Origin of the sequence: Enterobacter chengduensis (assembly GCF_001984825.2) — a bacterium.
Lineage (GTDB): Bacteria > Pseudomonadota > Gammaproteobacteria > Enterobacterales > Enterobacteriaceae > Enterobacter > Enterobacter chengduensis.
Window position 1 is genome coordinate 1,654,880 of sequence record NZ_CP043318.1, and the last position, 114,773, is coordinate 1,769,652.

At 57.6% G+C, this 114,773-nt stretch carries 102 protein-coding genes and 3 CRISPR repeat arrays (1 of these 105 cut by a window edge); of the genes, 56 read left to right on the forward strand and 46 right to left on the reverse strand.

What is annotated here, in order from left to right:
- Positions 1–211 precede the first annotated feature (211 nt).
- Positions 212–1,807, forward strand: a complete 1,596-nt coding sequence (locus FY206_RS08190) for an ABC-F family ATPase (RefSeq protein ID WP_024908697.1) — start codon at positions 212–214, stop codon at positions 1,805–1,807.
- Positions 1,808–1,897: 90 nt separating this feature from the next.
- Here FY206_RS08190 and FY206_RS08195 read toward each other — a convergent pair whose 3' ends face one another.
- Together FY206_RS08195 and FY206_RS08200 are read right to left on the reverse strand one after the other, a co-directional pair.
- The gene (locus FY206_RS08195; RefSeq protein ID WP_032639082.1) at positions 1,898–4,261 is read right to left on the reverse strand and encodes a glycoside hydrolase family 31 protein; all 2,364 of its coding nucleotides are present in this window, start codon (positions 4,259–4,261) and stop codon (positions 1,898–1,900) included.
- Between the two features lie 17 nt (positions 4,262–4,278).
- Complete coding sequence (locus FY206_RS08200) at positions 4,279–5,580, reverse strand: MFS transporter (protein WP_032639084.1); 1,302 nt, start codon at positions 5,578–5,580, stop codon at positions 4,279–4,281.
- 288 nt (positions 5,581–5,868) lie between these two features.
- On the opposite strand from FY206_RS08200, the gene FY206_RS08205 reads away from it, so the two are divergent.
- A complete protein-coding gene (locus FY206_RS08205) occupies positions 5,869–6,942 on the forward strand; it encodes a LacI family DNA-binding transcriptional regulator (RefSeq protein WP_032639086.1) in 1,074 nt (357 codons plus the stop codon).
- Here FY206_RS08205 and FY206_RS08210 read toward each other — a convergent pair.
- The 4 genes from FY206_RS08210 to FY206_RS08225 form a co-directional block, all read right to left on the reverse strand.
- Positions 6,939–8,195 carry a DUF1479 domain-containing protein gene (locus FY206_RS08210; protein WP_032639088.1) on the reverse strand — a complete coding sequence of 419 codons (1,257 nt, stop codon included), beginning with the start codon at positions 8,193–8,195 and terminating at the stop codon, positions 6,939–6,941. The two genes, FY206_RS08205 and FY206_RS08210, sit on opposite strands and share 4 nt — an antisense overlap.
- Before the next feature lie 148 nt (positions 8,196–8,343).
- A complete protein-coding gene (locus FY206_RS08215) occupies positions 8,344–9,159 on the reverse strand; it encodes a Cof-type HAD-IIB family hydrolase (protein ID WP_032639091.1) in 816 nt (271 codons plus the stop codon).
- Positions 9,160–9,349: 190 nt separating this feature from the next.
- Complete coding sequence (locus tag FY206_RS08220) at positions 9,350–11,782, reverse strand: formate C-acetyltransferase/glycerol dehydratase family glycyl radical enzyme (RefSeq protein ID WP_077064068.1); 2,433 nt, start codon at positions 11,780–11,782, stop codon at positions 9,350–9,352.
- Between the two features lie 4 nt (positions 11,783–11,786).
- Entirely contained in the window at positions 11,787–12,686 is a 900-nt protein-coding gene (locus FY206_RS08225; protein WP_032639096.1) for a glycyl-radical enzyme activating protein, read from the reverse strand.
- A gap of 128 nt (positions 12,687–12,814) precedes the next feature.
- Between FY206_RS08225 and fsa the strand changes: the two genes are divergently transcribed.
- Positions 12,815–13,477 carry a fructose-6-phosphate aldolase gene (fsa, locus tag FY206_RS08230; protein WP_032639081.1) on the forward strand — a complete coding sequence of 221 codons (663 nt, stop codon included), beginning with the start codon at positions 12,815–12,817 and terminating at the stop codon, positions 13,475–13,477.
- 89 nt (positions 13,478–13,566) lie between these two features.
- Here the strand turns inward: fsa and moeB are convergent, their stop codons facing one another.
- Together moeB and moeA are read right to left on the reverse strand one after the other, a co-directional pair.
- Positions 13,567–14,319 (reverse strand): molybdopterin-synthase adenylyltransferase MoeB, encoded by a 753-nt coding sequence (gene moeB, locus FY206_RS08235; protein ID WP_032639104.1) that lies wholly within the window; start codon positions 14,317–14,319, stop codon positions 13,567–13,569.
- 1 nt (position 14,320) lies between these two features.
- On the reverse strand, positions 14,321–15,553 hold the full coding sequence (gene moeA / locus FY206_RS08240) for a molybdopterin molybdotransferase MoeA (protein WP_077064066.1): 1,233 nt from the start codon (positions 15,551–15,553) through the stop codon (positions 14,321–14,323).
- Positions 15,554–15,741: 188 nt separating this feature from the next.
- Here moeA and iaaA point away from each other — a divergent pair, with 188 nt between their 5' ends.
- Genes iaaA through gsiD form a run of 5 tightly spaced genes read left to right on the forward strand, consistent with a single transcriptional unit; the run spans position 15,742 to position 21,963 of the window.
- Positions 15,742–16,680, forward strand: a complete 939-nt coding sequence (gene iaaA / locus FY206_RS08245) for a beta-aspartyl-peptidase (RefSeq protein WP_032642507.1) — start codon at positions 15,742–15,744, stop codon at positions 16,678–16,680.
- 10 nt (positions 16,681–16,690) lie between these two features.
- A complete protein-coding gene (gene gsiA, locus FY206_RS08250; RefSeq protein ID WP_032642509.1) occupies positions 16,691–18,562 on the forward strand; it encodes a glutathione ABC transporter ATP-binding protein GsiA in 1,872 nt (623 codons plus the stop codon).
- Positions 18,563–18,585: 23 nt separating this feature from the next.
- Positions 18,586–20,124 carry a glutathione ABC transporter substrate-binding protein GsiB gene (gene gsiB / locus FY206_RS08255; protein ID WP_032639108.1) on the forward strand — a complete coding sequence of 513 codons (1,539 nt, stop codon included), beginning with the start codon at positions 18,586–18,588 and terminating at the stop codon, positions 20,122–20,124.
- A gap of 5 nt (positions 20,125–20,129) precedes the next feature.
- Positions 20,130–21,050: a glutathione ABC transporter permease GsiC gene (gene gsiC / locus FY206_RS08260; protein WP_032639110.1), complete on the forward strand. Its 921-nt coding sequence runs from the start codon at positions 20,130–20,132 to the stop codon at positions 21,048–21,050.
- A gap of 1 nt (position 21,051) precedes the next feature.
- Entirely contained in the window at positions 21,052–21,963 is a 912-nt protein-coding gene (gene gsiD, locus FY206_RS08265; protein WP_032639111.1) for a glutathione ABC transporter permease GsiD, read from the forward strand.
- A gap of 114 nt (positions 21,964–22,077) precedes the next feature.
- On the opposite strand, the gene rimO is transcribed toward gsiD, so the two are convergent.
- Positions 22,078–23,403: a 30S ribosomal protein S12 methylthiotransferase RimO gene (gene rimO, locus FY206_RS08270; RefSeq protein ID WP_032639113.1), complete on the reverse strand. Its 1,326-nt coding sequence runs from the start codon at positions 23,401–23,403 to the stop codon at positions 22,078–22,080.
- A 216-nt stretch (positions 23,404–23,619) separates the two neighbouring features.
- Between rimO and bssR the strand changes: the two genes are divergently transcribed.
- Both bssR and FY206_RS08280 read left to right on the forward strand, forming a co-directional pair.
- On the forward strand, positions 23,620–24,003 hold the full coding sequence (gene bssR, locus FY206_RS08275) for a biofilm formation regulator BssR (RefSeq protein WP_032639115.1): 384 nt from the start codon (positions 23,620–23,622) through the stop codon (positions 24,001–24,003).
- A 106-nt stretch (positions 24,004–24,109) separates the two neighbouring features.
- Entirely contained in the window at positions 24,110–25,228 is a 1,119-nt protein-coding gene (locus FY206_RS08280; RefSeq protein ID WP_032639117.1) for a PQQ-dependent sugar dehydrogenase, read from the forward strand.
- Here FY206_RS08280 and FY206_RS08285 read toward each other — a convergent pair whose 3' ends face one another.
- A complete protein-coding gene (locus tag FY206_RS08285; protein ID WP_045890483.1) occupies positions 25,229–25,855 on the reverse strand; it encodes a glutathione S-transferase family protein in 627 nt (208 codons plus the stop codon).
- Positions 25,856–26,096: 241 nt separating this feature from the next.
- Between FY206_RS08285 and dacC the strand changes: the two genes are divergently transcribed.
- Positions 26,097–27,302, forward strand: coding sequence for a serine-type D-Ala-D-Ala carboxypeptidase (dacC, locus tag FY206_RS08290; RefSeq protein WP_045890490.1), 1,206 nt, complete (start codon positions 26,097–26,099; stop codon positions 27,300–27,302).
- Positions 27,303–27,369: 67 nt separating this feature from the next.
- On the opposite strand, the gene deoR is transcribed toward dacC, so the two are convergent.
- The 3 genes from deoR to FY206_RS08305 all read right to left on the reverse strand — a co-directional run bounded on the left by deoR (position 27,370) and on the right by FY206_RS08305 (position 29,540).
- Positions 27,370–28,128 (reverse strand): DNA-binding transcriptional repressor DeoR, encoded by a 759-nt coding sequence (deoR, locus tag FY206_RS08295; RefSeq protein ID WP_032639124.1) that lies wholly within the window; start codon positions 28,126–28,128, stop codon positions 27,370–27,372.
- A 67-nt stretch (positions 28,129–28,195) separates the two neighbouring features.
- Complete coding sequence (ybjG, locus tag FY206_RS08300) at positions 28,196–28,804, reverse strand: undecaprenyl-diphosphate phosphatase (protein ID WP_032639129.1); 609 nt, start codon at positions 28,802–28,804, stop codon at positions 28,196–28,198.
- Positions 28,805–28,811: 7 nt separating this feature from the next.
- Positions 28,812–29,540 (reverse strand): phosphatase PAP2 family protein, encoded by a 729-nt coding sequence (locus FY206_RS08305; RefSeq protein ID WP_032639130.1) that lies wholly within the window; start codon positions 29,538–29,540, stop codon positions 28,812–28,814.
- Positions 29,541–29,708: 168 nt separating this feature from the next.
- Between FY206_RS08305 and FY206_RS08310 the strand changes: the two genes are divergently transcribed.
- Positions 29,709–30,941: an MFS transporter gene (locus FY206_RS08310; protein WP_032639132.1), complete on the forward strand. Its 1,233-nt coding sequence runs from the start codon at positions 29,709–29,711 to the stop codon at positions 30,939–30,941.
- Between the two features lie 69 nt (positions 30,942–31,010).
- On the opposite strand, the gene FY206_RS08315 is transcribed toward FY206_RS08310, so the two are convergent.
- Both FY206_RS08315 and FY206_RS08320 read right to left on the reverse strand, forming a co-directional pair.
- Positions 31,011–31,823, reverse strand: a complete 813-nt coding sequence (locus FY206_RS08315) for a Cof-type HAD-IIB family hydrolase (protein ID WP_032639133.1) — start codon at positions 31,821–31,823, stop codon at positions 31,011–31,013.
- The gene (locus tag FY206_RS08320; protein WP_080500328.1) at positions 31,813–33,027 is read right to left on the reverse strand and encodes an MFS transporter; all 1,215 of its coding nucleotides are present in this window, start codon (positions 33,025–33,027) and stop codon (positions 31,813–31,815) included. The genes FY206_RS08315 and FY206_RS08320 overlap by 11 nt, the downstream gene beginning before the upstream one ends.
- An 81-nt stretch (positions 33,028–33,108) precedes the next feature.
- Here FY206_RS08320 and FY206_RS08325 point away from each other — a divergent pair, with 81 nt between their 5' ends.
- On the forward strand, positions 33,109–33,660 hold the full coding sequence (locus FY206_RS08325) for a TetR/AcrR family transcriptional regulator (RefSeq protein ID WP_032639141.1): 552 nt from the start codon (positions 33,109–33,111) through the stop codon (positions 33,658–33,660).
- 21 nt (positions 33,661–33,681) lie between these two features.
- Here the strand turns inward: FY206_RS08325 and arsC are convergent, their stop codons facing one another.
- The 4 genes from arsC to FY206_RS08345 form a co-directional block, all read right to left on the reverse strand.
- Positions 33,682–34,113, reverse strand: a complete 432-nt coding sequence (gene arsC / locus FY206_RS08330; protein ID WP_032639143.1) for a glutaredoxin-dependent arsenate reductase — start codon at positions 34,111–34,113, stop codon at positions 33,682–33,684.
- Between the two features lie 12 nt (positions 34,114–34,125).
- Positions 34,126–35,415, reverse strand: a complete 1,290-nt coding sequence (locus FY206_RS08335; RefSeq protein ID WP_045890485.1) for an arsenic transporter — start codon at positions 35,413–35,415, stop codon at positions 34,126–34,128.
- Positions 35,416–35,455: 40 nt separating this feature from the next.
- Positions 35,456–35,776 (reverse strand): metalloregulator ArsR/SmtB family transcription factor, encoded by a 321-nt coding sequence (locus FY206_RS08340; RefSeq protein ID WP_032639147.1) that lies wholly within the window; start codon positions 35,774–35,776, stop codon positions 35,456–35,458.
- Between the two features lie 253 nt (positions 35,777–36,029).
- Positions 36,030–37,715 carry an aspartate:alanine antiporter gene (locus FY206_RS08345; protein ID WP_014169303.1) on the reverse strand — a complete coding sequence of 562 codons (1,686 nt, stop codon included), beginning with the start codon at positions 37,713–37,715 and terminating at the stop codon, positions 36,030–36,032.
- Between the two features lie 279 nt (positions 37,716–37,994).
- Between FY206_RS08345 and FY206_RS08350 the strand changes: the two genes are divergently transcribed.
- Positions 37,995–38,363 carry an inner membrane protein YbjM gene (locus FY206_RS08350; protein ID WP_080500327.1) on the forward strand — a complete coding sequence of 123 codons (369 nt, stop codon included), beginning with the start codon at positions 37,995–37,997 and terminating at the stop codon, positions 38,361–38,363.
- 30 nt (positions 38,364–38,393) lie between these two features.
- Here the strand turns inward: FY206_RS08350 and FY206_RS08355 are convergent, their stop codons facing one another.
- Positions 38,394–38,663, reverse strand: coding sequence for a GrxA family glutaredoxin (locus tag FY206_RS08355; protein WP_028012502.1), 270 nt, complete (start codon positions 38,661–38,663; stop codon positions 38,394–38,396).
- A 183-nt stretch (positions 38,664–38,846) separates the two neighbouring features.
- Between FY206_RS08355 and nfsA the strand changes: the two genes are divergently transcribed.
- The 11 genes from nfsA (at position 38,847) to FY206_RS08420 (ending at position 49,603) form a co-directional block, all read left to right on the forward strand.
- Positions 38,847–39,569: a nitroreductase NfsA gene (gene nfsA, locus FY206_RS08360; RefSeq protein WP_032639151.1), complete on the forward strand. Its 723-nt coding sequence runs from the start codon at positions 38,847–38,849 to the stop codon at positions 39,567–39,569.
- A gap of 69 nt (positions 39,570–39,638) precedes the next feature.
- On the forward strand, positions 39,639–40,541 hold the full coding sequence (rimK, locus tag FY206_RS08365) for a 30S ribosomal protein S6--L-glutamate ligase (RefSeq protein WP_032639152.1): 903 nt from the start codon (positions 39,639–39,641) through the stop codon (positions 40,539–40,541).
- 63 nt (positions 40,542–40,604) lie between these two features.
- On the forward strand, positions 40,605–41,081 hold the full coding sequence (locus FY206_RS08370) for a YbjN domain-containing protein (RefSeq protein ID WP_032639153.1): 477 nt from the start codon (positions 40,605–40,607) through the stop codon (positions 41,079–41,081).
- Positions 41,082–41,432: 351 nt separating this feature from the next.
- Positions 41,433–42,545, forward strand: a complete 1,113-nt coding sequence (potF, locus tag FY206_RS08380; protein ID WP_032639154.1) for a spermidine/putrescine ABC transporter substrate-binding protein PotF — start codon at positions 41,433–41,435, stop codon at positions 42,543–42,545.
- Positions 42,546–42,643: 98 nt separating this feature from the next.
- Positions 42,644–43,777, forward strand: a complete 1,134-nt coding sequence (potG, locus tag FY206_RS08385; protein ID WP_021240929.1) for a putrescine ABC transporter ATP-binding subunit PotG — start codon at positions 42,644–42,646, stop codon at positions 43,775–43,777.
- Between the two features lie 9 nt (positions 43,778–43,786).
- On the forward strand, positions 43,787–44,740 hold the full coding sequence (gene potH, locus FY206_RS08390) for a putrescine ABC transporter permease PotH (protein ID WP_032639155.1): 954 nt from the start codon (positions 43,787–43,789) through the stop codon (positions 44,738–44,740).
- Positions 44,737–45,582, forward strand: coding sequence for a putrescine ABC transporter permease PotI (gene potI / locus FY206_RS08395; RefSeq protein ID WP_008503447.1), 846 nt, complete (start codon positions 44,737–44,739; stop codon positions 45,580–45,582). The genes potH and potI overlap by 4 nt, the downstream gene beginning before the upstream one ends.
- Positions 45,583–45,647: 65 nt before the next feature.
- The gene (locus FY206_RS08400) at positions 45,648–46,121 is read left to right on the forward strand and encodes a YbjO family protein (protein ID WP_032639156.1); all 474 of its coding nucleotides are present in this window, start codon (positions 45,648–45,650) and stop codon (positions 46,119–46,121) included.
- 40 nt (positions 46,122–46,161) lie between these two features.
- The gene (gene rlmC, locus FY206_RS08405) at positions 46,162–47,292 is read left to right on the forward strand and encodes a 23S rRNA (uracil(747)-C(5))-methyltransferase RlmC (protein ID WP_032639157.1); all 1,131 of its coding nucleotides are present in this window, start codon (positions 46,162–46,164) and stop codon (positions 47,290–47,292) included.
- A gap of 150 nt (positions 47,293–47,442) precedes the next feature.
- The gene (locus FY206_RS08415; RefSeq protein WP_032639158.1) at positions 47,443–48,150 is read left to right on the forward strand and encodes a response regulator transcription factor; all 708 of its coding nucleotides are present in this window, start codon (positions 47,443–47,445) and stop codon (positions 48,148–48,150) included.
- A complete protein-coding gene (locus FY206_RS08420; RefSeq protein WP_032639159.1) occupies positions 48,134–49,603 on the forward strand; it encodes a sensor histidine kinase in 1,470 nt (489 codons plus the stop codon). Before FY206_RS08415 ends, FY206_RS08420 begins: the two co-directional genes overlap by 17 nt.
- Positions 49,604–49,682: 79 nt before the next feature.
- Here FY206_RS08420 and artJ read toward each other — a convergent pair whose 3' ends face one another.
- From artJ to FY206_RS08450, 6 genes are all read right to left on the reverse strand, one after another.
- Complete coding sequence (artJ, locus tag FY206_RS08425) at positions 49,683–50,414, reverse strand: arginine ABC transporter substrate-binding protein ArtJ (RefSeq protein ID WP_032639160.1); 732 nt, start codon at positions 50,412–50,414, stop codon at positions 49,683–49,685.
- Positions 50,415–50,587: 173 nt separating this feature from the next.
- Positions 50,588–51,256 (reverse strand): arginine ABC transporter permease ArtM, encoded by a 669-nt coding sequence (artM, locus tag FY206_RS08430; protein WP_032639161.1) that lies wholly within the window; start codon positions 51,254–51,256, stop codon positions 50,588–50,590.
- The gene (artQ, locus tag FY206_RS08435; protein WP_025912907.1) at positions 51,256–51,972 is read right to left on the reverse strand and encodes an arginine ABC transporter permease ArtQ; all 717 of its coding nucleotides are present in this window, start codon (positions 51,970–51,972) and stop codon (positions 51,256–51,258) included. The genes artM and artQ overlap by 1 nt, the downstream gene beginning before the upstream one ends.
- A gap of 6 nt (positions 51,973–51,978) precedes the next feature.
- A complete protein-coding gene (gene artI / locus FY206_RS08440) occupies positions 51,979–52,710 on the reverse strand; it encodes an arginine ABC transporter substrate-binding protein ArtI (RefSeq protein ID WP_008500032.1) in 732 nt (243 codons plus the stop codon).
- Between the two features lie 19 nt (positions 52,711–52,729).
- The gene (gene artP / locus FY206_RS08445) at positions 52,730–53,458 is read right to left on the reverse strand and encodes an arginine ABC transporter ATP-binding protein ArtP (protein ID WP_032639162.1); all 729 of its coding nucleotides are present in this window, start codon (positions 53,456–53,458) and stop codon (positions 52,730–52,732) included.
- Positions 53,459–53,684: 226 nt separating this feature from the next.
- A complete protein-coding gene (locus FY206_RS08450) occupies positions 53,685–54,203 on the reverse strand; it encodes a lipoprotein (RefSeq protein ID WP_032639163.1) in 519 nt (172 codons plus the stop codon).
- A gap of 97 nt (positions 54,204–54,300) precedes the next feature.
- Between FY206_RS08450 and FY206_RS08455 the strand changes: the two genes are divergently transcribed.
- From FY206_RS08455 to FY206_RS08465, 3 genes are all read left to right on the forward strand, one after another.
- Positions 54,301–54,624 (forward strand): heavy metal-binding domain-containing protein, encoded by a 324-nt coding sequence (locus tag FY206_RS08455; protein WP_032639164.1) that lies wholly within the window; start codon positions 54,301–54,303, stop codon positions 54,622–54,624.
- Entirely contained in the window at positions 54,621–55,451 is an 831-nt protein-coding gene (locus FY206_RS08460; RefSeq protein ID WP_032639165.1) for an N-acetylmuramoyl-L-alanine amidase, read from the forward strand. Before FY206_RS08455 ends, FY206_RS08460 begins: the two co-directional genes overlap by 4 nt.
- 274 nt (positions 55,452–55,725) lie before the next feature.
- Complete coding sequence (locus tag FY206_RS08465; protein ID WP_032639166.1) at positions 55,726–56,349, forward strand: helix-turn-helix domain-containing protein; 624 nt, start codon at positions 55,726–55,728, stop codon at positions 56,347–56,349.
- Here the strand turns inward: FY206_RS08465 and FY206_RS08470 are convergent, their stop codons facing one another.
- Positions 56,350–56,982 (reverse strand): hypothetical protein, encoded by a 633-nt coding sequence (locus FY206_RS08470; RefSeq protein WP_032639167.1) that lies wholly within the window; start codon positions 56,980–56,982, stop codon positions 56,350–56,352.
- Positions 56,982–58,547: a hypothetical protein gene (locus tag FY206_RS08475; RefSeq protein WP_032639168.1), complete on the reverse strand. Its 1,566-nt coding sequence runs from the start codon at positions 58,545–58,547 to the stop codon at positions 56,982–56,984. The genes FY206_RS08470 and FY206_RS08475 overlap by 1 nt, the downstream gene beginning before the upstream one ends.
- Before the next feature lie 300 nt (positions 58,548–58,847).
- Here FY206_RS08475 and gspC point away from each other — a divergent pair, with 300 nt between their 5' ends.
- From gspC to FY206_RS08550, 15 genes are all read left to right on the forward strand, one after another.
- Entirely contained in the window at positions 58,848–59,579 is a 732-nt protein-coding gene (gene gspC / locus FY206_RS08480; RefSeq protein WP_080283020.1) for a type II secretion system protein GspC, read from the forward strand.
- A 13-nt stretch (positions 59,580–59,592) separates the two neighbouring features.
- Positions 59,593–61,524, forward strand: a complete 1,932-nt coding sequence (gene gspD, locus FY206_RS08485) for a type II secretion system secretin GspD (RefSeq protein ID WP_045890487.1) — start codon at positions 59,593–59,595, stop codon at positions 61,522–61,524.
- 14 nt (positions 61,525–61,538) lie between these two features.
- Positions 61,539–63,017: a type II secretion system ATPase GspE gene (gene gspE / locus FY206_RS08490; protein ID WP_032639171.1), complete on the forward strand. Its 1,479-nt coding sequence runs from the start codon at positions 61,539–61,541 to the stop codon at positions 63,015–63,017.
- A complete protein-coding gene (gspF, locus tag FY206_RS08495) occupies positions 63,017–64,225 on the forward strand; it encodes a type II secretion system inner membrane protein GspF (protein WP_032639172.1) in 1,209 nt (402 codons plus the stop codon). Before gspE ends, gspF begins: the two co-directional genes overlap by 1 nt.
- A 3-nt stretch (positions 64,226–64,228) precedes the next feature.
- Positions 64,229–64,678 carry a type II secretion system major pseudopilin GspG gene (gene gspG / locus FY206_RS08500; RefSeq protein ID WP_032639173.1) on the forward strand — a complete coding sequence of 150 codons (450 nt, stop codon included), beginning with the start codon at positions 64,229–64,231 and terminating at the stop codon, positions 64,676–64,678.
- Positions 64,678–65,163 carry a type II secretion system minor pseudopilin GspH gene (gene gspH / locus FY206_RS08505; protein WP_032639174.1) on the forward strand — a complete coding sequence of 162 codons (486 nt, stop codon included), beginning with the start codon at positions 64,678–64,680 and terminating at the stop codon, positions 65,161–65,163. Before gspG ends, gspH begins: the two co-directional genes overlap by 1 nt.
- Complete coding sequence (gene gspI, locus FY206_RS08510) at positions 65,156–65,536, forward strand: type II secretion system minor pseudopilin GspI (RefSeq protein WP_032639175.1); 381 nt, start codon at positions 65,156–65,158, stop codon at positions 65,534–65,536. The genes gspH and gspI overlap by 8 nt, the downstream gene beginning before the upstream one ends.
- Positions 65,533–66,171 (forward strand): type II secretion system minor pseudopilin GspJ, encoded by a 639-nt coding sequence (gene gspJ, locus FY206_RS08515; RefSeq protein WP_032639176.1) that lies wholly within the window; start codon positions 65,533–65,535, stop codon positions 66,169–66,171. The genes gspI and gspJ overlap by 4 nt, the downstream gene beginning before the upstream one ends.
- Positions 66,168–67,178, forward strand: coding sequence for a type II secretion system minor pseudopilin GspK (gene gspK, locus FY206_RS08520; RefSeq protein ID WP_032639177.1), 1,011 nt, complete (start codon positions 66,168–66,170; stop codon positions 67,176–67,178). Before gspJ ends, gspK begins: the two co-directional genes overlap by 4 nt.
- Before the next feature lie 15 nt (positions 67,179–67,193).
- Positions 67,194–68,327 (forward strand): type II secretion system protein GspL, encoded by a 1,134-nt coding sequence (gene gspL / locus FY206_RS08525; RefSeq protein WP_032639178.1) that lies wholly within the window; start codon positions 67,194–67,196, stop codon positions 68,325–68,327.
- Positions 68,324–68,809 carry a type II secretion system protein GspM gene (gene gspM, locus FY206_RS08530; protein ID WP_032639179.1) on the forward strand — a complete coding sequence of 162 codons (486 nt, stop codon included), beginning with the start codon at positions 68,324–68,326 and terminating at the stop codon, positions 68,807–68,809. The genes gspL and gspM overlap by 4 nt, the downstream gene beginning before the upstream one ends.
- Complete coding sequence (locus tag FY206_RS08535) at positions 68,806–69,603, forward strand: prepilin peptidase (protein WP_032639180.1); 798 nt, start codon at positions 68,806–68,808, stop codon at positions 69,601–69,603. The genes gspM and FY206_RS08535 overlap by 4 nt, the downstream gene beginning before the upstream one ends.
- Positions 69,604–69,857: 254 nt before the next feature.
- Positions 69,858–72,563 carry a glycosyl hydrolase family 18 protein gene (locus FY206_RS08540; RefSeq protein ID WP_032639181.1) on the forward strand — a complete coding sequence of 902 codons (2,706 nt, stop codon included), beginning with the start codon at positions 69,858–69,860 and terminating at the stop codon, positions 72,561–72,563.
- 103 nt (positions 72,564–72,666) lie between these two features.
- Entirely contained in the window at positions 72,667–73,107 is a 441-nt protein-coding gene (iagB, locus tag FY206_RS08545; protein WP_032639182.1) for a type III secretion system invasion protein IagB, read from the forward strand.
- Positions 73,108–73,240: 133 nt separating this feature from the next.
- Positions 73,241–75,070: a chitinase gene (locus FY206_RS08550; RefSeq protein WP_032639183.1), complete on the forward strand. Its 1,830-nt coding sequence runs from the start codon at positions 73,241–73,243 to the stop codon at positions 75,068–75,070.
- A gap of 104 nt (positions 75,071–75,174) precedes the next feature.
- Here FY206_RS08550 and FY206_RS08555 read toward each other — a convergent pair whose 3' ends face one another.
- From FY206_RS08555 to poxB, 4 genes are all read right to left on the reverse strand, one after another.
- Positions 75,175–76,188 (reverse strand): NAD-dependent epimerase/dehydratase family protein, encoded by a 1,014-nt coding sequence (locus FY206_RS08555; RefSeq protein WP_032639184.1) that lies wholly within the window; start codon positions 76,186–76,188, stop codon positions 75,175–75,177.
- Between the two features lie 91 nt (positions 76,189–76,279).
- Positions 76,280–77,716, reverse strand: coding sequence for an SDR family oxidoreductase (locus FY206_RS08560; protein WP_032639185.1), 1,437 nt, complete (start codon positions 77,714–77,716; stop codon positions 76,280–76,282).
- Positions 77,717–77,726: 10 nt separating this feature from the next.
- On the reverse strand, positions 77,727–78,728 hold the full coding sequence (ltaE, locus tag FY206_RS08565; protein WP_032639186.1) for a low-specificity L-threonine aldolase: 1,002 nt from the start codon (positions 78,726–78,728) through the stop codon (positions 77,727–77,729).
- A gap of 38 nt (positions 78,729–78,766) precedes the next feature.
- A complete protein-coding gene (gene poxB, locus FY206_RS08570; protein WP_032639187.1) occupies positions 78,767–80,485 on the reverse strand; it encodes a ubiquinone-dependent pyruvate dehydrogenase in 1,719 nt (572 codons plus the stop codon).
- Between the two features lie 151 nt (positions 80,486–80,636).
- Here poxB and FY206_RS08575 point away from each other — a divergent pair, with 151 nt between their 5' ends.
- Positions 80,637–81,071: a DoxX family protein gene (locus tag FY206_RS08575; RefSeq protein ID WP_032639188.1), complete on the forward strand. Its 435-nt coding sequence runs from the start codon at positions 80,637–80,639 to the stop codon at positions 81,069–81,071.
- A gap of 164 nt (positions 81,072–81,235) precedes the next feature.
- Positions 81,236–82,107: a CRISPR direct-repeat array (repeat unit 28 nt; unit sequence GTTCACTGCCGTACAGGCAGCTTAGAAA).
- Between the two features lie 281 nt (positions 82,108–82,388).
- Here FY206_RS08575 and hcr read toward each other — a convergent pair.
- The 4 genes from hcr to aqpZ all read right to left on the reverse strand — a co-directional run bounded on the left by hcr (position 82,389) and on the right by aqpZ (position 86,918).
- Positions 82,389–83,357: an NADH oxidoreductase gene (gene hcr / locus FY206_RS08580; protein WP_077064062.1), complete on the reverse strand. Its 969-nt coding sequence runs from the start codon at positions 83,355–83,357 to the stop codon at positions 82,389–82,391.
- A gap of 10 nt (positions 83,358–83,367) precedes the next feature.
- Positions 83,368–85,020 (reverse strand): hydroxylamine reductase, encoded by a 1,653-nt coding sequence (gene hcp, locus FY206_RS08585; protein WP_032639191.1) that lies wholly within the window; start codon positions 85,018–85,020, stop codon positions 83,368–83,370.
- A gap of 144 nt (positions 85,021–85,164) precedes the next feature.
- Entirely contained in the window at positions 85,165–86,064 is a 900-nt protein-coding gene (locus FY206_RS08590) for a LysO family transporter (RefSeq protein WP_032639193.1), read from the reverse strand.
- A 158-nt stretch (positions 86,065–86,222) separates the two neighbouring features.
- Entirely contained in the window at positions 86,223–86,918 is a 696-nt protein-coding gene (gene aqpZ / locus FY206_RS08595; RefSeq protein ID WP_032642513.1) for an aquaporin Z, read from the reverse strand.
- A gap of 290 nt (positions 86,919–87,208) precedes the next feature.
- Here aqpZ and FY206_RS08600 point away from each other — a divergent pair, with 290 nt between their 5' ends.
- On the forward strand, positions 87,209–88,867 hold the full coding sequence (locus tag FY206_RS08600) for an ATP-dependent endonuclease (protein ID WP_032639195.1): 1,659 nt from the start codon (positions 87,209–87,211) through the stop codon (positions 88,865–88,867).
- On the opposite strand, the gene FY206_RS08605 is transcribed toward FY206_RS08600, so the two are convergent.
- Positions 88,864–89,820, reverse strand: a complete 957-nt coding sequence (locus FY206_RS08605; RefSeq protein WP_032639197.1) for a VirK/YbjX family protein — start codon at positions 89,818–89,820, stop codon at positions 88,864–88,866. The genes FY206_RS08600 and FY206_RS08605 overlap by 4 nt on opposite strands.
- A 159-nt stretch (positions 89,821–89,979) precedes the next feature.
- Here FY206_RS08605 and macA point away from each other — a divergent pair, with 159 nt between their 5' ends.
- Both macA and macB read left to right on the forward strand, forming a co-directional pair.
- Positions 89,980–91,095 (forward strand): macrolide transporter subunit MacA, encoded by a 1,116-nt coding sequence (gene macA / locus FY206_RS08610; RefSeq protein WP_077064061.1) that lies wholly within the window; start codon positions 89,980–89,982, stop codon positions 91,093–91,095.
- The gene (macB, locus tag FY206_RS08615) at positions 91,092–93,032 is read left to right on the forward strand and encodes a macrolide ABC transporter ATP-binding protein/permease MacB (RefSeq protein WP_045890489.1); all 1,941 of its coding nucleotides are present in this window, start codon (positions 91,092–91,094) and stop codon (positions 93,030–93,032) included. The genes macA and macB overlap by 4 nt, the downstream gene beginning before the upstream one ends.
- 70 nt (positions 93,033–93,102) lie before the next feature.
- On the opposite strand, the gene cspD is transcribed toward macB, so the two are convergent.
- Positions 93,103–93,324, reverse strand: a complete 222-nt coding sequence (gene cspD / locus FY206_RS08620) for a cold shock-like protein CspD (protein WP_008499993.1) — start codon at positions 93,322–93,324, stop codon at positions 93,103–93,105.
- A gap of 267 nt (positions 93,325–93,591) precedes the next feature.
- Here cspD and clpS point away from each other — a divergent pair, with 267 nt between their 5' ends.
- Positions 93,592–93,912 (forward strand): ATP-dependent Clp protease adapter ClpS, encoded by a 321-nt coding sequence (clpS, locus tag FY206_RS08625; protein WP_006174393.1) that lies wholly within the window; start codon positions 93,592–93,594, stop codon positions 93,910–93,912.
- A 27-nt stretch (positions 93,913–93,939) separates the two neighbouring features.
- Positions 93,940–96,219: an ATP-dependent Clp protease ATP-binding subunit ClpA gene (clpA, locus tag FY206_RS08630; RefSeq protein WP_032639202.1), complete on the forward strand. Its 2,280-nt coding sequence runs from the start codon at positions 93,940–93,942 to the stop codon at positions 96,217–96,219.
- Between the two features lie 186 nt (positions 96,220–96,405).
- On the opposite strand, the gene FY206_RS08635 is transcribed toward clpA, so the two are convergent.
- Both FY206_RS08635 and FY206_RS08640 read right to left on the reverse strand, forming a co-directional pair.
- Positions 96,406–96,885, reverse strand: coding sequence for an Hcp family type VI secretion system effector (locus tag FY206_RS08635; RefSeq protein WP_032639204.1), 480 nt, complete (start codon positions 96,883–96,885; stop codon positions 96,406–96,408).
- Positions 96,886–97,139: 254 nt separating this feature from the next.
- The gene (locus FY206_RS08640) at positions 97,140–97,820 is read right to left on the reverse strand and encodes a hypothetical protein (protein ID WP_032639209.1); all 681 of its coding nucleotides are present in this window, start codon (positions 97,818–97,820) and stop codon (positions 97,140–97,142) included.
- Between the two features lie 663 nt (positions 97,821–98,483).
- Here FY206_RS08640 and FY206_RS08645 point away from each other — a divergent pair.
- From FY206_RS08645 to cas6f, 7 genes are all read left to right on the forward strand, one after another.
- Positions 98,484–98,921: a hypothetical protein gene (locus FY206_RS08645; RefSeq protein ID WP_032639211.1), complete on the forward strand. Its 438-nt coding sequence runs from the start codon at positions 98,484–98,486 to the stop codon at positions 98,919–98,921.
- A gap of 176 nt (positions 98,922–99,097) precedes the next feature.
- Positions 99,098–100,086: a CRISPR direct-repeat array (repeat unit 28 nt; unit sequence GTTCACTGCCGTACAGGCAGCTTAGAAA).
- A 335-nt stretch (positions 100,087–100,421) separates the two neighbouring features.
- Positions 100,422–101,405 (forward strand): type I-F CRISPR-associated endonuclease Cas1f, encoded by a 984-nt coding sequence (gene cas1f / locus FY206_RS08650; RefSeq protein WP_032639213.1) that lies wholly within the window; start codon positions 100,422–100,424, stop codon positions 101,403–101,405.
- Complete coding sequence (cas3f, locus tag FY206_RS08655) at positions 101,402–104,632, forward strand: type I-F CRISPR-associated helicase Cas3f (protein ID WP_032639215.1); 3,231 nt, start codon at positions 101,402–101,404, stop codon at positions 104,630–104,632. The genes cas1f and cas3f overlap by 4 nt, the downstream gene beginning before the upstream one ends.
- A gap of 15 nt (positions 104,633–104,647) precedes the next feature.
- Complete coding sequence (gene csy1 / locus FY206_RS08660; RefSeq protein WP_032639217.1) at positions 104,648–105,955, forward strand: type I-F CRISPR-associated protein Csy1; 1,308 nt, start codon at positions 104,648–104,650, stop codon at positions 105,953–105,955.
- Positions 105,952–106,887: a type I-F CRISPR-associated protein Csy2 gene (gene csy2, locus FY206_RS08665; RefSeq protein WP_032639219.1), complete on the forward strand. Its 936-nt coding sequence runs from the start codon at positions 105,952–105,954 to the stop codon at positions 106,885–106,887. The genes csy1 and csy2 overlap by 4 nt, the downstream gene beginning before the upstream one ends.
- A 13-nt stretch (positions 106,888–106,900) precedes the next feature.
- The gene (csy3, locus tag FY206_RS08670; protein WP_032639221.1) at positions 106,901–107,899 is read left to right on the forward strand and encodes a type I-F CRISPR-associated protein Csy3; all 999 of its coding nucleotides are present in this window, start codon (positions 106,901–106,903) and stop codon (positions 107,897–107,899) included.
- A gap of 9 nt (positions 107,900–107,908) precedes the next feature.
- Positions 107,909–108,463 (forward strand): type I-F CRISPR-associated endoribonuclease Cas6/Csy4, encoded by a 555-nt coding sequence (gene cas6f, locus FY206_RS08675; RefSeq protein ID WP_032639223.1) that lies wholly within the window; start codon positions 107,909–107,911, stop codon positions 108,461–108,463.
- A gap of 21 nt (positions 108,464–108,484) precedes the next feature.
- On the opposite strand, the gene FY206_RS08680 is transcribed toward cas6f, so the two are convergent.
- From FY206_RS08680 to cydD, 6 genes are all read right to left on the reverse strand, one after another.
- Complete coding sequence (locus FY206_RS08680) at positions 108,485–108,958, reverse strand: RES family NAD+ phosphorylase (RefSeq protein ID WP_032639225.1); 474 nt, start codon at positions 108,956–108,958, stop codon at positions 108,485–108,487.
- Complete coding sequence (parS, locus tag FY206_RS08685) at positions 108,955–109,398, reverse strand: type II RES/Xre toxin-antitoxin system antitoxin (RefSeq protein ID WP_032639227.1); 444 nt, start codon at positions 109,396–109,398, stop codon at positions 108,955–108,957. Before parS ends, FY206_RS08680 begins: the two co-directional genes overlap by 4 nt.
- A gap of 237 nt (positions 109,399–109,635) precedes the next feature.
- A CRISPR array of direct repeats spans positions 109,636–110,321; the repeat unit is 28 nt; unit sequence GTGCACTGCCGTACAGGCAGCTTAGAAA.
- A 164-nt stretch (positions 110,322–110,485) separates the two neighbouring features.
- Positions 110,486–110,704: a translation initiation factor IF-1 gene (gene infA, locus FY206_RS08690; RefSeq protein WP_002211347.1), complete on the reverse strand. Its 219-nt coding sequence runs from the start codon at positions 110,702–110,704 to the stop codon at positions 110,486–110,488.
- A 284-nt stretch (positions 110,705–110,988) separates the two neighbouring features.
- The gene (aat, locus tag FY206_RS08695) at positions 110,989–111,693 is read right to left on the reverse strand and encodes a leucyl/phenylalanyl-tRNA--protein transferase (protein ID WP_032639229.1); all 705 of its coding nucleotides are present in this window, start codon (positions 111,691–111,693) and stop codon (positions 110,989–110,991) included.
- Positions 111,694–111,738: 45 nt separating this feature from the next.
- Entirely contained in the window at positions 111,739–113,460 is a 1,722-nt protein-coding gene (gene cydC, locus FY206_RS08700) for a heme ABC transporter ATP-binding protein/permease CydC (protein WP_032639232.1), read from the reverse strand.
- A protein-coding gene (gene cydD / locus FY206_RS08705) for a heme ABC transporter permease/ATP-binding protein CydD (protein ID WP_077064060.1) crosses the window boundary here: on the reverse strand, positions 113,460–114,773 show its 3' portion. Its footprint extends 453 nt past the window's final position; only the last 1,314 of its 1,767 coding nucleotides appear in the window; its start codon lies beyond the right edge, outside the window; it ends in the stop codon at positions 113,460–113,462. Before cydD ends, cydC begins: the two co-directional genes overlap by 1 nt.

A 114,773-nucleotide genomic window follows, 5' to 3' on the forward strand; every position in this document is an offset into this window, starting at 1 on the left:
TATCTAAGCCATTCTGGCGATGAGTTGATAAGTCTGAATCTGTGATGGGAGCGCATTATATGTGCATTCCCGCTCACTGGGAATTCAGATGTGTACGAAATCACATTTTTTTCGATTTTGTTAAAGTTTAGTGGATTGCCGCAACACGGGATCTCAATTCGGAATTGTGGCATAATGCCGTGTTTATCACACTTTTCGCAGGAATCTCCCCGTGTTAGTTACCAGCAACGTCACTATGCAGTTTGGCAGTAAGCCGCTGTTCGAAAACATTTCCGTCAAATTTGGCGGCGGCAACCGTTACGGCCTGATTGGTGCCAACGGTAGCGGAAAATCCACCTTTATGAAGATCCTCGGCGGTGACCTGGAGCCGACGCTCGGCAACGTATCGCTCGACCCTAACGAGCGCATCGGTAAGCTGCGTCAGGATCAGTTCGCCTTCGAAGAGTTCACCGTGCTGGACACCGTGATCATGGGGCACGCGGAGCTGTGGGAAGTGAAGCAGGAGCGCGATCGCATCTACGCCCTGGCCGAAATGAGCGAAGAAGACGGCTACAAGGTGGCCGATCTGGAAACGCAGTACGGCGAGATGGACGGCTACTCGGCGGAAGCGCGTGCGGGCGAGCTGCTGCTGGGCGTGGGCATTCCTGTGGAACAGCATTACGGCCCGATGAGCGAAGTTGCGCCAGGCTGGAAGCTGCGCGTGCTGCTGGCACAGGCGCTGTTCTCTAACCCGGACATCCTGCTGCTCGACGAACCGACGAACAACCTGGACATCGACACCATCCGCTGGCTGGAGCAGACGCTGAACGACCGCGACAGCACCATGATCATCATCTCGCACGACCGTCACTTCCTGAACATGGTCTGTACGCACATGGCGGATCTGGACTACGGCGAGCTGCGCGTCTATCCGGGTAACTACGACGAATACATGACGGCGGCCACCCAGGCGCGCGAGCGTCTGCTGGCGGATAACGCCAAGAAGAAAGCGCAGATTGCGGACCTGCAGTCCTTCGTTAGCCGCTTCAGCGCCAACGCCTCTAAGTCGCGTCAGGCGACCTCGCGTGCACGTCAGATTGACAAAATCAAGCTGGAAGAGGTTAAAGCCTCCAGCCGTCAGAACCCGTTCATCCGCTTCGAGCAGGACAAGAAGCTGTTTCGTAACGCGCTGGAAGTGGAAGCCCTTACCAAAGGCTTCGATGAAGGCCCGCTGTTTAAAAACTTCAACCTGCTGCTGGAAGTGGGCGAGAAGATTGCCATTCTGGGCGCCAACGGCGTGGGTAAATCTACTATGCTGAAAACCCTGGTCGGCGAACTGCAGCCGGACAACGGCACCGTGAAGTGGTCCGAAAACGCGCAGATTGGCTATTACGCGCAGGACCATGAGTACGAGTTTGAAAACGACCTGACCGTCTTCGACTGGATGAGCCAGTGGAAGCAGGAAGGCGACGACGAGCAGGCGGTGCGCAGCATTCTGGGCCGTCTGCTGTTCAGCCAGGACGACATCAAAAAGCCGGCAAAAGTGCTCTCCGGTGGTGAAAAAGGCCGCATGCTGTTCGGCAAGCTGATGATGGAAAAACCCAACATCCTGGTGATGGACGAACCGACTAACCACCTGGATATGGAATCGATCGAATCGCTGAACATGGCGCTGGAGATGTATCAGGGCACCCTGATCTTCGTCTCTCACGACCGTGAGTTCGTCAGCTCGCTGGCGACCCGCGTGATTGAAATTACGCCAGAGCGCGTGGTGGACTTCACCGGTAACTATGAAGATTACCTGCGCAGTAAAGGTATCGAAAACTAAAAAAAGCCGGGTGGCGGCTTCGCCTTACCCGGCCTACGTTCCATTCCCTCTCCCTGTGGGAGAGGGTTAGGGTGAGGGCATCAGGCCGCACTAGATCACCCACTCGCCCCCTTCAACCCCGTTTACCAGCAGCGTACGTTTTTCCCCTACAGGCAGCGACACCTTCAGCGCCTTCCACGCCGGACGATAGTCTCCGCGCGCGTTAACCTTCAGGTTGATGGTCGCGCCATCGCACATCATTTCCCATTCCACCCACAGCGCGTTGCCGGTCTGGTAGCCCCAGCTTTCGCCGTCGTCTTCAAACAGGATGCCTGAGGTTGTCCCGACGCCCTTCACCGGGAACAGCTTCAGCTCACGGGTAGTATCTTTTTCGGCACTCACATGCGTAATGCGTTCGCTCATCGGCAGACCGGCACCGGCGCGCACCAGCAGCGGCAGCTTTTCCAGCGGCGCGTTGAGGACGATCGACTGCCCGCCCGCATACCATTCGTGGGTGTAAAAATCATACCAGCCGGTGTCGTTATCCGGCAGCCAGACGCGGCGCTCGCGCTGCCCGGCTTCGACGACGCTGGCCACCAGCAGGTCGCGGCCCAGCAGGAAGTCATCGCACTCCTCAAACGTCTGCGCATCATGCTCGTGGTCGAGGAAGGTCGGGCGCAGCATCGGTTCGTCGTCGGCGTGCGCCTGCCAGAGCAGGGTGTAGAGATAGGGCAGCAGACGGTAGCGCAGCTCAATCGCGCCGCGAATGGCTGGCGTGACGCCCGGGTACATCCACGGCTCGTTCACCGTGTGGTCATCGTTCCACGAGTGAATGGTAAAGCGCGGGTGCATCACGCCGTTCTGCACCCAGCGCACGAACAGCTCGGCGTCCGGCTTGTCGCCGGAGAAACCGCCGACGTCGTGGCCGACGTTGAACAGCCCGGAGAGGCTCATGCCCAGCCCCATACGGATGTTATAGCGCAGGGTATCCCAGCTGGTGCGGTTATCGCCGCTCCAGGTCTGGACGTAGCGCTGCATCCCGGCACAGCCGGAGCGGGAGATAAGATACGGACGTTTCTCCGGCGCAAAGCGCTGCTGCGCTTCCAGCGAGGCGCGCATCATCAGCAGCGGCATCACCGGGCGAATGTGCTTGATGGCGATCTCCCTGCCGAAGCCGAAGCAGCGCGCTTCCCCGTCCCACACTTCGTATTCGTTGTTGTCGTTCCAGGTCGAGTCGATGCCCATCTCCAGCAGCTGCGTGGTCACGCCTTCCTGCCACCACCGCACCGTCTGCGGGTTGGTAAAGTCGAGGTGCGAGCCTTCGTCATCCCAGAAGCTGGAACGCTCCGGTGCATCGGTTTCTGAATCGCGAATGAACAGGCCGCTCTCCGCCACTTCGTTATAGCGCGGATGGTCCTGCAGCAGGCACGGCTTGATGTTTGCCGCCAGCTTCAATCCCGCGTCGTGGAACGCCTGGCTCATCACCTTCGGCTGCGGCACCTTGTCGTAGTTCCAGTTGAAGACGTAGCGCTTGCCGTTGATGGAGGTATAGCCGGAGGAGAGCTGGAACGAGTCGCACGGAATGGCGTGCTCTTGGCACAGGCGGATGAAGTTCATCAGCTGGTTTTGCGCGTCCGGCGCGTCGGTGTAGTGCATGGTCGAGCCGCTGTAGCCCAGGCTCCACTTCGGTCCGAACAGCGTTTTCCCGGTCAGGCGCACGAAGGATTTGGTGACGTCCAGCACGCGCTTGCCGGTAAAGAGGTAATAGTCGATATCGCCCGCTTCCGCCTGCCAGCGGCGGTAGGCGGTGTGGTAGTTGTCGATCTCGTTGCCCAGATCCAGCCAGCAGCTGCTCAGGTTGTCGTAGAACAGGCCGTAGCTGACGTCATCGCGGCGGGCGATAGTGAACGGGATGTGCTTGTAGAGCGGGTCGGTGCTGGCCGCGTTGTAGCCCATCGCGTCGAGGTTACGCATCTCATAGCGCTTGCCGTTGCGCTGCAGATCGCCCGCCTTTTCACCAAGGCCATAGAAACGCTCGTCCTTGCGGCGGCTGAGGTAGTGCGCCGCGCCGTCGCCGTGGGCGTTCAGCAGGTAGGCGCTGGTGGGGCGGTCGTTGACCAGCGGCTGCCAGTCGCCCGCCTCATTGCGGTAGTGCCACTCCAGCCACAGCGGCTGGTGGACCGTCACGCGCAGCTGTTCGGTTGCCACGGTGAGCGTCTCATCCTGTTGCGTCAGGGTCCAGGCCGGGCAGGAGAAACCGCTTATATCGTCACGACGGCGGCCTTCCCACGGCACGTCTTTTTCCGGCGCGATGCTCCAGGTGCGGTCCAGCGCCAGCTCACCTTTGCGTTTGATCAGCACGCGGAACAGGTTCTCTTCCAGCACATACAGGCACAGGCGGTGCTGGTTATCCACCAGCAGTTCCAGATGGTTTGCCGACTGCGTTTCAAGGGTCCAGTTTTTCAGGGTTTTCATATGCAATACATCCACTATCAGGCGCGCTTGGCGCGACGTTCAGCAATAAATGCTACCAGGAAGACGGCGCCAATCAGGTCAAAGAAGCCCATGGCAATAAAGAGCGGGTTAAAGCCGATTTTGTCGGCGGTCACGCCGATTAACAGCGAGAACAGGAAGCTGGCGATCCACGCCGCCGAGCCGCGCATGCCGTTGACGGTCGCCATCTGGCCCTTATCAAACGACTCCACGACCAGGGCGCTCAGCATGCAGGAGATGATCTGGTGCCCGAAGCCGCCGATGGAGATCAGCACGATGGTGATATACGGGTCGCGGGTAATGGCCACGATGGCCAGCGAGATCATCAGGAATGCGCCCGTCACGGAGCTGGCAACGACCGAGTTAACGCGCGAGCAGCCGAACAGACGGGTGTACAGACGCGTCAGGTAGCCGCTCGCCACGCTCCCGAGGTCGGCGGCGAGGAACGGCAGCCAGGCAAACATCGCAATCTGCTTGAGGTCCATACCGTGCTCTTTGGCAAGGTACAGCGGCACCCAGAAGCTCAGCACCGCCCAGGCCGGTTCCGCCATAAAAGCCGGGATGGCGATGCCGTAGAAACGTTTGTTTTTCGAGACGGTTTTCAGCGCGGTCAGGAAGGGCAGCTTCACCGCAGGGGGTTCGTTGTCCTGCTTGATAAACGCCAGCTCGTCCTTGCTCAGGTTCGGGTGCTGCTCCGGGTTATGGTAGAACGCCCACCAGAGGATCACCCACACCAGCGCCAGCACGCCGGTAAACATAAACGCGCCCTGCCAGCCGAACGACGCATGCGCGAAGTAGATGATAGGCGGGGCCAGCATCGCGCCGATGGAGAAGCCCACGCCCGCCCAGCCGGCGGCAACGGGACGCTCGGATTTCGGGAACCATTCGCCGATGGTTTTGGCGTTCGCCGGGGTCGCGGCGGCTTCGGACGCCCCCATAAAGAAGCGCAGAATAGCGAGGTGCAGCCAGCTTCCGGCCCCCGCGTGGAAGATACACATCAGCGCCCAGATCCCGGCGCAGACCATAAAGCCAATCTTCAGGCCGATGACGTCAATCAGCCAGCCGCACAGGGGCTGGAAAATGGTGTAGGCGATCTGGAATGCGCCGACAATCCAGGAGTACTGCTCGGTGGTGATCCCGAGGCTCTCTTTCAGTTCCGGGGCGAGGATCCCGAGCGAGTTTCGGGTGATGTAGTTAACGGTGACGCCAAGCAGGAACAGCACCAGTACGTACCAGCGCAGGTTCTTGATGACGCGACGGGTTTTGCTTGTCGCTACGGTGTTATTGATGTCCTGACTCATTTTACTCTCCACAAGACGGACGGTAAGGGGACGGAGGTTCAGGTGTCACACGGATTTTTATGCCTTTGATTTCTATCCGTTTAAAAAACCTAAGTTGGTATACAACTAGTATGGAAGTTGTGTGACAAGTTCACCTTAAGGGAGAAAATGAGCGGGCAATAGTGGATTTTGTGCAAAGTTTCTCATAACGGGCGTAAACCCTCTGGCATGATGGCCGTTATGCCCGTTATTACCTGACAGATACGCTATGAAAATTTTTTCATTTCGCAAATGGAGCCAGATCACAAAATGGACAAAAGGCTAAAAATCACCGAAATCGCGGCCCGTACGCAGCTCTCTATCAGTACCGTTTCCCGCGTGCTGGCGGGCAAAGCGAACACCAGTGAAAAAGCGCGCGCAAAGGTGCTGGCGTGCGCGCGGGAGCTGGGGGTGATGGAGGGTATGGCGGCAGGGCGCCTGCTGCTTAATAGCCTGGTGGTTTTTGCCCCGCAGCGGGCGTTTGACGAGCGGTCCGACATCTTTTACTACCGCGTGATCCAGAGCGTGAGTAAGGGCCTGGCGTCCCACGACGTGCGCCTGCGCTACTGCGCGCTGGAGGAGAACGACAGCGACGCGCAGCTGTTTCTGGCGCGCATGAACGAGTCGGACACCCAGGCGGCAATCCTTCTTGGCATTGACGATCCGCATATCCACGATCTGGCGGTGGACGTGGGTAAACCCTGCATGCTGATTAACTGCCGCGACCGGCACATGCGCCTGCCTGCCGTCGCGCCGGATCACCGCGCCATTGGCGAGCGGGCGGCGGAATACCTGTTTGAGATGGGGCACCGCGAGGTGATGAACGTGCTGTGCCTGCGGCGTTACACCATGGAGCTGCGCCTGGCGGGGATCCGCGACGCGTGGCGCGCCCATAATCTGTCGTTCAGCGATAAACGCGATCTGCTGGTGGTACCGAGCTTCAGCGCGCGCGAAACGGAACAGGCGGTCAGCGGCTGGCTTAGCGAAGTGCAGGGCAGGGATTTGCCGACCGCGTTCCTGGTCGGCGGCGATTTTATGGCGGCGGGCACCATCAGCGCCTTACAAAACCACGGACTGCGCGTGCCGCAGGACGTGTCGGTGATGAGCATCGACGGGTTTAACCTGGCGGCAATTCAGGATGTGCCCTTAACGGCGGTGCATGTTCCCCGCGACGAGCTGGGAACGGAAGCGGTATACATGCTCCAGCAGCGGCTGATGCGCCCGGACGCGCCGGTGGGAACGTTACTGCTTAATGGTACGCTGACCGTGCGGGAATCGGTACGGCGGATACGTCAGGGGAAACGACGCACCGCCGTGGAGCGGGAAGGGCTGTACGACAGTTAGGCCATGCCCAGCGCGCGCTTGCCGTGGATATTGAGATCGTTCACGGTAAAGCGGTCCTGCCAGGTTTTTTCATAATCCTCACGCGGGAAGTCTCCCGGCGACGCGCCGGTTTCCAGCGCTTCCTTGACCTTTTTCGCGTAGGCGAGGTTTTTCTCGCACATCGGCGCGGCGGGAATGTACATCACGTTGCCCCAGCCCAGCTGATTGTCCACCGGCGCGACGGAGTGGATCACATCGCAGTGCCACCACACGGAATCGCCCGCCTCGAGCGCCGGAATGCTGGTCAGCGCCTCGATGAGCAGCGGGTGCCATTTTTCCGAAATCGGCAGCACGCGGCCCGGCGCCACGCCGCAGAGCTCGTCTTCCGGCACGTCGTCCAGCAGTGGGCGCAGCAGGATGTAGGCCATCGCTTCAGGGATCGGCACCACGTGCAGCAGACCCTGGCCGGGGATCATGTCCGACAGCGCCGTCCAGCCCTGGAAGGTGCGGAACACCGAGCATTTGGTGGTGTTATCGACGGTGTACTCTTCCACCTCGGTGCGGTGCGCGGCGTTCCACGGATCGTATTTCTCGACGTTGCCGTCAAACACGCGGGCAAACACCTGCTGGTAGGCCGGGAGCAGCCAGCGCTCCAGCGCGCCGGAATCGGTATGCGCGCCCAGCCCTTTCGAGGTCGTACCCGGCGGGCGGCGGCGAATACGGTCCGGATAAATCACGCTGACGTCCGGGTTGAACCACGTTTTACCGTTGCTCTCGAACGTCCATAAACGGTTCAGGAACGACTGAACCTGCGCCATCTCTTCGCTCTGGCGCGCCTGCATTTGCGCCTGCGACCAGTAGATCGGGTAAATCTCCGGACGGGAGGCGGTCAGGGTGCCAAAGAAATTGTCGCCCGGGCCTTTGTACGCCTCGTCAAACTTGTTCAGATCGAGGTAGTCGAGCATTGACCGATCCCACGCCAGCGCCTGCTCGCGCGGGAAGTGAGCTTTGATCACCGCGCAGCCGCGACGCTTAACGGCTTCGCGCTGTCCAGCGGTAATGGTGCCGTTTTTTACATCCGCAAACGGGATCTCCGGCCAGACGGTTTCGCCTTTGTTCTTAAGGGCGTTGATTTCCGCCACGCGGGTGGCAATGCTGTCGCTGAGCTTGTTGAACGCCGCCTGCACGTCGCCGATCTGCGCGCGCAGCTCGCGCTTCAGCTGGCGGATTGCCGCTTTGTAGTCCGCCGGCAAGGTTTCACTGGTAAAGGTCATAACTGCCTCGCATCTTTCATTCGAAAGTAAAAGTGTCTACAAGTGATACTTTAAGTTAAAAATAAGTTAATGCAAGTTTAAAAACTTGACGGAAGCCACAGGACGGAAAAAGAGTGGGGATGCCGGAGCGAGGCTCCGGCGAGGAGAATCAGGCGTCGAACGGGGAATGGCTGTCGAGCACGGCCTGAATGACGTTCAGCGCGCCCTGGTGATTGTTGTCGTCGGTGCTGTAGCGGGCGATCTGCTTGATGCTTTCTGCCGCGTTGTCCATCGCAAAAGAGTATTTCACCAGCTTCAGCATCTCCGCGTCGTTGCCGCTGTCGCCAATCGCCACGCACTGCTGCGGGGAGAGCGCCCAGCGCTTCAGCAGGCGGCTGATGCCGTTGGCCTTATGCAGGCCAGGAATGATCAAATCGACAAAGCCAAAGCCGCTGGTGACCGGCTTCATGATGCCGTCCAGAGAGACGTGCAGCTTATCGATCAGGTTTGGGATATCGCTGTCGGGCAGGTTCAGGGAGAATTTGAACAGCACATCGTCAATCTCGTGATAGTCGCTGACGCGCTTTAAGCGGTGGTAGTGCCTGGACATCAGCGCCACAAATTCGTCCGGGGCTTTATCGCTGACGTAAGCGCTCTCCAGCCCGCAGGCCACGAAGTTCAGCGCTTTGTCTTTCAGCAGTTCGCCAATGACGATTTGCGACTCGTGGCGCGTCAGCTCGCCGTGGAAAATCTGTTCGCCGCGATCGAAGACCAGCGCGCCGTTTTCCGCCACGAAGGAGATGCGATCTTTTAGCTCGGGGAAGAAGGAGATGAGCTGATAATACTGGTTGCCGCTGGCGACAACGAATTCAATGCCGCGGGCGTTAAGCTGCTCAAACTGTGCCTGGAAGCGGTCGCGATCGTACTGCTTGGCATCATCAAGGAAAGTTCCGTCCATATCGGTGACGATAACTTTTACGGTCATACTGTGCTCCTGGGTCACTGCGTTTGAAACATTCTAATAACAAGGTGACGGGGAGCACAAATTTATTTCATTCGAAAGTAAAAGCAAAACGGCAACTCCGTTGCCGTTTTTAGTGTTTGCTCCCTCTCCCCGTGGGAGAGGGCCGGGGTGAGGGCATCTGCGTGCGCATTTCCCCTTAGGGGATACACCGTTACAGCGTATGCTCGGTACGGGCGATAATATCGTCCTGCGCATCCGGGGACAGGGCGGTGAAGAACGCCGAGTAGCCTGCGACGCGCACCACTAAATCGCGGTACTGGTCCGGGTGTTTCTTCGCTTCCAGCAGCGTTTCGCGCGAGACGATGTTGTACTGAATATGCCAGCCTTTATGCACCTCGAAGAAGGTGCGCAGCAGCACCATCAGCTTCTGGCGATCGCTGTCGTTCTCCAGCGTCGACGGGTTCAGCTTCTGGTTCAGCAGCACGCCGCCCAGAATCGCTTCCGTCGGCAGCTTGCCCACGGAGCCGATCACCGCCGTCGGGCCGAGGTGGTCGGTACCGGACGCCGGGCTGGCCCCTTCCGCCAGCGGGGTATGCGCCTTACGACCGTCCGGCGTCGCCATCGTCGCCGCGCCAAACGGCACGTTTGCGGAGATGGACGACGTGCCCGCGTAGTAGTTGCCGCCAATCGGACCGCGGCCGTAGCGCGGGTTGTGGTACTGCTTCAGCTCTTCAATGTAGGTCTGATAGGCACGGGTCAGCAGCATATCCACGCTGTCGTCGTCGTTGCCGTACTTCGGCGCGCCGTTGATCAGGCGCTGGCGCAGCTGCTCGTGGGTCAGGCCGTCGAAATCATCCGCCAGCGCCGCCGCCAGCTGCTGCTGGCCGATGACGCCCTGTTCAAACACCAGCTTCTTCACCGCCGCCAGGCTGTTGCCGAGGTTGGCGATACCCACCTGCAGGCCGGAGACCCAGTCATACTTCGCGCCGCCCTGCTTGATGCTTTTCGCGCGTTCGATGCAGTCGTCCACCAGCGCCGAGCAGAGAATATCGTGGACGTTCTCTTCCAGCATGGTGTCCACCACGTATTCAATCTCGATGGATTTACGGGTGTAGTAGCGGATCTGGCTATCCCACGCCGCCATGACTTCGTCGAAGTTATTGAAGTTACCGGCAGAAAGCGCTTTCTCCTGCGGCAGGAACACCTTGCCGCTGGTGGCGTCGCGGCCGCCTTCCAGCGCCGCCAGCATCACGCGGGCGAAGTTGATAAAGCTCATGCCGGTGCAGCGATAGCCCCACTTGCCGCCCACGGCGGTTTCGATGCAGCCGATGGCCGCGTAGTCGTAGGCGTCCTCTTTTTCGACGCCGAGCTTGATGAATTCCGGGATGACGATTTCGTCGTTGTTGAACGCCGGCATGCCGAAGCCGCAGCGGATCACCTGCACGCAGGCGTCGAGGAAGTCGTTAATCATGCCCGCGTGGTAACGCACGCTCAGGTTCGGCTGAGTGGAGCGCAGGCGACCGCAGGATTCCAGAATCGCGTAGGAGAGCGGGTTGACCGCGTCCATTGGCTCACCGTTGACCAGCTTCTGGCCGCCGATGGTGACGTTCTGGTACAGCGGGCTGCCTGCAGACGCTTTGGAGTGCGAGCCGGAGCGGATCTTGTTCACTTCCAGCAGCTTCAGCCAGCAGCTGTGCAGCAGCTCGATGGCGTGTTCGCGGTCCAGGCTCTGGTTCAGCTCCACGTCGCGGCGGTAGAACGGATAGAGATACTGGTCCATACGCGCGAACGACACGGAGTGGCCGTTGGACTCAATCTGCAGGATCAGCTGAATGAAATAGCACAGCTGCAGCGCCTGCCAGAAGGTTTTTGGCGGCTCGTGGGCGATGACGTCACAGTTTTCCGCCATCGCCAGCAGCTCGTCGCGACGGCTTTCGCGGGTTTCGGTCGAGGCCATCTCGCGCGCCAGATCGGCAAAGCGCGTGATGTGCAGACTCACCGCCTCCAGCACGATATCAATCGCCTTCAGGAACTGGTCGCCGTGCAGGTCTTCCAGCACCGTCAGGTTGATGCGCGAGCGGCGCTCGGCCACTTTGGCGCGCAGGCCGTCGAGGCCTTTCTCCAGCACCAGCGGGAAGTTGACCGCCAGGTGCGCGTCGCCGGAGGTCATGTTGCCTTCGGCTTTGATAATGCCGGTTTCCAGCAGGCCTTTCTGCTCGTCAGTGAACATGCCGTAGCAGCGGTCCTGCACCGTCTGGCCGCGCCACCACGGGCAGATTTCATGCAGGACGCGCTTGTTCTCTTCGCTCACCGCAAAGCCCGCGCCCGGACGGTCCGCCAGATCGTCGATCTCTTTCTCAATCCAGGAGACGGTGTATTCCGGGAAGATAGGTGCGGCGCGAACTTCGCTTGCCTGGTTACCGATAATCAGCTCGTCGTGCTTGATCCAGATGGTACGCTCAGCCAGGTGATGCGCCAGCGCCAGGGCGCGACGCACCGGGATGGGCTTGTCCATGTGCTGCTGGTACATTTCGGTGTAATGCTGCGCGCGCTCGGTGCAGACCGGCGGCTTAACGATATGAACCAGCGCGGTTTTGTACGCCTTGATGCGCTCGCTGAGGGTGTTAAGATTCAGGGTTGTCATAAGTTTATCCTCGTAAGGTCGCGGTTAACCCTTTCTGGCAGGCGTACTGCTGCGCGAAGTCCAGCAGGGCAGGGTTATCCAGCGGTTTGTCAGGGGCAGAGTAGGGTTGGCCGAGCAGGGTGTATTTGTTCATGCCCAGCGTGTGATACGGCAGAAAATGAATATCGTCGACGCCGAGCTCGTCAGCGGCGAAGTTGGTCATGGCGGCTATGGACGCTTCGTCAGCGTTAAAGCCCTGGATCAGCGGCACGCGGATGGTGATCTTTTTCCCGGCAGCGGCCAGGCGTTTGAGATTATCGAGGATCCGTTTCGCCGAGCCGTCCGTCCACTGCCTGAACACCTCAGGATCGACGTGCTTCAGGTCGGCGAGGAACAGGTCAACGTACGGTAATGAAGGCTCGATATAGTGCCACGGCACGTGAAGACACGTTTCAACGGCGGTGTGGATCCCCTGTTCATGGCTGGCTTTAAACAGCGCGTGGGCCAAATCCGGGTTCATAAACGGCTCGCCGCCGGAAAGCGTGATGCCGCCGCCGCTGCGGTCGTAAAAGGGCTTGTCGCGCAGCACGGTTGCCATAATCTCTTCCACCTGCTTCTCTTCACCGCACACGGTGAGCGCCTGCGTCGGGCAGCAGTCGTTGAGGGCATTGAGCGTCTCTTCATTCAGCTTTTCGCGGTGGATGACCAGGCTATTCAGCGCGCGTTCGATACAGCCCGGCGCCGCCTGCTGGCACAGGTCGCAGCCGTCAAGGCACAGGCGCGCATCAAACAGCACGTCCCGGCTGCGGGAGCGGCTTTCGGGGTTCTGGCACCAGCGACAGCCCAGCGAGCAGCCTTTCAGGAACACCACGGTACGAATACCGGGGCCATCGTGGGTAGAGTAACGCTGAATATTGAAGATCATGTTTTCGCCTCTCATCTTGCATACGAAGATTAAATGACTTTCGAATGAAAGTCATCTTGATGCAGGTCAACTCCTGAGCAGGTTTTCCTGTGATAGCTTAAGTGCAGGCTAATTTTGAGGGTGACATCATGGAACTTTATCTCGACACATCTGACGTTGCGGCAGTCAAAAAGCTGGCGCGTATCTTCCCGCTGGCGGGCGTAACTACTAACCCAAGCATCGTGGCGGCAGGTAAAACGCCGCTGGACGAGCTGCTGCCCGCGCTGCACGACGCGCTGGGCGGTAAAGGCCGTCTGTTCGCCCAGGTGATGGCGACCACCGCCGAAGGGATGGTGGAAGACGCGCGCAGGCTGCGCGCCATCATTAACGATCTGGTGGTGAAAGTGCCGGTGACTGCTGAAGGGCTGGCGGCGATCAAGATGCTGAAGGCTGAAGGGATCCCGACGCTGGGTACGGCGGTGTACGGCGCCGCGCAGGGGATGCTCTCCGCGCTGGCAGGGGCGGAATATGTCGCACCTTACGTGAACCGCGTGGACGCGCAGGGCGGGGACGGGATCCAGACCGTGGTTGAACTGCAGCAGCTGCTGACGCTGCACGCTCCGCAGTCAAAAGTGCTGGCGGCGAGCTTTAAAACCCCGCGTCAGGCGCTGGACTGCCTGCTGGCAGGATGCGAGTCCATTACGCTGCCGCTGGACGTGGCGCAGCAGTTCATTACCTCTCCTGCGGTAGACGCAGCGATAGTGAAGTTTGAGCAGGACTGGCAGGGGGCGTTTGGACGGACGTCGATCTGACGGGTGCGGCCTGATGCCCTCACCCCAACCCTCTCCCACAGGGAGAGGGAGCAAACACTAAAACGACAACCTTCAGGTTGTCGTTTGCTTTAACCTCCGCACACCTCACACCCCGGGTTGCGCATCAGCTTCATCTCGCGGAACTGGCAGGTCATCGCGTCGTACATCACGATTTTCCCCGCTGCGGGCGTGCCGTAGTGCGCCAGCACTTTGATCGCTTCCATTGCCTGCAATGAGCCAATCACGCCGACGAGCGGCGCCATCACGCCCGCCTCAACGCAGGTCAGCGCATTTTCGCCGAACAGGCGGCTCAGGCAGCGGTAGCAGGGTTCTCCTTCCGCGTAGGTGAAGACGCTGATTTGCCCCTCCATGCGGATTGCCGCGCCGGAAACCAGCGGGGTTTTGTGGGCAAAACAGCCCGCGTTGAGCTGGTTGCGGACGGCGACGTTATCGGTGCAGTCCAGCACCAGGTCGTGCTGCGCAATCTGCGCCGACAGCGCGTCGTCATCCAGCATTGCGTCAATCAGGGTGAACTGAACGTGGGGGTTGATGCGCGCCAGCGCGGCCCTGGCGGATTCCACTTTTGGCTGGCCAATGGTCGCATCGCCGTGCAGCGTCTGGCGCTGCAGGTTAGACACCGATACGGTATCAAAATCCAGCAGCGTCATTCTGCCCACGCCCGCCGCGGCAAGGTACTGCGCGGCGGCGCAGCCCAGACCGCCGAGCCCGACGACCAGCACATTGGCCGCCTTGAGCGCCTCCTGGCCCTCGAAATCAAACCCGCGCAGCACGATCTGGCGGTTGTAGCGCATCATCTCCGGGTCGCTCAGCTCCACCGTCATGTCAGCCTCCGAACAGGTGGTTAAAGCGCTCGACCTCAACCCATTCGCCCGCCTCCACGTTGCCGCGCTCGCGCTCCAGCACGATAAAGCAGTTGCCCTGGCTGAAGGAGCTGAAAATGTGCGAGCCCTGGTGCCCGGTGGTGCTCACCTCGAGCTGTCCGTCCGCGCTACGTGCCAGAATGCCGCGCTGGAAATCGAGGCGGCCCGGCGATTTCTTCAGGCGCGTGGCGGCACGCACGCGCAGGCGTTCCGGCAGCGGGCTGGCGCGGTTGCCGGAAAGCTTCGCCAGCAGCGGGATCACCAGCTGGTAGAAGGTGAGCGCCGCCGACACGGGGTTACCCGGCAGGCCGCAGAACCAGCCGTGCGGGAGCTTGCCAAAGGCGAACGGCTTGCCCGGCTTGATGGCCAGCTTCCAGAAGGCGATTTCGCCCAGCTCTTCAAGCAGGGTTTTGGTGTAATCCGCTTCGCCCACGGAGACGCCGCCGGAGCTGATGACCACGTCGGCGGATTTATCCGCCTCGATAAACGCCGCGCGCAGTTTTTCCGGATCGTCTGGAATAATCCCGAGGTTAATGACCTCGCAGCCCAGCTGCTCCAGCATCAGATGGACTGCCAGGCGGTTGGTGTCGTAAATCTGGCCGTCCTGCAGCGGCTGGCCGGGAAGCTGCAGCTCGTCGCCGGTGGAGAAAATGGCGACGCGCACTTTTCGGATAACGTCGACGTCCGCGATGCCGAGCGAGGCCAGCACCGGCAGTTCCGCCACCGTCAGCTTCTGCCCGGCGGCAAAGACCGTCGCGCCAAGGGTGATGTCTTCGCCCGTGCGGCGGATGTTCTGGCCCGCTTTGACGCTCGCGGTAAAACGCACGCCGCCGTCGGTTTGCTCGGTCTCTTCCTGCATCACCACAGCATCGCAGCCCGCCGGAACCGGCGCACCGGTCATGATGCGCACGCAGGTGCCCGCAGGCCATTCACCGCTAAACGGCTGGCCGGCAAAGGCTTTACCGGCCACCGGCAGGGCATTGCCCGTCTGGAGATCCGCCAGGCGCACCGCGTAACCGTCCATCGCGGAATTATCAAACCCCGGCACGTTAAGCGGAGAGACGATATCGCGTGCGGCAATGCGGCCAAAGCAGCGCACGAGGGGCAGCGTCTCAACGTCATTCAGCGGGGAAACTCGGTCAAGCATCTGCGTGAGTGCCGTCTCAAGCGGCATCAGTCCGGCGGTAAAATCCATGGTGGGCTCCTGCGGAGTAACAACGAAAGCGTCCATTATGGCAGAAAAGTGCGGCTAACTGTATGACCCGATGGGTGTACGCTTTACATCACAGTTGCGTCTTTCTATATTCAAAAATCATCTGAAGTTTCGTCGACGATAATGATATTTATAGAAAAAGCCGCCAATCAGGCTAACGGGTGATGCGAATGGTTAACGCGGTAATCGCAATTCATGGTGGCGCCGGGGCGATCGCCCGAGCCCAGCTCGGTCCCGAGCAGGAAAAGCGCTATATCGACGCGCTGTACGCCATTGTGGAAACGGGCCAAAAAATGCTGGAAGCGGGCGAGAGCGCGCTGGATGTGGTCACCGAGGCGGTGCGCCTGCTGGAGGAGTGCCCGTTATTTAACGCGGGGATCGGGTCGGTCTTTACCCGGGATGAAACCCACGAGCTGGATGCCTGCGTGATGGACGGCGTCACCCTGAAAGCGGGGGCCGTGGCGGGCGTGAGCCGTCTGCGCAATCCGGTGCTGGCGGCGCGTCTGGTGATGGAGTCGAGCCCGCACGTGCTGCTCACGGGCACCGGGGCGGAGGCGTTTGCGTTCGAACACGGGATGGAACCGGTATCGCCGGATCTGTTTTCCACCGAGGCGCGCTATCAGCAGCTGCTGGAAGCCCGCTCCGCGGGCATGACGCAGCTTGACCATGCTGCGCCGCTGGATGAAACCACCAAAATGGGCACGGTGGGTGCGGTGGCGCTCGATAAGGCCGGCAACCTCGCGGCGGCGACCTCCACGGGCGGCATGACCAACAAGCTGCCCGGACGCGTCGGCGACAGCCCGCTGCCGGGCGCGGGCTGCTACGCCAATAACGCCACGGCGGCGGTGTCGTGTACCGGCACCGGAGAAGTGTTTATTCGCGCGCTTGCGGCGTACGACATCACCGCGCTGATGGATTACGGCGGATTAAGCCTGAGCGAGGCCTGCGAGCGCGTGGTGATGGAGAAACTGCCCGCGCTGGGCGGCGTCGGCGGGCTCATTGCGGTGGATCGTGAGGGCAACGTGGCCCTGCCGTTCAACAGCGAAGGCATGTATCGCGCCTGGGGTTATGCCGGTGACGAGCCGAGCACGGGCATTTATCGTGAATAAGGGGCCGCGCGTGCCGCACAGTGAAGAACTGGACACCCGCGAAGTGCTGGCTGTCCATCAGCTGAATATTGCGTTTCAGGAAGAGCGGCAGTTCATCCCCGCAGTAGAGAATTTATCGTTTACGCTCAGGCGCGGCGAGACGCTGGCGATTGTTGGCGAGTCCGGCTCCGGGAAATCGGTCACCGCGCTGGCGCTGATGCGCCTGCTGGAACAGACGGGTGGGCAAATCAGCAGCGAGAAAATGCTTCTGCGCCGCCGTAGCCGCGATGTCATTGATTTAAATGAGCTCAGCGGCTCGCAGATGCAGGGCGTTCGCGGGGCGGATATTGCGATGATCTTCCAGGAGCCGATGACCTCCCTGAACCCGGTGTTTGCGGTCGGGGAACAGATCGCCGAGTCCATCCGCCTGCATCAGGGGCTGAGCGGCGATGAGGCGCTCAGGGAAGCCCGTCGGATGCTGGAGCTGGTGCGCATTCCGGAGGCGCAGGCCATTCTGGGGCGCTATCCGCATCAGCTTTCCGGCGGCATGCGCCAGCGGGTGATGATTGCCATGGCGCTCTCGTGCCGTCCAGCGGTGCTGATTGCCGATGAACCGACGACGGCGCTGGACGTGACGATTCAGGCGCAGATCCTGCAGCTCATCAAAGTGCTGCAGCAGGAGATGGAGATGGGGGTGATCTTCATCACCCACGATATGGGCGTGGTGGCCGATATCGCCGATCGGGTGCTGGTGATGCACAAGGGCCGCGCGGTAGAAACCGGCCCGGTGGAGCAGATCTTTCACGCGCCCGTACATCCTTACACCAAAGCGCTGCTGGCGGCGGTGCCGCGCCTGGGGGCGATGAACGGCAGCGACCTGCCGCGTCGTTTTCCGCTGATTTCTCTCGAGGCATCAGAAGTGCAGGAGGAGGAACGCGAGCAGGACACCGTGGTGCCGGGCAGGCCCATTCTGGAAGTGCGCAATCTGGTCACCCGTTTTCCGCTGCGCAGCGGCGTACTGAACCGCGTGAAGCGCGAAGTGCACGCGGTGGAAAACGTCAGTTTCGATCTCTGGCCGGGCGAAACGCTGGCGCTGGTGGGGGAGTCCGGCTGCGGTAAATCCACCACCGGGCGCGCGTTGCTCCGGCTGGTGGAATCACAGGAAGGCAGCATTACCTTTAACGGTGAGCGTATTGATACGCTGCCGGCCAGCAGGCTGCAGGCGGTGCGGCGGGATATTCAGTTCATTTTTCAGGATCCGTATGCCTCCCTCGATCCGCGCCACACGGTGGGGTATTCGATCATGGAGCCGCTGCGGGTGCATAACCTGCTCGACGGCGACGCGGCGCAGCGTCGCGTGGCCTGGCTGCTGGAGCGCGTCGGCCTCAAGCCGGAGCACGCCTGGCGCTATCCGCACGAGTTTTCCGGCGGGCAGCGACAGCGTATCTGCATCGCCCGCGCGCTGGCGCTGAACCCGAAGGTGGTGATTGCCGATGAGTCCGTCTCGGCGCTGGACGTCTCTATCCGCGCGCAGATCATCAACTTATTACTGGATTTACAGCGGGATATGGGGATCGCCTTCCTGTTTATCTCGCACGATATGGCGGTGGTTGAGCGCATCAGCCATCGCGTGGCGGTGATGTTTATGGGGCAGATCGTGGAGATCGGGCCGCGACGAGCGGTGTTTGAGAACCCGCAGCATCCGTATACCCGCAAGCTTATCGCGGCGGTCCCGGTGGCCGATCCCGCGCATCGTCACGGCCAGCGCGTGCTGCTGCAGGATGAAATGCCGGGCAATATTCATAAACGGGGCGAGGCCGCGGAGCGCGTGATGCTGCGCGAGGTCGGTCCGGGTCATTTCGTCGCGCCTCCGCGTCAGGACAATGCTTTTTCGCGGTTATAACTTACAACAGGCAGGAGAACACAATGGTTACATTTGTAGCGCGTAGATGGTTGTTAGCCGCGAGCGTGACGGCAGCCCTGGCCGCTGCCCCCGCGTTCGCTGCCAAAGACGTGGTGGTGGCCGTCGGCTCTAATTTCACCACGCTCGATCCGTATGACGCCAACGACACGCTGTCGCAGGCGGTGGCGAAATCCTTCTATCAGGGCCTTTTCGGCCTGGATAAAGAGATGAAGCTCAAAAACGTGCTGGCGGAGGGATACACCGTCTCCGACGACGGACTGGTGTATACCATCAAGCTCAGAACCGGCGTGAAGTTTCAGGACGGGACCGATTTCAACGCGGAGGCGGTGAAGGTTAACCTCGATCGCGCCAGCAATCCGGAAAATAGCCTCAAGCGCTATAACCTGTATAAAAATATCGCCAAAACGGAGGTGGTCGACCCGGCGACGGTAAAAATTACCCTGAAAGAGCCGTTCTCCGCGTTTATCAATATCCTGGCGCATCCGGCAACGGCGATGATTTCTCCTGCCGCGCTGAAGAAATACGGCAAGGAGATCGGCTTCCACCCGGTCGGTACCGGCCCGTACGAGCTGCTCACCTGGAACCAGACCGATTTTGTAAAGGTGAAGAAATTCGCGGGATACTGGCAGCAGGGGCTGCCGAAGCTGGACACCATCACCTGGCGCCCGGTGGTGGACAACAACACCCGCGCGGCGATGCTGCAAACCGGCGAGGCGCAGTTTGCCTTCCCGATCCCGTATGAGCAGGCCGCCATTCTGCAGAAAAACAGCAAGCTGGAGCTGGTCGCCAGCCCGTCTATCATGCAGCGCTACATCAGCATGAACGTCACGCAAAAGCCGTTTGATAACCCGAAGGTGCGTGAAGCTATCAACTACGCCATCAACCGCCAGGCGCTGGTGAAGGTCGCTTTTGCGGGCTATGCCACCCCGGCGACCGGCGTGCTGCCGCCGGCGATTGCGTATGCGCAAAGCTATCAGCCGTGGCCGTACGATCCGGCCAAAGCGCGCGAGCTGCTGAAAGAGGCGGGCTTCCCGAACGGCTTCAGCACCACGCTGTGGTCGTCGCATAACCACAGTACCGCCCAGAAGGTGCTGCAGTTTACCCAGCAGCAGCTGGCGCAGGTGGGCATCAAGGTGCAGGTCACCGCGATGGATGCCGGGCAGCGTGCGGCTGAAGTGGAGGGAAAAGGGCAGAAAGAGAGCGGCGTGCGGATGTTCTACACCGGCTGGACGGCCTCGACCGGTGAAGCCGACTGGGCGCTGTCGCCGCTGTTCGCCTCGCAGAACTGGCCGCCAACCCTGTTCAACACCGCGTTTTACAGCAATCCGCAGGTGGACAAAGACCTGGCCGATGCCCTGAAAACCACCAAACCGGAAGAGAAAGCGCGCCTCTACAAGGACGCGCAGGACATTATCTGGAAAGAGTCGCCGTGGGTGCCGCTGGTGGTGGAGAAACTGGTCTCAGCCCATAACAAAGCGCTGACCGGGTTCTACATCATGCCGGACACCGGCTTTAGCTTTGACGATGCGGATTTAAAATAAACCTCATGCTGAATTATGTTTGTAAACGTCTGCTGGGGCTTATCCCGACGCTGCTGATTGTGGCGGTGCTGGTGTTTTTGTTTGTCCATATGCTGCCGGGCGATCCGGCGCGTCTGGTTGCAGGGCCGGAAGCGGATGCCACCGTCATTGAGCTGGTGCGCAAGCAGCTTGGTCTTGACCAGCCGCTGTATAGGCAGTTCATCCATTATATCTGCAACGTTCTGCAGGGCGATTTCGGGATCTCGATGGTGTCGCGCCGTCCGGTGTCGGAGGATATTGCCAGCCGCTTTATGCCGACGTTCTGGCTAACGATTGCCAGCATGAGCTGGGCGGTCGTGTTTGGGCTGGGTGCAGGGATTGTGGCGGCGGTCTGGCGCAACCGCTGGCCGGACAAGCTCGGCATGGCGCTGGCGGTCACCGGGATCTCCTTCCCGGCGTTCGCGCTGGGGATGCTGCTGATGCAGATCTTCTCCGTTGAGTTGGGCTGGCTGCCGACCGTCGGGGCGGATACCTGGCAGCACTACATCCTGCCGTCCCTGACCCTGGGGGCTGCCGTTTCGGCGGTGATGGCCCGCTTTACCCGCGCCTCGTTCGTTGACGTGCTGAGCGAAGACTATATTCGCACCGCGCGGGCGAAAGGGGTCAGCGAGAAGTGGGTCATTCTCAAGCACGGGTTTCGCAATGCGATGATCCCGGTGGTGACGATGATGGGGCTGCAGTTTGGCTTCCTGCTGGGCGGCTCGATCGTCGTGGAAAAGGTGTTCAACTGGCCGGGGCTGGGGCGCCTGCTGGTCGATTCCGTCGAGATGCGCGACTACCCGGTGATTCAGGCGGAAGTTCTGCTGTTCTCCCTGGAGTTTATTCTTATTAACTTAGTGGTTGACGTGCTCTACGCCGCCATCAACCCGGCCATCAGGTACAAGTAAGATGCGATTGTTGAACTGGCGACGTCAGGCCGTGTTAAACGCGATGCCGGGGCTCAAACCGGACCATATCCGCACCCCGTGGTCTGAATTCTGGCGGCGTTTTCGCCGTCAGCCGGTCGCGATGGCGGCGGGGCTGTTCGTGCTGCTGCTGATTGCGGTGGCGATTGTGGCGCAGTGGGTGGCGCCGTTTGATGCGGAAAACTATTTTGATTACGACCGTCTGAACGACGGCCCCTCGATGCTGCACTGGTTCGGCGTGGACTCCCTCGGCCGCGATATCTTCAGCCGCGTGCTGGTGGGGGCGCAAATCTCGCTCGCCGCCGGGGTGTTCGCGGTGCTGATTGGCGCGGCCATCGGGACCGTTCTGGGTCTGGTTGCCGGGTATTACGAAGGCTGGTGGGACCGCATCATCATGCGCATCTGCGACGTGCTGTTTGCTTTTCCCGGCATTCTGCTGGCGATCGCCGTGGTGGCGATCATGGGCAGCGGCATGGCGAACGTCATCATTGCCGTCGCGGTCTTTTCGATTCCGGCGTTTGCCCGCCTGGTGCGCGGCAACACGCTGGTGCTGAAGCAGCAGACCTTTATCGAGTCCGCCCGCAGCATGGGGGCCAGCGACGCTACCATCCTGTTCAGCCATATTCTGCCGGGTACGGTCTCGTCCATCGTGGTCTATTTCACCATGCGTATCGGCGTGTCGATTATCTCGGCGGCCAGCCTGTCGTTTCTGGGTTTGGGCGCGCAGCCGCCAACGCCGGAGTGGGGCGCGATGCTGAACGAGGCGAGGGCAGATATGGTGATTGCGCCGCACGTGGCGATCTTCCCGAGTCTGGCGATTTTCCTGACCGTGCTGGCGTTTAACCTGTTAGGTGACGGGCTGCGCGACGCGCTGGATCCGAGGATTAAGGGGTAGGCTTTTACTTGCCCCTCACCCCGGCCCTCTCCCCAAAGGGGCGAGGGTGAAAAACCGCACCGAGCAGTCCCCTCTCCCCAGTGGGGAGAGGGTTAGGGTGAGGGGGGAAGAAGGTTAAACCCGGCTACCCCACAGATCATACTCGTCCGCGTTTTCAACCTTCACGCGAATAATATCGCCTGGCTTAACGTTGGTTTCGCCGTTCAGGTACACCGCACCGTCGATTTCAGGGGCATCGGCCATGCTGCGGCCAATCGCACCTTCTTCGTCCACTTCGTCGATGATGACCATGATCTCGCGGCCCACTTTCTCCTGCAGGCGCTCGGCGGAGATCTGCTGCTGCAGCTGCATGAAGCGGTTCCAGCGCTCTTCTTTCACCTCTTCCGGCACCTGATCCGCCAGTTCGTTGGCGGTCGCACCTTCCACCGGGCTGTACTTGAAGCAGCCTACGCGGTCCAGACGCGCTTCCTTCAGGAAGTCGAGCAGCATCTGGAAATCTTCTTCGGTTTCACCCGGGAAGCCGACGATGAACGTTGAACGCAGGGTCAGCTCCGGGCAGATCTCGCGCCACTGCTTGATGCGCGCCAGCTGACGGTCAACGGAGCCTGGGCGCTTCATCAGCTTCAGGATACGCGGGCTGGCGTGCTGCAGCGGGATGTCGAGGTACGGCAGAATTTTGCCTTCCGCCATCAGCGGGATCACGTCGTCAACGTGCGGGTACGGATAGACGTAGTGCAGACGCGTCCAGATGCCGAGTTTGGACAGCTGCTCGCACAGGCCCACCATGCTGGTTTTCACCGGCTCGCCGTTATGGAATCCGGAGCGGTGCTTCACGTCCACGCCGTAAGCAGAGGTATCCTGGGAGATGACCAGCAGCTCCTTCACGCCCGCGTCGGCCAGACGTTTGGCTTCTGCCAGCACTTCGCCAATCGGACGGCTCACCAGATCGCCACGCATGGACGGGATGATGCAGAAGGTGCAGCGATGGTTGCAGCCTTCGGAAATTTTCAGGTACGCGTAGTGGCGCGGCGTCAGCTTCACGCCCTGTTCCGGCACGAGGCTCAGGAACGGGTTGTGCTTGGGTTTTGGCACATAGTGATGAACATGTTGCAGCACCTGCTCGTAGCTGTGCGGGCCGGTGATCTCCAGCACCTTCGGGTGCACTTCGCGGATCTGGTCTTCTTTCGCGCCCAGACAGCCGGTAACAATCACTTTGCCATTTTCCGTCAGGGCTTCACCGATGGCTTCCAGGGACTCCTGAACCGCGCTGTCGATGAACCCGCAGGTGTTAACAATCACCATATCGGCGTTGTCGTAGCTTGGCACCACGTCATAGCCCTCGGTGCGCAGTTCGGTCAGGATGCGTTCGGAATCCACGAGGTTTTTCGGGCAGCCCAGGGAGACGAAGCCGATTTTCGGCTGGTGCGTAACATTGCTCATAGGTTAAAAATTCATCAATTATGGAGTTATCAGGGCGGGATTTTACAGCGTATCGCGGGGGATTTATACACTCTTTGCAAGGCGGATACGCCGGGTTGACGTTGTAACATTGTAAATAATGTTAATCAGTTAATAAAAATTGATCTCAGGCATTAAATTGTACAAAAAATGTACTTATCCTGACTATGCACCATGGCTGACAGAGGAGGAAAGAGAATGACCGTTGACAGACTAAAACGCGATCTGCTGAACAAGCTGATCAACGCCCGAATCGACCTGGCCGCGTACCTGCAGTTGAGGAAGGCAAAAGGGTATATGTCAGTCAGCGAAAGCGAACATCTGCGTGAAAACCTGTTTGAACTGTGTAATTTCATGCGTGAAAAAGCACCGATCCTGAGGGCGAATTACGGCGAAAGCGAGCTGCTTGCGCTGCGCCGTGCCGCTGAGGTGCTCTCCATCGCTGGGGTATGTTTGATGAACGGACGCCACGACTGCCCGAATTTTATCGCCGTTAACGCGGAGAAGCTTGAAAACTGCCTGACCACGCTCTCTCTATGCATCATGTGCCTGAACGAACACGAAGCGCTTGAACAGCACTGAGCCAGGGGGAGGTCACTCCCCCTTCTGATTAAGCTTTTGTAAAAGTGGTAACGCGCCCGGATGCAGTGGCTACCCTTTATGCCATATGCCGATAAAGGAGCGCGTTATGCACCGATCCTCGCTGATTTTCCTGCCTGCGTTGTTATTTCCCGTATCGCTGCTTGCTGCGCCAGAAGCGGTCAAGGTCGAGGTGCTGCAAAACCGGCTCGATCATCCCTGGTCCCTGGCGTTCCTGCCGGACAATCAAGGGCTGCTGGTGACCCTGAAGGGCGGCCAGCTTAAGCGCTGGCAGGCCGGAAAAGGGCTCTCCGATCCGATTGTCGGCGTACCGAAGGTGTGGGCAAACGGTCAGGGAGGTTTGCTGGACGTGGTGTTGGCGCCGGATTTTAAAACGTCGCGCCGCGTCTGGCTGAGCTACGCCGAGGCCGGTGATGACGGCAAAGCCGGAACGGCGGTGGGCTATGGCCGCCTGAGCGACGACGCTACCCGCATCGAGGGTTTCCAGGTGGCGTTCCGCCAGATGCCGAAACTCTCGACCGGGAACCATTTTGGTGGGCGGCTGGTGTTCGACGGCAAAGGTTACCTCTTTATTGGCCTCGGCGAGAATAACCAGCGGCCGACGGCGCAGGATCTGGACAAGCTGCAGGGTAAAGTCGTGCGCCTCACCGAAGACGGGAAAGTCCCGTCGGATAACCCGTTTGCAAATACTCCCGGCGCGCGCCCGGAAATCTGGTCTTACGGCATTCGCAACCCGCAGGGAATGGCGATGAATCCCTGGAGCGAGACGCTGTGGCTGAACGAGCACGGCCCGCGCGGCGGGGATGAGATCAACATCCCGGAAAAGGGAAAGAACTACGGCTGGTCGCTGGCGACGCACGGCATCAACTACAGCGGGTTGAAAATCCCGGAAGCCAGAGGCGAGCACGTTGAGGGCACCGAAAAGCCGCTGTTCGTCTGGAAAGTGTCCCCCGCAGTCAGCGGCATGGCGTTTTACAACAGCGACGTCTTCCCGCAGTGGAAAAACAAGCTGTTCATCGGCGCGCTGAAGGAGAAGGACGTTATCGTTCTGAACGTGGACGGCAACAGGGTGACGGAAGACGGGCGCATTCTGGGCGACCGGGACCAGCGTATTCGCGACGTGCGGGTGGGGCCGGATGGCTATTTATATGTTCTGACCGACGAGACGGACGGGCAGCTGTTAAAAGTCAGCCCGTCCGGCGCGTAATCAGGTGACCGGGATCATCACCACGTTGCGGTATGCCGGGCGATCGCTCAGCTGGTTTAGCCAGCGCGCAAGGTGAGGGCGCGGCGTCCACTTCAGGCCCATGTTGGTCAGGTTCCAGACGAATGGCGCCACGGCGATATCGCCCGTGCCGAACGCCTCGCCGGAGAACCAGGCGTGCTTCGCAAGCTCGTCATCCATCATGGCAAACAGACGTTCGCAGGCATCCTGCGCGGCATGAATGGCGGGATAGTCACGTTCGGCTTCCGGCGTGCGGATAAGCCCCATCAGGATCACGCGGTGGGTCGGGGACAGCGTCTGGTTTGCCCAGTCCATCCATTTATCACCCTGCGCACGGCGGGCCGGATTTTCAACCCACAGGCGTCCCTGGCCGTACTGGGCGGCGAGGTAACGCACAATGGTGTTGGACTCCCAAAGCGTCGCGTCTGTTTCATCATCGCGCAGCAGCGGCACCAGGCCGTTCGGGTTCATGGCCAGGTAGTCTGCCTCTTTGTTCACGCCAAACGACAGTCCGGCCATGATCTGATTGAACGGTAAATCCAGCTCTTCCAGCGTCCAGAGCACTTTCTTAACGTTGGTCGAATTATTCCTGCCCCATAGCGTAATCATATTTACTCCCGATGAGATGTGAATCCGAGTCAGCTTTTCGTCATGGTGAGATAAACCTAACAATTACGCAACAGAAGACAAAAAAATCGTCTGAATCAAAGCGTATCTGAATGTTATTGCATAAACTTTAATAACTTTACCCTCGTTGGGTTTCTTTAACCGTTTTAGTGCGCTATTACTCATCGCTTCTTGCGACACGGTGATGTGACGTAATTTTTGAATGGACACTCGGGTGGCATTTATGACGCGTAAAATGACTTCTCTGCGCAGCCTGGCGGCAGGCTCTGCGCTCCTTTTCCTGTTTGCACCAACGCTCTACGCAGCTGAGCAGGCTGCGCCCGAAGCGCCGCCTGTGGATGCGCGCGCCTGGATCCTGATGGATTATTCCAGCGGTAAGGTGCTGGCGGAAGGCAATGCGGATGAGAAACTCGATCCGGCCAGCCTCACCAAAATCATGACCAGCTATGTGGTGGGCCAGGCGCTGAAGGCGGGCAAGATCAAGCTGGACGATATGGTCACGATCGGGAAGGATGCCTGGGCAACCGGGAACCCGGCGCTGCGGGGCTCTTCCGTGATGTTCCTGAAGCCGGGCGATCAGGTTTCCGTTTCCGATCTGAATAAAGGGGTGATTATTCAGTCGGGGAATGATGCGTGCATCGCGCTGGCCGATTACGTTGCCGGCAGTCAGGATTCTTTCATTGGTTTGATGAATGGCTATGCGCAGAAGCTGGGCTTAACCAACACCACGTTCAAAACGGTTCACGGCCTGGATGCGCCGGGACAGTTCAGTACCGCGCGCGACATGGCGCTGCTGGGGAAGGCGCTGATCCACGACGTGCCGGATGAATACGCCATCCATAAAGAGAAAGAGTTTACCTTCAACAAAATCCGCCAGCCGAACCGCAACCGCCTGCTGTGGAGCAGCAACGTTAACGTGGACGGCATGAAGACCGGCACCACGGCGGGCGCGGGTTATAACCTGGTAGCCTCCGCGACGCAGGGCGACATGCGCCTGATTTCGGTGGTGCTGGGCACCAAAACCGACCGCATTCGCTTTAACGAATCGGAAAAGCTGCTGACCTGGGGCTTCCGCTTCTATGAGACCGTGACGCCGATTAAGCCGGATGCCACGTTCGTCAGCCAGCGCGTCTGGTTTGGTGACAAGAGTGAAGTCAACCTCGGGGCGGGCGAGGCGGGTTCCGTAACCATTCCACGCGGCCAGCTGAAAAACCTGAAGGCCAGCTACACCCTGACCGACCCGCAGCTCACGGCACCGCTGAAAAAAGGCCAGGTGGTCGGGACGATTGATTTCCAGCTCAACGGTAAGTCGATTGAACAGCGTCCGCTGATCGTGATGGAGGCGGTGGAAGAGGGCGGCTTCTTCAGCCGGATGTGGGATTTCGTGATGATGAAATTCCACGGCTGGTTTGGCAGTTGGTTTAGCTAAACCTTGTGGTTTTTCTCCCTCTCCCCGTGGGAGAGGGCCGGGGTGCGGGCATCAGACCGCACCCCGTTCAATACATCAACTTTACCTGCTGCGCCTTCGCGTGGGCCACAATCTCGTCGTCCGGGCGGCAATCGCTGACGATGGCGTCAAACTGCCCCAGCTCGCCCATTCGTGCCGACCGCACCTTACCAAACTTACTGTGATCGACCACCAGCACGTGGTACTGCGCCGCGCTTAACGCCCAGTGCTTTACCGGCAGTTCCTCCAGATTAAAGCAGGTCGCCCCCTGACGCACATTCACGCCCGCGGCGGAATAGAACGCGATGTCCGGGCAGAGATTGCTGAGGGTGTCCTGCAGGTTGAGCGGCTTAAAGATAGCGTTGCTGGCGTGAAACTCGCCCCCGCAGAGGATCACCCGGCACTCGGGTTTCTCCTGAAGCGCCAGAAAGGTGTTCAGGGAGTAGCACACGGCGGTAAAAGGGATGCTGCTGTCGATGGCTTCGATAATCCACGGCGTGGTGGTCCCGCAGTCAAAAAACAGCGTCTGGTGCGGCTGCACCAGCGAGGCCGCAAGCCGCGCGGCTTTACGCTTCTCTTCCACCAGGCGCGTCTTCTGGTCGCTGATCAGATAATGGCTGGCGCTGCGCGGCTCAAGCACAATATAGCCGCCCAGCAGCACGACGGGCGCGCTTTCGCTGTTCAGATCCCGACGAATGGTCATCTCTGAGACGCCGAGGAGGTTGGCGGCTTCCTTAAGATGCAGCTTATCGCTGCGCTTCAGCGCCTGAAGCAGCTGAGCTATGCGGTCATCGCGACGTGTTTCCATAGTTCCTCGGGATAAAAAAGTGAACCCCCGCAGGGCGGGGGTTCAAGTGTAACCTGTCAGGTCGGGGTTAGTCACGTATCCAGCCTTTGCGGATCGGGATAGCGAAAAGGGTGCGATAGAGTGAAGACAGCGTCCGGTAAAGCGCTTCGCCAAAGAGGCTCCACAGAATAGCCGCGCTTACGCAGCCAATCAGCCCTACCAGGAAACCGCCCACCATATCCAGCGGCCAGTGAACGCCCAGGTAAACGCGGGACCAGGCAATCGCCACGGCCGCCACCATCAGCACCGCACCAGACCACAGGCGATGCCAGAACAGGAAAGCCAGCGCGAAGGTGAAGATAACCGTACCGTGATCGCTCGGGAAGGAGTCATCGGGTGCGTGATGCAGGAAGGTATAACCGACATGGTCGACAAAAGGACGGTCGTGCGGGAACGCATGGCCAAGAATATAGCTGGCCAGTACGCTTACCCCGAGCGCCATCGCGACTTTGATCACCAGCTGGCGCTGTGCCTTCACCTGACTGCGGGGACCCCACAGCCAGAGAATGGCGGCCAGCGCGGGCACGATACCGATCAGGTCTTTTGCCAGAAAGGTGGCAAAGTCAATCATCCACTCTGGCGAGGCTGGCGTGGCGTTAATCAGATAAAACAGCTGATAATTCAGATTCTCTAACATAGCGTTATCACTCTTTAGCAAACCGGGTGGAAATCAGCCCGTAGACGGCCACCTGGGAAAACCAAACCCACCACCCGGCCCACAGGTTGTGAGAGAAAAAATGTGCTCCGCGCATCACCTGACCGAAGCCCATCGCCAGACCCAGCAGCACGCCGAGGACGACGAAGCTCCAGGCGAGACGCGGACGCTCGCGCCAGAAGGCAAAAAACAGCCCCATCACCATAAACCCGCTGGAGGCATGACCGCCGGGGAAACAGCGCCCCGGACCGCTGTCAGCAGGGACGGCGCTGAACAGGGGATAAGACACCGCCTTACCGCCATATTCCACCAGATCCCACGGGCAGCTGTGATGGCTCACGCTTTTCAGCACGCCCACCACCAGCGCGCCAACGCCCATCAGCAGCGCCGCCGTCACCAGCCTTGCGTTACGCCTGTAAGCGCCGTAAAGCAGCGCCACGGCACCTAAGGCGATGGCGATATACTTCGCCAGGCGGTGGTTAAGCAGATCCAGCAGGTGGTCTTTCTGCAGCGGGAAACTCTGCGTTGCCGCGTCATACCAAAAGCCGGTGATCCATCTGTCGAGCGCTTCATCGCGCGATAGCCACGTGAAAAGCACGGCAAGGACTAACAGCACGAAAAGCTGATAACCATAAAAGCGGCCCGGCAAGCGGTAAAGTCGTTTTGTCTTATTTGTCTGTAAGTTAGACAATTCTGAACGGCTGGAAATGAGTGCCATAATTTGGGGTCGTTGACGAGTAATGGGGCTATCATAAATCTGTCAACTTAAGGAAACCTTAAACGAAGACGATATGTGCTTTATTTCTGTTTATCCTCGATAAATCACTATCTCGGGCCGCGGCATTTCATTAAACTCGTCGCGATTTTGTCATTATAAAGAGATTGCATGTTAAACCGTTCTTCTTCTGGTGCGCGTCTGGGTCGTCAGGCGTTGCTTTTCCCTCTGTGTCTGGTGCTCTACGAATTTTCTACCTATATCGGCAACGATATGATCCAGCCCGGTATGCTGACCGTTGTGGCGCAGTACAACGCGGGCATTGAGTGGGTACCGACCTCCATGACCGCCTATCTGGCCGGCGGCATGTTTTTGCAGTGGCTGTTAGGGCCGCTGTCGGATCGTATTGGCCGTCGCCCGGTGATGCTGACGGGCGTGGTGTGGTTTATCGTCACCTGCCTTGCCACGCTGCTGGCGCAAAACATCGAGCAATTTACCCTGCTGCGTTTCCTGCAGGGGGTGAGCCTGTGCTTTATCGGTGCCGTAGGGTATGCCGCCATTCAGGAGTCATTTGAAGAGGCGGTGTGTATCAAAATTACCGCGCTAATGGCCAACGTGGCGCTGATCGCTCCGCTGCTGGGGCCGCTGGTGGGCGCGGCGTGGGTGCACGTAGCCCCGTGGGAAGGGATGTTTGTTCTCTTTGCGGTACTCGCCGCTATCGCATTCTTCGGCCTGCACCACGCGATGCCGGAAACGGCTACCCGCATCGGCGAGAAACTCTCGCTCAAAGAGCTGGGTCGGGATTACAAAGCAGTGCTGAAGAATGGCCGCTTTGTGGCGGGCGCGCTGGCGACCGGGTTCGTGAGCCTGCCGCTGCTGGCGTGGATTGCGCAGTCGCCGGTCATTATCATCAGCGGTGAAAAGCTCAGCAGCTATGAGTATGGCCTGCTGCAGGTGCCGATCTTCGGCGCGCTGATTATCGGAAACCTGGTGCTGGCCCGTCTGACGTCGCGCCGCACCGTGCGTTCACTGATTATCATGGGCGGCTGGCCGATTGCGGCAGGGCTGATTCTGGCGGCGGTGGCGACCGTCGCGTCATCCCACGCCTACCTGTGGATGACGGCGGGGCTAAGCCTCTACGCCTTCGGCATTGGCGTGGCGAACGCCGGGCTGGTACGCCTGACGCTGTTTGCCAGCGAAATGAGTAAAGGCACGGTATCCGCGGCGATGGGCATGCTGCAGATGCTGATCTTTACCGTCGGTATTGAGGTGAGCAAGCATGCCTACGCGTTGGGCGGCAACGGGCTGTTCAGCCTGTTTAACCTCGCCAACGGCGCGCTGTGGGTTGGCCTGATGGTGGTATTCCTGAAGGACAAACGCGTCGGCAACGCCCTGCAGCCTTAATCTGTCTTTTCCCTCTCCCCGTTGGGGAGAGGGTCAGGGTGAGGGGGGAGGGCACCAGACCGCACGATATCAATTAAACGGCGCCTCGCCGTTCAACACCTTTTCAATCACATCCAGCACGCCTTCCTCGTTATTATGCGGCGCTTCGAAACGCGCCACCGCCTTGATGTGCGGTCTGGCATTCGCCATCGCAAAGCTGAACCCGGACTGACGCAGCATCTCAACGTCGTTGCCGCTGTCGCCGAAGGCCACCACTTCGCTGTCGTTTATGCCCCAGCGCTGTTGCAGGAGCCGCAGGCCGTTGGCTTTATGCACGCCGGGGATGATGAGGTCGATGCTGCCGTGACCGGTGGTGACGGGCACCATAATGTCGCTCAGCTTTTCATGCAGCATTGCCTGAATGCGCGGGATTTCATCGTCAGACACGTTAAGCCCGAACTTGAAGAAAATATCGTTCAGGTTGTCGAAATCACTCACCATTTCGAGACGGTGATAGTACTTCGCCGCGATCGCCTTGAAGCCCTCGTCATAATCTTTCAAGGTGTAGGCGCTGCTCTTCCCGCAGGCGATAATCTCGATGCCCGGAACGTCGTTTAAGACCTTCGCGACGGACTCAAAATGGGCTTTCGACAGTTCACCGTTAAAGACGTCTTCACCTTCGCTCACCACCCAGCCGCCGTTTTCGGCGACGAATGAAATTTCATGCGCAATCTCCGGGAAAAAGGAGATCAGCTGGTAGTACTGGTTGCCGCTGGCGACCACGAAGCGAATGCCTTGCGCCTTCATGCGGGCGTACTGCGCCAGGAAGCGCGGGCGATTGTAGGTCTTGGCATCGCTCAGGAATGTACCATCCATGTCGACGGCGATCAGTTTAACGCTCATATCCCTTCTCCAGTGTCGTTTGATTCGTTTCCGGCTTCGCCACCGCGCGCGCCACCAGCGCCGCGACGATCACTAACCCCAATACCACCAGCATGGCGCTGCGCAGCCCGTAGTGTTCACCCAGGAAGCCGAGCAGCGGCGGCCCCACCAGGAAGGCGAGATAGCCGGTAGTCGCCACCACGCTGACGCGCGTCGGGGCATCCGGGCCGGTGTCGCTGGCGGCCGAAATGGTCAGCGGGAAGCCGAGCGACGCGCCCAGCCCCCAGAGGATCACCGAGACGCCGGCAATCCAGTCCACGTCCACAAAGATAATCATCGCGATACCCAGCCCGCCGAGAAGGGCGCTGGCGCGCACCACCGCCACGCGGCTGTAGCGGTCGATAAACCAGCCGCCGGTGAAGCGCCCGACGGTCATGCCCAGCGTAAACCCGGCGTAAATCAGCGAGCCGGAGGTTGGGCTAAAGCCGTGACCGTCCACCATCAGCAGCGGCAGCCAGTCGTTGGCGGAACCTTCCGCAAACGCCATCGCCAGCACCACCACGCCGATCAGCATCAGCTGGAAATCGCGGTAGAAGGGTAACCCTTTTTCGGTCGAATGCTGTTCGTCAGCGGAGTTCTTGCCGGTGCCGGCCGGAATGGCCCGGATGCCGGTCAGGATCGGAATGATGCACACCAGCGCCGCCAGCAGAATATGCAGATTTGCGCTCACGCCCGTAGCCGTTAGCGCCATCCCCACGCCCGCACCGGCCAGCGTGCCGAGGCTGTAAAAGCCGTGCATCATCGGCAGCACGGTTTTGTTCATCTCGCGCTCGACCGCCGCCCCTTCAACGTTGATGGCCACTTCCGCCGAGCCGAAGCTGCCGCCAAATACCGTCAGCCCCAGGGCAAACAGCACCGGTGACGCACACCACAGCGCGGCGCTCAGCACGATCATCCCAACGACCGCGAAGCACATGGTGGTGCGGATCACCGCCCGCGTGCCAAAGCGCTTTACCAGCCACGCGGAGCAGAGTATGCCGCTCATCGAGCCTATCGACAGGCCAAACAGCACGATGCCCATCTCAGCGGTCGAGACGGACAAAATGTCGCGAATGGCGGGGGTGCGCGTGGCCCAGGAGGCCATCAGCAGGCCGGGGATAAAGAAGAACATAAACAGCGCCCACATGCGGAGCTGCAGGGCTTTACGGGGAGAGGTCAGCGTCATTGGGGTAGCACCAGAAGTACAACAATAGCGACAACACTAGCAAGTTTGTGTACATTTGTACATAAACCACGTGAGGAATTTATGAGCAGACCACCGAACGATCCGCATCGCCGGGAAAAAATACTCCAGGCAACGCTCGATACCATCGCCGAGCACGGGATTCACGCCGTCACGCACCGTAAAATCGCCACCTGTGCGGGCGTGCCGCTGGGGTCGATGACCTACTATTTCGACGGCATGGAGCCGCTGCTGGAGGAGGCCTTCACGTGGTTTACCCGCCAGATGTCGCAGCAGTACCGGGATTTCTTCGCAGGCGTCACCGGGCCGGAAATGGCGTGCGAATCCATCACCACCCTGATCCACAGCTCGCAGGTGACCACGCCGCACAACATGGCGCTGATGTACCAGCTCTACGCCTTTATGCACCGCAGTGCGGCGCTCAAGACGGTGATGCAGGACTGGATGAAGATGAGCCAGACTACGCTTGAGCAGTGGTTTGACCCGGTCACCACCCGCGCGCTGGACGCGTTTATCGAAGGGATGACGCTGCACTATGTGACTGACCGGACGCCGCTAACACGGGAAGAGATCCGGGCGATGGTGGGCAGGATTGCGGGCGAGGGGAACCCTTAGGTATCCCGCGCCCCGTCAGTTTTACCTGTGTTGAATTTTTTTCCCGCTGGCGTCCACGACCGCTTCGCCATCCTCTTTCGTAAAAGCCCCTTTCTGCGCATCCGGCAGGATGTCGAGAACGACTTCAGACGGGCGGCACAGGCGGGTGCCCAGCGGCGTGACCACGATCGGACGGTTAATCAGGATTGGGTACTGAAGCATAAAACCGATAAGCTGCTCGTCGGTGAACGTATCTTCCGCCAGGCCGAGCTGTTCATAGGGCTCCACGTTTTTACGCAGCAGATCCCGCACCGAAATCCCCATATCGGCAATCAGGGTGGTCAGCGTATCGTGCGACGGCGGGGTTTCCAGATAGAGGATTACCTCCGGCTCCGTGCCGCTGTTGCGGATCATCTCCAGCGTGTTGCGCGAGGTGCCGCAGGCGGGGTTGTGATAAATGGTGATGTGGCTCATATCGGTTGCTCATTACAGTGTGAAGGAGAGACGTAGCGCCAGCGCGGCGAGCGTCACAAACAGGACCGGCAGCGTCATGATGATGCCCGTCCGGAAATAGTAGCCCCAGGTAATCGTCATGTTTTTCTGCGCCAGCACGTGAAGCCAGAGCAGGGTGGCGAGGCTGCCGATAGGCGTGATTTTTGGCCCCAGATCGCAGCCAATCACATTGGCATAGATCATCGCTTCTTTGATTAGTCCTGTTGCCGTGCTGCCGTCAATGGAGAGCGCGCCAATCAGCACCGTGGGCATATTGTTCATTATGGATGACAGGAACGCGGTGATGAACCCGGTGCCCAGCGTGGTGGCCCACAATCCGTGCCCGGCCAGGCTATTCAGTACGCCAGTGAGAGAGTCCGTCAGCCCGGCATTGCGCAGGCCATACACCACCAGATACATCCCCAGCGAGAAGATGACAATTTGCCACGGTGCGCCGCGCAGCACTTTTCCGGTGTTTATTGCATGTCCCCTTTTTGCGACAGCGAATAAAATCAGTGCGCCGACGGTGGCGATGGCGCTGACCGGAATGCCGAGAGGTTCAAGCACAAAGAAGCCGACGAGAAGAAGGAGCAGCACGATCCAGCCCGTTCTGAACGTCGGGAGATCGTGAATGGCCCGCGCGGGCTCCTGGAGTTTTGCCAGGTCATATGCCGGAGGAATATCCTTGCGAAAGAACAGATGCAGCATCACCAGCGTTGCAGCAATCGCGGCGATATCTACCGGGATCATTACCGAGGCGTATTCGCTGAACCCCAGCTTAAAGAAGTCCGCTGAGACAATGTTGACCAGGTTGGAGACTATCAGCGGCAGGCTGGCGGTATCGGCGATAAAACCTGCCGCCATCACAAACGCCAGCGTCGCCTGCTTGCTGAACCCCAGCGCCAGCAGCATGGCGATAACTATAGGCGTCAGGATCAGCGCCGCGCCGTCATTGGCAAACAGCGCCGCCACGGCTGCGCCCAGCAGCACGATATACGTAAACAGCAATCGCCCGCGACCGTTCCCCCAGCGGGCAACATGCAGCGCCGCCCACTCGAAAAAGCCGGACTCATCCAGCAGCAGGCTGATGACGATGACGGCGATAAACGTCGCCGTGGCGTTCCAGACGATATTCCACACGACAGGGATATCGTTAACATGGATCACGCCGCTGGCGAGCGCCAGTACGGCGCCAAATGTCGCGCTCCAGCCGATACTCAGTCCTTTCGGCTGCCAGATGACCAGTACCAGCGTAAACAGAAAAATAGCCCCTGCCAGGAACATCTTTTACTCCGTTGCATCTGTTTTTGTGAATGTGTTGTGATTAGCAAGAACCCGGAAGCCGGTTTTTCAACTTCATACGCGTCTCTTCCCGCAGGCAGTTCCAGCTGGTGTCGATAACGGCTGCCGCCCATGCAGGCATGTTGGGAGAGAGACGGTAGTGAACCCATTTCCCCTCGCGACGGTCGATAACCAGCCCGGACTCGCGCAGCAGGGCCATATGGCGGGAGATCTTTGGCTGCGACTCGGCGGTGGCGGAGCAGAGATCGCAGACGCACAGCTCGCCCGCTTCGCGGAGCAGCATAATGATGGCGAGCCGCGTTTCATCGGAGAGGGTTTTGAAGAGGTGGAGCGGGTGGAGCATGGGAGTTCCTGCTGGTGTTGTTTTAATATATGTTTAATCATATATGTTTTGGTGGCAGGAGAAAAGACGAGATTTGAGAAAGGGGAATTTCAGGCAACAAAAAACCCATCAACCTTGAACCAAAACGGCGGGGTTGATGGGCTCCACAAATTGGGGACATCAAAGAAAAGCAGTGGCACTAGTTATGACTGCCCCCTGCTAAAAAAGTTCTGCGCGTAACAAAAATATTTTCCGCCACGCGCATTCTTAGGAGTTATCCGAGCCCCGGCCAGATGATGATGATTAGCGTACCCGCCAGCGTCAGCAGCACGTTGGCGATAGCGTACGTGCCCGCATAGCCCAGCGCCGGGATGTTGCTGCGCGCGGTGTCGCTGATGATTTCCATCGCGGGGGCACAGGTACGCGCGCCCATCATCGCCCCGAACAGCAGGGCGCGGTTCATGCGCAGCACGTAGGCGCCGAACAGGAAGCAGATCACCACCGGCACCAGGCTGACGATAAGTCCTGAAACCAGCATTTGCCAGCCGACGGCACCAAGGCTGTGGCCTATCCCGCTGCCCGCGCTCAAGCCTACGCCCGCCATAAAGACCATCAGACCGAACTCTTTCACCATGTTCAATGCGCCCTGCGGAATGTAGCCAAAGGTCGGGTGGTTCGCTCGCAGGAAGCCCAGCATGATCCCGGCAAACAGCAGCCCGGCGGCGTTACCGATGCCGAAGCTAAAGTTGCTGAACTGGAAGGTGATCATCCCGATCATCAGGCCAACGATAAAGAAGGCGCAGAAGGCCAGCAGGTCGGTGACCTGGCTGTGAATGGAGATAAAGCCGATGCGGTCGGCCACGGTTTTCACGCGTCGCGCGTCGCCGCTGACCTGCAAAACGTCGCCTTTGTTGAGCACGACGTTATCGTCGATCGGCATCTCAATCTGGCTGCGGATCACGCGGTTGAGGAAGCAGCCGTGGTCGGTCAGCTTCAGCTGCGCCAGGCGACGGCCCACGGCGTTATGGTTTTTCACCACGATCTCTTCGGTGACGATGCGCATGTCGAGCAGGTCGCGGTCGAACACCTCTTTGCCGTTACGGAAGCTCGGGTCGAGACGGGCGTGCGCGTCCGGATAACCCACCAGCGCGATGTCGTCGCCCATCTGCAGCACCGCGTCGCCGTCCGGGTTCGCCAGAATGCCGTTACGGCGGATACGTTCGATGTAGCAGCCCGTCTGGCGGTAAATACCCAGCTCGCGCAGGTTTTTGCCGTCTGCCCAGGCCACCAGCTCTGGCCCAACGCGATAGGCGCGGATCACCGGGAGATAGACTTTACGTTTGGAGTCGGTATCGAGACCGCGCTCGCGGGCGATTTGCTGGGCGCTGGTCTGCAGATCCTGGTGCTGCAGTTTTGGCAGGTAGCGCGCGCCTACAATCAGGCTCACCAGACCAATCAGATAGGTCAGGGCATAGCCCAGGCTCAGGTGGTCGAGCGCGGTAGAGAGCTGCGCGCCGGCCATGCCGGAATGACGCAGGGTATCACCGGCACCCACGAGCACCGGGGTGGAGGTCATGGAGCCTGCCAGCATACCGGCCGTTAACCCGATATCCCAGCCAAACAGTTTACCCAGCCCCAGCGCGATCAGCAGCGCGCTGCCGACCATCACCAGCGCCAGCATCAGATAATTTTTGCCGTCGCGGAAGAAAATTGAAAAAAAGTTAGGTCCCGCTTCCACGCCAACGCAAAAAATAAACAGCATAAAACCTAAGTTGAGCGCGTCCGTGTTAATGCTGAAGTGCTGCTGGCCTAATAATAGTGAGACGACTAAAACGCCAATGGAATTACCGAGTTGAACCGACCCCAGGCGCAATTTACCCAGGCAAAGACCCAGCGCCAGTACCACAAATAATAACAGGATGTAATTCCCATTTAACAAGTCTGCGACGTTTATATTCACGGAGGCTAACTTCTTGTTTACTAGTAAGTTGTTGAATGAAAGGACTTTTTGGGCTACTGTTTTCTGGGTCAGGGAAAGGCGTTAACGCTCCCTGTTTCCTGCTTTATTCCCTAAAACATTAGCTGGCGTGTAGTTTAATCGCATTAGCTACTGACAGCCACCTATTATCGCATCACCCTGTGCGTACTTTGGCAAGGATTGCCGCATTGCTTTATCTGACTGGGCGTCTACCCGACGAAAGTGTATTTGATAGAGATAAGTCAGGAGGATAGTTTGAATATGAAACGAAACTGGGCGGGAGTGATCAGCTGCTTTTTGCTGTTCACGGTCGTCTGCATGTCGCTCGCGTTTAATGTGAAAGGGGCATTCAGGGCGTCGGGTCACCCGGAGCTGGGGCTACTCTTTTTCACGCTGCCGGGGGCTGCGGCCAGTTTTCTCTCCCGGAAAGGGGAGGTGGTGAAGCCGCTGCTGGGCGCTATGCTGGCCGCGCCGCTGTGTCTGCTGCTGATGCGCCTGCTGTACGTTTCAACCCGGAGTTTCTGGCAGGAACTGGCGTGGTTGTTGAGCGCCGTATTCTGGTGCGCCCTTGGCGCGCTCTGCTACCTGTTTGTGCGCAGCCTGCTTAAACATCGACGGCAGCACAAATAAAAACGCCCTCACGGTGAGGGCGTCTTGTCATTACTGCTCGGCAAACAGGCCAAGATGCTCTTTGGCGTAGGCTTCAAAGTCGGTGCAGCCGCCGATGTGTTTCTGATCGAGGAAGATCTGCGGCACGGTTTCAACCGGCTTGCCGACGGTTTTTTCCAGATCCGCTTTGGTGATGCCTTCCGCGTGGATATCCACATAGCGGAAGTTGAAGTCATCGCGCTCTTCGGTCAGTTTCTCAGCCAGCTCTTTCGCGCGTACACAGTAGGGGCACCCTGGACGACCAAAAATTACTGCAAACATTTCTCTCTCCTCAAAAAACAAGCCTGACGGCGAATAGGCATATAGTGCCCGATAACCTGCCGCCATTAAAGAAGGTTTCGCCTGTCGCTTTGATACAGTCAGGCTATGTTTCGCCAATTACATCGTGCAAATCATTGCCTATACTGGCTGGCATAAGGTTTAAGCAAGACAAAGAGAGACAAGATGACACCCACGATTGACCTGCTCCAGTCCCACCGCTCCATTCGCCACTTCACCGACGAGCCGATTACCGACGCGCAGCGTACCGCCATCATTAACAGCGCCAGGGCGACCTCGAGTTCCAGCTTCCTGCAGTGCAGCTCCATTATTCGCATTACCGACAAGGCCATGCGTGAAGAGTTAGTGACGCTCACCGGCGGACAAAAGCATGTGGCTCAGGCCGCCGAGTTCTGGGTATTCTGCGCCGACTTTAACCGCCACCTGCAGATCTGCCCTGAAGCGCAGCTGGGGCTGGCCGAACAGCTGCTGCTGGGCGTGGTGGATACCGCCCTGATGGCGCAAAACGCCTTCACGGCTGCGGAGTCGCTGGGGTTAGGCGGCGTCTACATCGGCGGCCTGCGTAACAACATCGAAAGCGTAACCGAGCTGCTGAAGCTGCCAAAACACGTGCTGCCGCTGTTCGGCCTGTGTCTCGGCTGGCCGGCGGATAACCCGGATCTCAAGCCGCGCATTCCTGCGGCGATGCTGGTGCATGAAAACCACTACCAGCCGGTCGATCGCGACGTCCTGCATCAATACGATGAAGAGCTGGCGAATTACTATCTGACGCGCGACAGCAATAACCGCCGCGACACCTGGAGCGACCATATTCGCCGCACCATCATTAAGGAAAACCGTCCGTTTATTCTCGATTATCTGCACAAACAGGGCTGGGCGACGCGATAGTCCATTTATCCTGTGCCTGCCTGCGTATATGATACGCAGGCTTTTTCCGTGTCTTCAGAGAGGTGCAGGGTGAAAATTGCCATATTGTCCCGGGATGGAACGCTCTATTCATGTAAACGCCTGCGAGAAGCGGCAGCCAAACGCGGGCATCAGGTTGAGATCCTCGATCCGATGTCCTGCTATATGAACATCGACCCGGCCGCCTCGTCGATTCACTACAAAGGCCGCAAGCTGCCGCACTTTGATGCGGTGATCCCGCGCATCGGCTCGCAGATTACCTATTACGGCACCGCCGCGCTGCGCCAGTTTGAGATGCTGGGCAGCTATCCGCTCAACGAATCCGTCGCCATTTCCCGCGCCCGCGACAAGCTGCGCTCGCTGCAGCTGCTCGCCCGTCAGGGGATCGATCTCCCCGTCACGGGGATTGCCCATTCCCCGGACGACACCAGCGATCTCATTGACATGGTGGGCGGCGCGCCTCTGGTGATCAAGCTGGTGGAAGGCACGCAGGGCATCGGCGTGGTGCTGGCGGAGACGCGTCAGGCGGCAGAAAGCGTGGTTGACGCCTTTCGGGGACTGAATGCGCACATTCTGGTGCAGGAGTATATTGAAGAGGCGAAAGGTCGCGATATTCGCTGCTTCGTGGTCGGTAACGAAGTGGTGGCGGCCATCGAGCGGCAGGCGAAAGAGGGCGACTTCCGCTCTAACCTTCACCGCGGCGGCGTTGCCAGAATCGCCGATATCAGCGATCGCGAGCGGGAAATTGCCGTGAAAGCGGCGCAAACCCTGGGGCTGGACGTGGCGGGCGTAGACCTTCTGCGGGCGACGCGCGGGCCGCTGGTCATGGAAGTCAATGCTTCTCCGGGGCTGGAAGGTGTGGAAAAAACCACCGGCGTCGATATTGCGGGTAAAATGATCGCATGGATTGAGCGTCATGCGACGCCGGGCTACTGTCTGAAAACGGGCGGTTAAATGGCATTGAACGCACTTTTTGCGTAATCTAAGCGAAGTTTTTATTTAAGAGGCTGCACAGCGATGGATTTACAGGTCGTACCTACACTGGATACGTTACGTCAATGGCTCGATGATGCCGGAATTACGTTCTTCGAATGCGATTCCTGCCAGGCGCTGCATCTGCCTCATATGCAGAATTTCGACGGCATTTTCGATGCCAAAATCGATCTGATTAACGACGTGATCCTTTTCTCCGCGCTGGCCGAAGTGAAGCCCTCCGCGCTGCTGGCGCTGGCCTCCGACCTGTCGGCCATCAACGCCAGTTCTTTGACGGTGAAGGCATTTCTCGACATACAGGATGATAATCTGCCAAAACTGGTCGTTTGCCAGTCTTTATTCTCCGGGGCAGGGCTGTCTTTCAAGCAGTTCGCCTGGTTTATGCGCTTGAGCGAAGAGCAAATTTCCATGGTAATGATGGAAGCCAATGCACACCATCTGCTGTATAGCGCGGAAGAGGATGCAGAGAATAATGATGCATCTCCCAATTTTCTCCACTAAGGCTGTCTGACTTTTGCGCAGTCGCTGCCATAGCGACTGCAGAAGGCCATCTTTTCTGCTGCTTTTAACCTTTCTTTAAAGAATTTTTCACCTCCCTGAAGGCCGTTTCGGCTTATCACGTAGACGTAACCTGCATAAAAAATTGATAAAAGGCGTTTTTTCGTCTGGGCTATAGCCGGAGACACGGGCTACAGTTATTCTTGCGATGCTTCAAAAAGCGAGCGGATCCTGCCGGGTAAAGAGGTTTCTTTTTATTTTGAGCAGAGCGACAAACTATGCATGAATTTTGCATACATCCAGATTGCACAGTTTTAGTTCGTTTGTTAACGAGCTTTCAGAAGGAATAACACTATGATCGCCTTGAATAAAAAATGGTTATCGGGTCTGGTTGCGGGTGCTCTGATGGCCGTCTCTGCCGGCACGCTCGCTGCGGAACAAAAAACGCTGCACGTTTATAACTGGTCTGACTATATTGCGCCGGACACGGTGGCGAATTTTGAGAAAGAGACCGGCATTAAAGTGGTCTACGACGTGTTCGATTCCAACGAAGTGCTGGAAGGAAAGCTGATGGCGGGCAGCACCGGGTTTGACCTGGTCGTGCCTTCCGCAAGCTTCCTCGAGCGCCAGCTGACGGCGGGCGTCTTCCAGCCGCTGGACAAGAGCAAGTTACCGAACTGGAAAAACCTCGACCCGGACGTGCTGAAGCTGGTGGCTAAACACGACCCGGACAACAAATACGCGATGCCTTACCTGTGGGCGACCACCGGTATCGGCTTTAACGTCGACAAAGTGAAAGCGGCGCTGGGCCCGGACGTCAAGCTGGACAGCTGGGACGTGGTGCTGAAGCCGGAAAACCTTGCGAAGCTGAAAAGCTGCGGCGTCTCCTTCCTTGACGCGCCGGAAGAGATTTTCGCCACCGTGCTGAACTACCTCGGCAAAGATCCGAACAGCAGCAAGGCGGATGACTACACCGGTCCGGCGACCGATCTGCTGCTGAAGCTGCGTCCAAACATTCGTTACTTCCACTCGTCTCAGTACATCAACGACCTGGCGAACGGCGACATCTGCGTCGCGATCGGCTGGGCAGGGGACGTATGGCAGGCGGCGAACCGCGCGAAAGAGGCGAAAAACGGCGTAAACGTTTCTTACTTCATCCCGAAAGAGGGGGCGCTGGCCTTCTTTGACGTCTTCGCGATGCCGGCTGACGCTAAAAACAAAGACGAAGCCTACCAGTTCCTCAACTACCTGATGCGTCCGGAAGTGATCGCCCACATCAGCGACCACGTTTACTACGCCAACGGTAACAAGGCCTCCGTGCCGCTGGTGAGCGAGGAAATCCGTAATAACCCGGCTATCTATCCGCCAGCGGACGTGTTCGCCAAGCTCTTCACCCTGAAGGTTCAGGATCCGAAAATTGACCGCGTGCGTACCCGCGCGTGGACCAAGGTGAAAAGCGGTAAGTAACCCTTTGTCACAGGCCGGGTAAGCGAAGCGCCCCCGGCAACAGGCGCACCGTTCTGGTGCGCCTGCACCATGATTTGATCTCTACCGGAGAACACCCCGTGAATGACGCGATCCCCCGCCCGCAGGCGAAAGTCCGTAAAGCGCTGACCCCGCTTCTTGAAATTCGTAACCTCACCAAATCTTTCGATGGCCAGCATGCCGTGGACGACGTCAGCCTGACTATCTATAAAGGCGAAATATTCGCGCTACTGGGCGCATCGGGCTGCGGCAAATCGACCCTGCTGCGCATGCTGGCCGGTTTTGAACAGCCGACCGCCGGGCAGATCGTGCTCGACGGCGTGGATCTCTCCAGCGTGCCGCCGTATCAGCGCCCGATCAACATGATGTTCCAGTCCTACGCGCTGTTCCCGCACATGACGGTGGAGCAGAACATCGCCTTTGGCCTGAAGCAGGACAAGCTGCCGAAGGCCGAAATTACCGCACGCGTGGCCGAGATGCTGAGCCTGGTGCACATGCAGGAGTTTGCGAAGCGTAAGCCGCACCAGCTCTCCGGCGGCCAGCGCCAGCGCGTGGCCCTGGCCCGCAGCCTGGCAAAACGCCCGAAACTCTTGCTGCTCGACGAGCCGATGGGCGCGCTGGACAAAAAGCTGCGCGACCGTATGCAGCTTGAAGTGGTGGATATCCTCGAGCGCGTGGGGGTGACCTGCGTAATGGTGACCCACGACCAGGAAGAGGCGATGACCATGGCCGGACGTATCGCGATCATGAACCGCGGGAAGTTCGTGCAGATTGGCGAGCCGGAAGAGATTTATGAGCATCCGACCACCCGCTACAGCGCGGAGTTCATCGGCTCGGTTAACGTCTTCGAAGGGCTGCTGAAAGATCGTCAGGAAGATGGCCTGGTCATCGAATCGCCGGGTCTGCAGCATCCGCTTAAGGTCGATCCTGATAACTCGGTGGTGGATAACGTGCCGGTCTACGTCGCGCTGCGGCCGGAGAAGATCATGCTCTGCGAAGATCCGCCTGCCGATGGCTACAACTTTGCCGTGGGCGAAGTGGTGCACATTGCCTATCTGGGCGATCTGTCCATCTATCACGTGCGCCTGAAAAGCGGACAGATGCTCAGCGCCCAGCTGCAGAACGAACACCGCTATCGCAAGGGGCAGCCAACATGGGGCGACGAAGTACGCCTGTGCTGGGATGCTGACAGTTGCGTCGTGCTGACGGTATAAGGGGCGATCATGAGTACACTTGAACCTCCAGCCCGCGTAGAAAAAGCGGGCGGCGTTGCCAGCTGGCTGACGCGCATGCAGATGAAGCACGGCCGCAAGCTGGTGATCGCCATGCCTTACGTGTGGCTGGTCCTGCTGTTCCTGCTGCCGTTCCTGATTGTTTTCAAGATAAGCCTGGCGGAAATGGCGCGGGCGATCCCGCCCTACACCAACCTGCTGGACTGGGCCGACGGGCAGCTGACGCTGACCTTAAACCTGGGCAACTTCCTGCAGCTGACGGACGACCCGCTCTATTTCGAAGCCTATCTGCAGTCGCTTCAGGTGGCGGCGATTTCGACGCTCTGCTGTCTGGCGATGGGCTACCCGCTGGCGTGGGCCGTGGCGCACAGCAAGCCGTCGACGCGTAACATCCTGCTGCTGCTGGTGATCCTGCCGTCGTGGACCTCGTTCCTGATCCGCGTTTACGCCTGGATGGGGATCCTGAAAAACAACGGCGTGCTCAACAACTTTCTGATGTGGTTAGGCGTTATCGATCAGCCGCTGACGATCCTGCACACCAACCTCGCGGTCTATATCGGCATTGTGTACGCCTATCTGCCGTTTATGGTGCTGCCGATCTACACGGCGCTGACGCGGATTGATTATTCGCTGGTGGAAGCGTCGCTCGATCTTGGGGCGCGTCCGCTGAAAACCTTTTTCAGCGTCATTGTCCCGCTCACGAAAGGCGGGATTATTGCCGGGTCAATGCTGGTCTTTATTCCGGCGGTAGGGGAGTTTGTGATCCCGGAACTGCTCGGCGGCCCGGACAGCATCATGATTGGCCGCGTGCTGTGGCAGGAGTTCTTCAATAACCGCGACTGGCCGGTGGCGTCGGCGGTGGCGATCGTGATGTTGCTGCTGCTGATCGTGCCGATCATGTGGTTCCACAAGCATCAGCAGAAACAGATGGGAGATCGCGGATGAACAACCTACCGGTAGTACGCTCCCCGTGGCGAATCGCGATCCTGGTGATCGGCTTTACCTTCCTGTATGCGCCGATGCTGATGCTGGTGATCTACTCGTTCAACAGCTCCAAGCTGGTGACGGTCTGGGCGGGCTGGTCGACGCGCTGGTACAGCGAGCTGTTCCACGACGATGCGATGATGAGCGCGGTGGGGCTGAGCCTCACCATTGCGGCGCTGGCGGCGACCATGGCGTCCGTGCTGGGCACCATCGCCGCGCTGGTGATGGTGCGCTTTGGGCGTTTTCGCGGCTCGAACGGGTTCGCCTTTATGATCACCGCCCCGCTGGTCATGCCGGACGTGATCACCGGTCTCGCGCTGCTGCTGCTGTTCGTGGCCCTGGCGCACGCCATCGGCTGGCCGGCGGATCGCGGCATGCTCACCATCTGGCTGGCGCACGTCACCTTCTGTACCGCCTATGTCGCGGTGGTGATCGCCTCGCGCCTGCGCGAGTTGGATCGCTCCATTGAAGAGGCGGCGATGGATCTCGGCGCGACGCCGCTGAAGGTCTTTTTCATCATCACGCTGCCGATGATTATGCCGGCGGTGATCTCCGGCTGGCTGCTGGCGTTTACGCTGTCGCTGGACGATCTGGTTATCGCCAGCTTTGTCTCCGGCCCGGGGGCGACGACGCTGCCGATGCTGGTCTTCTCCAGCGTGCGCATGGGGGTCAACCCGGAGATTAACGCCCTGGCCTCTATCATCCTCGGCGTGGTCGGAATTGTCGGATTTATCGCCTGGTATTTGATGGCGCGCGCGGAAAAACAGCGCGTGCGCGATATCCAGCGTGCAAGACGCGGCTGAAGGATTTAAAATTTCCAGTGATGTGCCGCGCATGACGCGGCACTGTTTTTCAGGGAAGTAAAACATTGGGATTATTAAAAAAATCACGTATTACGCACGCGCGTCCTAACGTCCCTGCGCTGGTTCAGGTGGCGGCGCTCGCCATTATTATGATCCGCTGCCTGGACGTGCTGATGATTCTGAACACCCTGGGCGTGCGCGGCATCGGTGAATTCATTCACCGCAGCGTGCAGACGTGGAATCTGACGTTGGTCTTTCTGAGCAGCCTGGTGCTGGTCTTTATCGAAATCTACTGCGCGTTTTCGCTGGTCAAAGGGCGCAACTGGGCGCGCTGGGTCTATCTGCTGACGCAGGTGACCGCCGCCAGCTATCTGTGGGCCGCCTCGCTGGGATATGGCTATCCGGAGCTGTTCAGCATTGCAGGCGGATCCAAACGCGAAATCTTCCATGCGCTGGTCATGCAGAAATTGCCAGATATGCTGGTGCTCCTGCTGCTCTTTGCGCCAGCCTCAAGCCGGCGGTTCTTCCGTCTGCAATAATGTGTATAATCGCAGCCCTCGTTTTCCTTAAGGTTTTCATATGCAGTGCGCACTCTATGACGCCGGACGCTGCCGCTCCTGTCAGTGGATAGAACAGCCGGTCTCTCAACAACTCACCGCCAAAATGGCCGACCTACAACAGCTGCTGGCAGCCCGCGCGGTGGGCGAATGGTGCGCGCCCGTCAGCGGCCCGGAAAAGGGTTTTCGCAACAAAGCCAAAATGGTGGTCAGCGGCAGCGTCGAAAAACCGCTGCTGGGGATGCTGCACCGCGACGGCACGCCGGAAGATTTAACCGACTGCCCGCTCTATCCTGCGTTGTTTGAACCCGTCTTTGCCGCGCTGAAACCGTTTATCGCGCGGGCAGGGTTAACGCCCTACAGCGTCGCCCGCAGGCGCGGCGAGCTGAAATACCTGCTGCTGACCGAAAGCCAGCAAGACGGCGGCATGATGCTGCGCTTCGTGCTGCGCTCCGAAACCAAGCTGGAACAGCTGCGCGCGGCGCTGCCGTGGCTGCAGGAACAGCTTCCGCAGCTTAAGGTCATCACCGCAAACATTCAGCCGGTGCATATGGCGATCATGGAGGGGGAGAAAGAGATCTTCTTCACCGACCAGCACGCGCTGGCCGAAAGCTTCAACGGCGTGCCGCTGTGGATCCGCCCGCAAAGCTTCTTCCAGACCAACCCGACCGTCGCGAGCGCGTTATACGCCACCGCCCGCGACTGGGTGCGCGCGTTACGCGTTAATCATATGTGGGATCTGTTCTGCGGCGTCGGCGGCTTTGGGCTGCACTGCGCCACGCCGGAGATGCAGCTCACCGGCATTGAGATTTCTGCCGAAGCGATTGCCTGCGCGAAGCAGTCCGCCGCCGAACTGGGGTTAACGAATCTGCACTTCCAGGCGCTCGACTCCACGCAGTTCGCCACCGGCCAGGGCAACGTGCCGGAGCTGGTGCTGGTCAACCCGCCGCGCCGCGGCATCGGCAAGGCGCTTTGCGATTACCTGAGCCAGATGGCGCCGGAATACATCATCTATTCCAGCTGCAACGCGCAGACCATGGCGAAAGACATCGCCAGCCTGCCGGGCTATCGCGTTGAGCGCGTTCAGCTTTTCGATATGTTCCCGCATACCGCGCATTATGAAGTGCTGACGTTGTTGGTAAAAACGCGCTAATCCTTAACATCGCCCGGTGGCTCGGGTAGGCCGGGTAAGGCGCAGCCACCACCCGGCATGAACCCCGCACAATGTTCAACAAAATGTGAACTCTTCATCCCGGCGAAATCAGGTAAGCTTACGTCATAAGAATTGAATGAAGGCTTACCTATGAAGCAGATCCTGCTGGTGGAAGACGACCACGATATCGCGGCGCTTCTGCGACTCAATTTAGAAGACGAAGGCTACGCCATCACCCACGAGCCCGACGGGGGCAACGCCCTGCAGCGCCTGGAAAAACAGCCGTGGGATGCGGTGATCCTCGACCTGATGCTGCCCAACGTTGACGGGCTGGAGATTTGCCGCCGCATCCGGCAGATGACGCGCTACCTGCCGGTCATCATCATCAGCGCCCGCAGCAGTGAAACCGACCGCATCACCGGGCTGGAAACCGGCGCCGATGACTATCTGGCTAAGCCGTTTTCGGTGCAGGAGCTGATTGCGCGCATCAAAGCGCTGTTCCGCCGTCAGCAGGCGATGGGGCAGGCGCAAACGGACGGGCACATCCAGGCCCACGGTCTGACCATCGATCCGCTGGCGCGCAGCGTGCTGCTCCACGGCCAGGTGGTGGATCTCACCCCGCGTGAATTTGAGCTGCTCTACTTTTTTGCCCGCCACCCGGGCGAGGTCTTTTCCCGTCTGGCGCTGCTGGAGCAGGTCTGGGGCTACCAGCACGAAGGCTATGAGCACACCGTCAACACCCACATCAACCGCCTGCGCATCAAGATAGAGAAGGACGCCGCCGAGCCGGAGATAATTCGCACCGTCTGGGGCAAGGGCTATAAATTTGCGGAGCCAAACCATGATGCGCCGTTTTAGCCTGAGCCAGCGCCTGACGCTGCTGTTCATCCTGCTGATGATGCTCTGCGCTGCCGTTGCCTGCGCGGTGCAGCTCTACACCAGCACGCAGTACGGCAACGCGATGGTGCAGCGGCTGTCTGGCGGACTTGCGCAGCAGATCGTCCAGCGGGAACCGATTCTGGACGCGCAGGGCCGGGTTGACCGAACGGCGCTCAAGCCGCTGTTTGACCGGCTGATGACCTTCAATCCGAGCGTTGAGCTGTACGTTGTCTCGCCCGACGGCGATATCCTGGCCGATGCCGCACCGCCGGGCCATATTCAGCGGCAAAAAATCGACCTGGCACCGGTTCAAACCTTCCTGAGCGGCACCGCCATTCCGGTACTGGGCGACGATCCGCGCAGCCAGAATAAAAAGGTCTTCAGCGCCACGCCGCTTCGGCAGGACGGCGAGCTTAAGGGCTACCTGTATATTATTTTGCAGGGCGAGGAGTCGAACGCGCTGGCGGAAATGGCCTGGCACAGGGCGCTGTGGAGCACGGTGCTTTGGTCGCTGCTGTGGGTGGCGCTGTTTGGCCTGCTGGCGGGCCTGCTGGTCTGGTACTGGGTCACGCGCCCGGTTAAACGTCTGACGGAAGAGGTTGCCGGGCTGGAGCAGGACAGCATTAGCGCAATCAGGCTGCTGGCGGCACAGCCGCCGGAAGACGCGGCAAATGACGAAGTGGCGCGCCTGCGCAACAGCTTTATCGAGCTGGCGCGCAAAATCACCCAGCAGTGGGATCGGCTGGCCGACAGCGATCGCCAGCGCCGGGAGTTTATCGCCAATATTTCGCACGATCTCCGCACGCCGCTGACCTCGCTGCTGGGCTATCTGGAAACCCTGTCGCTCAAGTCCGCGACCCTGACGCCGCAGGAGCACCAGCAGTATCTCGCCACCGCGCTGCGTCAGGGACAAAAGGTGCGCCATCTTTCGCAGCAGCTGTTTGAGCTGGCGCGCCTTGAGCACGGCGGCATCAAGCCGCAGCGAGAGCGTTTCGCGATGGGGGAGCTGATCTCCGACGTGGCGCAGAAGTTTGAGCTTACCGCCCGCACGCGCGAGGTGAATTTGCATATTGACGTGCCGGGACCGCTGCCGCTGGTCAACGCCGACGTGTCGATGATCGAGCGCGTGGTGACTAACCTGCTCGATAACGCGATGCGCCATACGCCGACCGGCGGGGAAATTCGCCTGGCGGTCTGGCAGGAGAATGAACGGCTTCAGGTTGAAGTGGCCGACAGCGGTACGGGCGTGGATGCCTCGCTGCGCGACGATCTGTTCCAGCGGCCTTCGGCGCTGAATACCCAGGCATCGCGGGAGAATCGCGGCGGGTTGGGGCTGTTAATCGTGAAACGGATGCTGGAGCTGCACGGCGGTGGAATACGGCTGATGGAGTCGGTGAGCGGGGCGCGGTTCAGATTCTTTGTGCCGCTTTGAGAAATTGCCGGGTGGCGGCTTCGCCTTACCCGGCCTACAGACTACCACCCCCGTAGGACGAATCACCCGGCAAAAAACGTTACTGCGGGAACCACTGGTCGCTGATTTTCTGATACGTACCGTCCGCTTTAATCGCCTTCAGCGCGCCGTTCAGTTTTTCCCGCAGGGCTTTGTTATCCGGACGTACCGCGATGCCGAGGCCCGTGCCGAAGTACTGTGGATCGGTCACTTTCTCGGTCGCCGTGCCCAGCTGCGGGTTGGTTTTCAGCCACTCGTTCACCACGGCGGTGTCGCCGAAGACGCCGTCGATACGGCCATTTTTCAGGTCGATAATCGCGTTCTGGTAGCTGTCATAGGCCACGGTTTTCACTTCAGGATGTTTGTCCTGGAGGTATTTCTGGTGCGTGGTGCCGTTTTCCATCCCGATGCGTTTGCCTTTCAGCTGGTCGAAAGAGGTATAAGCGCCTTTCTTCGCAATCACCACCGCCGAGTTGGCGTAGTACGGGTCGGTGAACGCCACCTGCTTGCTGCGCTCCGGCGTGATGTCCATCCCGGAGATCACCGCGTCATATTTTTTGAACTTCAGCGACGGGATCAGGCTGTCAAAAGCATGGTTGGTAAAGGTGCAGTCGGCCTGCATCTGTTTGCACAGGGCTTTCGCCAGGTCAATGTCGAAACCCACGATCTGGTTGCTGGCATCCAGCGATTCAAACGGCGGATAGGTGGCGGACACGCCAAAATTGATTTTATCCGCAGCGGATGCGCCAGCGGCGAAGGTTGCCAGTAATGCGGCCAGAACTAACTTTTTCATTGTAATGCTCCCGTCTGTCTTATTGATGCGCCGTGTCTGCGGCATGGATGTACAATGCCAGTTAATGAATTTGTATGCAATAAAAATGATTAAATATTGTGTTTGTTGCAAAAAAAAGCGGATAACCCATCAGGTTACCCGCTTTATAAATACCGTTTTATGCATTCGCGTGGTTAATTTCTGCGCTCAAACGCCAGCGCTTTACGCTCAATCAAACGCATCATCAGCGTCAGCAGACCGTTCACCACCAGATACACCACGCCCGCCGCGCCGAACACCATCACGTCATAGGTGCGCCCGTACAGCAGCTGTCCGTGGCCCATCACCTCCATCAGGGTGATGGTGTAGGCCAGCGAGGTACTTTTGAACACCAGCACCACTTCGTTGGAGTAAGAGGAGAGCGCGCGCTTAAAGGCGTACGGCAGCAGGATCGCCAGCGTGTCTTTCTTGCTCATGCCGAGCGCCCCGCAGGACTGCCACTGGCCCTCCGGGATGGCGCGGATCGCCCCGTAGAACAGCTGGGTGGTATAGGCCGCGCTGTTCAGGGAAAGGGCTATCAGGGCGCACAGCCACGGCTCAGAGAGCAGGTGCCAGATAACCGGATACTCCTGCAGCGACGGGAACTGGCCCGGGCCGTAGTAAATCAGGAAGATCTGCACCAGCAGCGGCGTACCGGTAAACAGGGTGATGTAGCCGCGCACAACCCACACCAGCACCGGCGTTTTCAGCGTCAGGATGATGGTGAAGATAAGGGCCAGGATCAGCGCCACGATGATGGACGCCACGGTCAGCGTCAGGCTGGTGTGCAGCCCTTTCATCAACTCGGGAAAGTATTCAAGCATCAGCCTGGTCTCCGTTCAAAGCGCGTCGCCCGCAGGTCAATACGCTTGAGGATGTACTGACTGAGCAACGTAATCACCAGGTAGATCGCCGCCGCCACAATGTACCAGGTGAAGGGCTCCTGGGTACGGGTGGCGATGCTTTTGGTTTGCAGCATCAAATCGTTAACGCTTATCAGGCTCACCAGCGCGGTATCCTTCAGCAGCACCAGCCACTGGTTGCCGAGGCCCGGCAGGGCATGACGCCACATCTGCGGCATCACCAGACGGAAGAAGATCGCCGATTTCGACAGCCCTAACGCCTGGCCCGATTCCCACTGCCCCTGCGGCACGGCCTTCAGCGCACCGCGCAGGGTTTGCGACGCATACGCCGAGTAGAGCAGGGAGAGGGCAATCACGCCGCACAGGAACGGGCTGACGTCGAAGTTGTCAATCTGCATCTGCACCGGGATCTGCGCAAAGCCGAGATTAATCGTGAAGCCGTCCGACAGCGTAAGCAGCAGCTGTGACGAGCCGAAATAGATAAACAGGACCACCAGAATTTCCGGTAGCCCACGCAGCACGGTGACCAGCGCGGAGCCTGCCCAGGCGACGGGGAACCATTTCGCGGATTCCCACACCGCAAAGAACATCGCCAGCACGAGGCCGATAATCAGTGCGCAAACGGCAAGGCCGACGGTCATCCCGGCGGCGCTTGCTAAAGGAAAAATTTCATTCATCAGGAATTACTTCTGGAACCATTTTTTGTAGATGGTTTCGTAGGTGCCGTCTTTCTTCACTTTTTCCAGCGCAGCGTTGAATTTCTGCTGCAGCTCGGTGTTGCCCTGACGAACGGCAATGCCCAGACCGGTACCGAAGTAGTCCTTATCGGTCACTTTGTCGCCCACCGGGGCCAGCTTGTCGTTGGCTTTCAGCCACTCGGTCACCACCGCGGTATCACCGAAAACGCCGTCGATACGGCCATTTTGCAGATCCAGCTTCGCGTTCTGGTAGCTGTCATACGGAACGGTGGTGATTTCCGGATGTTTATCCATGATGAATTTCTGGTGCGTGGTGCCGTTCTGCACGCCCACTTTTTTGCCTTTCAGCTGATCGACAGAGGTGAATTTCCCTTTCTGACCAATGAACAGGGCGGAGTTGTCGTAATAAGGGGTGGTGAACAGCACCTGCTTTTCACGCTCTGGGGTGATGTCCATACCGGCCATCACGGCGTCGATACGGCGGAACTTCAGGCTTGGGATCAGGCTGTCGAACGCCTGGTTGCTGAAGGTACAGGTCGCATCGATCTCTTTACACAGGGCGTTCGCCAGGTCCACGTCGAAGCCCACAATTTTATTGTTCGCATCAATCGACTCAAACGGAGGGTAGGACGCTTCCGTGGCGAAACGAATGGTCTGGGCTGCGGTAGCAGAAAGGGTAACGCCAGCGAGCAGCACGGCAAGTAATACTTTTTTCATTATATTTCCCCTGACACAATCAATGAGATAAATAGTTTTTGAAGGCATCGGTTTGCGGGTTTGCGAAGCAGCTCGCATCACCTTGCTCAACGATATAGCCGTTTTCCATGTACACCACGCGGCTGGCGGTTTTACGCGCCACTTCCACTTCGTGGGTGACGATAACCTGCGTAATGTTGGTTTCCGCCAGCTCGCGAATGATGCTGACGATCTGGGCGGTGATCTCCGGGTCCAGCGCTGCGGTCGGTTCATCAAACAGCAGAACGGCGGGCTCCATCATCAGCGCGCGGGCAATGGCGACGCGCTGCTGCTGACCACCGGAAAGGTGCAGCGGATAGCGGTCGCTGTAGGGCTTAAGGCGCAGACGATCCAGCAGCTTGTCGGCACGGGCAATCGCCTGATCCTTGCTTAACCCCAGCACGCGGCACGGCGCTTCAATTAGGTTTTGCAGGACGGTCAGATGCGGCCAGAGATTGTATTGCTGGAAGACCATGCCGACGTTTTGACGCAGTTCACGAATCGCTTTATCAGACGGCGTTTTTGCAAAATCAAAATGGTTACCGGCAATCGCCAGCGTACCCGAGCGGGGCATTTCAAGCAGATTAAGGACGCGCAGAAGGGAGCTTTTGCCTGCACCGCTTGGGCCAAGCAAAACCAGCGTTTCGCCTTCCGGGCAGTTCAGCGTGATGTCAAACAGCGCCTGGTGTGCGCCGTAGAAGCAGTTAATGCCGTTTAGTTTAATACTCATCGGGGCAGTCTTTACTCATCCAGGCAATCTATAGCAATTGAGGCCGCAGATAGTACCGTTGACAGAATAGTTATGCAATATTTCTGCGTTAAAAGTTAAATATAACCCGTGTTTCCTCTTAAACATAGCACAAAATAGCGAAGGGCAAAGGCGGCGAGTATAAATGTCGGCATTCCGCAAGAAATGCCGGACATTTTACGGGGGTAACATTTTTATAACTGATGATTTAGCGGTTCTCAATGGACTGGCGAAGCGTGCCGGCCGGGGCATGAACGCTGCCGCCAACGTAGCGCACGTCGTCGACCGCCCAGCACTGTCCCTCACGGATCATCAGCACTTCATCCTGCCAGGTTTGGCTGCCCTGCGTCAGCTTCACGCGCAGCGGAATGTTTCGCGCATCGGTGTTCGGGATGGTTGATGCACTGGCCACCTCGGCGCTGTCCGGCAGCGTGGTACGGCTGGAGAACGGATCGGATTTCAGCAGCGCGTTGTGCTGCGGATCGCGGGCGGCGTCGTTAAGCAGTTTAGCCAGGCCATCGCTCAGGTACGGGCGCAGGCCGGTGAGGTCGTTGCTGCGGTGCTGAATGCGATAATCATAGAACTGCTGCGCCACGGCGTCCGGGCCGCCCTCAATGCAGGGGCCGCTGCGGGTACCGATATCCTTAAAGGCCGGCGTGACCGTGGTGGTACAGGCGCTGAGCACCAGCGCGCAGGGCACCAAAAGTGTTAAAGCTGAATAGCGCATGTTGATTTCCTTATTTATTAACTATCCTTTCAATCATAGCGTAACGAACCGATAATGCTGTGCCTAAGGCATTGAACGCTAAAGAAGGAGAGAAACCATGCAGTTTTCAACAACGCCAACCCTGGAAGGGCAGACAATAACCGAGTATTGCGGAGTGGTCACCGGCGAAGCGATTCTCGGTGCCAATATCTTCCGCGACTTTTTTGCCGGCATCCGCGATATCGTTGGCGGCCGCTCGGGCGCATACGAAAAAGAGCTGCGCAAAGCGCGCGAAATTGCGTTTAAGGAGCTTTGCGAGCAGGCGGAAGCCCTCGGCGCCGATGCGGTCGTGGGGATTGATATCGACTACGAAACGGTCGGAAAAGATGCCAGCATGCTGATGGTGAGCGTAAGCGGTACGGCGGTGAAAACCCTGCGATGAGGCGTTCGTTTGCCGCGCTTCTGCTGGCGCTGCTGCTGGCAGGATGCGCCACCGAAAAAGGGATCGTCGACAAAGGCGCCTACGAGCTGGATACGCGTCATCAGGCGCAGGCGGCTTACCCGCGCATCAAGGTGCTGGTGATCCACTACACCGCGGACGATTTTGACAGCTCGCTGGCCACGCTGACGGATAAGAACGTCAGCTCTCACTATTTGATCCCGGCCAAGCCTCCGGCGCCGGACGGTAAGCCGCGCATCTGGCAGCTGGTCCCCGAGAGCGAGCTGGCCTGGCATGCGGGCATCAGCTTCTGGCGCGGCACCAACCGGATAAACGATACGTCCGTCGGCATTGAGCTGGAGAACCGCGGCTGGCAAAAAGCGGCCGGGGTGAAGCACTTTACCCCGTTTGAGCCCGCGCAAATTGCGGCGCTGGTGCCCCTCGCCAAAGACATTATTACCCGCTACAACATCAGGCCCGAAAACGTGGTAGCCCATTCGGACATCGCCCCGCAGCGCAAAGACGATCCCGGCCCGCTGTTCCCGTGGCGAGAGCTTGCCCGGCAGGGCATTGGCGCATGGCCCGATCCGGCGCGCGTCGCGTTCTATATAAACGGGCGGCCGCGCTATCAGCAGGTGGACACCGGGGCATTGCTCGATCTCCTCGCGCGCTATGGCTATGAGGTGCCGGTTGACGGCACCCCGGCGCAGCAAAAGCGCGTCATCACGGCATTCCAGATGCATTTCCGGCCCGAGCGGTGGAACGGCGTCGCGGACGTTGAAACGATGGCCATTGCCGAAGCGCTTTTAGAGAAATACGGGCAGGGGTAATCCTTCGGATGCCCCCGAATGCGCGAGTTACCCCTAATCCCCTTGAGATTAATCTTAAGTACAAACTCAATTAATTTTTAGTTAATTGACTTAAAATTATCCGCATTTAAGATAGACACATAGCTTGCTAATTAATGCAGCAAATAAATATATCGCACTCTTTTTGTATTTTTCTCCTTGAGCGTATCATCAGGAAAAATATTCTGCGGTTAAGGCATTTTTAGTGCTTTAGCCCTGCATTCTAAAAAATTTACATCTTAAATCGGGTATAACAATGTTAAGCATTTACGGTAAAAAATTACGTCCACAGGACGAAATGAATAGTATTATTTCTGCAACCGTCGGTTTTGAAGAGAAAACCTTAAAGAAATGGCAGAAAATATCCACGGCTGATTCACAATACATTCATATTATCGTCAGCGGCGAAGTTGAATTCCGACGCGAGTCCGACGAGCTGTGTATGTTCACCGTGACCGGCCAGTGTATTTTCGGCCTTTCCTCGATGTACTACAGCTCGACCCACATGTACGGCCTCGTTCGCGCCAATACCGTGGTGCGATCCATTAAAAAAGAGACCTTCGCACAGCTGATGACGGATAACAATCTGTGGCCTCAGTTAACCAAAGTTCTCTCCTGGTATATCTGCATGTTGAGCAAACGTGACGATGTTCTGGTTGCCCGCAGCGCTTATTCTGTGGTGCGTGAATTTTTATATGAGATAAACGACCTGATTGTTCATCACCAACGCGATATTAACGTTTATGATTATATTCAGGAGTACACCAACCTGGCCCGTAGCACCATCATTAAAATTCTCTCCGATCTGAAAAAAGGTCAATATATCGTTGTGGAAAAGGGTCGACTCCTTAACCTCACCACGTTGCCAGAAAAATATTAACTATTCCAGCCGGTCTCCTTTCTCACTTAAAGGAGACCGGGGATCCACTTTATGCACCACCTCTTTCTGCGAATGATCCTGCGTTTCGTCCACGGGCGGCGCGGGAATTTTGCCCTGCGCATAATCCTGCTCTTGCTCTTTTAATGCCTGCTTTAATAACTCGCTTAATGAGGCATCGTCAGTTCCAGCACTGCTGGAGGACGCCTCGTGCGCTTCGGTGCCGGGCAAGGTGTCGCGGGACGTATCATGCGGCACGTCGCCGTCAGGTGCCTGCTGCCAGTCGGCATCATCACTGTTAATCGGCAGATCCTGCATAGCCGGAACATCCGCCTGCACCGGCGCGGGTTTTGGCTGCGGATGGGGATGCGGGAACGGCTTGCTCACATACACATAGTGCATATCCGAAAGCTGCGTTTCCGGCTTCGCGACGCTGGCTTTGACCGGTTCCGGCGCCGGATGGCGCAGGTTCCAGTAAATATGCGCGTACAGCCCTGCGATTATCACGGCGCACAGGCCCAGCGTGACCAAAACAGCATGACTGACGATGTTTCTCAGACGGGGGAGGCGGTATGCAAACCAGACCGCCTCGCCGGTGGTGTAGCTGCGCTGAGCCGCAAGACAGATGGTAGACATCAGGAATGTTTCTCCTGCTTTTTCGCATCCGGCGTGGATTGCGAGGCTTGTATTAATACGCTCGGCGTGGAATGGGTTTCACGCATTAACTGCATCAGCGTATCTTCACCGGGAATGCCATCCACGTGCAGATGCTTTTCTTGCTGGAATTCACGGGTGCGTTTCATCATCTCCGCCGTCCAGGTCTGCGCATGGGTTTCCGGCTGGCTGAGGGCCAGGCTCAGCTGCTGGTCGAGCCAGGTCATGTCTTTCGCGTCGCTGGCTGCCGTGATCGCATCTTTGCCGTCCGGCGTCAGGCGGTGCAGCTGGGTATAGTTTCCGGTGGCATGCTGGTTAAACCAGCGGCGGCTTACCTGCCAGGTGCGGTTATTCATCAGCAGGTCGAGTGAATTATCCTCGACGCGGGCGACGACGGCATAGTTAAGGTGGTTACCGGTTTTCAGCTCGCTGACCCACGGATAACCCTCCTGCGCCAGCGCGTCCGGTGTGGCGCTACCCTGCTTACACATCAGGTTTACCTTCGCGGCGTTTTGACACAGGGCATCGTCCGCCGAGGCGTCATACCCCCACATCAGGTAGAGCTGATGCATCGCATCCGGCTGATTCACCATCTCGTTGTCGATAGCCGGCACCACCGGCGCCTCAGCTTTTGGCGTCTGCTGTTTCCAGCTGACGGGCACCGGCAGTTGAACCGGCAGCCTTGCGGTGATGGACGAGGTTAAATACCAGCCGCAGGCGGCGAACAGCACGGAGGCAAAAAGCCCTACGGTAGCCAGGCGCGTGCCGCGTTTTTTCGCGGGCAGGATCTCGCCGGAGGCCAGCCGTAAATGACGGGGGCTGACCTGGGCTGCGCGTTCGGTCCAGGCGGCCAGCATCGACAGGTGCGCCAGCTCATTTAGCTTGCTGATATTCCCTTTGGTCAGCGCATGCATTTTACGCACGCGCGCCGGGGTGAGCGGAACGCTCTCGCACCCGTGCTCTTCACACTGCGCCTGCACGTAGCTGAGAGACTCCCGGCAGGTGAGGGGGCGCAGGGTGTGGCGGGTATGCGCATATTCACGCAGTTCAGGCTGCTGCATCAGGACGGCGTCCCGATCTGCGGCACCCATCAATACGATGGCCAGGCGAAACTCCCGCTCCTGCGCGCGCGTCAGCAGCATCGCCAGCACGTCCCGACAGGTGTCCTTCATGGCTTCGGCATGGGTAATCACCAGCACTTTCGTCCGGGCTTTCTCCCCTTGCCACTGATGCAATACGGCATCCACGGCCTGGAGACGGTTCTTGCTCTCTTTCGTTCCCGGGTTGAGTTTGTACAGCAGGCTACTGGCACTCAGTTTCGGAAACGCGTTGACGGCAAGCGCGCCTGGATTCGCGGATTTCAGAGCATCGCTGAACTGGCCCAGAAGCGGGGCATCGTTGGAAAAGAGCCCGGTAATCCCCGCCTGTTGGGTCTTCTCTTTCAGCAGGTTGAACACGTCCTGATGATAAGGCACCAGAAAATCACCGGATAACCGGGTGATTTTCCGAAAGGGCGGATTTTTAAAATTAAAGTGGCTCTGATACATAACGACTTACCGTCTCTGATTAGGAATAGCAACAGGACGAGAAAGTAAAGCAACGCTATAGGGTGGTCAATTTGCGCCCTGGGTAAAAATATCCTGCTGGCGAGGCCTAACATCTGGATTTTATACGGTCAATATTTTTCTGTATGAAAGTTAGCGGCAAAGTCAGTGGTTGTTTTTGCGGCCGGAAATTACTCTTTGCTCACATATTGGCGCAGCACGACGCTGCTTATTATTGCTTTATTAAAGGCCAGATGAAAAATGAGGTTCTCATTTCTGTCACGGTGGGTCACGCCTTGCATGCTGTTTGTGCTGTTAATTTTTTGCGGCCAGCAAGGGTATCTGACGTTCAAAGATTATAAAAAAGTTACGAATAAGTTGGCTAATTCTGACGCGCAGCCGCTGAAAAAACGTCGTGACGAAAAGACATTCACCCTCTTCACGGCGGCGGTACGCCAGGACAACCCGGCAGCGGCGGTAAAAACCCCGCTGGCCGCGGAGATCGAAGGCATCGTGCGCAGCGATGATGCCTGGCTTTCGTTCGCCGTTATCAAAACGCCGGGCGGTCAGAAGAGCTACCGCGAAGGCGAGCCGCTGGTCGGCTTTAACGATGCGTTTATCCAGGAAATTAATAAAGACAGCGTGGTGGTTAATTACGAAGGTGCTACGCAGGTACTGGCGTTAAATAAGCCGGATTATTTTAAGGGCGGCGTTGACAGCGGCCCGGTAACCAAATCGACGAAAGATGCAGGCGCGGAAAGCGTGCATCTGGATGATTATCTGGTGTTAAAGCCCGTGATCGAAAAAGGCCAGCTGGAAGGCTACAACATTAATCCAAGGAATGCCTCCGCGTTCTTCAGCCATACAGGGCTGGAAAAAGGGGACGTGGCGGTAAAAGTAAACTCTGTCGATATGACCGACGAGGCAAAGGCAAAAAGTATTATTGCTAACTGGTCGAAAATGAAAGAAGCGGAGGTCGTCGTCAGACGTCACGCTCACCTTGAAAATATTCGGGTTAATGTTTTAAACAATTAACAAGTGTACAGCCATGAAGAAATTTCCTTGGGCGTGCGTGGCGCTGACCGCATTGTCGTTATATTCAGGTTCGCTGTTCGCAGCGAACTTTAGCGCGAGCTTTAAAAATACCGATATCCGCGAGTTTATCGATACGGTAGGCCGCAATCTTAATAAAACCATTCTCGTCGACCCGTCCGTTCAGGGCACGGTGTCGGTGCGAACCTACAACGTGCTGACGGAAGATGAATATTATCAGTTCTTCCTGAGCGTGCTGGATCTGTACGGCCTGTCGGTGATCCCGATGGACAACGGCATGGTGAAGGTGGTGCGTTCCAGCGTCGCCCGCACCGCCGGGGCGCCGCTGGCGGACAGCAGCAATCCGGGCAAAGGGGATGAAATCATCACCCGCGTCGTGCGCATGGAAAATGTGCCGGTGCGCGAGCTGGCCCCGCTGCTGCGCCAGCTCAACGACGCGACCGGCATCGGTAACGTGGTGCACTTTGAGCCGTCCAACGTGCTGCTGTTAACCGGCAAAGCCTCGGTAGTAAACCGCCTGGTGGACCTGGTTCAGCGCGTGGATAAAGACGGCGTTCAGCGCCGCGAAATTGTGCCGCTGCGCTTTGCCTCTGCCAAAGAGCTCTCTGACATGTTGAACAACCTCAACAACGAAGAGCAGAAAGGGCAGAACGCGCCGCAGCTGGCCACCAAAGTGGTGGCGGACGACGAAACCAACAGCCTGGTGATCAGCGGTTCGGAAGCGGCGCGCACCCGCACCCGCGCGCTGATCCATCAGCTGGATCGCGAGCAGAACAACGAGGGCAATACCCGCGTGTTCTACCTCAAATACGCCAGCGCCACCAAGGTGGTACCGGTGCTGACCGGGATTGGCGAACAGCTGAAAGACAAAGCGGGCGCGCCGAAGGCGAAAACCGCTACCGCCTCCAGCGATCTGAACATTACCGCCGACGAGTCAACCAACTCGCTGGTGATCACCGCGCAGCCTAACGTGATGAACTCCCTGGAGAAGGTGATCGATAAGCTCGATATTCGCCGTCCACAGGTGCTGGTGGAAGCCATCATCGCGGAGGTTCAGGACGGCAACGGCATGGATCTGGGCGTGCAGTGGACCAGCAAGCACGGCGGCGTCCAGTTCGGATCCACCGGACTGCCAATCAGCCAGGTCAAGAATGGCGCCATTAAGGGGCTGTCTTATACCGGCATGGCGACCGGCTTCTTTAACGGCGACTTCGGCGCGCTGATGACCGCGCTCTCAACGGGGTCCAAGAACGACATTCTCTCTACGCCAAGCGTGGTGACGCTGGACAACAAAGAGGCGTCGTTCAACGTCGGTCAGGACGTGCCGGTACTCTCCGGTTCGCAGACCACCAGCGGCGACAACGTCTTTAACTCCGTTGAGCGCAAGACGGTCGGTACCAAGCTGAAAATTGTGCCGCAGATTAACGACGGCGACATGATTCATCTCAAGATTGAGCAGGAAGTCTCCAGCGTGGACGCTAGCGCCACCGAAGACGCCAGCCTTGGCCCAACCTTCAACACCCGTACCATCAATAACGAAGTGATGGTGCACAGCGGCCAGACCGTGGTGCTGGGCGGCCTGATGGAGAACGTCACCAAAGAGACCGTCTCCAAGGTGCCGCTGCTGGGCGACATTCCGCTGGTGGGCCAGCTGTTCCGCTACACCTCGGAAGATACCTCCAAGCGTAACCTGATGGTGTTTATCCATACAACGGTGCTGCGCGACGACGACAACTACAGTGCGGCGTCGAAAGAGAAATATGACCAGATCCGTGCCCGCCAGCAGCAGCGCATGGAGGAGAAAAAGCTGGGCATCGTCTCAAACGACAATAACCCGGTGATGCCAGCCTATCCGTCCGCGGCTGCCGCAGACACGGTGCCGGTGAAAACCAGCGCGGCCGCAACGCGCAACCCGTTTAAAGAGTAGGGCGGAGGGGACACGTGGACGAGCTGAGTAAAACCCTGTGTAGCAGCAGCTACGCAAAAGATAACGGCGTTTTATTTTACAACAATGACGTCTATATCCGTGAGGACACCCCGGCGTTCGCGCTGCTGGAAGTGCGTCGGGTGCTGGGACGCGCGTTCGTTCCGGTGACCCTGACGCCGGAAGCCTTTGACGAGCTGCTGGCGAAAATCTGGCAGCAGAGCAGCGGCGTGTCGCAGCAGCTGGTGGATGATATGGACGCGGATATCGATCTGATGGCGTTAACCGAGGAGATCCCGGATAACGAGGATCTGCTCGATAACGACGAAAACTCGCCGGTAATCCGCCTGATCAACGCCATTCTTGGCGAGGCGGTGAAGGACGGCGCGTCGGATATTCATATCGAAACCTTCGAGCGTACGCTGAGCATTCGCTTCCGCGTCGACGGCGTGCTGCGCCCGGTGCTGCAGCCGGCGCGCAAGCTCGCGCCGCTGCTGGTGTCGCGCATCAAGGTGATGTCAAAACTCGACATCGCCGAAAAGCGCCTGCCGCAGGATGGCCGTATCTCCCTGCGCATTGGGCGCAAGGCGATCGACGTGCGCGTCTCGACCATTCCGTCCCAGTACGGCGAGCGCGTGGTCATGCGTCTGCTCGACAAAAGCAACCTGAAGCCCGACATCAACAAACTTGGCCTGATTGATGAAGAGCTGGAGAAGTTAAAAGGGCTGATCGACCGCCCGCACGGCATTATCTTGGTCACCGGGCCGACCGGCTCCGGTAAAAGTACCACCCTGTACGCCATTCTTTCGGCGCTGAACGGCCATGAACGCAACATCCTGACCGTCGAAGACCCGATTGAATACGAGCTGGAAGGGGTGGGACAGACGCAGGTTAACCCGCGCGTGGACATGACCTTTGCCCGCGGGCTGCGCGCGATCCTGCGTCAGGACCCGGACGTGGTGATGATTGGGGAAATTCGTGACGGTGAAACCGCGCAAATTGCGGTGCAGGCGTCGCTCACCGGTCACCTGGTCATGTCTACGCTGCACACCAACAGCGCCGCAGGGGCGATTACGCGTCTGCGCGACATGGGGCTGGAGTCGTTTTTAATCGGTTCATCGCTGCTCGGCGTCATTGCCCAGCGTCTGGTGCGTCGGCTGTGCACGCACTGCCGGACCACCAGTCCGCTGGACGCCAATGAAAAAGCGCTGTTCAGCTTTATGGATACGCCGCCGAAGGCGATCTATCGCGCGGTGGGCTGCGAACACTGCCGTCAGAGCGGCTACCAGGGCCGTGCCGGTATTCATGAATTCCTGGTGGTGGACAGCACCATGCGCCGCGCCATTCATGAAGATAAGGACGAAATGTCCATTGAAACGCAGCTCTTTAAGCAGGCCTACAGCCTGCGCGAAAACGGACTGCTGAAGGTGATAAGCGGCGTCACCTCTCTGGAAGAGGTGATGCGCGTTACCGCCGAGCGTGGAGGAGATGCGTAATGGCCTTCTACGCCTGGACGGCGACGGATGCGGCGGGGAAAACCCAGCGCGGCACGCTGCAGGCCGAGGGGCAAAAGCAGGTTCGCCAGATGCTGCGCGAGCAAAAGCTGATGCCCGTCAGCATCACCGAAACCCGCGAAGCAGCGGCCGCCGGAAAAGCGAAAACCGGGGCAAAGCTCTCCACGCCGGTGCTGTCGATGTTTACCCGCCAGCTCTCCACGCTGGTCAACGCCGCGCTGCCGCTCGAGAGCGCGCTGAAGGCCATCTCGAAGCAGACGGAGGACAAAAAGCTGGCGGCGATGGTGGTTGAAATTCGCGAGAAGGTGGTGGAAGGGCACACGCTCTTTGACGCCTTCAGCCAGTTTCCGCGCACCTTCGACAAACTCTACTGCACGCTGGTGATGGCCGGTGAAAAGACCGGCCACCTGGGCGACGTGCTGGAGAAGCTGGCGGAGTACAACGAGCAGCGTCAGAAGATGAAAAGCAAGCTGACGCAGGCGATGGTCTACCCGATCACCCTGACGGTGGTGGCCATTGCGGTCATCAGCATTCTGCTGGTCGCGGTGGTGCCGCAGGTGATCGAGCAGTTTACCCACATGAAGCAGCAGCTGCCGATCACCACCCGCACGCTGATTGCGGTGAGCGACTTCCTGCAGGCTTACGGCATCTATATTGTCGGCGTGCTGGGCGGCGGAACGGTCGGATTTAAAACCTGGCTTCGAAACGCGAAAAACCGCTTTCGCTGGCACAGCTGGCTGGTCAACGGTTCGCCGATCAAAAAGCTGGTGTGCGCCATCAACAGCGCCCGCTATATCCGCACCCTGAGCATCCTGCAGGCCAGCAGCGTGCCGCTGCTGGAGGGGATGTATATCGCGATGGACGGTATCGAAAACCTCTATGCGCGGCAGGTGCTGGAGCAGGCGGCGGATACCGTGCGCCAGGGGGCATCGCTTTACGCCGCCCTGGAGCAGGCGAAGCTCTTTCCGCCCACCATGCTGTACATGATTGCCTCCGGGGAAGAGAGCGGCGAATTAGGCAACTTAATGGACCGCGCGGCGGAAAACCAAGAATCGGCATTACAGCATCGCATTACCTTAACGCTGTCGGTATTTGAACCGGCGCTGGTGGTCTCGATGGCAACGATTGTTTTATTCATCGTACTGTCAATATTACAACCGCTTCTGCAACTTAATAATATGGTAGGTTAAATCATGGCTTTAAAACGTAAAAACCTGGCGCGCCAGGCGGGCTTCACTTTGCTCGAATTAATGGTGGTCATTGTTATTCTCGGCGTACTGGCGAGCATGGTGGTGCCCAATTTAATGGGTAATAAAGAAAAAGCGGATGCCCAAAAGGCGACCAGCGATATTGTCGCCCTCGAAGGCTCGCTGGATATGTACAAGCTGGATAACCACCGTTATCCCACAACCGAACAGGGCCTGCAGGCGCTGGTGACCAAGCCGGAAATCGCGCCAATCCCGAACGGCTACCGCGCGGATGGCTATATTCGCCGCCTGCCGCAGGATCCGTGGGGCAACGATTACCTGCTCGTGAGCCCGGGTGAACACGGTGCGGTTGACGTCTTCTCTGCCGGTCCGGACGGTGAAGCGAATACCGCCGATGATATTACGAACTGGTCTCTGGATAAGAAAGAGAAATAATGAAAAATCAACGCGGCTTTACGTTGCTGGAAATTATTCTGGCGCTGGTGATATTTGCCAGCTGCGCCATGATGGTGGTGTCAACAATACCTTCGCGCAGCGGTGCGGATATTTTTGGCCAGCAATTAAAAGCCCTCGTTGATTATGGTTCAGACCGTGCGGTGATGGACGGAAATATCGTCGGGCTGGTGATCACCACGGATAACTATCAGCTGGTGACGCTCGAAGATAAAAACGGCGAGCGTCGCTGGGTGCCGTTATCCGCGGGGCGTATCACCACCAAAGGGGATTTCCCGGAAGAGATGCACGTTTCGCTCTCGCCGCAGCGTCTGGCCGCCACGCTGACGTCCGATCCGCAGGTGCTGTTTTTGCCGGACGGCGAAATCAGCCGCTTCACGCTGACGCTGCAAAGCTACGACAAAGCGCATCACTTCCGCGTGGTGTCGCAAGGTGCGGCCCCTGTCTCGGTAGAAAACGATGGCTAACGGTAAGAAAAAGCAAGCGGGGATGACGCTGCTGGAGGTCATGGTGGCGCTGGTCATCTTCTCCACCGCCGCGCTGGCGCTGATGAACTCGGTCTCTCTGAACGTGCGTTTTACCCACGGGCTGGCCGATACGCTGCAGGCAAGCTGGGTGGCCGAGAACCAGCTCGCGGAGGCGCAGCTCACGAAAACCGACTTCCCGGATGCAGAGCAGCAGGGAACCGAAATTATGGGCGGGCGCAGCTGGAACTGGCGCAAGCAGCGGGTCAAAACCGCCGACAACGGCTGGGCTAACGCCATCCGCGTGTATGCGGAAGGCGACGACAGCCAGCCGGTGATATCGCTGCAAATCATTCCGCCGGGAGAGATCAAGTGAACAAAACCCGACGCCAGCGCGGATTTACCCTGCTGGAGATCATGATTGCGCTGACCATCTTTGCGGTGATCAGCACCCTGGCCTGGCAAATTCTGGATGGCGCGATGCGCACCAGCTCCGCCACCGACGCCAGCGCGGCGAAGCTTAACCAGCTTCAGCGCGCCTGGAGCCTGATGGAGCGTGATTTTTACCAGCTCCAGGCGCGCGCGCCGCGCAACGAGCCGGATCTGTTCCGCCAGGAGGATGACGCGCTTGAGCTGACCACGCTAAACGGCGTGAGCGGTACGGTGCAGCTTGAGCGCGTGCGCTGGCGGCTGGAAGAGGGGCGTCTGTATCGCGACGTCTGGCCGGTCATCGACAGCCCGGCGGACGTTAAGCCCGATGAAGTGCCGATCGTCAGCGACGTGAAATCCCTGGCTTGGCGTTTTTACCGCCAGGGCTGGCAGAAAAGCTGGAGCGATTCGGCGCACCTGCCGGACGGGGTGGAGCTCACGCTGACCATGGAAAACGGCGATACCTGGCGCTGGGTGTTTACAACCCCGGGCGATCTGCCGCCACCGGCCGCCGCGCCAGAGGCCGCCCCTGCGGCGCAACCGCAACCCGCGCCGCAGGCCGTACCGGAAGCGAAACCATGAGTGGCTTACGCAAACAGAAAGGGGTGGCGCTGCTGGTGGTGCTGATCCTGCTGGTGATGATGTCGGCGCTGGCCGCCAAAATCAGCCAGCAGTTCTGCCGCAACCTGCAGAAGACGCATTACCAGGTGAGCCAGCAGCAGCTGCGCTGGGCGATGCAGGCCCAGGAAAAGGTGGTCAAAGACCGTCTGCAGAACGACGCCAGCGGCGAGAGCAAGCCGCTATCCCCGGATGGGGACTGGCATCAGCCGCTGGAAACGCAGGGGGATGACTACACGGTGGTCAGCCAGGTGGAGGACGCCCAGGACTGCTTCAACGTCAACAACCTGCTGGCCTTAGAAAAACCGGCCCAGGGGCAGGCCCAGTCTGCCGTGCCGGAAAAGCCGCGCAACGAGCGAATTGTTGAGCAGATCCTGACCCAGAGCGGGCTGAGCCAGTCCACGGCGGAAGAGGTTTACCTCCAGCTGGTGGACTATCTCGACGGTGACGCTACCACCGCCAAAGACGGCGCCGAGACCGACGCCTGGGCTGGCGTGGTGCCCGCCCGCCAGCCGGCTAACCAGATGATGCGCACTATTTCGGAGATCAAACTGCTGCCTGCGTTTCCGGCGGCGGCATACCCGAAGGTGAGCAAGCTGCTGTGCGCGCTGCCGGACTCCGCCAGCAAGGTGGATGTGAATACCCTGAAACCGGAGCAGGCCGCCCTGTTGGCCGCCCTGTTCCCGGGAAAATTAACTGAAGATGACGCGCTTCGCCTGATCGAATCGCGTACTGAAAGCGGCTGGGAAAACATGGAGACCTTCAGCAAAGCGCTGGAGCTAACCTTCCCGCAGCTTAAGGACGATCTCCCGCAGGTGGCCGAGCTTCTCTCGATAAACAGCCGGTATTTTCGCGTTAACTATACCGGCAATACCGATGAACTAACGCTTCGCGTGGTGAGCCAGCTTCAGGTCAATAACGAAGCCGGTGAGATCGTGACGTGGCAACGTCGTTACCGAATGATTGAATAAGAAAAGTAGAACGCTATGAAACAGGTCCTTTTTGTTCGTCCCGACAGCCTCGAGGGCGGGAAAATAACGTGGTGTGTCTCCGGCAGCGAGCAGGTTGAGGTGCTGGAGAGCCTGGACGCCCTGGCCGACCATCCTCTGGCCGCCCGCGTTTGCCTGCTGCTGCCTGCCAGCAGCATGATCTTCCGCCACTTTACGCTGCCGAAAAAAGTCGCCTCGCAGGCGACGGCGTTCTCGTGGATGGCGGAAGAGACGCTGATTGGCGACGTGGATAACCTTCACTGGACGGTGCTTCACAAAAAGGGTGCCGAGGTGGACGCGGTGGCAATCGACGCCGACTGCCTGCGCGGATGGTTGACCCGCTGTCATGAGGCCGGTTTGAAGGTGATTCAGGCGCTGCCGGATGCCTGGCTGCTGCCCGTGACGGCAGGCGGAAGCACGCTTGTCGCCATGGATCAGGGCTACTGGCTGCGCTTATCGCCCCATGTCGCCAGCGAAATGGAGTCAAGCCTGCTGCCGCTTCTGATGCAGAAAGCCGGAGAGGGGGAGGTGTGCTGCTACGGCGACGCGCCTGACGGTGTGGACGTTGATGGCGTGCTGCCCTGGCAGCATCCGCTGGTCCTGATCCAGCCGCAGTGGCGCACCTGCCGCGTCACGCTTCTGCACGGTGAATTCAGTGCGAAAGCGGGCACGGGGAAAGCCTCTAAGGGCATCAAGGCGGCAATGGCCGCGGCGGGCCTGCTCTCTCTCGGCCTGCTGCTGGGCCCGCGCATCGCGATGGCCTGGATGCTGGTGCAGCAGGAAAATCAGGTTCAGCAGGAGATCCTGCAGGTTTACCAGCACCATTTTCCCAGCATGCGTCAGCAGACCAATATCAAATATCACTTTGGTCAAAATATGAAAAAGCAGACCAAAGGAGTGTTCCTGCAGCTGGAAGATCTGGAAAAAGCCAGGCAGGCCGTGCCCGCGCTGGAGATCACGCTGCTCGAATACGATGCTCAGCAAAACACGCTGACGCTGAGCGCCCGTTCGCAAAATCAATCCGCATTGCAGACGTTTGTAACACAGGCGGGGGAAAATTTTGATTTCACCTTACAGCCTGTGTCGACCTCTGCGCCTTATACCGCCATGATCGCAGGGAAACATAAATGAAAGAGCGAATCACGCAGCTTAAGTCTCGTTATCAAAATTACAGCACCAGGGAAAAAGTTATTCTGAAAATATGTGCCGCCGCGATAGCGGGGGCAGTTATTTATTACGCGGGTATGATCCCGCTGGATAATATGATTCAGAACAGCAAAGCCACGCTGAGCAGACAAAAAGAGACGCTAAACTGGATGCGCAGTGAAATTGATAAAAACCATCTCCAGGTCCAGATTGTCAAAACGGATAATCCGCGTGCGGTGGTGGAGAAAAGCGCGCAGGAAATTCATCTTCCTCTGACGGATGTGCATCAGGATGGACAGACCTTGTCGTTCGTCGTTAATCGCGTAAACGTCTACGAATTAAAGAACTGGCTGCGGGAAATAAACCAGTATTCCGGCGTCAGGCTGCAGAAAATGGATCTTACCCCGGTCGATCACCTCAGCGATGTTAAGGCGCAAGTCCAGCTCACCTGGAGCAAGACCGCATGAACACCTTCGCGCTGATGCGGGAGGTTTACCCGGTGGGATTCCCGATAATGAGCGCAATCTTCGGCGGCATTGTCGGGAGCTTTCTTGGGGTGGTCGCCGAACGCGTGCCGGGCATGGTGACGGAGGAGGAGGGGAGCGGTAATCTGCTCTTTCCGGCCTCGCACTGCCCGGTCTGCCAGCACAGGCTCTCCGCCTGGGAGAATATTCCGCTGATCAGCTGGCTGGTATTACGCGGGCGCTGCCGCCGGTGCAGAACGGCTATCCCCCTGCGGATATTTTTAATCGAACTTTTTTCCGCACTGTTTTGTGGTATCACCGCCTGGTGTATGCCTGACGTCCAGTCCCTCTTTGCCGTATGGCTGCTGACCGCCTTTTTGCTGCCCCTGGCGATGATTGACTGGCGGCACCAGCTGCTGCCGGACTGCCTGACGCAGCCTCTGCTGTGGGCAGGACTGCTGTTCCATGCGTTTGGCCACGCGCTACCGCTGCGCGATGCGCTGTTCGGCGCGGTGGCAGGCTACCTCTCCCTGTGGCTGCTCTACTGGGCATTTCGGTTGATGACCGGCCGGGAAGGGTTGGGATATGGCGATTTTAAGCTGCTGGCGGCCCTGGGCGCCTGGTGCGGCTGGCAGGCGCTGCCGACGATTGAGTTAGCCGCCGCGCTAAGCGGTATTATCGGATATTTCGCCTTAAATAATTTAAATAATAATAACCTCACTATTTCTTTCGGACCTTATCTCTCTTTTGCTGGAATAGTAGTGTTTATTGGGCAGCAGTTTGCTTCCATATTTTAAATATACGGGTCAAGCTTTTTTGTAATTTTTTTCGACGGTGGAAGAGAAGGACGTCTCTTTGCGCTCAGTGTATCGTAAGGGATATAAGCTACACGGAATTTGAGCTTGTATCTTTTTATGGAGGAATACAACGCAGCAAAACGTTTTTTGTCACGGTTGTCAGGTTAGTTAAATACGCATTACGCGAACCACACCATGTTCTCAAGGAAGGCATGGGTATTAACGTTACGAATAAATTTATCGGGAAATAAAAAATGAATTTTATGAAGCCTAAATATCTGGCGCTCTTTATTGCGGCGGCTACCAGCTCCGCATTCGCAGCGGCACCGGGTACACCTTCTATTACATCGGGCAATGACAAATTTGCGCTGGTGGAAGTTGATCAGGCAGCGCAGGACTATAACAACCTCGTCAAAGTGCATAAAGATGGCGTGGATGTGAAGGTGGAGTGGAACGTCTGGAGCGGCGATGCGCCAACGTCCGCAAAAGTGCTGCTGGACGGCCAGACCGTCTGGACCGGCGCGGGTAGCGCCGCAGGCTCTGCGACCTTTAAAGTGAAAAAAGGTGGCCGCTATCAGGAGCAGGTTGAACTCTGTAACGACAGCGGCTGCACCAAGAGCGCCAGCAAGCTGATTATCGTTGCGGATACCGACGGTAGCCACCTGCTGCCGCTGAATACCCCGCTGCTGGAAAACAACAAAGCCTTCGCGCAGCACACCGACAAAGTGGTCGGTGCTTATTTCCCTGAGTGGGGCGTGTATGACCGTAACTTCTCGGCGGACAAAATCCCGGTGGCGAACCTTAACCACCTGCTGTACGGCTTCATTCCAATCTGCGGCGGCGACGGCATTAACGACAGCGCTAAATCTTCCGGCGCGCTGGAATCCCTGAAGCGCGCCTGCCAGGGCCGCCCGGACTACACCGTGGCGATCCACGACCCGTGGGCTGCGCTGCAGAAACCGCAGCAGGGCGTGACCGGTTGGGACGACCCGTACAAAGGCAACTACGGCCAGCTGATGGCGATGAAAAAAGCCCATCCTGACCTGAAAATTCTGCCATCCGTAGGCGGCTGGACGCTGTCCGACCCGTTCTATCAGATGGATAACAAAGTGCTGCGCGATCGCTTCGTGGCCTCCGTGAAAGACTTCCTGACGACCTGGAAGGTGTTCGACGGCGTGGATATCGACTGGGAATTCCCGGGCGGCGGCGGTGAGAACGCCAAGCTGGGTAACCCGCAGACCGATAAAGCGACCTACACTGCGCTGATGCACGATCTGCGTGAGATGCTGAACGAACTCTCTGCAGAAACGGGCCGTACCTACGAGCTGACCACCGCAATCGGTGCGGGTAAAGATAAGATCGAAGACGTGGATTACAACACCGCGCAGCAGTACATCGACCATATCTTCCTGATGAGCTATGACTTCTACGGCGCGTGGAGCAACACCGACCTCGGTCACCAGACCGCGCTGTACGGCGCGTCCTGGAAACCGGATACCAACTACACCACCGATAACGCCGTGAAAGCGATGCTGGAGCAGGGCGTTAAGCCTGGCAAGATCGTCGTGGGTGCAGCCATGTACGGCCGCGGCTGGACGGGCGTTCACGGCTATACCGGTGATAATCCGTTTACCGGTACGGCAACAGGCCCAGTCCAGGGCACATGGGAAAGCGGCATTGTCGACTATCGTCAGATTGTGAACCAGATGCTGGGCAAACCGGGCTGGGAATACAAATATGATGAAGCGGCAGAAGCGCCGTACGTGTTCAACAAGTCTACCGGCGAGCTGGTGACTTACGACAACGCCCGTTCCGTGATGGCGAAAGGCAAATACGTACAGAACAAAAACCTCGGTGGTCTGTTCGCATGGTCTATCGAATCCGACAACGGCGATATCCTGAACGCGATGAACGAAAGCCTGCTGAGCGGCAGTTCAACGCCTGATGAGCCGGTTGTGACCAACCATGCACCTGTGGCGTCTGCTACCGATATGACGGTATCCGGCCCGGCTACCGTGACCCTGGACGGCTCTGCATCCAGCGACCAGGACGGCGACGCGCTGACCTACAAATGGACGCAGGTGTCCGGTGCGACCGTGACGCTGACAAACAGCACCAAAGCGAAAGCCAGCTTCAGCGTACCGGCCGTCACCAGCGACCAGAACCTGGTCTTCCGTCTGACCGTGACTGACGCGAAGGGTCTGAGCAACGCGATTGATGTTCAGGTTGTGAACAAAGCGCCAAGAGCGAACCAGGCTCCGGTGATTAATGCCATGGAAGCCGTCACCGTTGAATCCGGTGAAGCGATTTCCCTGCATGCACAGGCAACCGATCCAGACGGCGATGCGCTGACCTATAGCTGGAGCGTACCGGCGGATATGAACGCAACGGGTACCGATACCGCTAACGTCCGCATCACTGCACCAGAAGTCAGCAACGTATCATCCTACACCCTGAGCGTTGTCGTGACCGACGGCAAAACCAGCGTGCAGTCTAACGTCCAGGTGACGGTTAATCCGAAACCGGCAGACGTGACGCCACCTGCCGATGACGTGACTCCGCCATCTGACGAGGTGACGCCGCCTGCTGATGACGTGACTCCGCCATCTGATGAAGGCACTGCAACCGGCAGCTGCGATGCACCGGTTGACGCTAACGCCAGCAAATATGCTGCGTGGGATTCCAGCAAAATCTACAACACTGGCGACACCGTCAGCTTCGACCATCTGGTATGGAAAGCGAAGTACTGGACTCAGGGCAACCAGCCTGGCTTCGGCGTAGACGCGTGGGAACTCATGAGCAACGTGAAGATGAACTGGCGTTCTGACCTGGTGTACAACGGCGGCGAAACCACCACTTACCAGGGTAACGTTTACCGTGCCAAATGGTGGACCCGCGGTGATAACCCAGCGAACAGCGACGTATGGGTGAAAGAAGGCCCATCAACAGATTGCCGTTAATCTGAGCTGATAAAAACTCCCCCCGCTTAAGGGGGGAGTAAATTAAAAATGATTTTACAGGATGTTGTTAAGGAGAAATTAGCGAAACGGTCAGCAGGTAAAAATGAAAAAGTTATTTTTTTTATTATTGATACTCAGCCAGAGCGCGCTGGCAAACTGTTGGGATAAAGCTGCACATTATTATCACGTCGATCCTTATTTGCTGTACGCCATTGCGAACGTGGAATCGGGCATGAACCCGTATGCCGTTGGCGAAAATCATGACGGTACCCGCGACGTGGGGCTAATGCAAATTAACAGCTCGCATTTTTCCGAGCTGGAGAGCCGGGGAATAGATGAATATCGGCTGATAACCGAACCCTGTACCTCGATTATGGTTGGCGCATCGATATTGTCCAGCATGATTAAAGTGTATGGCTATAACTGGGAGGCGGTAGGCGCCTATAACGCCGGGTTAAAAAAAGAGAATTATCCTCAGCGCATGATATATGCCCACAAGGTGTGGAGGAAATATCAGGAACTGAAAGCTACAGCGACCGAATGAGTTTTTTATTTTTGAAGAATTCCTGAAGGTGTTCTTCGAAAAGAGAAAACAGCTCTCCGCGGTTTATTTATTAACGGATTAATACATAAGCCTGGATTGTTAATATTTAACTTCAATTAACAGGAATAGTGAAATGAACAAAAGGACGTTACTGAGTGTACTCGTTGCCGGCGCATGCGTAGCACCGTTTATGGCCCAGGCTGCCTCGCTGCAAGCGACCACCAGTGAACCATATACCATGAAAGCCAGCGATCTGGCGAAGAAAGAGAAAGAGCTGACCAGCTTCCCGCTGATGGCCTCCGTAAAAGAGACCATCCAGACGCTGGACAACGCTCAGGTTGAGTTGATTGAGCCAGGCCGTGCGGCGAACCCGGATAACGTGAAGCGCGTGGAAGGGATCGTGAAGGCCAGCGACTGGGAGTATCTCTTCCCGCTGCGCGCACAGGCGTACACCTACAGCAACTTCCTGAAAGCGGTCGGTAAGTTCCCGGCGCTGTGTAAGACCTACAACGACGGTCGCGACAGTGACGCTATCTGCCGTAAAGAGCTGGCAACCATGTTTGCCCACTTTGCCCAGGAAACCGGCGGTCACGAAAGCTGGCGTCCGGAAGCCGAATGGCGTCAGGCCCTGGTTCACGTGCGTGAAATGGGCTGGAGCGAAGGCCAGAAGGGCGGCTATAACGGCGAATGTAACCCGGACGTCTGGCAGGGTCAGACCTGGCCGTGCGGTAAAGACAAAGACGGCGACTTCCTGAGCTACTTCGGTCGCGGCGCTAAGCAGCTGTCCTACAACTACAACTACGGTCCGTTCTCTGAAGCGATGTTCGGCGACGTGCGTACGCTGCTCGACAAACCTGAGCTGGTGGCGGATACCTGGCTGAACCTGGCGAGTGCGATCTTCTTCTTCGCCTATCCACAGCCGCCAAAACCAAGCATGCTGCAGGTTATCGACGGCACCTGGCAGCCGAACGATCACGATAAAGCCAACGGCCTGGTCCCTGGCTTCGGCGTGACCACCCAGATCATCAACGGCGGCGTTGAGTGCGGCGGCCCAACTGAAATTGCACAGTCTGAGAACCGTATCAAGTACTACAAAGAGTTCGCGAACTACCTGAAGGTCCCCGTTCCGGCGAACGAAGTGCTGGGCTGCGCGAACATGAAGCAGTTCGACGAAGGCGGTGCTGGCGCGCTGAAGATCTACTGGGAGCAGGACTGGGGATGGAGCGCGGATACGCCAAGCGGCGCAACCTACTCTTGCCAGCTGGTTGGCTACCAGACGCCGTTTAGCGCCTTCAAAGAGGGTGACTACAGCAAGTGCGTGCAGAAGTTCTTTAACGTGAACATCGTTAACGACGACGGTTCCGTTACGCCGGATGAAACCCCGGTAACGCCAACGCCGACACCAACGCCGTCAGAAGACGAAACGCCGGCACCAGCGCCAGTACCGGATGAAACGCCAGCAGAACCTGCTGCGGTGAACCACGCGCCAGTGGCGCATATCGCCGGTCCAATCGGTGCGGTTGACGCCGGTGCGCAGGTTTCACTGAGCGCGGAAGGCTCTACTGATGAAGACGGCAACCCGCTGACCTACACCTGGCGTTCCCAGGACGGCCAGACCGTGACCGGTCAGGATAAAGCGGTAGTGAACTTCAAGGCACCTGAATCAGCGACGGCTCAGCAGATTGAAATCAGCCTGACCGTAAGCGACGGTGAGCTGAGCAGCACGACCTCCTATCTGCTGAACGTGAAGGCCAAAGCGGCACCGTCTCAGGACGAAGGCACTTCTGGCGATTACGCCGCGTGGAGCGCGAACAGCAAGTACAACGCAGGTGATATCGTGAACAACCACGGTAAACTGTTCCAGTGCAAACCGTTCCCGTACAGCGGCTGGTGTAACAACGCTCCGGCATACTATGAACCGGGTGCAGGCCTGGCATGGGCTGATGCCTGGACCGCTCTGTAAAAGCAAACGGCAACCGAAAGGTTGCCGTTTTAGTTTTTGCACCCTCTCCAGCGGTACGGTGCAGCTGTAGGCCCGGTAAGGCGAAGCCGCCACCGGGCAACAGGCTAGCGGTGCAGTTTCCCGTGATCCCGTAACCACGCCGCCGTGCGCACAATCCCTTCATCCAGCGTCACCACCGGCTGATAACCCAGCTCATTCTCCGCCCGCGAAATATCCAGCGTGAAGTCAAAGTTAAGCTTCGATACGCCGTAATGCGTCAGCGCAGGCTCTTTGGCCGATTTACTGCCAAAGCGCTCCATGCTGCGGGCAATCATGTCGAGCATCGGGTAGGGAACCGAACGGATACGGCAGTCGATCTGCAGCTCGTCGATCAGCCGCTGCACAATGCTGCGCAGCGTGCAGGGCTCACCGTTAGTGATGTTATAGGCGCGGCCGGAGATCAGCTTATCGCAGTCCGGCTGGCTTGCCAGCCACATGGCGTGGACGGCGTTTTCGTAATAGGTCATATCCACCAGCGCATCGCCACCGCGCGGCAGCAGCACGCTGCCGTAGTGATGCATCATCTGCGCCAGGCGCGGAATAAACACCTTGTCGTGCGGTCCGAACAGGCTTTGCGGACGCAGGATCGTAAACCGGGTGTGCGGGTTCGACTGCGCCAGCAGGTCAATGACCTCTTCGCTGGCCGCTTTGCTGCGGGCAAACTCGCAGGCAAAGCGAGCAGGGCGGAAATCTTCCTGCACGTCACGATGGTGGTGGTAGTCGAAATAGAGCGATGGTGATGAGATATGGATAAAGTTACGCACGCCCCAGGCGACGGCCCATTCGCCCAGACGGCGGGTGGCCCGCACGTTGGCGAGATCGAAGGCTTCCTGGGTTCCCCACGGCGAGGTAAAACTGGAGCAGTGCCACAGCGTGTCGATACCGGCGAGCATGACCTTCGCCTGCGAGGAGACCAGCTCCGTCAGGTCGGCATGGACGAACTCTGCGCCCATTTTTTGCAGCAGTTTCCCCATCGCTTCGTTGCGACCGGTAGCCCTGACGCTGATGCCCTTGCTGCGCAGAAATTCGACCGCATTTCGGCCTAAGCCGCTGGTCGCCCCGGTAACCAGTACCTTCATAACTATCCACTGTGTTGAAAAGAATTTCGTGCGCATTCTTTCGTGAATTACGGCGCTATGCAATGGGAAAGGTGAAAGAAAAAGGGTTTTATTAACTTATTTTCATCTTTTGTTCTGCACGTTGCGCAATCCGTTTCGCCATCCCGCGGAAGATAAACAGGTGGGCGGGGATCATCAACAGCCAGTAGAACAGACCCGGCATTCCGTGCGGATGCCACCAGGCGCGGACGTCCAGTTCACGATAATCACCTTTGTCTTTGAGCGTAAAGCAGAGTCGCCCCAACCCGGGCGCTTTCATCCCGAACAGCAGCCCCAGCTGTTTTTCCGGCTCGACGATAATCACCTTCCAGCTGTCGACCGCGTCGCCCACCTCAAGATACGGGCGGGCCGGGCGGCCTTTAGCCAGCCTGTGCCCCACCAGCAGATCCATTGCCCCGCGCGTTTGCCAGAGGAGATTACCGAAGAAATACCCTTCTTTGCCGCCAATCTGGTTCACCACCTCCCACAGCGCGGCCAGGCTGGCAGAGGTTTTCACCGTGCAGCCCGCCTGTTTCGGGTAGTAGCCGTACTCCGGTCGCCAGCGGGCAAACGCCTGGGCGTCGTAGCCCCAGTCGCTGGAGTTCACCAACTGCTCTTCTTCTTTCAGCGTATTGCGCACCGCATCGTCGAAGCGGATCAGATCCTGGGGGATGAGCGCCCGCAGCGCGCGATCGTCCGCCAGCAGATCGTGCTTCAGCCCCTGGATCAGCGCTTTGGCGGTCGTCGGCGGCACGGAGGTGATCACATTCAAAAACCACACCGAAATCCAGCGGGTCGGGAAGGGAATGGGGATCAGCCAGCGGCGGCATCCGCTGACGCGCATAAAATGTTCGAACTGCTCCTGATAGCTCAGCACTTCAGGACCGGCAGCCTCCAGCACGCGGTGTTGCGCCGCCGGATGGTCCAGCAGGGCCACCAGATAATGCAGTAAATTCTCCAGCGCAATCGGCGTGGTGCGCGAACGCACCCAGCGCGGCGGCGTGAGCACCGGCAGGTTGTAGACCATATCGCGCATCACTTCGAAGGCGGCGGAGCCCGCGCCGACGATGATCCCCGCGCGCAGCTCGGTCACGGGGATATTGGCACCGCGCAGCGTGTCCGCCGTCAGCTGGCGGGCGCGCAGATGGTCGGACTGTTCATGTTCGGGCGCCTGGAGCGAGCTTAAAAAAATCACCTGCTTCACCGGCGTTTGCAGCAGGGCATCGCGGACGTTCATCGCCACCTGACGCTCGTGGGCGATAAAGTCCCCGCCTTCGCCCATGCTGTGCACCAGGTAGTAAAGCGTGTCGACCCCTTCCAGCAGCGCGGGAAGTTCCTTCGGCCAGTTGAGGTCAACGTTGTGGCAGGTGACGCCGGGCAAACTGAGTTTTTGCAGGCGTTCGGTGTTGCGTGCCGCTGCCAGCACCTGATGCCCCTGCTGGCTTAGCGCCGTGGTCAGGTGCTGGCCAATGTATCCGCTGGCGCCGAGCACCAGAATGCGTTGCGGCACGTCGGGCTCCTTAGCGCTGTAAAAACGCCTGCCAGTGTTTCACCACGTCGGTCAGCTGCTCGCGGCTGACGTCGAGATGCATCACCAGGCGCACGATCGGTGAGGCGTTGATCAGCACCCCGCGCGCTTTCATAAATTCGCCCAGCGCGGCGGCATGCTCGTCGCCGACGCGAACGAACAGCATGTTGGTGTCGTGACGCATCACGTCGGCGCCGATCTCGCGCAGCTGCGTGGCCATCCACGCGGCGTTATCGTGATCGTCCTTCAGACGCGCCACGTTGTTTTTCAGCGCGTACAGCCCCGCCGCCGCCAGAATCCCCGCCTGGCGCATGCCGCCGCCGGTCATCTTCCGCCAGCGGTTGGCGCGCTTGATGTAGTCCGCATTGCCGACCAGCAGGGAACCCACCGGCGTGCCCAGCCCTTTTGAAAGGCAGATGGTGAACGAGTCGCAGTATTGCGTAATCTCCTTCAGCTCGCAGCCGTACGCCACGACGGCGTTGAAGATACGCGCGCCGTCCACGTGCAGGCCGAGCCCGCGCTCGCGGGTGAATTCCCACGCGGCTTTCAGGTACTCGCGCGGCAGCACCTTGCCGTTGTGGGTGTTTTCCAGGCTGAGCAGCCTGGTGCGGGCGAAGTGGATGTCGTTGGCTTTGATTTTCGCCGCCACTTTATCGAGCGGCAGGGAGCCGTCCGGCGCGGCGTCAATCGGCTGCGGCTGTATGCTGCCGAGCACCGCTGCGCCGCCGGCTTCGTAGAGGTAGTTATGCGCGCCCTGGCCGACGATGTACTCTTCTCCGCGCTCGCAGTGGCTGAGCAGGGCAACCAGGTTCGCCTGCGTGCCGGTTGGCAGGAACAGGGCAGCCTCCTTGCCGCTCAGCTCTGCCGCATAGCGCTGCAGTTCATTGACCGTCGGGTCATCGCCGTAGACGTCGTCCCCGACCGGCGCGGCCATCATCTCTTCGAGCATGGCGCGGCTCGGACGGGTAACGGTATCACTGCGTAAATCAATCATGGCATGTCCTTATTGTTGAAAAGGCGATGCCAGATGTTTTACCTGAGCCAGTTGGTTTTTGCCAGTTCGATCACCTCATCACCGCGACCGCTGATGATGGCGCGCAGCATATACAGGCTAAAGCCTTTGGCCTGTTCGAGCTTGATCTGCGGCGGGATCGCCAGCTCCTCTTTGGCGACGACGACGTCCACCAGCACCGGGCCGTCGATGGAAAACGCGCGCTGCAGGGCTTCGTCTACCTCAGAGGCTTTCTCCACGCGAATACCGGTAATGCCGCAGGCCTCGGCGATGCGCGCGAAGTTGGTGTCGTGCAGTTCGGTGCCGTCCGTGAGATAGCCTCCGGCCTTCATCTCCATCGCCACGAAGCCGAGCACGCTGTTGTTAAAGACCACGATTTTGAGCGGCAGCTTCATCTGCACCACCGACAGGAAATCCCCCATCAGCATGCTGAACCCGCCGTCGCCGCACATCGCCACCACCTGACGCTCCGGCGCCGTGGCTTTCGCGCCCAGCGCCTGCGGCATAGCGTTGGCCATCGAGCCGTGGTTGAACGAGCCGAGCAGACGACGTTTGCCGTTCATCTTCAGGTAGCGTGCCGCCCAGACCGTTGGCGTGCCCACGTCGCAGGTAAAAATGGCGTCGTCGTCGGCAAAATGGCTGATCTGCTGCGCCAGGTACTGCGGGTGAATGGCCTTGTCGCTCGGTTTAGCGAGATCGTCCAGCCCCTTGCGGGCATCGCGATAGTCGCTTAAGGCCTTATCAAGGAACGTGCGGTCCGTTTTCTCTTCGAGAAGCGGCAGCAGGGCGGCAAGGGTCGATTTGATGTCGCCCACCAGCGCCATATCGACCTTGCTGTGCGCGCCGATGCTGGCCGGGTTGATATCAATCTGAATGATTTTCGCATCCGCCGGGTAGAACGCGCGATACGGGAACTGGGTGCCGAGCAGGATCAGCGTGTCGGCGTTCATCATGGTGTGGAAGCCGCTCGAAAATCCGATCAGGCCGGTCATGCCCACATCATAGGGGTTGTCGTACTCCACGTGCTCTTTGCCGCGCAGGGCGTGAACGATCGGCGATTTAAGCTTACCGGCAAATTCCAGCAGCTCCCTGTGCGCGCCCGCGCAGCCGCTGCCGCACATCAGGGCGATATTGCTGGAGTAACGCAGCAGCTGCGCCAGCTTTTTCAGCTCCTCTTGTGCAGGCGTCACGACCGGCTGCGGGGCGTGATACCAGTGGGTGCTGGCCCCTTCAGGCGCGGCCTTGAGCGCCACGTCGCCGGGGATCACGACCACCGACACGCCGCGGTTCAGCACCGCCTTGCGCATGGCGATCGCCAGCACCTGCGGGATCTGCTCCGGGGATGAAACCAGCTCACAGTAGTGGCTGCATTCACGGAACAGCTCCTGCGGATGCGTCTCCTGGAAATAGCCGCTGCCGATTTCGGAAGAGGGGATATGGGCGGCAATCGCCAGGACCGGGACATGATTGCGGTGGCAGTCGAACAGGCCGTTGATCAGATGCAGGTTACCCGGCCCGCACGAGCCTGCACAGACGGCCAGTTCACCGGTGAGCTGCGCTTCGGCACCAGCCGCAAAGGCGGCAACCTCTTCATGACGCGTCGGCATCCATTCGATGGTCTTCATCTTATTAAGGCTGTCGCTCAGTCCGTTGAGGGAATCGCCGGTGACGCCCCAGATACGTTTTACGCCAGCCTGTTCGAGCGTTTTCGCAATATATGCAGCCACGGTTTGTTTCATGGTTGTCCTTCTCCTTTTTGTGATATCGCTTACAAGCTTAGAAGAAAGTCTCCGTATTGCCCGTCATTTCCCCCCAATTAAAAGGTGCTTTTCATGCGCAATTATTCGGCATAATCTGTTCATACATTAGTGAAAACAGGAATCATTTCAAATGGTTGAATCATTGTTAATTACTGTTAATGAAAAGCTATCATGCGACGATCTTGGCAAACTCTTGTTACGACTTGCCGTCGGCGGGCTGATGCTGTTTCACGGTTTGCACAAGCTTTTTGGCGGCGTGGGCTTTATTAGCGGCATGCTGGTGGAAAAAGGATTGCCGGGATTTATCGCCTACGGCGTGTTGGTTGGTGAAGTGGTTGCGCCGATCCTGATTATTATCGGGCTCTTTACGCGCCCGGCCGCGCTGGTGCTGGCGTTTACGATGATTGTGGCGTGGCTGATGGTGGGAATGGGTGAAACGCTCGCCCTCGATAAGGTAGGTGCATGGGCGATTGAAAGCCTGGTGTACTTCTTTATCGGCTCGCTGGCGGTGGCGTTTTTAGGGGCAGGGCGTTTTGCGCTGGGGAAAGACCCGGCGTGGCGTTGAGGTTTGGGCTATGGCATGAAGGAAGGGGTCTACGGACCCTTTTTTATTGGTGATTTTTAACTCATTGATTTTATTGGGCTGAAATATATGCGAAGAAAAAGGGGTTGAGACGATTTTTTAGGTAATTTCTTTATCTGACAAGGTGATAGGTGTAGATTGTTCCAGTTCACTGCCGTACAGGCAGCTTAGAAAAGGAAGGGGAATTGACCACGGTCAAAGAGGTAGTTCACTGCCGTACAGGCAGCTTAGAAATTGACTTTAATCATTCTGCTTTCCGTGACGTCGTTCACTGCCGTACAGGCAGCTTAGAAAGCCAGCAGAATAAGGTTCAGACTCTAAATAAGGTTCACTGCCGTACAGGCAGCTTAGAAACTGCCGGGGGCTGCTCTGGCGCCTGCGGCGCCGTTCACTGCCGTACAGGCAGCTTAGAAAAACAAGGTATTCCGCGGATGTTCTCAAGACAAGTTCACTGCCGTACAGGCAGCTTAGAAATCTGCTGGCTGGCTAACAACCTGCATCATTGCCGTTCACTGCCGTACAGGCAGCTTAGAAATCTTCATTTGGTCATAACCTCTTTTTTTAGTTGTTCACTGCCGTACAGGCAGCTTAGAAATGGCCGCCGTCGCTAAGCAGCACGCTATCTCTGTTCACTGCCGTACAGGCAGCTTAGAAAGACCGGCTCCGTCGTGGACTGGGCGAAATGGTGTTCACTGCCGTACAGGCAGCTTAGAAACTGAAGGTATGGGAGAAGAACGGTTATCGCCGCGTTCACTGCCGTACAGGCAGCTTAGAAAGGATTGGTCGGCACTTTCGGCGCAAACTGTGATGTTCACTGCCGTACAGGCAGCTTAGAAATGTCCAGCTCCAGTTCTCCCAGGATGGACTTGAGTTCACTGCCGTACAGGCAGCTTAGAAACAGCGCGGTGCCGTACCACGTCAGCCGCAGCAGTTCACTGCCGTACAGGCAGCTTAGAAAGTACGAGACTGGTGGGCCTTCGCTGAGAAATTGTTCACTGCCGTACAGGCAGCAATCACACCTGGTTATGTCAAACACTGTGCCGCCTGATTATAAGCCCGGTGGCGCTGACGCTTACCGGGCCTACAAATAGCCAACATGGGGAAAGTAGGAACAGAGTCAATTAAGTTTTGTTCACTGCCGTACAGGCAGCAATCACACCTGGTTCTGTCAAACACTGCGCCCCCTGATTATAAACCCGGTGGCGCTGACGCTTACCGGGCCTACGAAGAGCCAACATGGGGAAAGTAGGCCGGGTAAACGCAGTGCCACCCGGCAAAAAACGGCGGCACCGCGTCAGATTATGCGAGGACCAAATCCCCCTGCGGATGGCACGAGCACGCCAGCACGTAACCCTCGGCAATTTCCGCGTCCGACAGCGTCATGGTGCTGGTGACGGTATACTCCCCGGAAACTACCTTCGTCTTACAGCAGCCGCACACGCCGGCGCGGCAGGCGGCCACGACAGGCACCTTGTTGCTTTCCAGCGCCTCCAGCAGCGTGGTTCCCACGCGGCCAAAGAAGGTCTGCGCAGGCTGTAGCTTAGTGAACTGAATCCCGCTGGTTGCCGCCTCCGCCACGGGCGTGAAGAACAGCTCCTTGAAGAAGCGGGTCACGCCAAGCGCTTTCACTTCTTTCTCTACGCTGTCCATGTACGGCGCCGGGCCGCAGGTCATCACGGTGCGGTTTGCAATATCCGGCACGCTTTGCAGCAGCTCGCGGCTCAGGCGACCGGGCACAAAGCCGTGTGTCGCGTTGTGCTCGGCCAACAGCGTCACCGGATAGTGGCGCCACTCCTCGGCAAAGATCACATCGTCCGGGGAGCGCACGCTAAAAATCACCTGCACGTCGGCCTGCGGACGGTTTTTCGCCAGCCAGCGGCGCATCGACATAATCGGCGTCACGCCACAGCCCGCCGCCAGCAGCAGGAATTTATCGTCTGCCTTGTCGTCACAGGTGAAATTACCCTGCGCGTCAGACAGCCAGATATAATCCCCGCGCTTCACGTCACGGGTCAGCCACTGGGAGCCCGCGCCGTCTTCAATGCGGCGGACGGTGAGCGTAATGTACTCGCTCACGCCCGGCGTTGAGGAGATCGTGTAGGCGCGCAGGGTGTCCGCCGAATGTCGAACGCTGACCAGCGCATACTGACCTGCACGGTACGGATAGTAATCGTGGCAAATCAATGAGAGCGTCCACACGTCCGGCGTCTCCTGGCGGATGTGATGAACCTGCATCCGCCACGGACATTGTGAGGTTGGCATGGTCATGAATAACTCCTTACGCACTCAGCAGCTGCTTCATATCATCTTCAACGTTGGTCACGGAACGCAGACCGAATTTCTCGTTCAGCACCGCAAGCAGGTCCGGCGTCAGGAAGCCTGGTGCCGTCGGCCCGGTCACGATGTTGGTCACGCCCAGAGAGAGCAGGGTCAGCAGGATGACAATCGCTTTCTGCTCAAACCATGACAGCACCAGCGACAGCGGCAGATCGTTCACGCCGCAGCCCAGTTTTTCCGCCAGGGTAACCGCCAGAATGATGGCCGAGTAGGCATCGTTACACTGGCCCGCATCGATCAGGCGCGGCAGGCCTTCGATGTTGCCGAAGTCCAGCTTGTTGAAACGGTATTTGCCGCACGCCAGGGTCAGGATCAGGCAGTCTTCCGGCACGCGGGTGGCGAAATCGGTGAAGTAGTTACGCTCGCCGCGCGCGCCGTCGCAGCCGCCGACGAGGAAGATGTGGCGCAGCTTTTCACGGCTGACGAGATCGATCAGCGAATCGGCGGCGCCGAGCAGGGTTTCACGACCGAAGCCGACGGTAATGAGGTGCGGGATCTCGCTGTACGGGAAGCCCGCCATCTGCTGCGCCTGGGCGATAACCGGACCGAAATCGTCGCCTTCAAGATGGCTCACGCCCGGCCAGCCGACGATGCTGCGGGTCCAGATGCGGTCGTCGTACGCGCCTACGGTAGGGTCGATGATGCAGTTTGAAGTCATCAAGATAGGGCCGGGGAAGCGGGCGAACTCCACCTGCTGGTTCTGCCAGCCGCTGCCGTAGTTGCCGATCAGATGCTTGAATTTACGCAGCTCCGGGTAGCCGTGTGCGGGCAGCATTTCGCCGTGGGTATAGACGTTCACGCCGGTGCCTTCGGTCTGCTTAAGCAGGTTGTAGAGATCTTTCAGGTCATGGCCGGAAATCAGGATGCACTTGCCTTCGGTCGCCTTAACGTTGACCTGGGTCGGCGTCGGGTGGCCGTAGGTACTGGTTTCACCAGCATCCAGAATGCTCATCACGCGGAAGTTCATCTGGCCGATTTCCATTGAGCACTCAAGGAGGGCATTCATATCGGCAGGCCAGGTGCCCAGCCACGCCATGATCTTGTGGTACTGCGCGTAGATATCGTTGTCGTACTGACCGAGCACGTGCGCGTGTTCCATATAGGCCGCCGCGCCTTTCAGACCGTACAGGCACAGCAGACGCAGGCCCAGAATGTTCTCGCCAATCGCCGCTTTGTCTTTATTCGGGGTGAACTCTGCCGCCTGGCGCTGGAGGTCGCCGAGATCGTCACTCGCCAGCTGAAGTTCTGACATCGGGTTGTCCACGCGGGCGTTAGCATCAGCGTTCAGGCACTGCGCCTTCAGCGCTTCCCGCAGTGCGATGGCTTCTCGGGCGTAGCCAACAATGCGCGGCGAATCGAAGTTAACGTTGGTCAGCGTGGAGAAGAAGGCGCGCGGGGCGAAGCTGTCGACGTAATGGTCAACAATGCCGTATTCACGTGCCTTGAGCGCCCAGGCGGAAAGGCCTTGCAGGGCCGCAATCAGCAGGTCCTGCAGGTCAGATGTTTCTGCGGTTTTGCCGCACATACCCTGCGCGTAAGAGCAGCCGTTGCCTGCCGGGGTACGGATGGTTTGTTCACATTGCACACAAAACATAATCACACCTGTTAAAGTTATATTTGATATACATGTTTAAGGTTATGCCTGTGCCAGAACGGTGAAAAGGGCTTTCTGCTACAAAATAGAGGGAGATTGATTTAGCGCAATTTTGGCGGCAGGAAACCTACCGCCAAAGAAGTATCAGGCGGAGAAAAACGCCATCAGAATGGGAACCAGCAGGCTCAGGATAAAGCCGTGAACGATGGCGGCAGGCACCAGCTCCAGGCCGCCGGAGCGCTGGAGTACCGGAAGGGTAAAGTCCATCGACGTTGCGCCGCACAGGCCCAGCGCGGTAGAACGGCTGCGGCGAACCAGTCCCGGGATCAGCATGATGGCAATCAGCTCTCGCGCCAGATCGTTAAAGAAGGCGGCGCTGCCGATGACCGGGCCGAATGATTCCGTTAGCAGAATACCGGAAAGGGAGTACCAGCCAAATCCGGAGGCCATTGCCAGGCCGGTTTTCAGCGGCAGATCGAGAATATAGGCGTTAATGACACCCGCCACCATTGAGCTGGCGACAACCATTACGGCAATAATCATCCCCCGGCGGTTGAGGACAATTTGCTTCAGCGTCATGCCGTTATTTCGCAGCTGGATACCGATCAGGAACAGCAGGAAGATGAGCGTATATTCACTGGCCTCCGTCGCATGCTGTAAAAATGCCCAACCGGTCAGCCCAAGAACAAAACCGAGCACCACGACGCCGCACAGTTTTAATGATTCAAGCGCCATCGCAATTCGGGAAGGGAGTTTTTCCTGATGATGGTGGTTTTTCCATGGAATAGTCCGTTCCAGCCACAGCAGCGCGGCAATATTGCACAGCAAAATAACGACCACGGTGACCGCAGAATAATGGAGAATGGAGAGTAAATTCGCTGACAGGTTGTCCAGAAATGCCAGGCTAATCCCCATAAAGAAAAGAATCACGTAGACAATCCAGCTCAGGAATCGATTAATGAGCCTTAATGCGGATTCACGATGGAGCGGAATAAGATAGCCCGCAATCAGGGGCAGCAGAATAATGAGGAGTCCTGAAAACATGAACAGCCGGTCCTTTTGAGTATCTGGTGAGCGCCAGAGACACTACCCAATAAAGGCTGTCCAGTAAAGCGGCATAAAAAAGCCGGGCGGCGGCTGCGCCTTACCCGGCTTGTATGTACGGCCTGCTGCCCTCTCCCACGTGGAGAGGGAGGGAAAGATTAATCGCGTTTTTCCAGCAGGGTGCGGTACAGCACGCCGCCCAGAATACCGCCGACAATCGGCATCACCCAGAACAGCCACAGCTGCTCAAGCGCCCAGCCGCCCTGGAAGATGGCGACGGCGGTGCTGCGCGCCGGGTTAACGGAGGTGTTGGTGACGGGAATAGAAATCAGGTGAATAAGGGTCAGCGCCAGACCAATCGCAATCGGGGCAAAGCCTGCCGGAGCGTGTTTGTCCGTTGCGCCGTGGATCACCAGCAGGAAGCCGGCGGTGAGCACAATTTCAATCACGATGGCAGACAGCATGGAGTAACCGCCCGGGGAATGTTCGCCGAAGCCGTTAGAGGCGAAGCCGCTGGCCGCCGCGTCGAAGCCCGCTTTGCCGCTGGCAATCACGTACAGCACGCCAGCTGCAATAATTCCGCCCACCACCTGCGCCACGATATAGCCAATCACGTCTTTAGCCGGGAAACGACCGCCCGCCCATAAGCCTAACGTCACTGCCGGGTTAAAATGACCGCCGGAAATATGGCCCACGGCAAACGCCATGGTTAACACGGTTAAGCCAAACGCCAGCGCGACGCCGACAAAACCAATGCCTAATTCCGGGAATGCTGCTGCCAGAACGGCGCTACCGCAGCCGCCAAATACCAGCCAGAATGTACCAAAGCATTCTGCCGCCAATTTTCTAAACATAACCACCTCTAAATAATTTTCCGCACGCTTCCCGCGCGCGGGATATATCGCCATAAAGGGATGACGACTCAAAGAGCCCGTATTTTAGAAACCAACAACATCCCTTCGCCACTTAAATAAATTCGATTAATTTGATTTAAGGCAATGTGATGTCAATCCTTGTTCGAATCAGCGGTAAATAGAGCATAGACCAATTCTCATAAGGGTGAATGTTGTGCTGTCGTGACAGAACGCCTCCCGCTATACTGCTGATAACTTGAAGGAAAAAGTGATCATTTCGCGGGGGATTTATGCTTCTCGAACGTGTGGAAATTGTCGGGTTTCGCGGTATTAACCGCCTGTCGCTGCAGCTGGAGCAGAACAACGTCCTGATCGGCGAGAACGCGTGGGGGAAGTCCAGCCTGCTGGATGCGCTGACGTTGCTGCTTTCCCCCGAAGACGATCTGTATCACTTCGTCCGCGAGGATTTCTGGTTCCCGCCGGGCGACGTGACGGGGCGCGAGAAGCACCTGCATATCATCCTGACGTTCCGCGAATCCGAGCCTGGCCGCCACCGCGTGCGTCGCTTTCGTCCGCTGTCACCCTGCTGGGTGCCGTGCGATGACGGTTTTCACCGGATTTTCTATCGGCTGGAAGGGGAGATGGCGGAGAACGAAGGGGTACTCACCCTGCGTGATTTTCTCGATGAGACAGCCAGCCCGATCCCGCTGGACAACATCGACGACCTCGCCCGCCACCTGATCCGCCTGACGCCCGTATTGCGGCTGCGCGATGCGCGCTTTATGCGGCGTATCCGTAACGGCACGGTGCCGAATATGCCGGAGGTGGAAGTCACCGCCCGCGAGCTGGATTTTCTGGCCCGTGAGCTGGTGTCGCGTCCGCAGAATCTGACCGATGGTCAGATTCGCCAGGGGCTGTCCGCGATGGTGCAGCTTCTGGAGCACTATTTTTCCGAGCAGGGCACGTCCGAGTCGCGCCATCGGCTGATGCGCCGTCGCTCTCATGACGAGCAGCGCAGCTGGCGCTACCTCGATATCATTAACCGGATGATCGACCGGCCCGGCGGCCGTACCCATCGGGTGATTTTGCTGGGGCTGTTCTCAACGCTCCTGCAGGCCAAAGGCACCGTCCGTCTCGACCGGGACGCGCGGCCGCTGCTGCTGGTGGAAGACCCGGAAACGCGCCTGCATCCCATCATGCTCTCCGTGGCCTGGCATCTGCTGAATCTGCTGCCGCTCCAGCGTATTACGACCACCAATTCCGGGGAATTATTGTCCCTGACGCCGGTAGAACACGTCTGCCGTCTGGTGCGTGAATCCTCCCGCGTCTCGGCATTCCGGCTTGGGCCGGGCGGTTTGAACGCGGAAGACGGGCGGCGCATCGCGTTTCATATTCGCTTTAACCGCGCGTCGTCGCTCTTTGCCCGCTGCTGGCTGCTGGTGGAGGGTGAAACGGAAACCTGGGTTATCAACGAACTGGCGCGCCAGTGCGGCCACCATTTTGATGCGGAAGGCATTAAGGTGATTGAATTCGCCCAGTCGGGATTAAAGCCGCTGATAAAATTTGCCCGCCGGATGGGCATCGAGTGGCACGTCCTGGTCGACGGTGATGAGGCGGGCAAAAAATATGCCTCGACCGTGCGTAGCCTGCTGAATAACGAGCGGGAAGAAGAGCGCGACCACTTAACCATGCTCCCCGCGATGGACATGGAGCACTTTATGTATCGTCAGGGGTTTGACGACGTCTTCCACCGCGTTGCGATGGTGCCGGTCGATGTCCCGATGAACATGCGGCGGGTGATCGCCAAAGCCATTCATCGTTCGTCAAAGCCGGATCTCGCCATTGAAGTGGCGACGGAGGCGGGAAGGCGGGGCGTGGAGGCGGTACCGACCCTGCTGCGGAAGATGTTTTCCCGCGTGCTGTGGCTGGCGCGCGGGAGAGCGGATTAACCCCGGGTCGCCTGTTTCACCTGCTGAATCAGGCTATCCAGCAGTTCGTAGCGGCGGCGATATTCCGAACGTTTTTTGCTGGCGATTTCTTCCATCGGTTTACGCGGCATAGCGAGAGGCAGCGTAAAGTTACCGTTATCCTGCTTTTCACCGCCGAGGGAGAGCCAGAAGCTGTCGTAATCGGCCAGCAGTTTTCCCTCTTTTTTCCTGCGGTAGCGCCAGCTGCGATAAATATGGGTATCGTTACTGACGGCGATAATCTGCTCTACCGGGAACGCGGCGCCGAGGGTCATGGCGGCCTCGACCAGCAGACGTTTCGGGAACAGGCCATGGCAGGCTTTCGTCGCCCCCTGGATCCGCTCATGGGGGACATGCACTTTTGCGCCCTGCAAACCGCCAATGAACAGCGTCGATTTTCCCTCGAACGGGCAAAGCGTAAAGGTCATTTCCGCCAGCGCGGTGTTTTGAGCGTCACAGAAAACGAGGGTTGCTTCTCCCTCTTTATCCATAAACGCATCGGCGCACAGGCGAACGGTAAATTGCTGTTCATCTTTTCCGGTTATGGTCAGCAGCGTCGCGCCGTGCTTTGAAAGATAGCCATTCATCAGCGTCGCCGGCAGCTGGTGAGACATGACCTGATAGTGCCAGGAGAGCGATTCCAGCGTACGCTGTCGATCCATATTGACGGTCAGCCACGGGCGATGCAGGCGGCAGGGCAGGCCGGGCTGAACCTGGAGCATTTGCATCAGGTACGGATGCTTTGCCAGCGCAGAGAGCAGGCGAGCGGTGCTGAACGGTGTTGCCAGCGAGCGCAGCATAAACTTGCGTCGGTAGTCGGTGTTTTCCCATGCCAGCCCGGGGGCGATCTCACCGAAGGCCAGGCTTTTGAAGAGCTGCCAGCCGGATTTTGGCTGCGGCAGGTTGGAAAGTGATGTATCGACGATAGAAGACATGGTAGATCCTGATCCTTTTGGAATATCGCTATTTCAACAGGGGAAATGTCAACGTCTCGTAAACAAATTGGGGCGATTTCGGAGAACAGGGCTTTCGTTGAAGAGTCGTTTAGTTAGAATCAACCTTTATCATTGCCAGAACATTTATTTGGAATATTTATGAATCTCAAGGGAAAACGCAGAACGCTGTTTCTGCTGCTGGCGGTCGCGGTTTTAGCCGTTGGGTACTGGCTATGGCAGGTGCTGAATGCGCCGGTGCTGCAGTATCAGACGCTGATTGTTCGCCCTGGCGAACTGCAGCAAAACGTCCTGGCGACGGGCAAGCTTGATGCCCTGCGCAAGGTTGACGTCGGTGCGCAGGTCAGCGGTCAGCTGAAAACGCTGTCGGTTGAGATTGGCGACAAGGTGAAAAAAGGCCAGCTGCTTGGCGTGATCGATCCTGAACAGGCTGAGAACCAGATCCGCGAGGTGGAAGCCACGCTGATGGAGCTGCGCGCGCAGCGTGCGCAGGCGCTGGCCGAGCGTAACCTGGCCCATGTCACGCTGACCCGTCAGCAGGCGCTGGCCAAAACCCAGGCTATCTCGAAGCAAGATTTAGACACGGCCACCACGGAGCTGGCGGTAAAACAGGCGCAGATTGGCACGATTGACGCGCAGATCAAACGCAATCAGGCCTCGCTGGATACGGCGAAAACCAACCTCGACTACACCCAAATCGTCGCGCCGATGGCCGGTGAAGTCACCCAGATCACCACCCTGCAGGGCCAGACGGTGATTGCCGCCCAGCAGGCGCCAAACATTTTGACCCTGGCAGACATGAGCACCATGCTGGTGAAGGCCCAGGTCTCAGAGGCGGATGTCATCCATCTGAAGCCGGGACAAAACGCCTGGTTTACGGTGCTGGGCGACCCGCAGACCCGCTACGAAGGCGTGCTGAAAGACATTCTCCCGACGCCGGAAAAAGTGAACGACGCCATCTTCTACTATGCCCGCTTTGAGGTACCCAACCCGAAGGGCGTGCTGCGTCTGGACATGACCGCGCAGGTGCATATCCAGCTGACCGGCGTGAAGAACGTGCTGACCATTCCGCTCTCGGCGCTGGGTGAATCCGCCGGGGAGAGCCGCTACAAAGTGAAGGTGCTGCGCAACGGCGAAACGCGCGAGCGTGAAGTGGTGATTGGCGCGCGCAACGACACCGACGTGGTGGTGGTCAAAGGGCTGGAAGAGGGCGAGGAGGTTGTTGTCAGCGAAAGCCTGCCCGGAGCCGCCAAATGACGGCGCTGCTTGAGCTGAATGACATTCGCCGCAGCTATCCCTCCGGCGATGGCCCGGTGGAGGTGCTGAAGGGCATCTCCCTGCGCGTGGAGGCGGGCGAGATGGTGGCGATTGTCGGGGCGTCGGGCTCCGGTAAATCGACGCTGATGAACATTCTCGGCTGCCTGGATAAACCGACCAGCGGCACCTATCGCGTGGCCGGAACGGATGTCTCCACGCTGGACGGCGACGCGCTGGCGAAGCTGCGCCGGGAACATTTTGGCTTTATCTTCCAGCGCTACCACCTGCTTTCTCATCTTAGTGCGGCCCAGAACGTCGAAGTACCGGCGGTGTATGCGGGCGTCGAGCGGAAAAAACGTCTTGAGCGTGCGCAGATGCTGCTGACGCGCCTGGGGCTGGCGGAGCGCGTAGAGTACCAGCCCTCGCAGTTGTCCGGCGGCCAGCAGCAGCGCGTGAGTATCGCCCGCGCCCTGATGAACGGCGGGCAGGTGATCCTCGCGGATGAACCGACCGGCGCGCTCGACAGTCATTCCGGCGAAGAGGTGATGGCGATCCTGCATCAGCTTCGCGATCGGGGGCACACGGTCATTATCGTCACCCACGATCCGCAGGTGGCGGCGCAGGCGGAACGCATTATTGAGATCCACGACGGCGAGCTGGTCAGCAACCCGCCGCCGCGGGCGTCCAGAGCGGCGGCGCCGAAAGAAGCGCTGCCGGCCGCAACCGGCTGGGGACAGTTTTCCAGCGGCTTTCGTGAAGCGCTAACCATGGCCTGGCTGGCGATGGCGGCCAATAAAATGCGCACCCTGCTGACCATGCTCGGGATTATCATCGGCATCGCCTCGGTGGTGTCGATCGTGGTGGTGGGCGACGCGGCGAAGCAGCTGGTGCTGGCCGATATCCGCGCCATCGGCACCAATACCATTGACGTTTATCCCGGCAAAGACTTTGGCGACGACGAGCCGCAGTATCAGCAGGCGCTGAAATACGACGATCTGGCGGCGATTCAGAAGCAGCCGTGGGTCAACTCCGCCACGCCGGCCGTTTCGCAAAACCTGCGCCTGCGCGTGGGCAATGTGGACGTGGCCGCCAGCGCGAACGGCGTCAGCGGAGACTACTTCAACGTCTACGGCATGACCTTCAGCGAGGGCGCTACCTTCAACGCCGAACAGCTGGCGGGCAGGGCGCAGGTGGTGGTGCTGGACGCGAACTCGCGCAGGCAACTCTTCCCTAATAAAGCCAGTGTCGTCGGTGAAGTGATCCTGGTCGGCAACATGCCTGCCACGGTCATTGGCGTGGCGGAGGAGAAGCAGTCGATGTTTGGCAGCAGCAAGATCCTGCGCGTCTGGTTGCCCTACACAACGATTTCCGGGCGGATTATGGGGCAGTCCTGGCTTAACTCCATCACCGTACGCGTGAAGGAGGGCTACGACAGCGCGCTGGCCGAGCAGCAGCTTGAGCGGCTGTTAACCCTGCGCCACGGGAAGAAAGATTTCTTCACCTGGAACATGGACGGCCTCTTGAAAACGGCGGAAAAGACCACACGTACTCTTCAACTGTTCCTCACGCTGGTGGCGGTGATTTCGCTGGTCGTCGGCGGCATCGGGGTGATGAATATCATGCTGGTGTCGGTCACCGAGCGCACCCGGGAGATTGGCATCCGCATGGCGGTCGGGGCCAGATCCAGCGACGTGCTGCAGCAGTTTTTGATTGAAGCGGTGCTGGTGTGCCTGGTTGGCGGGGCGATGGGGATTGCGCTCTCAATGATGATCGCCTTTGCGCTCCAGCTCTTTTTACCCGGCTGGGAGATTGGCTTCTCGCCGGTTGCCATTATTACCGCGTTCCTGTGTTCGACCTTTACCGGCATTTTGTTCGGCTGGTTGCCCGCCCGCAACGCGGCGCGGCTGGATCCGGTGGACGCGCTGGCTCGGGAATAACCCGAAAATAAAAATGCCAGCCGATCGGGCTGGCATTTTGACGGCGGGATGTACACAATAAAACAGAGGGCTAGGCAACCGTCTCTGCTTCAATGGGGACGATAAGGCTTGCATGATTGCCTTTAGGTCCCTGGTGTACATCGAACCGGACGGACTGCCCGGCTTTGAGCGTTCTGTAACCATCCATCTGAATGGTGGAATAGTGAGCGAAGATATCCTCGCCGCCGCCTTCGGGGCAGATGAAGCCAAACCCTTTGGCGTTGTTGAACCACTTAACAGTACCCATTTCCATGCTTCGACATCCTTCGTAAATCTTATAAGTTAAGATGGAATGAACCGGTGGTGGAGTGGGGGCTGTTCAAAACCTCGCCATCTCACGCTTGTACAATTTAGAGAAACGGAAGACGTCGTCAAGCGTTTGGCGCTGGAGTTGGGACAATAATCAACCAAAGTTTGAAGCAGTTAACGCTATTGCGACAGTTTGTGACAGACATCGCGGATGACAGTAATAGATGATTGTTATCTAACATCTGAGGTAGATTCAAAGTGGTTATGCATCATGGGTAAGACCAACGATTGGCTGGATTTTGACCAGCTGGCGGAAGACAAAGTGCGCGACGCGCTAAAACCGCCATCTATGTATAAAGTTATGTTAATGAACGATGATTACACGCCGATGGAATTTGTTATTGACGTGCTACAAAAGTTCTTTTCTTATGATGTAGAACGTGCAACGCAACTGATGCTTACCGTTCATTATCGAGGCAAAGCCATCTGCGGCATCTTTACGGCAGAAGTGGCGGAAACCAAAGTGGCGATGGTGAACGACTATGCTAGGGAGAACGAGCATCCGTTGCTGTGTACGCTGGAAAAGGCCTGATAAGGCATAAAATTGGGGGAGGTGCCTATGCTCAATCAAGAACTGGAACTCAGTTTAAACATGGCTTTCGCCAGAGCGCGTGAGCACCGACATGAGTTTATGACCGTCGAGCATCTGCTGCTCGCACTGCTTAGCAACCCATCTGCCCGCGAAGCGCTGGAAGCCTGCTCTGTGGATCTGGTGGCGCTGCGTCAGGAACTCGAAGCCTTCATCGAACAAACCACACCGGTGCTGCCAGCCAGTGAAGAGGAGCGCGACACGCAGCCGACGCTCAGCTTCCAGCGCGTGCTGCAGCGCGCGGTTTTCCACGTCCAGTCTTCCGGACGTAGCGAAGTGACTGGCGCAAACGTCTTAGTCGCCATCTTCAGCGAGCAGGAGTCGCAGGCTGCCTATCTGCTGCGCAAACACGAAGTCAGCCGCCTCGACGTGGTGAACTTTATTTCTCACGGAACGCGCAAAGACGAGCCTAACCAGGCATCGGATTCCGGCAACCAGGTCAATAACAATGAAGAGCAAGCAGGCGGGGAGGATCGTATGGAAAACTTCACCACCAACCTTAACCAGCTTGCTCGCGTTGGCGGTATCGACCCGCTGATCGGTCGCGATAAAGAGCTGGAGCGCGCGATTCAGGTGCTGTGCCGTCGCCGCAAGAACAACCCGCTGCTGGTGGGTGAGTCAGGCGTGGGTAAAACTGCGATTGCCGAAGGGCTTGCCTGGCGCATTGTGCAGGGCGACGTGCCGGAAGTGATTGCCGACTGCACTATCTACTCGCTGGATATCGGCTCGCTGCTCGCGGGCACGAAATACCGCGGTGATTTTGAAAAACGCTTCAAGGCGCTGTTAAAACAGCTGGAGCAGGACACCAACAGCATCCTGTTTATCGATGAGATCCACACCATCATCGGCGCAGGTGCGGCCTCCGGTGGCCAGGTGGATGCCGCAAACCTGATCAAACCGCTGCTCTCCAGCGGCAAGATCCGCGTGATTGGCTCCACGACTTACCAGGAGTTCAGCAACATCTTTGAGAAAGACCGCGCGCTGGCGCGCCGCTTCCAGAAAATCGACGTGACCGAACCGTCCGTCGAGGAAACGGTGCAGATCATCAACGGCCTGAAGCCGAAGTACGAAGCGCACCACGACGTGCGTTACACCGCGAAAGCGGTCCGTGCGGCGGTGGAGCTGGCGGTGAAATACATCAACGACCGTCATCTGCCGGATAAGGCCATTGACGTAATTGATGAGGCGGGGGCGCGTGCGCGCCTGATGCCCGCCAGCAAGCGTAAGAAAACCGTTAACGTGGCGGATATTGAGTCCGTGGTGGCCCGCATCGCGCGTATCCCTGAGAAGAGCGTTTCTCAGAGCGACCGCGACACGCTGCGCACCCTCGGCAATCGCCTGAAAATGCTGGTCTTTGGTCAGGATAAAGCCATTGAGGCTTTAACCGAAGCGATCAAGATGGCCCGTGCCGGACTGGGGCATGACCACAAGCCTGTCGGTTCCTTCCTGTTCGCCGGTCCGACCGGCGTGGGTAAAACCGAGGTAACGGTGCAGCTCTCTAAAGCGCTCGGCATTGAGCTGCTGCGCTTTGATATGTCCGAGTATATGGAGCGTCACACCGTCAGCCGTTTGATTGGTGCGCCTCCGGGCTACGTCGGCTTTGACCAGGGCGGCCTGCTCACCGACGCGGTGATCAAGCATCCGCACGCGGTTCTGCTGCTCGATGAAATCGAGAAAGCGCACCCGGACGTGTTCAACATCCTGCTGCAGGTGATGGACAACGGGACGCTGACCGACAACAACGGGCGCAAGGCGGACTTCCGCAACGTGGTGCTGGTGATGACCACCAACGCCGGGGTACGTGAAACCGAGCGTAAATCCATCGGCCTGATCCACCAGGATAACAGCACCGATGCGATGGAGGAGATCAAGAAGATCTTCACGCCGGAGTTCCGCAACCGTCTGGACAACATTATCTGGTTCGATCACCTGTCTACCGAGGTGATCCATCAGGTGGTGGACAAGTTCATCGTCGAGCTTCAGGTACAGCTGGACCAGAAAGGCGTGTCGCTGGAAGTGAGCCAGGAGGCCCGCAACTGGCTGGCCGAGAAAGGCTACGACCGTGCGATGGGCGCTCGTCCGATGGCGCGTGTGATTCAGGACAACCTGAAAAAACCGCTGGCGAACGAGCTGCTGTTTGGCTCGCTGGTGGACGGCGGCCAAGTCACCTTGGCGCTGGACCAGGCGAAGAACGAGCTGACGTACGACTTCCAGAGTGCGGCGAAGCACAAGCCGGAAGCGGCACATTAAGTCGTTTTAGTATAAAAGCCGGGTTTTTTAACCCGGCTTTTTTTGTGCCCGTTTTTCTCCCTCTCCCCGTGAGAGAGGGCCGGGGTGAGGGCGTCAGGCCATACAATTTAAAAGCACAACTTCGCTTGCTGTTTTTAGTTTTAGTTAAGATAGTCACAACAAAAAAGGACTCTTCAGAGTCCTTTTTTATGCCACTGCTCTTTCATTCCACGAGTCTTTGAACATGATGTTCCCATCACAGTAGATCCATTCTATAGATTCATAACGAATTTCAATTTCTTCCATATGCTTACTTGCAACGCCTATTGGAAATAGAACGGGAGAAATTCTTGTAATCTTTACGTTTTCCATCTTTATATTAAAGTATTCTACCTCTATTCCTGCTTCATTAATCCTGTACATTTTAATTAAAGCTGTTTTTAGTGTTCTACCCTGACATACCGCTCTGAATAAATAGGGGGTAAGGCGATCTATGTCTTTTTCAAATGTAATCGGAACATGTAGGCGCGTACCAGTAAGTTTTCCAGTGTTATAATCTGTAGGGATCCATACAGAATGATTGAACGATTTAAGTTCGGTGGAACCCAATCGTGTAGGCATTAAGCATTCACCCATTAAAGGCGAGTTATTTTCATCGGTAAGCCACATATGTGCTGGTATAGACATTTATTTTTTTCCTTTATAAAAAAACACTAATGAAAATATCGTGACTACTATCGAGGTGATAATTATAAATGAAGCTTTGTTATTGTTGACTAGAGCCGAAACGGGAATGGATATCATTATAATAAATATAATAATGCCCCAGCCTATGAGATCATTAATGCAATCATCTTTAATGCTGGTAAATAAACGCTTAACACAACGCCAAAGAAATTCATTTATTAAATTAAACATTGTTACATCATTCTATTTAATGCTCAGGTAATTTCTTCATCCGAGGCTAAGCTAATATTCAGATATCCAGACTTCATGATAATCGGTTCGATCAAGAAATACAGCATCTCTAATCCCTCTCTATATAAAGCATTATAAAATAATGGACAAAAATTTTTTAGATTATCTGCACTTTCAGCAGCATGTTGAACAATTCCATAAATATTTGTGCCTCCCACCACCCATCCGACTCTGTTTGCTATTTTTTTCATGAACGCATCTTGAACTACTGAACTCATCTTATTCCCACGGCATATATAAGATGTCATAGCATATATTAAACCATTTTTTGAAATGTATTTTATGGAGTAGTGTGTTGTAAAAGGTGTTAGTTTCTCAAGGATTGATTTTTTTTCTACTTCACTCTTGTTTGTTAGAAGTGTTTCAATGTATATTTGAATCATTCGGAATATAACATTACGATGTTTTATCAGTTCATACAGGGAAAGCAAAAACCTTTTATCCTCAGACATTAGTTTATTACACACATCTTGATAATTGTCTGTAAGGCAAGATGTATAATAAAGTAATCGTGTTGCGCCATCTTCAAGACCATTTAGATAATCGACAACCCCCTCTTTAACGCCATCTAACGCTTTATCTAATCGCACAGCTAGTTCTTTATCAGTTCCAATTTTTCTGATGATTTCTTCGCTGTAATACATAATATATCCTTTTAGTTTAATGCGCTTATCATCGTATATGGAAAGATTTGATCAAGTGATCGTTCTCTCATTTTTGTTAACTAGGGAAAAGATTACTTTTTATTATCTTGATGGATGAATGAGATTAAATGATTAATGTGGTGAATCTAATGCCAGATTATCTGTTGTTTATTATTTTGATTCGCTTATTTTTCCTTTTTAAAGTGCGTCCGGAGAAGTAAACACGGATTCCAACCCGTCCTTCATCTCTCTCACTTAAATTATATTATTATTTGTTATTTTTTGGACGTCCTTTGTTATAGGAGAGGGGGATAGCATGTGGCCGCAGAGGAGTTTTGCGAGGCGCTTTCCAGATTCTTTCGAAGTCAGTTGCTGGATAAATCCACAGTAATAAAATGGCGGCGCACCTGCAAAATCAGGTGCCGGGATTGGCGTCCTGATTACACACGAGAAATGATGTTGATAAGTCAACTATCATCAGGTTCGTTCACACTTTTGAAAGCTAGCGATATAATCCGCAGACTCAATTATGGTGGGCTGAACCGGGGCTTCTTTTGAAGCGCCGATTTTCCCGTGTGGGTCGGTACGCCAAACCGGTTCAGTCTGCCACCTGAGTTGGCGTTCGGGTGGAGATCTTTAAATTTCACACGGAGTCATAACCAAATGGAACATAACAATTTTTCACAGCTCTACACCGAACTCTCCCTTAACCCCGATCTGCCAACCCTTGCCGAGCGCTGTACACTGCTCACCGAAATCCTACTGGATTGCAAATCACTCCCCCAAACGCATCCCGTATGCCGCTGTCTTGGAGCCTGGCTGGAAGAGGTGAAATCCGGGCTTACAGAATCAATGCGTGATTTTCAGGTGGTGGAATTTGAGGACGAAGTGGAACAACCGCGACAAAAAGAGTGGTTGCTGGAAGATACCGAAACGAAATGCGACTACTGTCGGGCGTTAAACCATGTGCTGCTGGTGGCGAATTTTGACGGCGATATGTTGCCGCACATCACGGGGCTACTCCATGACATTACGCATTCTATGGCCGCAGACGTTGTTGCCCCTCGAAATGCAGAACCGGTAATTCACATTATTTCCTGAGTTCGAGCCCAGGCGTCGGGGGCATTTCTCTGACGCCGTTGCTGTAACCCTTTTTTTTGATGTATACGTAACGTATTGATTTATATGATGAGGATTTACGTGCCAGAAAAAAGGGTTTTATACGTGTAAGTTGATTATTTTGTTTGCTAACAATAAGATGGCGTCGTTTCTTTCCAGTTCACTGCCGTACAGGCAGCTTAGAAACTGGGTTAAACTCCATGCCTCGCTTCTCTACGTGTTCACTGCCGTACAGGCAGCTTAGAAATGAACTTCTTTACCGGCTATGATGCTGCCAGCGTTCACTGCCGTACAGGCAGCTTAGAAAGTAACCGGGATTAAAACGTCGCCGACCAGCTTGTTCACTGCCGTACAGGCAGCTTAGAAACCAGGCTGATACTGCGTTACCAGTGCCGGACAGTTCACTGCCGTACAGGCAGCTTAGAAAGATACACCCAGGCATGGGGTTTCTATCGTGGTGTTCACTGCCGTACAGGCAGCTTAGAAAACAACCATTTTTGATAATTCATTTTCTACCTCGTTCACTGCCGTACAGGCAGCTTAGAAAAAAAGCAAGCGGTGACGCGCAGAGCCAGGAGGTTCACTGCCGTACAGGCAGCTTAGAAAATCACCGCAACAGCGAGAACGGCAAGTTAGCAGTTCACTGCCGTACAGGCAGCTTAGAAATACTCGCTCAAGTTGTTTCGTTGATACGTGGTGTTCACTGCCGTACAGGCAGCTTAGAAACCTGAACCAGTCAGCGCCGCTGTATGCCCCGAAGTTCACTGCCGTACAGGCAGCTTAGAAAAGTACAATACGGGGCCTGGCCAACACCGGCGATGTTCACTGCCGTACAGGCAGCTTAGAAAATTCGAATCTCTGACTACAAGCGAAACATTGAGTTCACTGCCGTACAGGCAGCTTAGAAATCGCACCACAACCCAATACGAGCCATAGCCTGTTCACTGCCGTACAGGCAGCTTAGAAATGTCAAAACTCCAGTTTGAAACCAACGACAAGGTTCACTGCCGTACAGGCAGCTTAGAAATGACCAGGCAGCTCGCCGCGCTGTCAGCTGAAGTTTACTGCCGTACAGGTAGCTTAGAAAAATAACTGCTGCGCTCGATCGGCTGGTGGGTAGTTCACTGCCGTACAGGCAGCTTAGAAAATCGAAACGAAACATCGACAACTGAGCGAAGTGTTCACTGCCGCACAGGCTGCCCCTCTCAAACCAACCCACCGTATAATATTCACCAAACCAATTTAAAACCTAATCCCATCAAACCTGCACTCTCTATTTTCACAATAAATAAAAAACCCATTCATGCATGAATTATATTCTAACGAATATATTATTCGCAAAAATAATACTTCAGCTAAAAACATGATTTTCCACTTCATTATCACGGTGATTATTATTCATTTGATACCCGTCACATTTGTTTCCATCCGATGTTCGCTAACATATTGCGCATTCAACACCTTGAAATAAAAGCCCTTGCCATGTCCGTAAAGAGCATCACCCCTACAGACTTAAAAACCATTCTGCATTCAAAGCGTGCCAATATTTATTATCTGGAGAAATGTCGTGTTCAGGTGAATGGTGGGCGTGTTGAATATGTCACCCAGGAAGGACAAGAGTCGTTTTACTGGAATATTCCCATCGCGAATACGACTGCGGTGATGCTGGGAATGGGAACATCCGTTACGCAAATGGCAATGCGCGAGTTTGCGCGGGCAGGCGTAATGGTTGGCTTTTGTGGAACGGACGGCACGCCGCTTTATTCCGCAAACGAGGTGGATATCGACGTCTCATGGCTCAGCCCGCAAAGCGAATACCGCCCGACCGCATATTTACAAAACTGGGTCTCATTCTGGTTTGATGAGGAAAAACGCCTGCAGGCGGCAAAACGGTTTCAGTTTATTCGCTTTCGGCAAATCGAAACGCAGTGGGCGAGAGCGCGGATGCAGCGAGATACTGCTTTTCAGCCTGATAAGGGTGCGCTGGAAACTATTCTGGAACGTGCCAGACAGGGCATGGAAAACGCACAGGATCACACGTCGCTGATGCTTCAGGAAGCGCAGCTTACCAAATCGCTCTATAAACTGGTCAGCCAGACGGTGGGTTACGGCAGCTTTACCCGCGCCAAACGCGGCGGCGGGGCAGATATGGCGAACCGTTTTCTCGACCAGGGCAATTATCTGGCCTACGGGCTGGCGGCCGTCGCGGCCTGGGTAACGGGCATTCCACATGGTCTGGCCGTCATGCACGGTAAAACCCGACGCGGCGGGCTGGTTTTTGATATTGCTGATTTAATCAAAGACGCCCTCGTTATGCCGCAGGCATTTATGGCGGCGATGGAGGGCGAGGATAATCAACAGTTTCGCCAGCGCTGCATCAACGCGTTTCAACAGGCTGACGCGCTGGATGTGATGATCGCCACCCTGCAGGAAACCGCGCACGCGCTGGCGGGCACCGCAAAATGAATGTGCTGATTATCTCTCGATGCACCAAACGCGCGCGCGAGCAAAGCTGCCAGATTATCGATCAGTTTGCTGAGCGAACGGGTGACGCGGCGTGGCAGACGACGATAACGATGGAAGGCGTCACCACCCTGCGCAAGCTGCTGCGCAAAACGGCACGTCGTAACACCGCGGTGGCCTGCCACTGGCTGAAAAGAAACGGACAAACCGAGCTGCTGTGGATAGTCGGGAATTTGCGTCGATTCAACGCGCAAGGGCGCGTGCCAACCAATCGCACGAGCCTGCAAATTATCCGCAACGACGGCGAACACCGCTGGCAAAGTGCGGAAAGCATCGGCTTGCTGGCGGCGATTGCCGGGCTGTTTCATGATTTTGGTAAAGCGGGGATGTGCTTCCAGCAGACGCTTAAAGGGGAAAGCAAGCACATTTGCCAGCCTTACCGCCACGAATGGATCTCGGTTCGTCTGTTTGAAGCCTTTGTCGGGGAGCGCACCGATGAACAGTGGCTGACATCGTTGACGCAGCTCAAAGCCGCTGACGAAAAGGCCATGCTGAACGCGCTGAAGATGGATACAGACAAGAACGGCAGCCTGTTGGGAAAACTTCCGCCTCTGGCTAAGGTGGTGGTATGGCTGATTTTGTCGCATCACCGCTTACCGCAGTCGCACTCGACGCGTCCTCAACTGGACTATTGCGAAGGCTGGTTTGAGAAACAGCTGAACCCGGAATGGAGCTCGCTTAATCATAAATCCACCGAAAAACATCCGTGGAAAGCGCGTGATTTTAAAAATGTCTGGAAATTCCCCAATGGTACGCCGCTAAAAAGTAAAACGTGGCGCGAGAAGGCCCGGCAGATTGGTAAGCGCATCCGGAACCTGCCCGCACTGCTTCACGCGGGATCGCTAGATAATCTCTTTACTCTTCATCTTGCCCGCCTGTCGCTGATGCTGGCCGACCACGTTTACTCCTCTCAACCCGCGTATGCCGGGTGGCAGGATGATGCCGTTCCGTGCTGGGCCAACAGCGACCGCCAGTCCGGGCAGCTTAAGCAAAAGCTGGATGAACACAATGTCGGCGTTGCGCATCAGGCCCTGTTGATGGGGCGCTCGCTTCCGGCACTGCGCCGCTCACTGCCCGCCATCGCAAGACACAGGACGTTCCGGGAAAGAGCGAAAGATCCGCGTTTTCACTGGCAAAACAGGGCATGGGACGTGGCGTCTTCCCTGCGTGAGAAAAGTGCAGAGCAGGGGTTCTTCGGCATCAATATGGCCTCGACCGGATGCGGTAAAACCTTTGCGAATGCCCGGATCATGTACGCTCTGGCAGATGAGCAGGCAGGGTGTCGTTTTAGCGTGGCGCTGGGGTTACGCACGCTCACGCTGCAAACGGGTCAGGCTTTGCAGTCGCGCCTGGGGCTGGATGACGACACGCTGGCCGTGGTGACCGGCGCTGCAGCAGTGAAGGAGTTGTATCAGGGTAATGATGCTGAAGATACCCGCAGCGCCAGCGACGAAGCGTTCTTCGCCAGCCATCACTACGTACATTACGAAGGGGCGACCAGCAGCGGTATCGCCCAGCAGTGGCTGGCGAAAGAACCGGCGCTCAATCGCCTGGTCAGCGCCCCGGTGCTGGTGACAACACTCGATCACCTGATGCCTGCAACGGAAGGCGTGCGCGGCGGCAGGCAGATCCCCGCCATGCTGCGCCTGCTGACCAGCGATCTGGTGCTTGATGAGCCCGATGATTTTGACGTTGATGATTTGCACGCCCTTTGTCGGCTGGTGAACTGGGCGGGCATGCTCGGCGCCCGCGTGCTGCTTTCCTCTGCCACGCTGCCCCCGGCATTAACGGAAGCGCTGTTCGAAGCCTACCGGGAAGGGCGCAAAGCCTGGCAGGCCGCGTGCGGTCAGTCGGACAGACCGACGAGTATCTGCTGCGCCTGGTTTGATGAGTATGGCGCGCAGTCGCAGGATGTGGCCGACGATGCTCAATTTCGTCAGGCGCATGGCGATTTTGTCAGGCAGCGGATTAAACGTCTGCCAGACCAGCCCCGGCTTCGTCTGGGTAAACTTGCCGCCGTTGAACCGCACTCTTCCCGCACGGCCGATGTTGTCTCTGCCCTGGCGAAGACGTTGCACCAGCAAATGTTCTCGCTGCACGGCGATCATCGCAGCACGCATAAAAGCGGCAAAACCGTGTCGTTTGGTCTGGTGCGGATGGCGAACATCAACCCGCTGGTTGCCGTCGCGCAGGCGCTGATGGCGTTACCTTCTCCGGACAATTACCGCATTCATTACTGCGTGTACCACAGTCAGCACCCGCTGGCGGTGCGCGCGGCGATTGAAAAACGACTCGACGCGGCGTTCACGCGGCACGAACCGGACCCGGTCTGGGAGTTGCCTGAAGTTAAGCGGGCGCTGATGTCACCAGAACAGCACCACCTCTTTGTCGTGCTCGGAACCTCCGTTCTCGAAGTTGGGCGCGATTTCGATGCCGACTGGGGGATTATCGAGCCGAGCTCCATGCGTTCGCTTATTCAGTTTGCGGGGCGTATTCAACGCCACCGTCAGCAGGTGCCTGAGCGCGAAAATCTGGTGATTCTCCAGCGCAACGTGCGCGCGCTTCGCGGAGAGAGGATCGCCTACTGCCGACCCGGTTTTGAGACCGATCAGCATCCGCTGGCGCATCACGATCTTCATGAGCTTCTTACTGAAGAAGGCTACCGCACGCTGAATGCGGTCCCGCGCATCGTTGAAAATCTGCCCGGCAACGCGCTGGCGGCGCTGGAGCATGAGCGTTTGCGCGCCTCGCTGCTGGGCGATGGCAAGAAATCAGATGCGGTGGCGGCGTCCTGGTGGCGGCTACCGCTGACGTGGAACGGTGAGCTGCAGCTGCGGACGCCTTTTCGCCGTGCGTCACCGAAGGACACTTTCTTTTTGCGCATGGAAGAGGAAGACGATGAACCTGAGTTTTGCCTGATGCAGGAAGACGGCAGGTTAAAACCCGCAGGACGGTTTTGCGAACAGGCGTTGTTTATGGCTGACGGCGTAGAGCCGTGGGTCGCAATCGAATATGCCGAGATATTACAGGCGCTCGCCGAGACGAAGCAGATGGAGCTGGCTGCGGTGTCGCGACGGTATGGCGAAATCACACTGAGAGTTACCTGGGAGGAGGAAACGGAGAAATGGTTGTATCACCCCGCATTGGGCGTGTTCAGGGAATATCTCTAAGAGTCAGGAGCGAGTATGTCAGTTGAAGCACTAAGCGCTTTCATTGCTGAGTACATTGCCGGACGACGGCAAACAAAGCTGGAAGCATTTGATAAAGCGACCGCAAAGCGCAGCGAAGATAGCGCAACGCTTGCGGCTGAACGCCGGGAACTGGAGCTTCGCTATGAGCCGAAAGCATGGCTGACGGATGCCGCGAAGCGAGCCGGACAAATTAACCTCGTGACCCATGCGGCGAAATTTACCCACGGAGATTCAAAAAGTAGCAGTATTTACAGCGAGGCAGTGGCGCAGGAAGGGTACCTCAGCACCGCTGCGTTGTCAGGTCTGGAACCGGATGCGGTCGGCAACGCCGCTGCGCTTGACGTCGCGAAATTATTGCAAACGCAGGTTGAGGGCGGCGACTCCCTGCTAGCAAGCCTGAAGCGTGGCGATCACGCCGCGCTGGCCGCGTTTACCGATGACGAGAGTCAACTGCGTGACTGGATTGCAGGTTTTTCTCGCGCGTTAACGCCCGGCGAACCCGCTTCGCACAAGCTGGCTAAACAGGGGTATTTTCCGGTAGGTGAAAATTACCATCTGTTAAGCCCGTTGTTTGCCACCTCGCTTGTTCACGCTATGCATCAAAAGATGATTGCCTGTCGTTTTGGCGAGGAGGTAAAAGCCATCTGGAAAGCGCGCCGCGAGAAAACCTGGCATCCCACTCCGCTGACGCTTTTCCCGGATTCAGCAGAAATACACTTTGGTGGCACGAAACCGCAAAACATTTCCTATCTAAACAGCGTACGCGGCGGACGTAGCTGGCTGCTCTCCTGCCAGCCGCCGCAGTGGAAAAGGGCAGAAAAGCCACCGACGAGCTTGCGTTCTGTTTTCGCCTCGGGTGGGCAATTTGACCGCCGTGCGAAGAGTCATATTCAGCTGCTTGTTTCCCTACTGACGAAGGCGGGCGATTACACCAATTTTCGTATTCGTGAAGCGCGCGACGGCTACATCAATATGATTATCGATCTGCTGTTTGAGATCGCCTCTGTATTCCAACGGGAAACCTCGCAGAGCTGGACGCTCAACTGTCCCGATCTGAAACCTCATCAGCAGCTCTGGCTCGATCCCTGGCGCACAAAAACAGACGAAGCCTTCCGTCTTGAGCGAGAAAAAGATGACTGGCAGGACGCTGTGGCGGAAGATTTTGCCCAGTGGCTCAACGCCCGTCTGCGCAAGTCGCTGCCGGATGTCGGTAATGTGGAAAAACGGGAGTGGGAAACGCGCGAACGTTTACGCAGCAACCTGCGTGAGATGGAAAAAATTATCCGGGAGGCGCTGAAATGAGCTCACTGATCCTGCTTCGCCGTGTCCGAGTCGAAAACGCCAACGCGATTGCTGGCCTGACCTGGGGTTTTCCCGCCATCACTCATTTCCTGGGATTTGCCCATGCGCTGTCGCGCAGGCTGACGGAAACGCACGGGCTGCGCATCGAGGGCTGTGCCGTCGTCAGCCACGAACACCAGATCCTCGCGCACACGTCTGGTCGCGATTATCAGTTTGCCCTGACGCGTAATCCCCTTACCCGTGAAGCGAAAACGGCCTCATTTAATGAAGAGGGGCGCATGCATATGACGGTTTCGCTCCTGCTTGAGTGTCACGGGGAAATTCCGAACGGTGAATACGGACAGCGTGACCTGGCCGAATACCTTTCGCAGGTGTGCCCGACGCTCCGACTGGCGGGCGGCATAGTCGTTGATATTGAGACGATTACCGTCATGGCGATGCCGTCTACCGATCGCGAAATGCGTCGGTTGCAGTGGCAGCTTATGCCCGGTTTTGCCTTACGCGATCGGAGCAGCTGGCTGGTTCAACATTATCAAACCCTGCTTGAAAACCATCCTGATGCCACATTGCTTGATGCCTGGCTTGATTTTGCCACGCTGAAAATCCAGGCGGAAATGCCGGAGAGCGGCAACCTGCGCGAAGGCGAGCCGGCTGACTGGCACGTTGTTCCCAAACCTAATCCCGGTTATCTGGTGCCGTTAATGACGGGCTACCAGCGTATCTCTGAACTCTACGCCCCCGGCGTCGTGGAAAACGCGCGCGATGCAGAAACGCCCTTCGCGTTTACCGAAGCGGTGTATGGCGTGGGCGAGTGGTGCGGTCTGCACCGGATTCGGTCGCTTGACGATATTTTCTGGCGCTATCGCACGACGGAAACAGGCTACTACTGTCAGGGCGCGGGCGCGCCGTTGACTTCTGAACCTCTTAATTAAAAAGGACTTATCTATGGCAAAGGCTCCAACTGCCGTTAAAACGGCATCTGTACTGGCATTTGAACGTAAACTGGCAACCTCGGATGCGGTGATGTATTCCGGAAGCTGGGCGGGAGAGACCTGGCAGCCGATTCGGATTCAGGAAAAAGCGGTACGCGGCACTATTTCTAACCGTCTGAAAAATGCGCTGACCAACGATCCGGCAAAGCTGGATGCGGAGATCCAGAAAGCGAACCTGCAGCGTGTGGACGTGGCGTCGCTGCCCGCCGATGCAGACACCCTGAAGGTGAAATTTACCCTTCGCGTGCTGGGCAACCTGTCGACGCCATCAGTGTGTAACGATCGTGCCTACCAGGATGAACTTCAGCAGGTTATCGACGGTTATATCAGTGAACACGGTTTCAAAGAGCTGGCGCGTCGCTATGCAACCAATCTGGCAAACGGCCGTTTTTTATGGCGTAACCGCGTCGGGGCAGAAAAAATTATCGTGAACGTGACGGGCAGTAAAGCCTGGACGTTTGATGCGTACAATTATGCGCTGCGAGATTTTTCTGCCTGCGATGAGCGCTTAAACGCACTGGCGCAGGAGATCGAAAAAGGGCTTAGCGGTGAAGAATTTGTTCTCCTGAACGTCGACGCGCAGGTGCTGCTCGGTGCCGGGCAGGAGATCTTCCCGTCGCAGGAGCTGGTCCTGGACAGCAACAGCAGCAAGAGCCGTCTGTTGTATCAGGTAGACAGCGTTGCAGGCATGCACTCGCAGAAAATCGGTAATGCCATTCGAACAATAGATACATGGCACCCTCAGGTCGATGCGCTGGGTGCTATCGCCGTCGAACCGTATGGCTCTGTCACCAGCCGTGGTGTGGCCTGCCGCCAGCCGAAAGAGAAGATGGACTTCTACACCCTGCTGGATAACTGGGTGACGAAAGGCCAAAAGCCTGACGTTGAACAGCAGCATTACGTCATGGCCGTGCTGATCCGCGGCGGCGTCTTCGGTGAGAAGGGCGAGTAAGGAGTGGTTATGGATCACTACATTGAGATCCGCGTCCTGCCCGACCCGGAGTTCAGCGAGGAGATGCTGATGGCCGCGCTGATGGCTAAGCTGCATCGCGCGCTGGGCCAGCGGGGGCAGGGGGATATTGGCATCAGCTTTCCTGCGCACGGCATGAAGCCCGGCCCGGTGTTACGTCTGCACGGTACTCGCCCTGCGTTAAGCGAACTCGAATCACTCACATGGCGAAAAGGACTGAGCGACTACTGCATATCTTCGGACATCCAGCCCGTGCCCGTCGTCAGCCAGTGGCGGTGCGTGAGCCGCGTCCAGGTGAAAAGCAGCGCGCAGCGTCTGATGCGACGCTCGGTAAAAAAAGGATGGCTAACGGAGGACGAGGCGCAGCAGCGTTTGCTGACGATGCAGGAGGCGAGGACGGATCTGCCCTGGCTCAACTTGCGTAGTCTCTCAACAGGCCAGTCTTTTAAGCTTTTTATTCGCCACGGGGATGTGCTGTCTGCGCCTGTCTCGGGGACATTTACGACCTACGGACTCAGCGCGACGGCAACGGTTCCCTGGTTCTGAAGCGCATAACCGCACTCGCGATCAGGGTGCGGTTTTTTCAGCCAGGCGGGCATCAAAAATAAAGGGGAGTTGCTGAACTGAATTGAGCGCCGTGTGGAATGCCGGATGTAAGGGATTAAGGATGGCATTGTTTTCATAAGGGATGATGCAGGACGGTAGGATAAGCGCGAGGGCGCTGTTAGCCTGTAACCATCCGGTTCCCAGATCCATCGTTGATACCGGCGCTGGATTTTCCTGCCAGTCTTCGGGGAGCCACGCTTTATCCAGGTAATCAATCTGGTCATCCGGGATATCGATGTTGAAAAGATGGTACTGATTCAACACGCTATCTTTCCGAACGTGCACCAGAATTTCCAGTGAGGCCAGCGAGATGGAGGTGGACACATACACCGCTGGATGGCCTTTATGGTTCCAGCGTCCGCCATACTGGTTTGCGCCGCTTCCGCTCCACGCTTCGCTGGCATAGCGTCCCGTCACCAGACGATAAAAAATCATGCGAACACGCCATGTTCGAGTCGACCAATCAAGTCGGTGACTTCCAGGGCACCGGTTTCCGTCGCGATCAGGTCGACAGGGGCAACATTTCCAAGCCCGCGCACCGGCGCCTGCAGCCAGTTCCATGCCTCTTCTTTACTGCCAAAATAGTCGACAGCAGCATCCAGCACCCGAACGAAACGGGCCACGCGTTCGCTTTCATCCGGCGTCAGCGTCCGTCCCGCGCTTTTGCGGCGGGCTACGTTACGTTCATTAATTCCGGTGACGCGCAAAATGTCCGCTTTCGACATCGCCGTCCACTCATGGATATTGTCGAGCACGCTGACGGGTAACCCCTGATTGAGAAACTCAATCAGCCGCATACCCCTGTTTGCAGGTAAACCAGCGTACCGCCAAAGCGCGTTATCAGCAGGTTGTTGGGCGGGGATCCATGTTCTCATGTTACCTCCTGGTGAGTGTCATTTGTCATGGCTAAGTATAGTCATTTGTCAGGTGGAGTGGAATGGCGTTTTTTTATACTGGGTGGTTTAAGAGAAGATGGCGTTTGACCCTAATTTTTAGGGTGTTTGTAATGCATTGATATTAAATGGATATTTGAGAGGGTAAAAAAGAGGGTAAAAGAAGGGGTTTTAGCTTTTTTTGTATGAAAATCATAATGGTGTGAAGATATTATTTCAGTGCACTGCCGTACAGGCAGCTTAGAAATCATCTTGTTTCGCTCGTTTACCAGGTCTACTGTGCACTGCCGTACAGGCAGCTTAGAAAGTGGGACAAGGTGACGCAGTCGGTACGCCATAGTGCACTGCCGTACAGGCAGCTTAGAAAACTTTAGAGAGAATCTGGGTAAAGCCCGTCATGTGCACTGCCGTACAGGCAGCTTAGAAAATTGACCGTCTTTCTCGTTCAACGATGGACTTGTGCACTGCCGTACAGGCAGCTTAGAAAGAAAACGAAGCCGCCAGAGAGCTTACCATCAGGTGCACTGCCGTACAGGCAGCTTAGAAATGATACAATCTTTCGGCAAATGTACCGATTAAGTGCACTGCCGTACAGGCAGCTTAGAAAGTCAGGGCATGGTGTGCAAACTAGCGGGGCGAGTGCACTGCCGTACAGGCAGCTTAGAAATGCAATGCGACAGGGACCAGGAGAATATTCGGGTGCACTGCCGAACAGGCAGCTTAGAAAGCACGTTTGATGCCCGGACGCGACGCGCCCGCGTGCACTGCCGTACAGGCAGCTTAGAAAGACAGACGGGCGCGACTGCTTCGACTGATAGAGTGCACTGCCGTGCAGGCAGCTCAGAAAAGGGAATGGTCACCATCACCACAGAAGAAAGTGCACTGCCGTACCCGCAGCTTAGCAAAATAGAAAATAAGGTCTCTTCCCCTTACTTTCTACACTGTCGAACAGACAGCCTGAAACGAACCGCCAAATAATTGTTCAAATAATCGACTGCACCACAAAAAAATAAGGCCGGGAAAATCCCGGCCTTATTTAATATTCATCTGCCATTACAGGCGAAAACAATTAGCGACTACGGAAGACAATGCGGCCTTTGCTCAGGTCGTACGGGGTCAGTTCAACAGTCACTTTGTCGCCCGTCAAAATGCGGATGTAGTTTTTGCGCATTTTACCGGAGATGTGCGCAGTTACCACGTGACCGTTTTCCAGCTCTACGCGAAACATGGTATTAGGCAACGTATCAAGTACGGTACCCTGCATTTCAATATTGTCTTCTTTGGCCATCTAATCCTCTGGGGTATCACTACCAAGTTTTGAACCGGCAAGATAATGCCGAAATTCATCATTTAAGTAAAGAATTGCGCGATTAAAACGCAGCAAAACAGTTTCGGCGCATTGCCCAAGCGTCACGGTACAACCGAACAGGAAGCGCATTCGTAAAGGGGAGACGACAGGATAAACGTCAGGACGTTATCTGAAGCGAGGGTCCCAAACGGCGGCGGGGCAACAGGCAGAAGCTACTCTGCGGCGTAATTATAACACCCTCACAAAAAATATGCGGAAAACATTTAGGCATTGGGCACAAAGAGCGTTTTCGGTATCCAGAAGTCGCGCGGGAGCTTCTCCTGACGGCTGGCTTCAAGCTGTTCGATGTACTGGCGGCGCGGGATTTCAACAGCCCCGAGGGAGGCCGTATGCTCGTTGAGCACCTGACAATCGATGAGGCGTCCGCCGCGCTGGGCAAACGTCTCGCAGAAGACCAGCAGCGCGGTTTTCGAGGCATTAACCGCACGAGAGAACATCGATTCGCCACAAAACAGCGACCCTTGCGCCACGCCGTACATGCCGCCGACGAGAGCGGTGCCTTCCCATACCTCGATGGAGTGGGCGTAGCCAAGCTCATGAAGCTGGTGGTAGGCGGTGATGATATCGCGGGTTATCCACGTCCCTTCATAGCGGTCTTCGGCGCAGCCTTCAATGACCTGACCAAAAGCGTGATTGAGGGTAACGCGATAGGGTGATTTCGCATGGAAACGCCTCATGCTGCGGCTCAGGTGAAACTGCGCAGGCCACAGCACGGCACGCGGATCGGGAGACCACCATAAAATCGGGTCGCCGGGAGAAAACCAGGGGAAGATACCGCGCTGGTACGCCATCAACAGCCGCGCAGGACTGAGGTCACCGCCAAGGGCCAGCAGCCCGTTGGGCTCACGCAGCGCCCCTTCCGGAGAAGGGAACGCAATGTTATGACGAGAAAGCTGGACCAGGCGCATGACAGCAAAACTCCAGTACGCGAGTGAGGACGCTACAAATATAGTCTACAGACGCTGTTTAAACTGGTAGTAGCGACCCTGTTTCGCCAGCAGCTGTGCGTGATTACCTTGCTCAATAATGTGCCCGTTGTCCATCACAATTATCCGATCAAAACTCGCCAGTCCGCGCAGGCGATGCGTGACCATCAGCACGGTTTTGCCCGTCATGACATTGGCCAGTAAATCAAGGATTTGGCTCTCGGTTGTGGCGTCAAGCCCTTCGGTGGGCTCGTCGAGCAGTATCAGCGGCGCATCGTGCAGCAGCGCGCGCGCAATCGCCAGACGGCGCAGCTCACCGCCGGAGAGCTGGCGGCCGCCTTCGCCCAGCCAGCCGTTCAACCCATCGTCCTCAAGCAGCTTTTGCAGGCCGACCTGTTCAAGCACGGCACGAAGCGCATCGTCAGAGGCCTCCGGTGCGGCCAGCAGCAGGTTATCGCGCAGCGTGGCGCTAAACAGATGCACGCGCTGAGGAACAACGCTTACGGTCTTACGCAGGGCCGGCTCGCTGAAATCAGTCAGCAGCGTATTGTTGAAGCGAATCTGACCGCGCTGCGGATCCCAGGCGCGGGTCAGCAGCTGCAGCAGCGTCGATTTACCGCAGCCGGTACGGCCGAGGATCGCAATCCGCTGACCTGCATTGACCGAAAGAGTGATACCGTCCAGCGCGTTCTGCGCCTGCCTGTCATAGCTGAAGGTGACATCTTCAAGCGTCAGTGCAACCTGCTCGGGTACAGCGGTCTGCCCGGCGCTGAACGTCACTTCAGGCTCCTGCTCGGCAATTTGCGTGATGCGCAGGGCAGAGGCGATCACCTGGCCCAGATGCTGGAAGGCACCCGTTACAGGGGCCAGCGCTTCAAACGCGGCCAGCGCACAGAAGACGAAAAGGGCTATAAGGGGGCCCGGCTGGGTATTTCCGCCGATATCGCCGGAAGTAAGCCACAGCATGGCAATGACCGCCACGCCGCCGATTAACATCATCAGCGCCTGAGAGAAGGCCGTCAGCTCCGACTGACGGCGCTGGGCCTCATGCCAGTTCAGCTCCGTACTTTCCATTCGGGCGCGGTAGCGCTTGCTGGCGCCAAAAATGGTCAGCTCTGCCTGTCCCTGAAGCCAGGAGGTCAGCTGCTGGCGGTAGTCCCCGCGCAGTCGCGTCAGGTTTTCCCCGGTGGATTTCCCGGCGCGGTAAAACAGCGGGGGAAGAATGATGAGCGTCAGCAGCATGATCCCGCCGAGCGTCAGCGCAACGGGAACATCGAGAACAGACAGCCCCAGCGTAACCACCACAATCACCACAAACGCGCCCACGATCGGGGAGATTACGCGCAGATACAGGTGATCCAGCGTGTCGACATCGGCAACGACGCGGTTAAGCAGCTCGCCCTGACGAAAACGCGCCAGCCCGGCAGGGGAGAGGGGCAGCAGCTTGCTGAAGGTGTAGATACGCAGGTGCTGCAGCACGCGGAAAGTGGCGTCGTGGCTGACCAGCCGTTCGAAATAGCGTCCGGCCGTGCGGGTGATGGCGGTGCCGCGAACGCCCGCTGCCGGAAGCATATAGTTGAAGCTGTATAACCCGGCGAACCCCGCGACGGCCGAGGCCGACAGGAACCAGCCGGAAAGCGTGAGCAGGCCGATGCTGGCGAGCAGCGTGACAATCGCCAGCACAATCCCCAGCGTCAGCATCCATTTGTGGCGTTTATAGAGCGCCAGATAAGGCAGTAGAGCACGCATCAGATGTCCTCCTGACGGTTCGCCAGCAGGGCGGCAAACGGCCCCTGCGCGGCAACGAGAGAGGCGTAATCGCCTTGCTCAACAATACGGCCGTTTTCCATGACCCAGATCTGGTCCCAGTCGGCAATGCCCTCCAGCTGGTGGGTGACCATCAGGGTGGTTTGCTGCCGGGAGGCGGCGTTCAGGGCCTCCATCACGCGCTGCTCGCTGTGGGCATCCAGGCTGGCGGCGGGCTCGTCCAGCAGCATCAGCTGGCATGGGTTAAGCAGCGCGCGGGCAACGGCCACACGCTGCGCCTGTCCGACCGACAGCCCGGCGGACTGGTCGCCGACCACGGTATCCACCCCTCGCGGGAGCAGCGGCAAAAACTCGCTGACCCATGCGCGGTCAAGGACCGATTGGAGTTCATCTTCACGCGCGTTCGGGCGCGCCAGCAGGACGTTTTCACGCAGCGTAGCGGCGGGCAGCTGCGGGTTTTGCCCGACCCAGCTGAGCTGTTTACGCCAGGCGTCAGGATCGAGGTTGCGCAGTTCGGTTTTGTTGATCCGCAGTGAGCCCGTGTAGGCCATAAAGCCGGATAGCGCGTTCAGCAGAGAACTTTTACCGGAACCGCTGGTGCCGACGAGCACCACGCGCTGTCCGGCCGGTAAGGTAAAGTTCAGCGGACCGGCGAGCACTTTGCCCTCGGGGGACAGAATGGAAAAGTCCTGCGCTTCAATGGTCACGGGTTCGTTAGCGTTCAGCGTCACGTCACCCCGTTCCGGGTGGGCCAGCGGCGTTTCAAGGAACGTTTTCAGGCTGTCGGCAGCGCCAACCGCCTGCGCTTTGGCGTGATAGAAGGTCCCTAGATCGCGAAGCGGCTGGAAAAACTCCGGGGCCAGGATCAGCGCCAGGAACCCGGCGGAAAGGGTCACCGCCGTGCCGTAATGGCCGAAATCCAGCGCGCCAAGATAGGAGAAGCCAAAGTAGACCGCCACGAGGGCAATCGACAGCGAGGTAAAGAATTCCAGTACGCCGGAAGACAGGAAGGCGAGGCGGAGCACTTCCATGGTGCGCTGGCGGAAGTCCTGCGATGCCTGACGAATGTTTTCGGTTTCCGCTTCACCGCGGCCAAAAATGCGCAGCGTCTCCATGCCGCGAAGGCGATCGAGGAAATGGCCGCTGAGGCGACCCAGCGCCAGGAAGTTGCGGCGGTTGGCATCCGCTGCCCCCATGCCGACCAGCGCCATAAACAGCGGGATCAGCGGGGCGGTGCCCATCAGAATCAGCGCCGCCATCCAGTTCACCGGGAAGATGGCGATGACGATCAGCAC

Bases quoted from the DNA above. Each gene is read 5' to 3' on its own strand.
- FY206_RS08310 (WP_032639132.1), top strand. From the start codon at position 29,709: ATGTTAAACCGTTCTTCTTCTGGTGCGCGTCTGGGTCGTCAGGCGTTG.
- iaaA (WP_032642507.1), top strand. From the start codon at position 15,742: ATGGTTAACGCGGTAATCGCAATTCATGGTGGCGCCGGGGCGATCGCC.
- csy2 (WP_032639219.1), top strand. From the start codon at position 105,952: ATGAGCTCACTGATCCTGCTTCGCCGTGTCCGAGTCGAAAACGCCAAC.
- FY206_RS08210 (WP_032639088.1), bottom strand. From the start codon at position 8,195: ATGACCTTTACCAGTGAAACCTTGCCGGCGGACTACAAAGCGGCAATC.
- poxB (WP_032639187.1), bottom strand. From the start codon at position 80,485: ATGAAACAAACCGTGGCTGCATATATTGCGAAAACGCTCGAACAGGCT.
- cas3f (WP_032639215.1), top strand. From the start codon at position 101,402: ATGAATGTGCTGATTATCTCTCGATGCACCAAACGCGCGCGCGAGCAA.
- FY206_RS08455 (WP_032639164.1), top strand. From the start codon at position 54,301: ATGCAGTTTTCAACAACGCCAACCCTGGAAGGGCAGACAATAACCGAG.
- FY206_RS08200 (WP_032639084.1), bottom strand. From the start codon at position 5,580: ATGAGTCAGGACATCAATAACACCGTAGCGACAAGCAAAACCCGTCGC.
- iagB (WP_032639182.1), top strand. From the start codon at position 72,667: ATGAAAAAGTTATTTTTTTTATTATTGATACTCAGCCAGAGCGCGCTG.
- artP (WP_032639162.1), bottom strand. From the start codon at position 53,458: ATGAGTATTAAACTAAACGGCATTAACTGCTTCTACGGCGCACACCAG.
- FY206_RS08195 (WP_032639082.1), bottom strand. From the start codon at position 4,261: ATGAAAACCCTGAAAAACTGGACCCTTGAAACGCAGTCGGCAAACCAT.
- FY206_RS08350 (WP_080500327.1), top strand. From the start codon at position 37,995: ATGAAACGAAACTGGGCGGGAGTGATCAGCTGCTTTTTGCTGTTCACG.
- moeB (WP_032639104.1), bottom strand. From the start codon at position 14,319: ATGACGGTGGAGCTGAGCGACCCGGAGATGATGCGCTACAACCGCCAG.
- FY206_RS08645 (WP_032639211.1), top strand. From the start codon at position 98,484: ATGGAACATAACAATTTTTCACAGCTCTACACCGAACTCTCCCTTAAC.
- FY206_RS08555 (WP_032639184.1), bottom strand. From the start codon at position 76,188: ATGAAGGTACTGGTTACCGGGGCGACCAGCGGCTTAGGCCGAAATGCG.
- arsC (WP_032639143.1), bottom strand. From the start codon at position 34,113: ATGAGCCACATCACCATTTATCACAACCCCGCCTGCGGCACCTCGCGC.
- artJ (WP_032639160.1), bottom strand. From the start codon at position 50,414: ATGAAAAAGTTAGTTCTGGCCGCATTACTGGCAACCTTCGCCGCTGGC.
- cspD (WP_008499993.1), bottom strand. From the start codon at position 93,324: ATGGAAATGGGTACTGTTAAGTGGTTCAACAACGCCAAAGGGTTTGGC.
- macB (WP_045890489.1), top strand. From the start codon at position 91,092: ATGACGGCGCTGCTTGAGCTGAATGACATTCGCCGCAGCTATCCCTCC.
- FY206_RS08280 (WP_032639117.1), top strand. From the start codon at position 24,110: ATGCACCGATCCTCGCTGATTTTCCTGCCTGCGTTGTTATTTCCCGTA.
- gspI (WP_032639175.1), top strand. From the start codon at position 65,156: ATGGCTAACGGTAAGAAAAAGCAAGCGGGGATGACGCTGCTGGAGGTC.
- aat (WP_032639229.1), bottom strand. From the start codon at position 111,693: ATGCGCCTGGTCCAGCTTTCTCGTCATAACATTGCGTTCCCTTCTCCG.
- FY206_RS08640 (WP_032639209.1), bottom strand. From the start codon at position 97,820: ATGTATTACAGCGAAGAAATCATCAGAAAAATTGGAACTGATAAAGAA.
- hcp (WP_032639191.1), bottom strand. From the start codon at position 85,020: ATGTTTTGTGTGCAATGTGAACAAACCATCCGTACCCCGGCAGGCAAC.
- FY206_RS08575 (WP_032639188.1), top strand. From the start codon at position 80,637: ATGGTTGAATCATTGTTAATTACTGTTAATGAAAAGCTATCATGCGAC.
- gspK (WP_032639177.1), top strand. From the start codon at position 66,168: ATGAGTGGCTTACGCAAACAGAAAGGGGTGGCGCTGCTGGTGGTGCTG.
- gspL (WP_032639178.1), top strand. From the start codon at position 67,194: ATGAAACAGGTCCTTTTTGTTCGTCCCGACAGCCTCGAGGGCGGGAAA.
- FY206_RS08205 (WP_032639086.1), top strand. From the start codon at position 5,869: ATGGACAAAAGGCTAAAAATCACCGAAATCGCGGCCCGTACGCAGCTC.
- potI (WP_008503447.1), top strand. From the start codon at position 44,737: ATGAACAACCTACCGGTAGTACGCTCCCCGTGGCGAATCGCGATCCTG.
- FY206_RS08285 (WP_045890483.1), bottom strand. From the start codon at position 25,855: ATGATTACGCTATGGGGCAGGAATAATTCGACCAACGTTAAGAAAGTG.
- FY206_RS08325 (WP_032639141.1), top strand. From the start codon at position 33,109: ATGAGCAGACCACCGAACGATCCGCATCGCCGGGAAAAAATACTCCAG.
- hcr (WP_077064062.1), bottom strand. From the start codon at position 83,357: ATGACCATGCCAACCTCACAATGTCCGTGGCGGATGCAGGTTCATCAC.
- artQ (WP_025912907.1), bottom strand. From the start codon at position 51,972: ATGAATGAAATTTTTCCTTTAGCAAGCGCCGCCGGGATGACCGTCGGC.
- FY206_RS08680 (WP_032639225.1), bottom strand. From the start codon at position 108,958: ATGATTTTTTATCGTCTGGTGACGGGACGCTATGCCAGCGAAGCGTGG.
- macA (WP_077064061.1), top strand. From the start codon at position 89,980: ATGAATCTCAAGGGAAAACGCAGAACGCTGTTTCTGCTGCTGGCGGTC.
- artI (WP_008500032.1), bottom strand. From the start codon at position 52,710: ATGAAAAAAGTATTACTTGCCGTGCTGCTCGCTGGCGTTACCCTTTCT.
- deoR (WP_032639124.1), bottom strand. From the start codon at position 28,128: ATGGAAACACGTCGCGATGACCGCATAGCTCAGCTGCTTCAGGCGCTG.
- clpA (WP_032639202.1), top strand. From the start codon at position 93,940: ATGCTCAATCAAGAACTGGAACTCAGTTTAAACATGGCTTTCGCCAGA.
- moeA (WP_077064066.1), bottom strand. From the start codon at position 15,553: ATGGATTTTACCGCCGGACTGATGCCGCTTGAGACGGCACTCACGCAG.
- csy1 (WP_032639217.1), top strand. From the start codon at position 104,648: ATGTCAGTTGAAGCACTAAGCGCTTTCATTGCTGAGTACATTGCCGGA.
- gspG (WP_032639173.1), top strand. From the start codon at position 64,229: ATGGCTTTAAAACGTAAAAACCTGGCGCGCCAGGCGGGCTTCACTTTG.
- dacC (WP_045890490.1), top strand. From the start codon at position 26,097: ATGACGCGTAAAATGACTTCTCTGCGCAGCCTGGCGGCAGGCTCTGCG.
- parS (WP_032639227.1), bottom strand. From the start codon at position 109,398: ATGAGAACATGGATCCCCGCCCAACAACCTGCTGATAACGCGCTTTGG.
- FY206_RS08320 (WP_080500328.1), bottom strand. From the start codon at position 33,027: ATGACGCTGACCTCTCCCCGTAAAGCCCTGCAGCTCCGCATGTGGGCG.
- artM (WP_032639161.1), bottom strand. From the start codon at position 51,256: ATGCTTGAATACTTTCCCGAGTTGATGAAAGGGCTGCACACCAGCCTG.
- FY206_RS08460 (WP_032639165.1), top strand. From the start codon at position 54,621: ATGAGGCGTTCGTTTGCCGCGCTTCTGCTGGCGCTGCTGCTGGCAGGA.
- FY206_RS08635 (WP_032639204.1), bottom strand. From the start codon at position 96,885: ATGTCTATACCAGCACATATGTGGCTTACCGATGAAAATAACTCGCCT.
- FY206_RS08450 (WP_032639163.1), bottom strand. From the start codon at position 54,203: ATGCGCTATTCAGCTTTAACACTTTTGGTGCCCTGCGCGCTGGTGCTC.
- csy3 (WP_032639221.1), top strand. From the start codon at position 106,901: ATGGCAAAGGCTCCAACTGCCGTTAAAACGGCATCTGTACTGGCATTT.
- gspH (WP_032639174.1), top strand. From the start codon at position 64,678: ATGAAAAATCAACGCGGCTTTACGTTGCTGGAAATTATTCTGGCGCTG.
- cas1f (WP_032639213.1), top strand. From the start codon at position 100,422: ATGTCCGTAAAGAGCATCACCCCTACAGACTTAAAAACCATTCTGCAT.
- cas6f (WP_032639223.1), top strand. From the start codon at position 107,909: ATGGATCACTACATTGAGATCCGCGTCCTGCCCGACCCGGAGTTCAGC.
- FY206_RS08215 (WP_032639091.1), bottom strand. From the start codon at position 9,159: ATGACCGTAAAAGTTATCGTCACCGATATGGACGGAACTTTCCTTGAT.
- FY206_RS08605 (WP_032639197.1), bottom strand. From the start codon at position 89,820: ATGTCTTCTATCGTCGATACATCACTTTCCAACCTGCCGCAGCCAAAA.
- FY206_RS08315 (WP_032639133.1), bottom strand. From the start codon at position 31,823: ATGAGCGTTAAACTGATCGCCGTCGACATGGATGGTACATTCCTGAGC.
- bssR (WP_032639115.1), top strand. From the start codon at position 23,620: ATGACCGTTGACAGACTAAAACGCGATCTGCTGAACAAGCTGATCAAC.
- FY206_RS08540 (WP_032639181.1), top strand. From the start codon at position 69,858: ATGAATTTTATGAAGCCTAAATATCTGGCGCTCTTTATTGCGGCGGCT.
- FY206_RS08470 (WP_032639167.1), bottom strand. From the start codon at position 56,982: ATGTCTACCATCTGTCTTGCGGCTCAGCGCAGCTACACCACCGGCGAG.
- FY206_RS08600 (WP_032639195.1), top strand. From the start codon at position 87,209: ATGCTTCTCGAACGTGTGGAAATTGTCGGGTTTCGCGGTATTAACCGC.
- FY206_RS08370 (WP_032639153.1), top strand. From the start codon at position 40,605: ATGGATTTACAGGTCGTACCTACACTGGATACGTTACGTCAATGGCTC.
- gsiD (WP_032639111.1), top strand. From the start codon at position 21,052: ATGCGATTGTTGAACTGGCGACGTCAGGCCGTGTTAAACGCGATGCCG.
- aqpZ (WP_032642513.1), bottom strand. From the start codon at position 86,918: ATGTTTAGAAAATTGGCGGCAGAATGCTTTGGTACATTCTGGCTGGTA.
- nfsA (WP_032639151.1), top strand. From the start codon at position 38,847: ATGACACCCACGATTGACCTGCTCCAGTCCCACCGCTCCATTCGCCAC.
- FY206_RS08465 (WP_032639166.1), top strand. From the start codon at position 55,726: ATGTTAAGCATTTACGGTAAAAAATTACGTCCACAGGACGAAATGAAT.
- potH (WP_032639155.1), top strand. From the start codon at position 43,787: ATGAGTACACTTGAACCTCCAGCCCGCGTAGAAAAAGCGGGCGGCGTT.
- FY206_RS08335 (WP_045890485.1), bottom strand. From the start codon at position 35,415: ATGTTCCTGGCAGGGGCTATTTTTCTGTTTACGCTGGTACTGGTCATC.
- gsiB (WP_032639108.1), top strand. From the start codon at position 18,586: ATGGTTACATTTGTAGCGCGTAGATGGTTGTTAGCCGCGAGCGTGACG.
- gspD (WP_045890487.1), top strand. From the start codon at position 59,593: ATGAAGAAATTTCCTTGGGCGTGCGTGGCGCTGACCGCATTGTCGTTA.
- potF (WP_032639154.1), top strand. From the start codon at position 41,433: ATGATCGCCTTGAATAAAAAATGGTTATCGGGTCTGGTTGCGGGTGCT.
- ybjG (WP_032639129.1), bottom strand. From the start codon at position 28,804: ATGTTAGAGAATCTGAATTATCAGCTGTTTTATCTGATTAACGCCACG.
- ltaE (WP_032639186.1), bottom strand. From the start codon at position 78,728: ATGATTGATTTACGCAGTGATACCGTTACCCGTCCGAGCCGCGCCATG.
- FY206_RS08535 (WP_032639180.1), top strand. From the start codon at position 68,806: ATGAACACCTTCGCGCTGATGCGGGAGGTTTACCCGGTGGGATTCCCG.
- clpS (WP_006174393.1), top strand. From the start codon at position 93,592: ATGGGTAAGACCAACGATTGGCTGGATTTTGACCAGCTGGCGGAAGAC.
- FY206_RS08220 (WP_077064068.1), bottom strand. From the start codon at position 11,782: ATGACAACCCTGAATCTTAACACCCTCAGCGAGCGCATCAAGGCGTAC.
- cydC (WP_032639232.1), bottom strand. From the start codon at position 113,460: ATGCGTGCTCTACTGCCTTATCTGGCGCTCTATAAACGCCACAAATGG.
- FY206_RS08590 (WP_032639193.1), bottom strand. From the start codon at position 86,064: ATGTTTTCAGGACTCCTCATTATTCTGCTGCCCCTGATTGCGGGCTAT.
- rlmC (WP_032639157.1), top strand. From the start codon at position 46,162: ATGCAGTGCGCACTCTATGACGCCGGACGCTGCCGCTCCTGTCAGTGG.
- gspF (WP_032639172.1), top strand. From the start codon at position 63,017: ATGGCCTTCTACGCCTGGACGGCGACGGATGCGGCGGGGAAAACCCAG.
- FY206_RS08415 (WP_032639158.1), top strand. From the start codon at position 47,443: ATGAAGCAGATCCTGCTGGTGGAAGACGACCACGATATCGCGGCGCTT.
- fsa (WP_032639081.1), top strand. From the start codon at position 12,815: ATGGAACTTTATCTCGACACATCTGACGTTGCGGCAGTCAAAAAGCTG.
- rimO (WP_032639113.1), bottom strand. From the start codon at position 23,403: ATGAGCAATGTTACGCACCAGCCGAAAATCGGCTTCGTCTCCCTGGGC.
- gspM (WP_032639179.1), top strand. From the start codon at position 68,324: ATGAAAGAGCGAATCACGCAGCTTAAGTCTCGTTATCAAAATTACAGC.
- FY206_RS08550 (WP_032639183.1), top strand. From the start codon at position 73,241: ATGAACAAAAGGACGTTACTGAGTGTACTCGTTGCCGGCGCATGCGTA.
- FY206_RS08340 (WP_032639147.1), bottom strand. From the start codon at position 35,776: ATGCTCCACCCGCTCCACCTCTTCAAAACCCTCTCCGATGAAACGCGG.
- infA (WP_002211347.1), bottom strand. From the start codon at position 110,704: ATGGCCAAAGAAGACAATATTGAAATGCAGGGTACCGTACTTGATACG.
- FY206_RS08225 (WP_032639096.1), bottom strand. From the start codon at position 12,686: ATGATCTTCAATATTCAGCGTTACTCTACCCACGATGGCCCCGGTATT.
- FY206_RS08475 (WP_032639168.1), bottom strand. From the start codon at position 58,547: ATGTATCAGAGCCACTTTAATTTTAAAAATCCGCCCTTTCGGAAAATC.
- FY206_RS08305 (WP_032639130.1), bottom strand. From the start codon at position 29,540: ATGGCACTCATTTCCAGCCGTTCAGAATTGTCTAACTTACAGACAAAT.
- FY206_RS08355 (WP_028012502.1), bottom strand. From the start codon at position 38,663: ATGTTTGCAGTAATTTTTGGTCGTCCAGGGTGCCCCTACTGTGTACGC.
- gsiC (WP_032639110.1), top strand. From the start codon at position 20,130: ATGCTGAATTATGTTTGTAAACGTCTGCTGGGGCTTATCCCGACGCTG.
- FY206_RS08420 (WP_032639159.1), top strand. From the start codon at position 48,134: ATGATGCGCCGTTTTAGCCTGAGCCAGCGCCTGACGCTGCTGTTCATC.